Raw genomic sequence first — 113454 nt, forward strand, 5'->3', positions numbered from 1 at the left:
ACGTGTCCGGCACCTGGGTGGAGTACGCCAACCTGCTCACGCAGCTGAAGAACGCGGCCGAATCCCTGAAGACGGGCACCGTCACCGAGGTGTCCGTCAACAGCGAGAAGGTCCTCACCGTGATGCGCCTGCTGACGCCGGAGTACTTCCTGGTGCTGGCCCTGCGCGCGGACGGGAATTTCGGCAAGGGGCGCTATGTCCTGCGCGTCACCGCGCCGCTGGTGAAGGCGGAGTTGTAGACACGCACGTCCGCTCGGGCAGGAGCTTGTCGAGCCTGCCCGGCGACGCAGCGTGCCTCCGCTTTCCTCTTTGCAGGAACCAGGGCATGGGCTAGACACCCCGGACTTTCGCCTTTACGTCTGTATGAAGGAGTCGGTCCCATGGCCGGGTTTGTCGACACGTCCGAATTCCGCAATGGTTTGAAGATCTTGTGGGAGGACAAGCCGTACGTCATCGAGTACTTCCAGCACGTCAAGCCTGGAAAGGGCTCCTCCTTCACGCGCACGAAGATCCGCAGCCTGCTGGACGGCCGCGTCCTGGAGCCCACGCTGAAGTCCGGCGACAAGGTGGGCACCCCGGACATCGAGTCCAAGGACATGCAGTACCTGTACGTCCAGGACGGCGACTACTACTTCATGGACAAGCGGAACTTCGAGCAGACCTTCCTCTCCAAGGAAGGCCTCGGGGAGGCCGTGAACTTCCTGAAGGAGAACCTCGACGTCGAGATCCTCTTCTGGAACGGCAAGGCCATCAACGTGTCGGTGCCGAACTCCGTGGACCTCAAGGTCACCAAGTGCGACCCGGGCGTGCGCGGCGACACCGTGTCCGGCGCCCTGAAGCCCGCCACGCTGGAGACCGGCTTCACCGTCAACGTCCCCCTGTTCATCAACGAGGGCGACGTGCTGAAGATCGATACGCGTGAAGGTGGCAAGTACCTCACCCGCGTGTCCACCGCGGGCTGAGAGCAGCTTCCCTTCACCTGGCGACCCGGGAGGGGTCTGAATGGCAACGAAGCGCAAGGCAACCCGGCCGGCCGAGTCCTCGGGCACGGCCTCCGGGCGGGATTCGGGCACCACGTCGCTGGACGTGGAGGCCCTCCGGCAGATCGTCGAAATCCTGGAGGCCTCCGACGTCACCCGGCTGGTGTGGACGAAGGGCCCGGAGAAGCTCTACATCCGCCGCGGTCACGCGCCGGAGACGACCATCGTCCACCACACCGCGCCGTCGGGCCCGGGGGTGACGGTGTCGCCACCGGTGGAGTATGCCGCTCCGGCCGCGCCCCGTGCGGCGCTGCCCGCCGCCCCCTCGGCTCCGGCCGCCGCGGCGGCTCCGGAGAAGCCCGCGGAGAAGCCGGGCCACCAGGTGACGAGCCCCTTCGTGGGGACGTTCTACCGGACCCCCGCGCCGGATCAGCCCCCGTTCGTGGACGTGGGCACGGTGGTGCGCAAGGGCCAGGTGCTCTGCATCGTGGAAGCGATGAAGTTGATGAACGAAATCGAGTCCGAGGTCTCCGGCCGCATCGCCGAGGTCCTCGTGGAGAACGGTCGCCCGGTGGAGTTCGGCCAGGCGCTGTTCCGCATCGAGCCGGCCTGAGTCTGCTGACCCGTCAGGCGCGTCCGGCCCCTTCCGGGCGGGACGCGCCCCAGGCCCTCGCGTTAGGAGCACGGCCGTGTTCAAGAAGGTACTGGTCGCCAACCGCGGGGAGATTGCCCTGCGGGTCATCCGCGCATGCCGTGAGCTGGGCATCGCCACCGTGGCGGTGCACTCCACCGCCGACGCCAACGCGCTGCACGTGCGCTTCGCGGACGAGGCCGTCTGCATCGGGCCGCCTCCCTCCAAGGAGAGCTACCTCAACGTGCCGCAGCTGCTCTCCGCGGCGGAAATCACGCGCGCGGACGCCATCCACCCGGGCTACGGCTTCCTGTCGGAGAACGCCGAGTTCGCGGAGGTCTGCGAGAACTGCAAGATCCGCTTCATTGGCCCTCGCCCGGAGATGCTGCGGCTGATGGGCAACAAGGTGCGCGCGCGCGCCGCGGCCCGCGAGGCCGGCCTGCCGCTGCTCCCGGGCAGCCCCGGCGTGGTGAAGGATCCGCGCGAGGCGGAGGCCTTCGCCAAGGAGATCGGCTTCCCGGTCATCCTGAAGGCGGCGGCGGGCGGTGGCGGCAAGGGCATGAAGATCGTCCGCGAGCCGGGAGTGCTCGCGCAGGCGTTCTCCACCGCGCAGGCGGAGGCCCTGGCCAGCTTCAACAACGGCGACCTCTACATCGAGCGGTACGTGGAGAAGCCGCGCCACATCGAGATCCAGATCGTCGCGGACGAGCACGGGAACGTCATCCACCTCAACGAGCGTGAGTGCTCCGTGCAGCGGCGGCACCAGAAGCTCATCGAGGAGGCCCCGTCGCCCGCGCTCACGCCGGAATTGCGCAAGCGCATGGGCGAGGTGTCCGTCGCCGCGATGCGCAAGATCCGCTACAACAACGTGGGCACCATCGAGTACCTGCTCGACGAGCGCGGCGAGTTCTACTTCATGGAGATGAACACGCGCATCCAGGTGGAGCACCCCGTGACGGAGCTGGTCATGGGCGTGGACCTGGTCCGTGAGCAGATCCGCATGGCCTACGGGCACCCCCTGCGCTTCAAGCAGGAGGACGTGCGGATCCGCGGGCACGCCATCGAGTGCCGCGTGAACGCGGAGGACCCCGTCACCTTCGCGCCGTGGCCGGGGAAGATCACCGGCTACAGCGTGCCGGGCGGCTACGGCGTGCGCGTGGACTCCGCCGCCTACGAGAACTACACGGTGCTGCCGCACTACGACAGCCTGCTGTCCAAGCTCATCGTGCACGCGGAGGACCGCGAGACGGCCATCCGCCGCATGCAGCGCGCGCTCTCCGAGTACGTCGTGGAGGGCATCCGCACCAACATCCCGTTTCACCGGGCCGCACTGGCGGAGGAGTCCTTCCAGGAGGGCAACTACGACACCCGGTTCGTGGAGCGCCTGCTGGCGAGCGAGACGGGTTCGCGCCGGCTCAAGAAGGCCGTGGAAGAGACGCCGTAGCGCTTTGCCGTGAAGGCATGGAAAACCCGCCGGGCGTGCGAGCGTCCAGGCGGGTGATCCAGCCCTGGGGGAGGGCAGGCTGTTTCTTGACCCGCATCGGAGGATTCCGTTAGCCTCCGAAGCTCCCCCCCAGAGAAGGACTGAAACCCGCGAAGTTCCTCGGGGTTTCTGCCTGCCGGAAGCGCACGCTCGATGGACAAGAACAAGATCATCGAAGCCGCCGCGAAGCTGGTCGCGAAGGGCGCGTACGACAAAGCCATCAAGGAGTACCAGAAGGTCCTGGAGGTCGACCCGAAGGACATCCGGGTCCTCCAGAAGATGGGGGAGCTGTACCAGAAGAAGAATGACAACGCGCAGGCGGCGCACTTCTTCACCAAGGTCGCGGAGAGCTACTCCTCGGACGGCTTCTTCCTCAAGGCCGTCGCCCTCTACAAGCAGGTCCTCAAGCTCAACCCGAACCTGCTGGAGGTGAACCTCAAGCTGGCGGAGCTGCACCAGCAGCTGGGCTTGATGTCGGAGGCGATGGCGTACTTCCAGATCGTCGCCAACCACTACGACAAGGCGGGCGATACCAAGTCGAGCCTCGACACGCTGAAGAAGATGGTGGATCTCGACCCCGAGAACGTGGCGTCGAAGATCAAGCTCGCGGAGCTGTACGCGCGCGAGAACATGGCGAAGGAAGCGGCGCAGGAGTTCAAGCGCGCCGCGGAGTACCTCAAGCGCAACGCCCGGGCGGATGACTGGCTGCGCGTCGCGGAGCGCCTCTCCGCGCTGGAGCCGGACAACCTCCCGCTCGCGAAGGAGCTGGCCGCGTCGTACCTGCAGCGCGGCGACCAGAAGCGCGCGCTCGCCAAGCTCCAGGTGTGCTTCAAGGCGGATGGCCGCGACGTGGAGACGCTGACGCTGCTGGCCCAGGCGTTCCAGGGGCTGGGCCAGGTCTCCAAGACGGTGTCCGTCTACAAGGAGCTCGCGAAGATCCACCAGGAGCGCGGCCGCACCGCCGAGTCCGACGGCGTGTGGACGCAGATTGAACTGCTGGATCCGCAGGATCCGGATCTGCTCGCGCGCCGGGGGCCCGTCGCTGAACCCGAGCCCGAGCCCGAGCCCGCGCCCGCGGCCATGCATCACCCCGAGGAGCCGGCCGCGCCCGCTTGGAGCGCGCCCGCTCCCGCCGCCGCGCCCCCGTCCCGTCCCGTGCCCGCCGCGCCGCCCGCGGCCGTGGTGCCGCCCGCGCCCGCGGGGATGAGCCGCGAGCAGTTGGCCAAGCTGCTGACGGAGACGGACGTCTACGTGAAGTACGGGCTCCACGACAAAGCGCTGGAGCACCTGCGCAAGGTCTTCTCCGTGGATCCGGAGAACCTGGACGCGCACGAAAAGGCGTACCACATCTACGTGGCGGCCAATAACGGCGCGCAGGCGTCCGAGCAACTGCTCAACGTGCTGCGGCTGTGCACGCGCCGCGCGGACGTGCAGCGCGCGCAGCCGTACCTGGCGACCATCCTCCAGGAGAATCCGGCGCATCCCGAGGTGCCCGCCTTCCTGTCCGTGCTCCGCGCGGAAGGGGGCTTCGTGGCGCCCGCGGCGACGCCGGGCGTGGAGTCGCTGGAGGAGGACGCCATCCTGGTGGACTCCAACGAGGACGAGATCCTCGTCGCGGATCCGCCGGAGGACGCGCTCGCGCAGCCCGGGGGTGACGAGCTGGCGCTCGCGGCGCTGAGCCACGGGTCGGACTCGGACGAAATCGTCGACGACGAGGTCGCGGAGACCACGTTGAGCGGCGAGGAAGCAGTGATGGGCGAGCCCATCAGCTCCGCCGAGAACGCCGTCTACGACCTGCCGCCGCAGGACGACCTGGTGATGGGGTCCGACGAGGACTCGCTCGTGCTCGCGGACGAGCCGGGCCTGGACGGTTCGGATGCCTCCGGAGGCCTGGACGACGAGCCCCTGGTCGCCCAGGACGACGACGCGCTGGCGTACGCGGCGGACGCGGGCGACGAGCCCATGGTGCTCGCGGACGAGCCGGGCGGCATGTCGCTGGGGGACGAGGAGGAGGCGCCGCCCACGCGCATCCTGTCCCCGTCGCGCGCGCTGCTGGAAGAGGCCGCGCCGGACACGCGCCAGCTGCCCACGCTGGACGACAGCGGCGACGACGAGGCCCTGGTCGAACCCGGCATGTCGCTGGGCGAGGACGACGACGCGCCCACGCGCGTGGGGCTCGCGCCCCTGGATGCGTCCGCGCTGGACGACGCGGGCCTGGATGAAAGCTTCGCCGCGCCGGCGGAAGAGCCCGCGTACGCGGAGGGCATGTCGCTGGGCGACGAGGAAGAAGACGAGCCCACCGCCGCGCACATGGTGCTGCCGTCGATGGAGGGGCTGTCCTACGACGAGCCCCAGACCGACGCGGTCGAGGAGACGCCGGAGCCCGAGCCGGAGCCCGAGGCCCTGGCGGATGAGCCCGAGCCCGAGCCGGAAGCGGAGCCCGAGGAGGAGCCTGCCTCCGAGGAGTGCGACGAGGCGTCGTTCTTCCTCGACCAGGGCCTCCTGGAAGAGGCGCGCGAAATCCTGGAGACGGTGGCCATCGCGTTCCCCGGCCACGTGCGCGCCGGCGAGCTGATGGCGCGGCTGGAGGAGCTGGAGGCCGGCGGTGGCGCGGCCCCCGAGGAAGACGCTCCTTCCGAGCCCTTGCATGTGCCCTCCGTACAGCCGGTGACGGAGGCGTCGCTCGACGACGGCGCCGGTGGTGGCGACGCGTTCGACCTGGCGGCGCAGCTGGCCGGTGAGCTGGACGACCTGGGCGGTGAGTCGCTGGCGGCGGTGCCCCCGGCGGACGAGGACTTCCAGTACTCGGTGGACGAGGTCTTCGCCGAGTTCAAGAAGGGCCTGGCCAAGGTGGTGAAGCCCGAGGACGTGGACACGCACTACGACCTGGGCATCGCCTACAAGGAGATGGGCCTCCTGGATGACGCCGTCCACGAGTTCGACGTGGCCCGCCAGGGCTGCGTGGGCACCCCGCGCGAGCTGGACTGCCTGACGATGATTGGCATGCTGCACACGCTGCGCGGCAAGCCGGAAGAGTCCGTGGCGGTGTTCAAGGAAGGCCTCTCCAACGTGCTCGCGACGGGTGAGGTGGCCAAGGCGCTGGGCTTCGAACTGGCGAGCGCCTACGACGCGCTCAACGAGCAGGGCAAGGCGCTCTTCCACTTCCAGCGGGTGGCCGCCATGGACGCGAAGTACCGCGACGTGGGGTCCCAGGTGACGCGGCTGTCGGCCATGACCGCACCGGAGGAGGACCCGCTGCCTCGCGCCGGAAAGGGCCCGGCGACGCCGGTTCCCGCCGCGGGCGTGCCGAAGGCTCGTAAAGTAGGGTACGTGTAGCGCGTCCCCCCACGAGGCCCGGCGAGCGATGACGACCTACCTCGATTTCTTCGAACTCACCCAGGAGCCGTTCTCCAACGCTCCGGTGAGCCGCTTCTATTACAACTCCGCGCAGCACTCGCAGGCCCTCACGCGGCTGATGCACGCCGTGGGCTACATGAAGGGCCTGTCCATCCTCATTGGCGACATCGGCGCGGGCAAGACGACGCTCGCCCGGCGCATGCTCGACTCGCTTCCGGAGTCCGAGTACGAGGCCGCGCTGCTCGTCATCATCCACTCGGGCATCACCGCCCAGTGGCTGCTGCGCCGCATCGCGCTCCAACTGGGCGTGGAGAACCCCGCGCAGGAGAAGCTGGCGCTCCTGTCGCAGCTCTACCAGCGCCTGCTGCAAATCTACGAGTCCGGCAAGAAGGCCGTCGTCCTCATCGACGAGGCGCAGATGCTGGAGACGCGCGAGCTCATGGAGGAGTTCCGGGGGCTGCTGAACCTGGAAGTTCCGGAGCGCAAGCTCATCTCCTTCGTCTTCTTCGGCCTGCCGGAGATCGAGAAGAACCTGAAGCTGGACCCGCCGCTCGCCCAGCGCGTGGCGCTCCGCTACAAGCTGGAGCCCTTCACGGCGGAGTCCACGGAGGCCTACGTGAAGCACCGGCTGCGGCTCGCCGGCTGCCCGCGCATGCCCTTCACGCCGGAGGCGCTGCTCGCCGTGCACGAGCACTCCGGCGGCACCCCGCGCGTCATCAACACCCTGTGCGACAACGCCCTCTTCGAGGCGTTCCTCGCGCGCTCGGAGACCATCGGCGCGGAGCTGGTGCACCGCATCGGCGACAACCTGGGGCTCCAGGGTGGCTCGGCTGCTTCCCAGGCAAGCGAGCGGGCGAGCGCGCCCGCCACCTCGCTGCCCCGGACGGCGAACACCAAGATCGACCTGGCGGAGATCGACCGCTACCTCGAGGGACTCGGTAAGCTCTAGCGGCTTGTCCCTCCCCAGCCGCAACAGTGCAGCGCGCAAGGCGCTCTTGTGGGTGCTCCTCGTGGTGTCGGGGAGCATCCTGCTGTTGCGTCAGCCGTTCACCTGGGACGCCGCCTGCACGCTGGCGCGCAGGAACCTGCCGGACCTCCTGGGCGTGGACGTGGGCATCGGCCGGTGCGAGCTGGATCCGCTGGGCTCGCGCGTGGTGCTGCACGGCGTGTCGGTGTTCGCGCCGGGCCGGGACACGCCGCTGTTCGCCGCGGACACGGCGGAGGTGGGCCTGGGCTTCCTGTCGCCCCTGTCCCGCCGCTTCGTGCTGGGCCACGTGCGCGTGCACCATCCGCGCGTGGCGCTGGACCTGTCCCGGCCCTCCACGAGCCCGCCTTCCTCCGACGGCACGTGCCCGCTCACGCCCTTGACCCGCGTGGGCGTGGGGCGCGTGGACATCACCGGCGCGGAGGTGCGGCTCGCGCTGCCAGACGGGCGGGGCGTGGAGGTGGAGAACCTGGACGTGGGCTGGGTGGAGCACTGGGGCGTGATGGAGCTGGAGGTGGGCGCGCGGCGGGGCCTGGTGCGCCTGGGCGCGGGCGGCGGCGAGCTGACGCTGGGGCAGCTGGGCTTCACCGGCTCGCTGGACCCGGATGAAGGCCTGCTGGACGTGGAGCGCGCGGAGGTGACGCTCGACGACATCACCGCCACGGTGTCCGGCCGCGTGGAGACGCTGTGCCATCCGGTGCTCGCGCTGGACGCGCAGGTGTTCCTGCCGTTGCGCACGCTGTCGCAGGCGAAGCTGCTGCCGCGTCCGGCCACCGGGCATTTGTGGACGCGCCTGTCCATCACCGGGAAGCCGTCCGCGCTCGCGGTGGGCGCGGACCTGTCCGCGAGCAACCTGGCCTATGAGCAGTACGGCCCGGTGAGCCTCAACGCGCGCCTGTCGTACGCGGGGGACAGCGTGCGCGTGGAGTCGCTGGAGGCCCCACTGGGAAGCGGCAAGGTGAAGCTGTCCGGCGCGCTGAAGCTCACGCCGGAGTTGCCCGTGGACGTGACGCTCCAGACGGAGGACGCGTCCTTCGGGCGCATCCTGGAGCGCGCGGGCGTGGCGGGCTCCTGGGTGGACTTCCCCGCGACGGCGAACGCGCACCTCACCGGGACGCTCTTGCCCCGGCCGTCCCTGTCCGGGCCGCTGGACTTGCGCAGCGGACGCTTCGTGCTGGCCACGCGCGCGTTCGACGCGCCGGCCAGCGCGGGCAAGACGCTGCTCACCTTCGAGCGGGGACGCGCGCAGACGGCCGTGAAGCTTTCGGGGGACCGCGTGTCCTTCAGCCGCCTGACGGTGGAGTCCGGCCGCTCGCGCGTGCACGGCGACGTGACGCTCTACTTCGACAGCGTGCGCGGCCTGGACATCCAGGGCAACGGCGAGCTGGAGCTGTCGGACTTCGGCCACATCGCGGAGCTGCCGTGGTCGGGGAAGGGCTCGGCGAACTACTCCATCGTGGGGCCGTACTCGGACGTGAAGGTGGACGCGAGCCTGTCCCTGCGCGACTTCACCTTCTGGGGCTTCGGCCTGGGCGTGACGCAGGCGAAGCTGTCGTACTCGAATGGCCTCTTGTCCTTCCCGTCGCTCACCGGCCAGAAGGGGCGCACGCAGTACTTCGGCAAGGCGGCGCTCACCTTCGCGCGCCTCTTGCACCTGCGCCTGGACGTGACGGTGCCGCAGGGCCGCACGGAGGACCTGGTGGACCTGGTGGCGGGCCTGAGCCCGTCCATCGCCGTGGTGCAGGGCCAGTTCGCCGGCGCGGCCTCGGGCCGCGTCGAAATCGACAGTCCCCTGGAGAAGCTGGAGGGGCTGGTGGCCTTCGACCTGCGCGACACCACGTACCTGGGCCGCCGGCTGGGCGCGGGCTCCGCGCGGCTGCGCTTCGTGGACGGCAAGGAGATGGTGCTGGAGCGCACCGTGCTGGACGGCCGGATGGGGCGCACCTGGGTGGAGGGCTCCTTCGGCTTCACCGGGGGCGCGCTGGACTACCGCTTCGGCGGAGAGAACCTGTCGCTCGCGGAGGCCGTGGGGCAGCAGACCGCGGAGGAGATGGGCATCCAGGGCACGCTCGCGCTCGCGGGCACCGTGGCGGGCTCGGCGGACAAGCCCGACATCCAGGCCACGCTCAAGGGCCCGCGCATCACCTTCGCGTCTCGCGACCTGGGCGCCATGGACCTCGCGCTTCACCAGGAGGGCAAGCAGCTGCGCATCACCGGGCGCCCCTTCCGCGACGCGCAGGGCTACCTGAACATGACGGTGAAGGAGCCCTACCTCTTCGACTCCACCGTCGACCTGCTGCTGCCTGAAATCAAGCCGCTGCTGCCGCAGACGCCAGCGCTGGCGGGCGTCACCGGCCTGCTCGCGGGGCGCGTGACGGTGCAGGGCCCGCTGTTGCAGCCGGAGGGCTACTCGGTGGGGGCGACAGTGCGGGAGCTGTCGCTCGCGCGGGGCGACCTGCGCGGCCGCAACCAGGGCCCCATCGTGCTGACGTACCTCAACGGCCGGCTGGACGTGCAGCCCTTCCGCTTCAGCGGCGCGTCGGTGGACGTCACGCTGGGTGGCTGGGTGAGCCAGCGCGCCATGAACATGAGCCTGCGTGAGGGGCGCATGGACGTGCGGCTCCTGGAGCCGCTGTTGCCCGGCATGGAGCGCGTGGGCGGCCAACTGCGCGTGGACGCGGAGGCCGTGGGCTCACTGGAGTCTCCGGCGGTGGTGGGCACCGCGGAGCTGTCCGACGTGCGGCTGTCCATGCGCGACCTGCCGCTCACCGTGCGCGGCATGTCCGGCCGCCTGGAGATGACGGGCCAGCGCGTGCTGCTGGAGCACCTGCAGGCCCAGGTCAACGAAGGCCAGGTGTCCGCGCGCGGCGACATCCGCCTGGAGCGCTTCGTGCCCAAGCGGCTGGCGCTGACGCTGCAACTGGACGCCGTGCCGTACCGGATGACGGAGGACCTGCCGCTCACCGTGTCCGGCCTCCTGCAGGTGGTGGGTCCTCCCACGGGGCCCACCGTCACGGGTGGGCTGGACATCATCAAGCTGCGCTACCAGAAGCCGCTCGACATCGAAGCGCTGCTCAAGACGATGCAGAAGAAGCCGAACCTCGCCGTGGGCGGCGGGGGCGAGCGCGCGAGGGACCCCTTCTTCACCTGGGACGTCAACGTGCACTTCGGCGACGTGCGCGTGGACAACAACCTGGCGAAGGCGCGGCTGTTGGGCGACGTGCGGCTGACCGGCACGGACGTGAAGCCGGGGCTCCTGGGCCGCGTGGAGGCGGCGGAGGGCAGCCAGGCGTTCTTCCGCAACAACCTCTTCACCATCGACCAGGGGCAGCTGGAGTTCCGCGACGCGTCCGGCATCGACCCGGTGTTCGAGGTGCAGGCGCAGACGTCCGTGCGCGAGTTCGTGGTGAAGTTGCACGCGTTCGGCCGGCCGGCCAACCCGCTGGTCGTGCTGTCCTCGGAGCCGGTGCTCACGGAGGGTGACATCCTGTCGTTGCTGACACTGGGTGTGACGAGCGCGGACAAGGACACGGCCGCGTCGGCGAGCTACGGTCTGGCGGCGGAGGCCCTCTTCAACGTGTCGGGACTGGACCGGCAGGTGCGCCGGTTCCTGCCCAGCAACCCTGTTCTCAGGGATTTGTCCCTGCAGATCTCCACCACCTACAACGACGCCACCCGGCAGGCGGAGCCCACCGCACAACTGGAGTCGAAGTTCCTTTCCGAGCAGCTTAAAATCGGGATGACCCAGCCAGTGAGTGGGCGAGGCACCCGGGCACGCGCTGAGTACCGCTTCGACGACCGTCTTTCCGCACAGGCCCAGTGGGACAACGAGAACAGCCAGGCGTCGTTCGGAAACCTCGGGCTCGAGCTGAAGCTGGGCTGGGAGGTCGAGTAGCCGCGCTGGCCGCGGTGCTGCTCCTCGTGAGCGCGCCGGCCGCCTTCGCCGCGCCCGCGGGCCACGACGAGGACGCGCCGGCGGTGGTGGCCGTGGAGCTGCACCTGCCGGAGGGCATGGCCCCGGACGGGCTTTCGGGCCTGGTCACCCTGCGCAAGGGCCAGGCGCTGACGCCGGGCGCGGTGCGCAAGTCGGTGGAGCAGCTGTTCGCCACGGGCCGCTTCGCGGACGTGGTGGCGCTCACGCAGGAGGTTCCCGGCGGCGTGCGGCTGGTGTTCCAGCTCACGCCGCTGCCGCTCCTGTCGCACGTGGCGGTGCGGGGCAACCAGGTGCTCACATCCGGGGAGCTCCTGGAGGCGAGCGGGCTGCTCCAGGGCGGGCCGTTGGATCCGGAGGAGCTGGACACCGCGGCGGACGCGGTGCGCGAGGCCTACCAGCGCAAGGGCTACGACGCCGTCGACATCCAGGTGGAGGAGCGGCCCGTGCCCGCGGGCGGCGTGGCGGTGACGCTGGTGGTGGTGGAGGGCAAGCCCACCCGCGTGCGGCAGGTGACCTTCTCCGGCAGCCCCGCGCTGCCGCTGCCGCGCCTGGTGGAGGCGCTGGGGATGACGCCTGGAGAGGTCTTCGACCGGGCGAAGCTGGACGGGGGCCTGGAGCGGCTGCGCGTGCTCCTGCGCGAGGGCCAGCACTGGCGGGCCTGGGTGGGCACGCCCACCGTCGTCGTGGACGACAGCGAGGCGTCCGTGGCGGTGCCGGTGTCCGCGGGGCCCGCGTTCCACCTGCGCTTCGCGGGCAACCGCCGCCTCCCGGACTCGCTGCTGGCGCGCGTGGTGGCCTACGACGGCGAGGAGGCGATGGACGAGACCGTGGCGGCGCGGCTCGCGCGGCGGCTGGAGGCGTTCTACCGGCGGCGCGGCTTCAACGACGCGCGCGTGCGGGCGCTGGAGGTCATCCGGCCGGACGGCGACGCGGCGGTGCTGGGCTTCCAGGTGGAGGAGGGCGCTCCGCTGCGCGTGGCGGACGTGCGCTTCCACGGCAACGCGGCGCTGTCCTCCGAACTGCTGCGCTCCATGCTCACCAACCAGGTGGCGGCGCTGGAGACGTGGCCGGAGCTGGACCTGCCCATGCGCGAGGACCCCCTGGAGACGGAGGGGCGCGAGCGGCGCTACGACACGAGCGTGGTGTCCCCGCCCGACCCGTCCACCGTCTTCGTGGAGGACGCGTGGCTGGAGGCCGCGGACGCGATGACGACGGCCTACCGCGAGCAGGGCTTCGCGTCCGCGCAGGTGACCTTCCGGGGCCTCACGGTGGATGTGCGCCAGCACAAGGCGGAGGCGGACTTCGACGTGGAGGAGGGGCCCCGGGCGTTGATCCGCGCGCCCATCTTCCTGGGCATCCCGCTGGAGGTGGACCCCGTCTGGGTGAACCTGCTCCTGCCCGTGGGCACGCCGCTGAGCTTCGAGAAGGTGGACCAGGCGCAGGCCGCGCTGGAGCGGGGACTGGGCCGCGAGGGCTACCTCTTCGCGCACGTGAGCAACTCGGTGTCGGTGGAGGAGGGCGGCACCTCCGCGCAGGTGACCTACCGCGTGGACCCGGGGCCTCGCGTGCGCGTGGGTCAGGTGCTGCTCCAGGGGCTGACGCGCTCGGATCCGGACGTGGTGCTGGCGCAGCTGGATTTGAAGACCGGACAACCGCTGTCCGTGGAGGCGCTGGCGGAGGCGCAGCGCCGGCTGTCGCGGCTGGGGCTGTTCCGCCAGGCGGAGGTGTCGCTGGCGGACCCCAACCGCCGCGAGGGCTCCAAGGACGTGCTGGTGACGGTGCAGGAGCGCCCGCGCATCGACGGCGAGGTGTCCGGCGGCTACTTCCTGGTGGACGGTCCCCGCATCACGCTGGACACCGCATGGCGCAACCTGGATGGCCGGGGGCTCAACCTGCTGGCGCGCGGCAAGGTGAACTACGCGGGCGCGAGCGCGGAGGCGCTGTCGTCCTCGCGGCTTCCGGCCGGGTGCTCCACCGGAGAGCTGTCCGGCGAGGCGTGTGACTCCGACCTGGACGGCTTCAGCGGCCTGGGCGGGCGCGGCAACCTGGCGCTGTCCCAGCCCCGGCTGTCCTTCCTGGCGCCGCAGGAGATTGGCGCGCGCCTGGACCTGATTGGCGAGCGCGTGCACCGGCCGTCGTACCTGTCCACGCGCTTCGCGGCGGTGATGGGCGTGGACTGGGCGCTGGCGTCGTGGGTGAACGTGTCGCTCCAGTACGAACTGGAGAACAACCGGCTGCGCTCGCGCGGGGGCGTGCTGGAGCTGATCAATCGCGCGGACCAGGAGCGCCTGCGCTACCCGTACGGCGACTTCGCGCTGCACTCGCTGCGGCCGTCCATGACGTTGGACTTCCGCGACGACCCGGCGAACCCCCGGCGCGGCATGGTGCTCAGCACCAGCGTGGAGTTCATGCGCGGCATCAGCGTCCACCCCACGGACGTCGCGGGCAACCGCGTGCCGGAGTTCCCCATCGACGGCGTGAAGCTGTCCGGCAGCGTGAGCGCGTACGCGCCGCTGGGCCGCCGCGCGAGCGTGGCGGTGAGCGCGCGCGCGGGCACCATCGTGCCGCTGACGCAGGGGGCGCAGAACATCGGGTCCAAGCTGTTCTACCTGGGCGGCTCCTCCAGCCTCCGGGGCTTCCGCGAGGACGGCGTGCTGCCGCAGGACGTGCGCGAGGGGCTGCACCAGCGGCTGGCCGCGTGCCGCGCGGTGATTTCCCCCGCGGGCTGCCCGGATGACTTGAAGGCGGTGCTCGCCGGACAGGTGCCCGCGAGCCAGGGCGGTGAGCTCTTCACGCTGGCCAAGGCGGAGCTGCGCGTGCCGGCCATCGCCGCGGTGGACCTGGGGCTCTTCTTCGAGGCAGGCAACCTGTGGCAGGACCGCACGCTGTTCGACCCGGGCGTGCTGCGCTACGCGGCGGGCGTGGGCCTGCGCTACGTGACGCCCGTGGGCCCGCTGGCCTTCGACGTGGGCTTCAACCTGGACCGCGACGAAGCGCTCAATGAAGCGCCCACGCAGTTCCACTTCAGCATCGGGACGTTCTGACCGGAGGCCTTCGTCCATGCGGACCCACCGTGCGCGCCGTGGAGTGGTTGGGGGCCTGGCCCTGCTGGGCGTGTTCGCGCTCGCGTGTCAGCACGGGCCGGACACGGCCGCGAAGGCGCCGCGCCCCGCGTGGATGCCGCCAGAGGGCACGTGTCCTCGCGGCGCGCAGCTCCAGATGGAGCGGCTGGGGCTGAAGGTGGGGGACCGCATCCCCGTCATCGTGGACAGCATCCAGGACCACCCGGGGCCGGCCCGGTACAACTACAGCTTCGTCATCGCGCTGCCGCAGGCGGAAGGGGAGGCGAAGCTGCCGGGGGCGCGCATCGGCGGGCGGCTCTACGTGACGAAGCACCGCGTGTTCGGCCGGTATGACCGCATCTTCACCCCGGAGAGCGGCGCCACGTCCGTGCCCTTCTGCGGCGTGCTGCTGGACACGCGCTGGGACAAGGACGGCGAGGGGCTCATCGCGTACCCCAGCCCGATGAAGGGCTTCTCCGTGGTGCAGGACAACACCGGCGTCATCCAGGTGGTGGACCGCTACCCGTGAGGCCCGCGCCTCAGTCGACGTGCAGCGTGTAGAAGCGCTCGTCGGAGAACAGCAGGTCGGCGACGCCGAGGCTGAAGGTGAAGTCGCCCGGGCTCGTGGGCTTGCCGGAGAGGATGCCGTCCTTCGTGTCCAGGAGGATGCCCGGCGGCAGCGCTCCGCTCTTCACGCTCCAGTTGCCCGTGCCGCTGGTGCGCACGGTGTAGCTGTAGTCAGAGCCCACGCGGCCCTTGGGCACGGCCTTCGACATCAGCGTGATGGTGCCTGGAGCGCTCGTGAGCGTGATGGAGAGCGAGCCGGTGGTGGACTGGGGCGGCGTGTCGCTGTCCGTCACGGCCACCGTGAACGTCGTCTTCCCGGCCTGGGTCGTGGAGCCGGTGATGAGGCCGTCCGCCGCGAGCGTCAGTCCCGCCGGCAGCGCCTGCCCCTGCGCGAGCGCGAAGGTGTACGGCCGCTTGCCGCCGGTGGCGGAGACGCGCTCGGTGTAGGCGCGATTGTTGACGGCGTCCGCCAGCGGCTCCGGCCCCGCGACCCGCAGCAGCGGACGCACGTGCAGCGTCAGGCTGCCGCTGGCTCGCTTCGTCGGAGTGCTCAGGTCGGTCACCTCCACCGGGAGGACCTGGTCCCCGGCCTGCTTGGGCGCGCCGGTGAGGCGGCCTTCGGTGTCGAGCAGGATGCCCGCGGGCAGCGCGCCGGTGGCGTTGAACGTGTACGGCGGGGTGCCGCCCCGGGCCTGGAGCTGTCCCGAATAGGGAGTGGACTCGATGGCCTCCGGCAGGAGGGGTTCCAGCGCGAGCGCGGCCGGGCCCGCGTCACTGCCGCCCGCGTCCGTGACGCCGGCATCCTCGTCCGTGGCTCCGGCATCCTCGGCTCCGGCATCCACGTCCGTGCCCGTGCCCGCGTCCACGTCCATGCCCGCGTCCGGAGGCTCCACGGGCTCGGGCTCGTCGTCGCAGGGGCCGCCCTCGCCACAGGCCGGCAGACAGCGGTTCTCCGACGGGAGGCACGACGTGCCGGAGGGACAGCCTCCCGCCGCGTCGCACGCGGCGAAGCGCGACAGGTCCGGCGCGAACGTGCATGCCCCCATCGTGAGGACGACCGCACCCGTCAGCGCGGCGAGCAGTTTCCTCATGGCAGCTCCCAGATGAAGGACACCGCGCCGCCGACGCCGAGCAGCGCCCCCGCGCCCAGCAGCACGTTGGACGTCCGCGCCTGATTGCGGCCCGTGCGCAGCCGCGACGCGAAGCAGTCCGCGAAGGCTTCGCCGGCCGCGACGCACTCGCCGCCATTCTTCGACACCTTCGACTCCGTGCTCCGCGCCGCCAGCCCGAAGCCCACGCCCGCGAGGAGCGCCGCGCCGCCCACGCCCCACAACACCCTGGGCAGCATTCGCGAACCCTGGGGCTGCCGCGCGGACGGCGTCGTCACCAGCGGCGACCACACCTGCTGGAGCGCATGCCGCGCGCGCGCGTCGGCCTCGCCCGGCGTCGTGGCGGGGGCCTCGAACTGCGCTCGCGTCTCCGGGCCTCGTGCGTCCGTCACCGTGAGCGCCACGCTGCGCTTGCCTCCCACGCCCAGCGCCACGCCCCGCACCATCCGGCGCACGCCCAGCGCCGAGGCCTGCGCGCTCCGGCACGCCGCGTCGCCACACGCCGCCAGCACGGCGCCCGACCCGCGCAGCCGCGCCATCGTGTCCTCGCGCGACTCCAGGCACGCGTCCGGCAACGCGGCCACCGCGCGCCGCGTGGCGTCCTCCAGCTCGCGCGCGTCCGTGGACGGCAGCGCCAGCCTTTCGAAGGGCATGAGCACCACGCGCGTGTCCGCGTCACAGGGCGCCGACATGCGCAGCACCATCCACAGCAGGGATGCGGGCAGGCTCATGGCGGGCTCAGGGCACCAGCGCGGCGTCGGCCTCGTCCGACGACGGCGTGATGCCGAGGCTCGCCATGTAGCCCCGGTAGAAGCGCGGCCCGAAGGGCACGGAGAAGAGCTTGTCGCGCATCGCGTCCTGCACCGCGCCCCGGGCCGCCACGCTGGCGTCGTGCCAGGGCAGGCCGCCCGCGTCCACCACCTCCGACGCGCGGCTGATGGCGAAGGGCGCCTCCCGTCCGCTGCCCCGCAGGTAGTAGCCGCGGCCCACGGGCAGGGCCACCACCAGCGGACGCTCGCGCTCCTTGTGCAGCTCCACCACGCGGAGGCCGCGCGAGTCCTCCACCCACAGCCGGCCCGCCAGGCCCGTGGGCACCATCAGATAGCCCAGCGACGCGGCGTCCCCCAGGTCCGTCAGCGCGAACGCGCGATTGAGCGCGGGCGGCTGGATGAACACGTTCGGCTGGCCCCGCACGTCGTTCGTGCCCTGGCTGGCGGCGGCCACGAAGGCCCGCAGCTCCGCGTAGTCCACCTTGCCGTCCCCGTTGACGTCCCCCGCGCCCGACAGCGCCGAGCGCACCATGTGGCTGAAGACGCCGGAGCGGATGGCGCTCCACTCCTGGCTCTCCTGCTCCGAGGCCGTGGACAGCACCACGCCCACCTGCGGGAAGCGCTCCAGCTCGCGGTTGCCCAGAAGCCCCTTCACCGCGTCCACGTACGCGGGGCCCACCGGCAGCGCGCCGCGCGAGTGCACGAAGAAGTACGAATCACACGCGTCCACGATGAGCTGGAGGAAGGACGCCTTGCTGGGCGCCACCACGCGCTCGTAGAGCTCCGTGCGCGTCAGGGGGCCGTCGAGCAGGCTCACGGAGCCCTCGCCCGCGGCGCCGCGCTTGCCGTGGCCCACGAACACGAAGGTCAGCACCGGCACGGCGCCCTTCGCCCGGTCCTCCGCCATGCGGGTGTTCAGGCGGGCGAGCGCGGACGCCAGCGCGGGGTGCGTGGGCGGGCGCGTCTTCGCGGCGAGCCCCGGGTGCAGGGCCTGGGTCTCCGCGTCCAGCACGCTCAGCAGCACCACCTCGCGCGAGCGGGGCGCGAACAGCTCGTAGTACCGGGCGCCGTCGTCGTCCGCGTAGCGCAGGGGGGCCTGGGACGCTCCGATGCCCGTGTTGCTGGCCACGATGAGGGCGTAATGCACCTGCTCCGGCGCGGCGCTCGCGGCGGTTCCGGCCAGGAGGAAAAGAACACCCAGGACCAGGGGCCTGTGAGGGGGCATAGGCATCAAGGGTTTGCGCGATGCGCTGTGCGAAAGAATGCCACGGGGCGCAACCGACAATCCACCGGACGGCGCTCGCGACAACACGCAGATGACGGGACCGCGACGGTCGCGGTAAGCCCTTGAGGGATGGAGTGGGATGACGACACGTTGCGCCGTTTTCGCGAAGGCACCCCGGAGGTGCTGGCGGAAGTGTATCGCGCGCACGCGGAGCCGCTCGCTCGCCTGCTCAAGGCGGCCGCATGGCGGGGAGCCTTCACCCGTCTGAGGAACGCGATGGAGTTGGAGAACACGCTGTTGGAGACCTTCGCCCGCGCCTTCGAGCCGCGCACGCGCGCCGCCTACAACGGCACGCGTCCCTATGCCCACTTCCTGATGGGCATCGCGCGCAACGTGCTGCTGGAGCAGTCGCGCGAGCGCGAGATGGTGGGCCGCGACGAGGCCTTCGAGGGGCTCACCGAGTCCTCCTCCGAGGAGGGCGGGCTGGACGAGCTGTTGGAGGACCGCGAGGTGGAGGCGCTGCTCGCGGCGTTCAAGGGCGGCCTGTCGCGCGAGGAACACCGGCTGTTCGAGCTGCGCTTCGGTGAAGGCCTTCCCCAGGAGGAGGCCGCCACGGCGCTGGGGCTCACGCGCATCCAGGTGCGGCGGCGCGAGTTCGGGTTGAAGTCCCGGTTGCTGGGGTTCCTCCAGTCGAAGGGGTACCTCGAGGACCTGGAGACGCAGGGCTGGAGCTTCTTCAAGAGGCGGGGTGCGCGATGAGGGGATGTGACGACCGCCGGGCGAAGCAGGCCATGGCCGCGCTCTTCGAGAAGGGCCGCGACGGGCTGGACGCGGACGGCTTCGAGCGCCTGCGCGCGCACCTGGCCACCTGTCCCGGGTGTCAGGAGACGTACACGCGGCTGACGCGCGTGGAGTCGGTGCTGGAGCGGCGGGCGCTGCCCCAGTCCCGGAGCGCGCTCCTGGAGCAGGCGCTGTTCGCCAGGCTCCAACCCGCCCCCGCGCGCGCGGTGGCCGCGCCCGAGCGCGGGAGGTGGTTCGCGTCCCCGCTCTTCATGCCCCTGGCGCTGAGCGCCGCCGCCGCGACCGTGGCGCTGGTCGTCGTGGCGCCGTCGATGGAGCGGCCCGGGCAACAGGACGTGCCGGAGTGGCAGGCGCGCTCGTCCGCGCCGGGCGAAGGGGCCTGGGGCGTGCGCGCCTTCTGCGTCTCACCCGAGGGCACGGTGCTGGCGGAGGCCCGCCCCGGTGGGACGCTGACGTGCGCGGAGGGCAACGCGGTGCAGTTCAGCTACACCGCGCCGGAGCGTGTGCGCCTGTCGCTGGAGGGGCTGCCCTCCGGAGGCGAGCCGCTGCGCTTCTTCCCGAGCGAGGGGCCGGCCCCGGAGGTCGCCGCGGGCGTGGACGTCACGCTGCCCTTCAGCACGCCCGTGCAGGGCGGATGGCTCACGGGCCCCGTGCCGGTGCGCGCGCGCTTCACGGACGCGCAGGGCCGCACCGTCGCGGACACGCAGGTCACGCTCAAGCCGCGCTGAGCGGCTTCGACGCACTTCCCCACGAGCGAACAACCCCCCTCCCGTGCGAGCACAGGAGGGGGGCGGGGACTGCCGTGCCTTGTGGGGTCCGTGAGTGACCACGGACGCGGGACGCGGCGGTCCACTTTCCATGTCCGCTCTCCTCTGGTGTGTCGCGAGCGCGGTCGCGTGGATCGCCGCCATAACGGATTGTTCTGTAGTGGCTGAATCCGTCGGACTGTCGGGGAAGCGGGGCTTCCCCACCCCCGGCGGTGACAGTGTCCGGAGCGCGGGCGGGCCCGGGGTGGGTCGCCGGTATACAGTCGCGGTGTGTTCTACGCGTGTGTGCGGGCGGTGGTGGCGCTGGCGCTGCGGCTCTTCTACCGGGTGAAGGTGAATGCCCCGGGCGAGGCGCCCTCCGGGCCGGTGCTCTTCGTGGGCAACCATCCGAACGGGCTCATCGACCCGGCGTTGGTGTTCATCCTCACGCGGCGCCAGGTGACGTTCATGGCCAAGGCGCCGCTGTTCAAGCTGCCCGTCATCGGCTGGCTGTTGAAGGGGCTGGACGCGCTGCCGGTGTATCGCAAGCAGGACGACCCGACGCAGATGGGGCGCAACGAGGGCACGCTGGAGGCGGCGAAGGGCGCGCTCGTGCAGGGGCGGGCCATCACCATCTTCCCGGAGGGCAAGAGCCACTCGGAGCCGGAGCTGGCGGAGCTGAAGACGGGGGCGGCGCGCATTGCGCTCAACGCCGCGCGCGAGGGCGCCCCGGTGCGCATCGTCCCGGTGGGGCTCACCTACGCGGAGAAGAACGTCTTTCGCAGCGAGGTGCTCATCGACCAGGGAGCGCCCATCGACGTGACGGCCTTCCTTCCGAAGGACGCGGCGTCGGAGCAGGACTCGGTGCGCGCGCTGACGGAGCGGGTGGCGGAGGGCCTGCGCTCGGTGACGTTGAACCTGGAGCAGTGGGCGGACCTGCCGGTGGTGCAGGTGGCGGAGCAGCTCTACGCCTTCCGCCAGGGCGGCGCGCTGGACGCGGAGCGGCTGCGGCTGTGGGCGCGCGGGGTGCGGCTGTTCCGGACGCAGGAGCCGGAGCGCTACGCGCGCCTGCATCAGCACCTGTCCTCGTTCGGCCACCGGATGTCGCTGGTGCAGGCCACGCGGCCGGAGGAGCTGTCCGTGCAGTACCGCCCGGGCAACGTGGTGCCGTTCGCGGTGAAGACGCTGGCGCGGCTCGTGTTCGGGCTGCCGCTGTTCGCGCTGGGGCTGGCGGTGTTCGCGCTTCCGTATCCGCTGCCCCGGATGGCGGCGCGCAGGGCGGAGCTGGACATCCAGGCCACGGTGAAGTTCCTCACCGCGGTGGTGGTGTCCATCGTGTGGTGGTGGGGCCTGACGGCGGTCGCGGCGGTGTGGGGCGGGTGGGCGTGGGGGCTGGGGACCTTCGTGGGCATCCCGCCGCTGGCGCTGTTCACGCTGTCCTTCGCGGAGCGCTGGGACGCCACCCGGCATGACCTGGAGCTGTTCTTCACGCTGGGCAACCGGAAGCGCCTGAAGGCCCGGCTGCTCGCGGAAGGGGAGCGGCTGGCGGGCGAGGTGGAGCAACTGGCGGAGGAGTACCGGCCGAAGCTCGACGCGTCCGTCGCCCGGTAGCGGAGGGCGCGGGCGGACCGGAAGATCCGCCGATGCCGTCGAAAGGCCCGCCCTCCTGTTGGACCTGGCCCGGTCGTTAGGTTCCCTCTCCAAGGGAATCAACACGAGGAGCAGGGCAATGGCGGCATACGACGTGGTCATCGTGGGAGGCGGCCCGGGCGGGCTCAACGCCGCGCTGTACCTGGGGCGCGGGCGCAAGAAGGTGCTGCTCTGTGACGCGGGCACGCCGCGCAACGCGGCGGCGGAGCACATGCACGGCTTCGGTTCGCGCGACGGCATCCCGCCACCGGAGTTCCGGCGCATCAGCCGCGAGCAGCTGAAGGCCTATCCCAACGTGGAGGTGCGCGACACGCGCGTGGGCTCCGTGGAGAAGCACGAGGGCGGCTTCCGCGTGGCCCTGGGCGACGGCACGTCTGTGGAGGCCCGGCGCCTGCTGCTGGCGATGGGCGTGGTGGACGTCATGATGGACATCCCCGGCTACAAGGAGCTGTGGGGGCCCAGCATCTTCCAGTGTCCCTACTGTCACGGCTGGGAGATCAAGGACCAACCGTTCGCCATGCTGGCGAAGAACCCGCAGTACCTGGACGGCGCCCCCATCATCCAGAACTGGTCCAGGGACCTCATCGTCTTCACCCACGGCGCCTTCGAGGTGCCCGCGGAGCAGCGTGAGCGGCTCCAGGCCCTGGGCATCCCGCTGGAGGAGCGGAGGATCCGCGCGCTGCATGGCAAGGACGGGCGCCTGGCGGAGGTGGAGCTGGAGGACGGGACGCGCATCGCCCGGAGCGTGATGTTCTCCGCGCCGCCGCAGAAGCAGCACGACCTGGTGACGCGGCTGGGGCTGGAGCTGGATGACCTGGGCTACGTGAAGGTGGGCCCCACGGGCGAGACGTCCGTGCCCGGCGTCGTCGCGGTGGGCGACATGACCACGCCGATGCAGGCGGCCATCGCGGCGGCCAGCGCGGGCACCATCGCCGCGGCGATGATGAACCACGCCCTCATCCTGGAGGACGCGGACCGCCGCTACACGGAGGTGACGGGGAAGCCCGCCCCCTCACGGCAGAAGGGGCACTGAAGCCCGTCAGTGCGCGGACGGCGCGCGGTGCTGCTTGCGCCACGCGGCGGGCGTGAGCCCCTCCGCGCGCCGGAACAGGCGGATGAAGTGCGTGGGGTCCGCGTAGCCCACGCGCTCCGCGATGATGTCCACGCGCTCGTCCGTGGACATCAGCCGCCGCCGCGCCTCCGCCATCCGTCCGGAGATGATCCACTCCACCACGCTGCGGCCCGTGGCCTGCTTCAGCGCGGTGGTGACGTGCGCGGGGGAACGGCCCACGGCGGCGGCCACCTCGCGCAGCGAGATGGGCTCCAGGCAGTGCCGTTCAATGAACGTGAGCGCGTCCCCCGCGAGCGACGCCCGCGACTCCACCGGCGTCCACGTGCTGGAGCGGCCCACCTCCGCGAGCACCAGGGAGAAGAGGCTGCGCGTCACCTGCTCCCCCAGCGCGCGGTGCGGTGCGCGCGTCTCCGCGTGCAGCTCCGACAACAGCCGCACCAGGTGCTCCTGGCGCCCGGACGGAATCGGCACGACGGCGGCGGCGCCCTGGCGCACGCGCTCGAAGGGCTCCAGCAGGGGCCCCACCTCCGTGTGCGTGAAGGCGGACGGATGGAACCCGAGCCCCCAGACCTCCGCCCGCTCGGCCGCCACCGTGCGGTGCTTCTCACCGGCGGGGATGAGCATCACGTCGCCCGCGGACACCGTCAGCCGGGTGCGCTGGTCGATGACCGCCCGGCCCCCCGTGTAGAGCGCGAGCACGGCCTGCGGATGCGAGGAGGCGTGGGGGGAGGGCGCCTGCTGGGCGTGGCCGCAGGCGACGACCAGGGTGCTCGATGGCGTCTCCCAGCCGTGTACCGGGTGTGAATGCGCGACCGCCACGAACGCCTCCGCTTCATGCGCTGGCGGGCAGTGAACCTGCCCACGCCGTTGAACAGGGCTCGGATGCATTCCAAGCCCGGGCGTTTCAACCTGGGCGCTAGCCCTGCTGCGCGCGGGGCACCGCGTCCCGGAACAGCCTCGAGCCCACGAGGAGCGCCAGGCCGCCCAGCAGCACCGGCACCGCGTTGATGGCGATGGCGGTGTGGAGGCTGGACATGTCGGCGATCTGCCCGATGAGCGTGGGCGAGATGGCGTCGCCCAGCATGTGGATGCACAGCACGTTGAGGCCCATGGCGAAGGCGCGGAACGCGGGCGGCACGCAGTTGACGATGGCCGCGTTGATGGGGCCGCTGTTGAGGAAGATGAGGAACTGCGCCACGCCAATGGCCGCGAACGTCAGCGTCGTGTCCTGCAGGTTCACCGCCAGGTACATGCACGGCGCCGCGAGCACCAGGCCGATGCCGGACAGCCACAAGCCGCCACCCGCGCGCTTGCGGTCCATCTTGTCGCCCAGCCATCCACCGGCCACGGTGCCGGTGAGGCCCGCCACCGCCGTGATGGCGCCGAACACCAGGCCCACGCGGCCCGGGTGCTCCAGCCACAGGTGCCGCTCACGCACCAGGTACGTGGGCATCCAGAACGCCAGGCCGCCAATGGAGAACGTCATCAGCGTGTAGCCCGCCGTCGTGGCCCAGAAGGCCATGTTGCGGCCCAGCCCCTTGAGGCCCTCCATGAACGGCAGCTTCACCGCCGCGTCCGGCCCGTCCATGGCGCCGCGCTGGGGCTCCGGCATGAAGAACGCCATGGTGCCCAGCACCAGCCCCGGCACGCCGCCCGCGAAGAACGCCGCGTGCCACGAATACGTCTGCGTCAGCCACCCGCCCAGGCCGTAGCCCATGGCGGAGCCCACCGGGATGGCGATGTAGAAGTACGACAGCATCCGCGTGCGCTGCTCGCGCGGATACAGGTCGGAGATGATGGACGGCGCCACCGCGCCATAGCCCGCCTCGCCAATGCCAATCACCGCGCGCGCCAGCAGCAGCGCCGTGAAGCTGGACGCCAGGCCGCTGGCCCCCGTGGCCAGGCTCCACAGGATGACGCCCCCCGCGACCAGGAGCCGGCGGGGGATGCGGTCCCCCAGGAAGCCGCCCAGGGGCGACGCCAGCATGAACACGATGATGAAGACGGTGCCCAGCAGGCCGGACTGCGCGTCGTTGATGCCGAAGTCCTTCTGAATCTCCGGCAGCGCGACGGCGATGATGTACCGGTCGAGGTAGTTGACCAGGTTGATCAGCGTGAGGATGAACAGCGCGTAGCCCGCGCGCACGGACTGCGTGGCGTGCGAGCTGGACGGAGCGACGGGGGAGGAGGCGTTCATGAGCGGGAGGAGCCGGAGCCGAAGCGGTGTGCCAGGAGGCCCCAGCGCAGGCCGCGGTCGCTCACGCGGCACGCATCCAGGCCCAGCGCCTTCACCACTTCACGCAGGATGAGGGCGCCCGCGGGGATGACGTCCGCGCGCTTGGGCTGGAGCCCGGGCAGCGTCCGCCGCGCGTCCAGGGGCATGGCGCACAGCCGGTCCGTGAGCGCGTCCAGTTCGCCCCGGGACAGCGTGCCGCCATGGACCGCTTCCGCGTCGTAGGTCGCCATCTGGTGCTGCACGGCGTACAGCGTCGTCACCGTGCCGGCCACGCCCACCAGCATGGCGCCGGGGGGAGGCGAGGGCAGGGCGGAGAAGGTGTCGCGCAGGTGCGCCTCGATGGCGCCGCGCTCGTCGGGGGACAGCGGGTCGGTGCGCACGTAGCGCTCCGTGAGCCGCACGGCGCCCACGTCGAAGCTGTGGCGGAAGGCCACCGTGTCGGCGTCGCTGCCGTAGATGAGCTCCGTGGACCCACCGCCAATGTCCACCACCAGCAGCGGCCCCGCGGCCTCGCTGGAGAAGTCCTGCGCCACCGCGGCGAAGGACAGCTGCGCCTCCATCTCCCCGGGGATGATCTCCACCGTCACGTCCGCGCGGGCCTTGGCCTGGGCGATGAAGTCCGCGCCGTTCGTCGCGTCGCGCGCGGCGCTGGTGGCGGACACGGCGATGGCTTCCGCGCCCAGCTCCCGGGCCTCGTTGGCGAAGGCCACCAGCACGGAGAGCGTGGCCTCCATGCCTTCGGAGGACAGCACGCGGTGGGTGTCCACGCCCCGGCCCAGGCGGGTGATTTCGGCGCGCTCCACCACGGCCTGGAAGCGGCCGTCCGGCTGGCGGTCCGCCACCAGCAGCAGCACGGAGTTGGTCCCGATATCGATGGATGCGAAGCGAGGCATTCCGCGAACACTACTCAACGCAGCAGCGCTTCCAAAGCACGCACCAGGGCCTCGTAGTCCGCCGGGGTGTTGTACAGCTGCGCGGACAGCCGCAGGTGCCGCCTGGGCGCCCGGGGCCAGGCCGTGACGGGGATTTCGATGTGGTGCTCCTCGAACAGGCGCACATGGAGCGGGTCCACGTAGAGCGGCGGCTCGGGGCGCTCCGGGAAGCCGTCCGGCAGGGCCACGCACGCCATGCTGCCCACCATGGACTCCGGGCACAGCGGCGTCGCGTTGCCCAGCTTCGCGTCCAGCCTCCGCCGGGCGTCCAGCACCTTCTCCCGGTTGGACGCCATCACCTCCGGCCACCCGCCCGGAACGAGTCCCGCCATGAAGCGGATCACGGTGGGGATGCACAGGAAGGGCGTGGGGTCGACCGTGCCCACCCAGTCGAACTCCAGCCGGAAGCGCGAGCGGTCCGTGCGCGGCGAGTTGTGCCCGTGGCTCACCACCATGGGCTTGAAGTCCCGCTGCAGGTCGCGGCGCACGTACAGGAACGCGGCGCCCTTGGGCGCGCACAGCCACTTGTGGCAGTTGCCCGTGTAGTACGCCGCGCCCAGCTCCTGGAGCGCCAGCGGCACCATGCCCGGCCCGTGCGCGCCGTCCACCAGCGTCTCCACGCCCTGCTCACGCAAGCGGCGCACCAGCTCCGCCAGCGGCATGACCAGCGCCGTCTGGCTGGTGATGTGGTCCACGAGCAACAGCCGCGTGCGCGGCGTCACCTGCGCCATCACCGCGTCCACCACCGACTCCGGCGACGTCACGGGCCAGGGCAGCTTCGCCACCACCACCTTCACGCCCTTTTCGGCGGCGACCACGTCCAGCGCGTTCTTTGACGCGTTGTATTCGTTGTCCGTGGTGAGCAACTCGTCGCCGGGCTGGAAGCGCAGGTTGCGCAGCACGGTGTTCACGCCCGTGGTGGCGTTGGGCACGAACGCCAGATCATCCGGGTCCGCGCCCACGAACGCCCCGAGCGCGGCGCGCGCCTCGTTCAGGAGCGGCTCCAGCTCACGCGCGAGGAAGCGCACGGGCTCCGACTCCAGCCGGGCCCGCAGCTCCGACTGGTGCTGGAGCACCGGCCTGGGGCAGGCGCCGAACGAGCCGTGGTTGAGGAAGACGACCTGGGGGTCCAACCCCCAGTGGGTCTTGTGGGCGGGGAGGGGAGCGCTCATGAGGCGCGCAATGCACCCCGGCGCGTCCCCCCTGTCAACGGACGCCCGCCGTGACGGACTACTTCGCCGCCGGAGCGTTGCCCCAGTCCGGGGTCAGCCAGGAGCCCTTCTCCATGGGCAGCGGCACCTGGTTGTTCCCGTCGGCGGTCATCACCCACAGGTGCGCGGCGCCGTTGCGGTTGGTGCTGAACATGATGAGCCGGCCGTTGGGGGAGAAGGTGGGCTCCTCGTTGTTGCCCTGGTCCTGCGTGAGGCGCGTCACCTTGCCCGTGTCCACGTTGACGGTGAAGAGGTCGAACGCGTTGCGCTCGTCGCGAGCGGTGAAGGCGATGAGGTCCCCGCGCGGCGACCAGTCCGGCGTCTGGTTGTAGTTGCCCTGGAAGGTGAGCCGCTTCACGCCGGAGCCGTCCGCGTTCATCACGTACACCTGCGGGCTGCCGCCCCGGTTGGACACGAACGCGATGCGCTTGCCGTCCGGCGACCAGGTGGGGCTGGTGTTGAGGCCGTAGGGCGTGTCCGTGATGGCCTTCGCGCCGGAGCCGTCCGCCGAGGCGACGTAGATTTGCGCGCTCTCACCCTCCGCCAGCGCGTAGGCGATGCGCTTGCCGTCCGGCGAGTACGCGATGCCCGTGGCCATCTGGCCCTCGGTCACCAGCGGCTTCGCCTCGCCGCCGGGAGACTGCACGTAGATGTCCGGCCGGTTCTTCCGGTAGGACGTGTACGCCACCTGGCCGGACGGGCTGAGCGTGGGGAGGATGTGCGTGCCCCCCTTGGTGAGCGCCTGCGCGCTCATGCCGTCCCAGTCCGCCACGAACACGTCGCGGTTGGCGCCCGCCTTGCGCACGTAGGTGATGCGGGACAGGAAGGGGCTCGGCTCGCGCGTGAAGTGCCGGTAGAGCGCGTCCGCCAGCGTGTGCGCCAACTGCCGGGGCTCCCCGGCCGGCGCGTCCTTGGCCACCTTCAGCTCCTCCTTGCCCGTGGCCACGCTGAACAGGCGCAGCTCGCCGCGCAGCGCGCCGCCGTCCTGCGCGAGCGACACCTTCACCAGCGACTCCGCGCCCACGTCCGCCCAGCGGCTGAAGTTGATGCTGCCCGCCGTCATGCCCTCCTTGGCGTCCGCGGTGAAGCTGTTGCGGTCCAGCACCTGGAAGATGCCGGAGGCGGTGAGGTCGTACGTGAAGGCGGTGTCGAAGGACTGGGCGGACTTCTTGTCCGCGCCCTCCTGCACCACGGGCGCGGGGGCCGCGAGCGGCAGCGGACGGAAGTTCGCGCCGGAGATTTCGATGACGGGCGCCTGCGCCAGCGCCAGCGCGGGGACGAGGAGGAGCGACAGCAGGAGGGCTTTCATGGGCTGAACACCAGGACGACGCCGTTCTTCTGGAGCGCGTCGCGAAGCGCATCGGGGGGAGGAGAGAAGGGGGAGGCCTTGCGCACGGCGGCCACCACCGCCGCGTCGAACAGCTCGTTGCCGCTGGCCTTGGCCAGGCTCACGTCCAGCACTTCACCCGCGCGGCCCAGCTTCATGGCCACCTGCGCCTTGAGGTACAGGCGCTCCGCGTCGGGGATGGTGTCCGCCACGTTGTAGTGACGGCGCACCTGGGACTTCAAAAGGCCGTAGTACCGCTCGCCCTCCGCCACCGCGGAGTCACCGTCCGGGTCGCCGTCCTCGGCGCCCTCCAGCTCCTCCGGCTCCGTGGGCTTCGCGGACTTGTCGAACGCGCCGAAGAGCTTCTTGCGCCGGTCCTCCGCGGACGCCTCTCCCTTCTGGGGCGCGGGGGCCGGGGCGGGCTTCACGCCGGGCACCGCCACGGCGGCCGGGGAGGGCGCGGGCGTTTCCGCGGGAGGCGTGGGCGTGGGCTTCGCCACGACCTCCTTGGGCGGCGGCTGCGCCACTTCCTTGCGCGGCAGCAGCTTGGGGTCGCGCGGCTTGCCCAGCCGCACCAGCGACGCGTTGATGGGCTTCTGGTCCAGGTTCAGCTTCGGCGCGGACGTGAAGTTCGCGTAGAGCAGCGCCGCCGCGACCACCGCCACGTGTCCCACGACGGAGACGACGAGGAAGCGCGACAGCCGCGTGGGCCGTGACACCAGCAGGCTGTGGGAAACCGCGGAGCTCATGGGCTAGCGCTTCGCCTCCTTGGGCTTGCCCTTGGCCGCGGGGGCGCCCTTGCCGGAGTTGGACGCCTTGGAGCCCGTGGCGGGTTCCGTGATCATCCCCACGTTGGCGATGCCCGCGCGCTGGGCCGCGGCCATCACCTCCACCACCACGCCGTACGGCACGTCCCGGTCCGCGTGGAGGTACACTTCTTTATCCGCCTGCGCCTTGGCGTTGGCGGCGAGCTTCGTCTCCAGCTCCTCCAGCGCGACCTCCGCGTCCCCGATGTAGACCTTGCGCCCCACGTCGATGGAGAGGACGACCTTCTTCTCCGTCGCCTCCACCGGGGCCGCCTTGGTCTCCGGGAGGTTCACCTTCACGCCCTGCTGGATGAGGGGCGCCGTCACCATGAAGATGATGAGCAGCACCAGCATCACGTCCACCATGGGCGTGACGTTGATCTCGCTCATGGTGGTGCGGCCACCGCCGCCCTTGCCTCCGCCCATGCCCATGTGCCGGGTCTCCTAGCGGAAGAAGTGCCGCTTGATGATGTTGAGGAAGTCCGCGGAGAAGTTGGACATCTCCGTGTCGAACACCTTGATGCGGCTGACGAACGAGTTGTACGCGACCACCGCCGGGATGGCCGCGAACAGCCCCGCCGCCGTGGCGAAGAGCGCGTTGCCCACCGGCGCGGCCACCGTGGCCAGCGTGGCGTTGCCCTGCTCCGCGATGTTGTTGAACGCGCCCAGGATGCCAATCACCGTGCCGAACAGCCCCACGAACGGCGACGCGGCGCCCACCGTGCCCAGGAAGGACACGCGGTTCTCCAGCTCCGTGATCTGCGCCGTGGCCGCGCGGTTGAGCGCGCGCTCCACGTTCTCGATGCCGCCCAGCTTGGCGCTCATCGCGGCCTCGGCGCCGCCGTCCTGGGTGCCCGTCTGCGCCAGCTTGCTCAGCTCCTCGTAGCCCGCGCAGAACACCTTCGACAGCGGCGAGCCCTCCAGCTTCTGGGCGGACTGGTAGATGGCCTCCAACCGGGACGCCTTCCAGAACGTGTCTAGAAAGGTAAGTGACTGGGCGCGCGCACGCGACAGCTGGGTGGCCTTCATGGCGATGAGGGCCCAGGAGGCGACCGAGACGGCCATGAGGAGCAGGAGCACCGCGAGCTCGATGAACGACGCGTCGCGGATGATCTCCACGTAGTTCATGGCGCCAAAGGCCAGGGGCAGGTGGGGTATCATGGGGTCCAGCGCGTAACATTCCGTCCTCGGGTGGGTCAAACCCGCCGACAACGCCCGGTTGCTTTGGACGGCACTGAATAATTCCCGGGGTTGGTCGTCTGGAGGGGTGTTCCGGGCCGACGACCTCACCCATCCCGAACCACGGATGCCCATCATGAACGCGAGAACGCTCGCCGCATTCCTCTGCTTCTCCTCTGGACTCACTGGCTGCGTCGTTGAAAGCAACCACCCGCGCTACCCCGGCGACGTCCGGATGTCGTGGAGCTTCGACGGCGCCACCTGCGGCCAGATGCGAAACATCGACGGTGTGGACATCTACATCGACGGCGAGATCCTCGAGGGTGACGGCAAGTATCCCTGCTCGGCGAACGGCTTCGACGGCATCGTCCTGCACGACTTCGCGCCCGGCACGTACTCGTTCACGGCGCAGGCGGTGGACTACAACGGCGCGGCGGTCTACTCGTACCGCGGCACGTTCTCCGTGGACGGCAACGTGGCCGTGTCCATCAACTTCAACACGGGCAACACGGGCGCCACCTCCTACGCCTATGTGAACTGGCTGTTCCCGACGGAGGCGGGCTCGTACTACCCCTCCTGCGCCCAGGCGGGAGTCGCGTACGTGGATGCCCGGGTGGATGACGGCGCGTGGGCGCGCTTCAACTGCAACCAGGGCAGCCAGGGCAACTCGGTGGAGACGCCGGAGATCGCCCCCGGCCAGCACTACCTGGAGATCGTCGGCGTCGACGCGTACGAGCGGCCCCTCTACTACTACGGGGGCGGCTTCACGTCGCAGGCGGGCATCCCGGCCTCCATCACGGCGAACACCTGGGTCATTGGCGGCGCCGCGGTGGGCTGGCAGCTCTATGAAGGCGCCACGCGGCTCAGCTGCAACCAGGCGGGCGTGAGCGAGGTGGGCATCAACTTCCAGGACGTGCACACCAACGAGTGGGTCTACGGCGAGGCGGGGCAGTGGTTCTCCTGCAACGAGTCCCCGGCCATCTTCGAGTTCCTGCGCCCCGGTGAGTACTTCGTGTCGCTGCAGGCGAACGGCACGGGTGGCCGGCGCTACATCTCGCCCCGGGGCGCGGACATGCTGAGCCTGCGGGTCTACGCCCACGACTTCCCGAGCGCGGCGGAGGCCGCCATCGCCCCGCTCGACCGCGTGCAGTAGTCGCCGCGCCCACCCGGAAGCGGGCGTCATGAAAGGGTCGGAGGCCTTCCAGGCTTCCGGCCCTTCATGCGTTAAAGGGGCACGCGGCCGGTGCGGGGGGCGTTGGCATCAAACGTGATAGGGACTCACCCCATGCGGCAAGACAGCCACGGTCCCATCGGCGTGTTCGACTCCGGCATCGGAGGGCTCACCGTCCTCAAGGCGCTCATGGCGCGGCTCCCCCACGAGCGCACGCTCTACCTGGGGGACACCGCGCGGGTGCCCTACGGCACCAAGTCCGGCGAGGTGGTGACGCGCTACTCGCTGAAGAACGCGGAGTTCCTCCTGGAGCGCGGCATCAAGCTCCTGGTGGTGGCGTGCAACACCGCCTCCGCCGCGGCGCTGCCCGCCCTCCAGGCCGCGCTGCCGGTGCCGGTGCTGGGCGTGATTGAACCTGGGGCCCGCACGGCGCTCCAGCGCACCCGGGGCGGCGGGGTGGGAGTCATCGGGACGCCGGGCACCGTGCGCTCCGGCGCGTACCAGCGGGCGCTGGAGGCGGGCAACCCGAAGGTCTCCGTGAAGGCGACGGCGTGCCCGCTCTTCGTGCCCCTGGCGGAAGAGGGGTGGACGACCGGCGACGTGCCGCTGCTCGTGGCCCGCGAGTACCTGGCCGGCTTCGCCCGCGACGGGGTGGACACGCTGGTGCTGGGCTGCACCCACTACCCGCTGCTCAAGGGCGTCATCGCCGAGGTCGTGGGGCCGCACGTGTCGCTGGTGGACTCGGCGGAGGCCACGGCGGAGGCGGTGGCGCAACTGCTGGAGGAGAAGGGGCTGCTGGCGCCGGCTTCCGGGCCCCGGCACGGAGGCGCGCCGGAGCACGCCTTCTTCGTCACCGACGTGCCGGAGCGCTTCGTGGAGGTGGGGGCCCGCTTCCTGGGGCGCCCCATCCCTTCCGCGGAGCAGGTGGACCTGCGCTTCTAGGCGGCCTGGCCGCCCGGGGTGCGGCGGCTTCAGCGCACGGGGGGCGTGGAGACGCTCGCCGTGGGCTCCTCGGAGGAGGACTTGAGCAGCTCCTTGGCGGCCTGGATGACGGGCACCTCCTGGGCGCCGTCCACGGCGACGAGCGCCTGGGCGGCCTCCGTGCCGATGTCGTCCTGGCGCGGCAGCTGGCCGGTGGCCCAGGTGATGAGCCGCTCCATGAGCGGGAAGAAGTGGATCATCTTCAGCGGCCGGTTCATCCAGCCCACGGTGATGCAGTAGTACTGGTTGAAGGGCTTGGTGTGGTGGATGCGGTGGTGGTCCGGCGGCAGGATGAGGTGCACGCGCTGCAGGAAGTTGATGATCGCGGGCGGCTCATCCAGGTGCGACCACTTGTGGAACTGGTTGGTCGCCATCACCCAGAAGATCATCGCGCCCAGGAACGCGGCCAGGAACACCCAGCCCGGGCCCGCGAGCGGGATGGCCACCGCGAGCGCCGCCACCGGCAGCGACACGAGGCAGTTGTTGCCGTTGGTCTCCACGAAGTCGTGGCGGGTGATGGCCTTCTCGTCCACGTGGTGCTCGCGGAAGGGGCGGATGAACGCCTTGCCCAGGATGGGCATCTCCGTGGAGCCCCACGTGTCGCCCATCCAGTGGACGAAGCCGGACACGAAGTCCGCGGCCAGGTAGCCCAGCACCACCGCCAGGGTCAGCATCCACGGCCCGGTGTGGTGGGTGTTCCAGAGCTTGTAGACGAGCGCGCTCTCCAGGCCCACGAACGCGATGATGGAGGCGATCTCCATGGCGCGGATGGCGGGCGAGTAGCCCTGCGCGAGCGCCTGGGCATCCTGCAGGCGGACCTTGTCCGCGATGGTGTCCGGCTTCTTCATCGTTGGTCGTTCCGGCCGCGGCAGGGAGGGAGGGGCTGACGGCGCGATCGTCAGAACGGTTTACGTACCCCAGGCCATTTCAGCTTTTCAACAGAGGCCCCCATGCCCGGCAGGCTGGTGGACCCGTGCGGATCCGCACACCGAGCGTCGCGGAAGGTGGCGGACGCACACCCCGGGGAGCGGGCAGGCACGCGGAAAAGAGGTGCGGGACGCGTGACGCTTACCTTGTGAAGCCTGGACCCCGCTGCTACGGTGCCCGACCTCGGCAATGGCGAAAACCTTCGAAAAAGCCGTCACCGGCTTCAATCACAACATCAAGCACAAGGGGAAGGTCTACCACGTCCAGACCGAGGACTCGGGCGTCAACAACCCCCACATCATCACCCACCTGTTCGTGGGTGGGAACATCCTCGCGTCCAAGAAGACGTCCTACGCGGACATCCTCAACGCGGAGAACCTGGCGGAGGTCGTGCGCGAGTTGATGGAGGAGCAGCACAAGGAGATGCTGCGCAACCTCATCAACGGCGTGTACGACAACTACGAGTCCACGGTCCGTTCGTACCAGCCGGGCCAGCTCGCGACGGACGCGGAGATGGCCGCGCAGCCGAAGCTGCCTCCGCAAGCCCCCGCGCAGCCGCGTCCCCCCACGCCGCCTCCGCCGCCCGTGGCGGCCCCCGTCTCACAGCTGCCTCCGGAAGTGGCCGCCGCGCGCGCCCTCAAGGAGAAGCCGCGCATCAACGAGGTGGGCGTGGAGACGCTCTTCGGAGAGGACCTCATCTCCGAGAAGAGCCTGGACGAGGTCATCCTCAGCTACCTGGCGAGCGAGGGCGAGCCCTCGTAGTCGTCGCGCCCGTCCCGTTCCTGGGCGGGCTCCAGGGGCGTGGTAGTCTGACCGGAGGGCCTCGCGCTTCTCCGGACATGATCCAGTTCTTCCACGTCTACAAGGCGTATCCCGGCGATCCGCCGGTGTTGCAGGACATCAACCTGAACGTGGAGAAGGGCGAGTTCGTCTTCCTCACCGGCCCGTCCGGCGCCGGGAAGACGACGCTGCTCAAGCTCATCTTCTGCGGGGAGAAGGCCACCAAGGGGCAAATCCTGGTGGGCGGCAAGAACATCGCGCGCATCCGCGAGTCGGCGGTGCCGTACCTGCGGCGCAACATCGGCGTGGTGTTCCAGGACTTCAAGCTGCTGCCCCACCGCAGCGTCGCGGACAACGTGGGCTTCACGCTGGACGTGCTGGGCGTGCCCCGCCCGGAAGGACGCGAGAAGGTGCTCCGGATGCTCAAGCTGGTGGGGCTGGAGCACAAGGCGAACTCGCTGCCCCTCAGGCTCTCCGGTGGAGAGCAGCAGCGCGTGGTCATCGCGCGCGCGCTGGTGAACGACCCCACCATCCTCCTGGCGGACGAGCCCACGGGCAACCTGGACCCGGCGCTCACCGTCGAAATCATGGACCTGCTCACGGACATCAACATCCGGGGCACCACGGTGATGGTGGCCACGCACGACGCCACGCTCCTGTCGCGCTACCAGAAGCGCACGGTGCGCCTGGAGCGCGGGCTCATCGTCTCCGACGAGGACGGCGTCAAGGCGGCGCGGCGGATGCTGGTATGAGCGTGCTGTCGAAGGCGGCCTACTTCTGGCGCTCGGCGGCCGGGGGGCTGAAGCACGCGCCCTTCGTGCACTTCATCGCCGTGTCCACCATCGCCATCGCGCTGTTCGCGGCGGGGCTGGCGCGGGGCGCGTCGCACGTGGTGGACAACCTGCTCGCGTCGCTGGGCGGCGAGGTGGAGGTGACGCTCTACCTGGCGCCGCAGCTGGGCGAGGACGAGGTGCACGGCGTCCACACGCGCGTGGTGGAGCTGAGCCACGGCGAGGTGACGGTGGTGCCGCCGGAAGCGGCGCTGAAGCGGCTCAAGCAGGAGCTGGGCGACCTGGGCGAGGCGCTGTCGGAGCTGCCGGAGAACCCGCTGCCCGCGACGCTGGAGCTGCGCGTGCCGGAGGCGCGGCGTTCCCCCGCAGCGCTGGCGGCCCTGGCGAAGGAGCTGCGCGCGCTGCCGGGCGTCACCGGCGTGGACTACGGCGAGGCCGCGGTGGAGCGGCTGTCCGCCATCGCCCGCGCGCTGAGCTTCGGGGCGCTGGTGGCGCTGGTGGTGGTGCTGGGGACGACCATCGTCATCGTGGCGGCCACGCTCCAGCTGGCCATCTATTCGCGGCGCGAGGAGATTGAGATCCAGAAGCTGGTGGGCGCCACGGACCGCTTCGTGAAGGCGCCGTTCCTCCTGGAGGGCCTTCTCCAGGGGCTCCTGGGCGCGCTGGTGGCGGTGGGCGGGCTGTGGCTCTTCGGGCGGCTTCTGGGGCCCACGCTGGGCTCGCTCTTCGCGTTCCTCCTGGGGCCGGGCGTGGCCGCGCCGTGGGTGGAGACGCGCACCGCGCTGGAGCTGCTCGCGGCCGGCTGCGCGCTGGGGCTGGGCGGCAGCTTCGTCGCGGTGGGGCGCTTCCTGCGCGTATGAGACCGGGCGCGGAGGGCACCGCGGCAGGGCTGTGGTCGCGTCTCGGGGCGGCGCATCCCTTGCGTCGCGGCGGAGCGCTGTCATCGCGCATGAGGCGCTTCACGTGGCTGGGGGTGCTTCTGGGCGCGAGCGTCGCGTTCGCCCAGCAGGACGAGGAGGCGGAGCGCGCGGCCATCCGGGAGAAGCTGGCCGTGCAGCGCGCGACGCTGGCCCTGGTGGAGGCGAAGAAGCTCTCCGTGCTGGAGGGCATGGAGCTGATGGAGGACATGGCCGCCTTCTCCCGCCGCCGCGTGCGCGCGCTGGAGGGCGACCTGAACCTCTTCCGCCGCCGCGTCGCGCTCGCCGAGCGTGAAGAGGCCGTGCTGCGCGAGGCCCTGCGCGCCCAGCTGCGCCGGCTGTCCCCGCGCCTGCGCACCCTGTACCGGCTCCAGCGCCGCCGCCCGCTGGAGGTCCTCCTGTCCGCGGACGACTTCGCCGCGCTCATGTGGCGCGCCCGCGCGCTGGAGGCCAGCATGGCGGGCGACCTGGAGCTCTTGCGCACCGTGCAGCACGTGGCCACCCTCCAGCGGCAGGCGACGCTGGAGCTGAAGCGGCTGCACACCTCGCTGTCCCAGCGCGTGGCCTTCCTCCAGCAGCAGTCGAAGCAGGCCCAGGCGCAGCAGGAGGCGCTGGAGGAGGTGGTGGGGAAGCTGGCCGGCGAAGCGGAGCTGGCGAAGCGCGCCGTGCGCGAGCTGGAGGGCGCGGACGCGGAGCTCACCCGCATGCTGGTGGACCTGCACGAGGCCCCCGCGACGAGCGGCTTCGGCGCCCTGAAGGGCAAGCTGCCCCGGCCCGTGGCCGGCATCGTGGAGGTGGGCTTCGGCCGCGTGGTGAACCCGCGCTTCAACACCGTCACCGTGCAGAAGGGCGTGGACATCCGCGCCCCGGCGGGCACCCCCGTGCACGCGGTGGCCGAGGGCACCGTCGTCTACGCGGGCTGGCTGCGCGGCTACGGCAACCTGCTCATCGTCGACCACGGCGACGACTTCCACACCCTGGTCGCCCACCTCTCCACCATCGCCGTCGCCGTGGGCACGCGCGTGACCCCGGGGGACGTGGTGGGGGAGGTGGGAGACACCGGCTCCCTCAAGGGCGCCTACCTGTACTTCGAGGTCCGCCGCGCCGGGCAGGCAGTCGACCCCGCCCCCTGGCTGGCCCCCGCCACCGCGGCCGCCGGGACGCCGTGACACTGTCTGTTTTGCTGCGCTGCGTCCAAGCTGAGGGAGCGTTAGAACCCGGTGGTCGTCGGTGGACGAAGGAGGCCCTCGCGTGGACCTGATGGGTGGGATGCAGGAAGCGATGCGCCGCGTGCTGGTGGCGCGGGGTGTGGAGTCGGAGACGGTGACCGTGGGTGGGCAGGCGGTGCACCACTACGCGCTGGAGGGGCAGGGCAAGGGGCCTCCGGTGGTGCTGGTGCACGGGCTGGGCGGCTCCGCCAACGGCTTCGGCCGCACGTTCTTCGGGCTGGCGAAGCGCTTCTCCCGCGTGCTCGCGCCGGACCTGCCGGGCCACGGCTTCTCCGGCGAGTACTGCGGCGGTCCCACCTGCGTGCGCAGCCAGTTCGACGTGCTGCGCGCCTACTTCGAGGAGGTGGTGAAGGCGCCCGCCCTCGTGGTGGGCAACTCGCTGGGCGGGGCCATGGCCGTCAACCTGGCCTCCGAGCATGCGGCCTGGGTGAAGGCGCTGGCGCTGGTGGCCCCCGCGGGCGCGGAGCTGACGCCGCAGGCGCTGGCGGCGCTGCTGGGGCACTTCGCGGTGAAGTCGAGCGCGGATGTCCGCGCCCTCACGCGCAAGCTCTTCCACCGGCCACCCCTGGGCGCGCTGCTGCTCGCGCCGGCGCTGAGCAGGCTCTACACGACGCCCACGGTGCAGGCGCTGGCGGCGGATGCGCTCGCGACGCAGGCGAGCATCGCGCCCCAGGCGGTGCGGGATTTGAAGATGCCGGTGCTCTTCCTCTGGGGCGGCAGTGAGCGGCTCCTGCCTCCGGAAATCCTCGCCTGGTACCGGCAGCACCTGCCCGCCCAGGCGGAGGTGCACGTGGTGGAGGGCTTTGGCCACGTGCCGCAGATGGAGCGGCCGGACGCGTTCGTGTCCCACCTGGTGGGCTTCGCGGACCGGACCCGCCTCTAAGGGCGGGAATCGTCCGGCGGGCCGGGTGTAGACTCGGGGGGCCTTGCGACGGTTCCCTCCACCCGACCCCCGAGGACGCGCTCCCGTGACCCGTTTCCCGAAGCCGTGGCGCATGGGATTCGCCGCGCTCCTCTTGTGGGGCGCGCCCGCGCTCGCGCAGAAGCCAGGGGACGCGGCCGGTCGGGAGGAGTCCGCGTACCGCCAACTGGAGCTGTTCGCGCGCGTCCTCTCCTACGTGGAGAACAACTACGTGGAGAGCGTGGACCGCAAGACGCTCATCCAGGGCGCCATCCAGGGGATGCTCGACACGTTGGATCCGCACACCGTCTTCATGCCCCCGGAGGTGTTCCGGGAGATGAAGATCGACACGTCCGGTGAGTTCGGCGGCCTGGGCATCGAAATCGCGCGCAAGGGCGACCGGCTGGTGGTGGTGGCGCCCATCGACGACACGCCCGCCGCTCGCGCGGGCATCAAGGCCGGGGACGAGCTGCTCGCCATCGACGGGGAGAGCACCCAGGGCATGGACCTGGGCCGCGCGCTCCAGAAGATGCGCGGGCCGGCGGGGGGCCGCGTGCTGCTCACGCTCATGCGCGCGGGCTTCAACGCGCCCCGGGAGCTGGCCATCCTGCGCGACCACATCCGCATCGTGTCCGTGGAGAGCGCGCTCTACGGAGGCATCGGTCACGTGAAGGTGAAGAACTTCCAGGACCGCACGGACCAGTCGCTGAGGAAGGAGCTGGACCGGCTGCGCGCGCTCAACGGCGGCAAGGAGCTGGACGGCCTGGTGCTGGACCTGCGCAACAACCCCGGCGGCCTGCTGGACCAGGCCGTGGCCATGAGCGACCGCTTCCTGCCGGGCAACCTGCCCATCGTGTCCACGCGCGGGAGGGACGGCCGCAACGCCTCCGAGGAGAAGAGCCGCGACCGCGACACGGAGAAGGACTACCCGCTGGTGGTGCTGGTCAACGCGGGCAGCGCCTCCGCGTCGGAGATCGTCGCGGGCGCGCTCCAGGACCACGGCCGCGCGGTCATCATGGGCACGCAGACCTTCGGCAAGGGCAGCGTGCAGACCATCATCGAGCTGGAGGACGGCTCCGGCCTGAAGCTCACCATCGCGCGCTACTACACGCCCAAGGGCCGCAGCATCCAGGAGAAGGGCATCACCCCGGACTTCCTGGTGCCGGAGGACGCCTCCGGGAAGGCGGGGGGTAACGCGCCGCGGGAGAAGGACCTGCGGGGCCACTTCAAGGCGGAGCCGTCCCAGACGACCTCGGAGGTCGCCGCCCAGCCCCGGACCCTGCCCGCGAACCTGAAGGACTGGGCGGTGACCGCGAAGCTCGCGGATCCACAGCTCAAGGTCGCGCTCAACTATCTCCATGGGTTGGCGCCAGGGCCCGCGTCCCGGGCCTCCGGGAGCACGGCGGGTCGCTGAAACCCCTTTCGATGCTGGCGTTCCGCCGCGCAGTGCGTGTAATGCGCACAGCAACGAGGGAGACCGGATGCGACGTCCTTTCAATCGCGCGCTGCACGCGACGCTCAGTGGCTGGCTGGTGGGAATGCTGGCCGTGGGCCCCGCCGCCGCGCAGCAGCAACACGTACCGCTGCGGCTGGTGCCGCGAACGCTGCCGGCGGCGGCGGGCCCCCGCGTGGCGGTGGTGGCCATTCCCGTGGATGCCTCGCTGGAGGGTGAGGCGCTGGCGCTGACGCACTGGGCGGAGCAGGCCGTGGCCCGCTCCGGCCGGCTGGAGCTGGTGCGGCTGACGGACGCGCTGGACGCCCAGGGCGCGGCCGCGCGCCAGGCGAAGGCGGTGGAGGGCAACGCCGCGTTCAAGGACGGCGCCAAGGCCTACGACGAACTGGACACCGTGAAGGCGCTCCAGAGCTTCGACAAGGCGGTGAAGTCCTACGAGCAGGCGGACCTGTCGCGCGCGTTCCCGCTGCTCAGCCGCGCGCGGGTGATGAAGGCCGCGACGCAGGTGGCCAACGGGGAGAACAAGGCCGCGGAGCTGGAGATGCGCGGCGTGCTCGCGGTGGATCCACGCGCCACCTTCAACCCCAACTTCTTCCCGCCCGAGCAGGTCGCCTTCGTGGAGAAGGAGCGCAAGGCGCAGCTGGACGGCGCGCAGGCCGCGCTGCACGTGACCACGCAGCCCGCCGCGCAGGTGTTCGTGGACGGCACCTACCGGGGCGTGTCCCCGCTGGCGCTCACGGGCCTGACGCGCGCGGACCACTACGTGACGCTGCTGGCGCCGGGCTACGCCGTGACGGAAGGGCGCGCTCGCGAGGGCGAGTCCTCCTTCACGCTCACGAAGCTGCCGGTGCAGCAGCGCTACGCGGCGCTCGTGGAGCGCATCGCGAAGAACCCCGACGACGAGGAGCGGGACCAGGCGCTGCAGGAGCTGGGCGTGCTCGCGGGCGTGCCGCAGGTGCTGGCGCTGCTGGTGCGCGGCGGTCCGGGCAACGCGCCCCTGACCGTCACCGGCCTGCGCATGGACGTGGCGGACGGCCACAACGTGGCGTACGCGCTGGGCCAGGTGCCGCGCGGCGACGCGATGGCCACGGGCTCCGAGGCGCTCTTGACGGGGCTCGTCGCCCAGGACGCGTCGCGCGTCGACGGCAAGCCGGTGAAGCACTTCGCTGGCGGCGGAGGCGTGAGCCGCAAGACCGCGGGCTACGTGCTGCTGGCCACGGGCGTGGCGCTCCTGGCGGGCGGCATCTACTTCGGCCTGGAGGCCTCCTCCAAGGCGGACGCGTTCAAGACCGCGCCGCAGGGCAGCTCGCGCGCGGAGGACCTGAAGAGCACCGGCAAGACGTACGCGCTGGTGGCGGACATCGGCGTGCTGGCGGGCCTCGTCTCCGCGGGCGCCGGCAGCTACCTGGCGTTCTACAAGAAGGGTGGGGGCTCGTCGTCCAGCGCCCCCGCGAGCCCTCCGGCGGAGAAGGCCGCGCCGGCCCGTGAGGAAAAGCCCATGAAGGAGGCGCTGCCCATGCCGCCGCCTCCGCCCGCCGCGAAGACGGAGCCGGCCCCCAAGGCGAACGCCACGTCCACGCCCGCCACCGAGCCGGCGCCGGAGAAGGCGCCCCCGCCCCCTGTCTTCGAGCCGCCCCCGACGCCTCCGCCCGCGAAGAAGATGACGCGCAAGGAGCGCGAGGCCGAGGCCCGGCGCCAGCGCGAGGAGGAGGCCCGCCTCAAGCGCGAGGAGGAGCAGCGCAAGAAGGAGGAGGAGGCCCAGCGCAAGAAGGACGAAGAGGCGAAGCGCAAGGCGGACGAAGAGGCGAAGCGCAAGGCGGAGGAAGAGGCCCGGCGCAAGCGCGAGGAAGAGAAGAAGCGCCCCAAGCTCGACGAAGACGATCTCCGGAACTACTAGCCATGCGCCGCCTTTCATCGCTCATCGTTCCCTCGGCCCTCGTCATGGGCCTGTCCGCCTGCAGCCTGCTCGTCAGCTTCGACCCCGAAGGCCAGCCGTGCGATCGCGGCCAGTGCCTGGAGGGCTACGTCTGCCGCAACGAGGTCTGCACCGAAGAGGACGGCACCCCCACCGACGCCGGCACGTCCGACGCCGGCACCTCTGACGCCGGCACCACCGACGCCGGTGGCGACACGGACGCCGGCCTCACGGACGGCGGGCTCCTGCCGGACGGCGGCGTCGGCGACGGGGGCTGAAGTCCCCCAACGCCAGGTCCTCACGTCACCGGTCGCCCGTCACGGCGCCGGTGACGGGGCCCTGATGCCGTGGGCCGCCGCGCCTTCGCGTCCCTGTCTTGAAGGGGCCTGGGCGCGGCGCCCTGTAAACACTCCCGCACGTGGCCCGCGGGCCGCGCCGTGTCCCCCCGGACACGGCTGCCTGCCGCCCGGCGCCACCGCGAAACCCCCGTCATTCCAGCCACTTGAACGCGACGTCCGCGCCGGGGAGCACTTCCGGTGCGTGGCATCATCCGTGCTCTGACGCGGGCCCAAGGAGGCATCATCGACATGGGCAAGCGCGTGGGAGTGCTGATGGGCGGGTGGGGCGAGGAGCGGGAGATTTCGCTCAAGACGGGGGAGGCCGTGGTGGCGGCCCTGGAGACCCTGGGGCACACCGTCACCCGCGTCTTCGCGGGCCCGGGCCTGGACCGGGCGCTGCGCGCGGCGGACATCGACGTGGCCTTCCTCGCGCTGCACGGCCGCATGGGCGAGGACGGCCGCGTGCAGGGCCTCTTGGAGCTGCTGGAGATTCCGTACACCGGCTCCGGCGTGCTGGCCTCCGCGCTGGCCATGGACAAGCCCATGGCGAAGAAGCTCTTCCAACTGCACAACCTGGCCTCGCCCCGGGGCTACCGGGTGGCCCGCGAGGACGCGGAGCGCGCGCTGGAACTGCACGGCGACAGCGGCTTCCCCTGCGTGGTGAAGCCCGCGAAGGGCGGCTCGTCCGTGGGGCTGTCCGTGGTGCACGACGCCGGGGCGCTGGTGCCCGCGGTGGTCCAGGCGTGCCGCTTCGGCGGCGAGGCCCTGGTGGAGCGCTTCGTCCAGGGCCAGGAGGTGACGGTGGGCATCCTCGGCGACAGCGTGCTGGGCAGCTGCGAGGTGTCCTACCCGCGCGAGGGCTTCGACTACGAGGCCAAGTACAAGGGCGGCGGCGCCCAGTACTTCCTGCCGCCCCGCCTGTCCGACACCCGCCGCGTCAACGTGGAGTCGCTCGCGCTGGCCGCCTACCGCGCCCTGGGCTGCCGGGGCTATGGCCGCGTGGACCTGATGTGCTCCGAGACGGAGAACGACGTGGTGCTGGAGGTGAACACGCTGCCGGGCTTCACGCCCACCAGCCTCCTGCCGAAGATCGCCGCCCGCGCGGGCCTGGACTTCCCCGCGCTGGTGCAGGGCGTGCTGGACCGCGCCACCCGTGACGAGTCGCACGTCGCGGAAGCACCCACCCTCGTGCCCGCCGCGCCCGTGCCCCTGCGCGTCGCGCGCTAGGTCCTCTGTCGCCCGGAGCACCTGGGACGTCGTCCCGGCATCGCCCCGACGCAGGGAAGAAGGGGGTGACAACCTGCGTCAAAACCGCCGTTCAAAGCCTCTCGAATCCGGGGAATAGTTTGACACGACCCGGGTCGCTCCCTATTGTCCGCCGGCGATCAGTAGCCGGAAGGTCAAAGCCCTGTCTTTTCGGGCACATACGGGGCGGGGCTCAGCAGACCCACAGGCGGCGGTCAGCGTGAGCGGTCGGTCGGCATGCCGCCACGTCTGGTAGGACCGCTGGCGCCAGTGCCAGCGGGAGGGGCTGAGCGTCACCGATGACCACCGTCGAGATCATCTTCCTGGCAGTCTACTTCAGCTTGCTGAGCGTGCTGGGAGTCTACGGCTCCCACCGCTACCGCATGGCGTTTCTGTATTACCGCCACAAGTTCAAGCTGCCGACGCCCAATGGCACGCTGAAGGCGCTGCCTCGTGTAACCATCCAGCTGCCCATCTTCAACGAGATGTACGTGGTGGAGCGTCTGGTGGAGTCGGTGTGCCGCATCGACTACCCGCGCGAACTGCTGGAGATCCAGGTGCTGGACGACTCCACGGACGAGACGTGCGCCATCGCGCGCGCGTGCGTGGAGCGCCACCGGCAGAAGGGCCACGACATCGTCTACATCCACCGCGTCAACCGCTCGGGCTTCAAGGCGGGCGCGCTGGAGAACGGCCTCAAGCTGGCCTCGGGCGAGTACGTGGCGGTATTCGATGCGGACTTCGTCCCCAGCCCCGACTTCCTGATGCGCACGGTGCCCTTCTTCGCGGACGCGAAGGTGGGCATGGTGCAGGTGCGCTGGGGCCACCTGAACCGTGAGTTCAGCATCCTCACGCAGGCGCAGAGCATCTTCCTGGACGGGCACTTCATCATCGAGCACACCGCGCGCAACCGCGCCGGCTGCTTCTTCAACTTCAACGGCACCGCGGGCATCTGGCGCCGCGGCACCATCTCCGACGCGGGCGGCTGGCAGCACGACACGCTCACGGAAGACCTGGACCTGTCCTACCGCGCGCAGCTCAAGGGCTGGCAGTTCATCTTCCTCCCGGAGGTCATCTCCCCCGCGGAGGTGCCGGTGGACATGAACGCCTTCAAGAGCCAGCAGCACCGCTGGGCCAAGGGCTCCATCCAGACGGCGAAGAAGCTGCTCCCCACCATCCTCAAGAGCGACCTGCCGCTGCTGGTGAAGCGCGAGGCCTTCTTCCACCTCACCAACAACATGGCCTACCTGCTGATGGTGCTCCTGTCCGTGCTGATGCCCATCAGCATGGTGGTGCGCTTCCAGCACGGCCTGTACGGCACGCTGTTCCTGGACCTGCCGTTCTTCATCACCGCGACGGCCAGCGTCTGCGTCTTCTACGTGGCCGCCCAGCGCGAGCGCGGCGTGAAGGGCTGGGAGCGCTTCAAGTACCTGCCCTTCCTGATGAGCCTGGGCATCGGCCTGGCCATCAACAACGCGAAGGCCGTGGGCGAGGCGCTGCTCAACCAGCAGTCGGGCTTCGCGCGCACGCCGAAGACGGGCGCCGAGGGCAAGAACGTCAAGGCCGTGAAGAAGAGCTACCGGGGCAGCAAGACGCTGATGCCGGTGGTGGAGCTGCTCTTCGCCGCGTACTTCACCGGGGCGCTGTGGTTCGCCATCGACTCGCGCATCTACACGTCGGTGCCCTTCATCATCCTGTTCCTGGCGGGCTTCCTCTACGTGGGCGTGTCCAGCCTGCTGCAGGGCCTGGCGGGCCGGGCGAAGGCGCCGGACGCCGCCCCCGCCGTGGCGTCCTCCGAGGAGCAGCCGCGCCAGGCGGCCTGAGCCCTTCGCGCTCCTTCGCTGTCCACCTCGCGCCGCCGCTTCCCTCCTGGGTTCCCAGGCGGGGGAGGGCGGCGCGGTGCTTTTGCGGGCCCTACATGCCCGCGTCGGGCGCGCCGCGCAGCAGCACCTGCTCCTGGCGCACCGGGGCGGGGCCGGAGGTCGCGGGGCGGCAGCCTTCATCAATGGCGGTGCTGGACGCGGCCCTCAGCGTGAGGCCGGCGTCGGTGCAGGCCACGGCCTCCGTGGGGAAGGCGACGGGGCAGGGCGTCCCGGAGGCGCTGAAGCCGGTGGCGCGCGTCTCGCCCACGAAGCCCTCCGGCGTGCGGTGGAGGACGATGCCCACGGAGCCCGCGTCCGGGGACTCCACGCCGCCGTCCGCCCACGCGCGCACCACCGCGAGTGAGAGGGTGCGGCCGTCGTCCTGACCCAGGTAGCGGAAGGCCGGGTTTTGCGCGTGGTGGTAGTCGCCAGACAGGTCCTTCTCACAGCCGGGCGGCACGTGGATGGGAGGCGGCACGGAGGCCGTGGCGGTCTCCACCCGGGGTGGGGCCTTGCCCGGACAGGCCGCGAGCGAGAGGACACAGAGGCCGAAGGGGAGGGTGACGAGGGCGCGGTGCATGGGGCGCGGATATTCTCCCAACGGACGGCCGGGTGGGACGGTGTTTGCTTCCCCTGGGATGACTCTCTAACCTTCGGCCCAAGATGAGTCTTCGCCGCTTCGCCATCCTGTCGCTTGTCGCCACCCTGGCGCTGCCGTCCGCTGCGTTCGCCCAGGACATTGATGATCTCCTGGGCCCCTCGGAGACGAAGCCCACGAAGTCCAAGGGCACGAAGCCCAAGACCGCGAAGCCGCCGAAGCCGACGGCCAAGCGCAAGACGCCGCCGAAGCCGACGGCCAAGCGCAAGGGCAAGACGGGCAAGAACGCCGCCACGGCCACCGTCGAGACCCCGGCCCCCACGACGGCCACGCTCGCGCTCAAGCTGGGCAGCAACGCGCGCGGCGCGAAGGTGACGGTGGACGGCCAGGAGGTGAACCCGCAGACGCCGCTGGAGCTGACGCCGGGTGAGCACACCGTCGTTGCCCGCCGTCAGAACTATTCGGACTTCAACCAGCAGGTGACGCTGGCGCCGGGCCTGACGACGGAGCTGATCATCTCGCTGGAGGCGGCCACGGGCTTCGCCACCCTGCGCGCGGACGCGCCCCGCACCGTGGTGTTCGTGGACGGCAACCGCGTGGGCCCCACCCCCGTCGATAACTACCCCCTGGCGCAGGGGCCGCACGAAATCGAGTTCCGCGCGCCGGGGCTCAAGGACGTGAAGAACATCACCGTGCGCGCCGGTCAGCTCTACGTCGTGGAGGGGCGGCTGCGTCCCTCGTCTGACACGCCGACGGCGGTGGCGCGGGCGGAGGATGTGCCGCGCTCGACGATGCTGCAGCCGTCGAAGCCCTCGGAGTCGCCGGTGGAGCAGCCGGGCCTGGCGCTGGGCGCAGAGCAGCCGCCGGAGGTGAAGGAGAGCTCCAGCAAGTCCTGGTACCAGAAGTGGTACGTCTGGGTGGGCGTGGGCGTGGTGGCCGCCGCGGCGGGTGCCGGTGCCTACGCGATGACCCGCGGCCCCGCGGAGCTCACCCCGAACGAGGTGTGTGGCGGAACGTGTGACGGCGACATCGGGTTCTCGGGCCTGCGCCCGGCGCTGCCCGCGAACGGCGTGCGCTTCTGAACGACGCGCGGGGCGGACGTCCTCGTCCGCCCCGGTGGCGATAGCACCGGGGCTGCTTCATTGGCCCCGCAGGTCGTCCTCGGAGCGGCCCGCGCCGGGCTCCAGCCGCAGGAAGACGTTCGTCACGCGGCCCACGCCCCAGTAGTCCAGCGCGGTGACGCGGAGGCGGAAGGGCTCGGACTCCGGCAGCAGGCCGCTGAGGTCTACCTCGTTGGGCTCGAAGCTGAAGGCGCGCCGGCCCACGTTGTCCACCTGCTCGTTGCCGACGAAGACGCTGTCCGCGAAGCCCACGGCGGCGCGGCGCGACACCTTCCCCTTCGTGTCCAGCACCTCCAGCAGGAGGAAGTTGTCCACGGCGAAGCCCTGCTTGCAGGCCGCGTCTCCGCAGAGGCGGGCCTTGGCGCCGTCCAGCAAGAGCTGCGGCGTCTCGCCGGTGGCGACGACGCGCGGCGTGCGCTCGCCCTCGCGGGTGTCCACCTCCACGTCCTCGCGCCGCTGCTCCAGGCTCGCCGTCTCCCGCTCCGGCGTGGCGCTCAGCAACTGGACCGAGCGCGCTTCGGGCGGCGCGGCGACGGTGGACGGGGGGACCTGCTTCGCGCAGGCCAGGAGGCTCAGCGCGGCGGCGGAGAGGGTCAACGTTCGCGAGTGGCGCACCCGGAGGCTTGTAGCGAGCGGCCCTGGACGGGGTCAATTAGCATGCCCCCCATGCGGACCCTCCCCGGATGGCGGCTGCTGTGTGCGTTGGTCGCGGGCCCCGTGGCCGCGGCGACACCTCCCGCTCCCGCGATCCCGGGCGCGGGCAGCGTGGCGCCAGAGGTGCAGTTGTGCCTCCAGCACCTGAAGCCGGAGGAGCGGGACCGGGCCGCGCGGGCGCTGGGGCCGCTGGAGTCCGTGCCGCTCTACCGCGTGCAACTGGAGGTGGAGCCGAAGGAGCGGCGCGTCTGGGGCAAGGTGCAGGTGGAGCTGGTGGCGAAGGGCCCCAAGCCGGTGACGGAGCTGTACCTGCGGCTGACGCCCAACACCCGCTCCCGCCAGGTGACGCTCTCCGGCGCGAAGCTCAACGGGAAGGCCGTGGCGCTGGAGCTGGGGCCCGAGCCCACGTTGCAACGCATCCCGGTGGAGCCGCCGGTGCCTCCGGGCGGCACGGTGTCGCTGGAGGTCTCGCTGAAGGGCACGGTGCCGAAGGCCGCGCCGGGCGCGGAGTCGCTGATGGGCGCGGGCGGGCTCCTGGGCGGCGGCGCGAAGGGCGGCCCGGATGACCATGGCGCCTTCTCCGCCACGGCGGACGTGGTGAGCCTGGTGGGCGTGGTGCCGCAGGTGCCGCCGGTGGATGACCGGGGCCAGCCGTGGGCCGGCCCGCAGGGCACGGGAGACCTGGCGCTGTACGAGCCCGCGCACGTGCTGGCCACGCTCACGGTGCCGTCGGGCTGGGCGGCGCACTCCACCGGGACGCCCATGGGCGCGGTGCCCGAGCGCGACGGCCGGGTGCGCTACAGCTTCGCGGCGGCGGCGGTGCGCGACTTCCCGGTGCTGGTGACGCGCGGCTACCAGTCCGCCACCGCCACGGTGAACGGCGTCACGGTGGAGAGCCACTTCGCGGCGCGGGACGCGGCGGTCGGCAAGCGCGTGCTCAAGTACGCGTCGCAGGCCCTGACGGAATTCGAGAAGCGGCTGGGCCCGCTGCCCTACACCCACTTCCGCGTGGTGCAGGCGCCCCTGAGCGGCGGCGCGGGCGGCATGGAGTTCCCGGGGCTGGTGACGGTGGGCACGTCCCTCTACCGCGCGAAGCAGGACCCCCTGTCCATGCTGGTGGGCATGCCCGGCATGGAGGCCTTCCAGGAGCTGCTGGACGCGCAGGGCGGCGCGGGGATGCTGGCGCAGGTGAGCTCGCAGGTGGGCGCGTCCCTGGAGCGCACGTTGGAGTTCACCGTGGCGCACGAGGTGGCGCACCAGTACTTCGCGGGGCTCGTGGGTTCGGACCCCATCCACGACCCGGTGGTGGACGAGTCCCTGGCCCAGTACGCGGCGCTCCTCTACATGGAATGGGCCCACGGCCCGGAGGCCGCCGAGTCCCTGCGCAACGAGGCCCTGGTGATGCCCTACCAGTTCTTCCGCCTGACGGGCGGCCGCGACGGCCGCGCGGACCGGCCCACGGGCGACTTCGACGGCGGCGAGCTGGAGTACGGCGCGCTCGTGTACGGCAAGGCGCCGCTGCTGCATCACGCGTCGCGCAAGCTGGTGGGGGACAGCGCCTTCCTCAAGGCCCTGCGCGCGTACGTGGACACGTACCGCTTCAAGTGGGCGTGCAAGGCGTGCTTCACCCAGGAGCTGGCGAAGGCGAGCCCCGCGAACGCGAAGGCGCTGACGCAGCTGCGCACGCGCTGGTGGGAGGAGGCCCACGGCGATGAGGACCTGGGCGCGGCGGACCTCCAGGGGCTGATGGAGGCCATGGGTGGCGACATGGGCATGGGCGGCGTGAAGCTGGACGCCCAGACGCAGGAGCTGCTGGAGCAACTGCTGCCCCAGTTGATGGGGCAGTAGGGCTTTTTCAGTCGAACAGCGCCTGCACGAACTCGCGCGGCTCGAAGCGGCGCAGGTCGGCGATCTTCTCGCCCACGCCCACCCAGACCACGGGCAGCTTCAGCTCGTCGCAGATGCCGATGATGACGCCGCCCTTGGCGGTGCCGTCCAGCTTGGTGAGCGCGATGGCGCTGACGCCCACGGCCTCGTGGAACTGCTTGGCCTGCTGGATGGCGTTCTGCCCGTTGGTGGAGTCCAGCACGAGCAGCACCTCATGGGGCGCGCCGGGCAGCGCCTTGTCCATCACGCGCTTGACCTTCTTGAGCTCCTCCATGAGCGGGGCCTTGGTGTGCAGCCGGCCCGCGGTGTCCGCGATGATGACGTCCGCGCCCTCCGCCTGGGCCTTCTTCACCGCCTCGAAGATGACGGCGCTCGGGTCGCCGTTCTCCGGGCCCTTCACCAACTGGGCGCCCGCGCGCTCGGCCCACACGTCCAGCTGCTCCGTGGCTGCGGCGCGGAAGGTGTCACCCGCGGCGAGCACCACCTTCTTGCCTTGGCCCGTGAGCTGCGCGGCCAGCTTGCCGATGGTCGTCGTCTTCCCGGCGCCATTCACGCCCACCACCATCACCACGTGCGGCGGGCCCCCGCCCTCCAGCGAGCGCGGCACGGGCAGGTCCACCATGCGCGCCACCTCGTCGCGGATGGCGCCCTTGATGCGCTCCGGGTCCTTCAGCTCCGCGCGCTTGAGCTTGTCGCGCGCCACCTCCACCAGGTGGTCCGCGGTGCGCACGCCGATGTCAGCGGTGAACAGAATCTCCTCCAGCTCCGACAGGACGGACTCGTCCATGGTGCGCTGTCCGCCGAACAGGCCGTTGAGCCGCGCCATGAAGCCCTGGGTCTTCGTGCGGTCCAGCCCCTGCGCCAGCGTGCGGCCACCCTCCGCCTCCACCTTGGCGCGCGCCGCGGCCTCTTCGGCCTGACGCGCGGCCTCCGCCTGGGCGGCCTCCTGGGCGATGGCCTCGTCGCGCAGGCGCACCGCCTCGACCTGCTCCCGCTTGCGGCGCTCGCGCGTCTCGTCGTCGAGCGCCTTCTTGGCGCGGTACTCGACGCGCTTGGCCTCCTCTTCACGCTCCTTGAGGGCGCGGACCTGCGCCTCCAGCCGGGCCTTCTCCGCCGGGTCCTTCGCGGCGTGGGCGGCGAACGAGGCCGTCTCGCGCTCACGGCGCAGCTCGTCCATGCGCGCGTGCGCGTCATCCAGGTCGCGGCGCCGGGCGAGCTCCGCCTCGTTGGGCGGCAGCTCCACGCGCAGCTCGGGGCGCTCCGCGGGCAGCTGGGGCGCCTCCGCCTCGGGCTTCTTGCCGGCCTCCGGCACGCGCTTCTTGCCGAAGAGCTTGCGCGCCGCCACGAGCGCCACGACGACGAAGACGGCCGCGCCGCCAATGCCGACAATCTCGCCGCCGGTGAGCCCGGTGTCCGACGGGGTGCCCGTGCCCGGCTGCGTCGTCCCGCCGCCGGGAGTGGGGGCGGGGGAGGGGGCGGGGGGGACCTGCGCCAGGAGTGCGTCGAGGGGGCCAAGGGTCTTCATCGCCGCTCCGCATACACCAACGCGCAGTTGGATGCAGCGCCCGTGGCCGGGTAGAACGGCCCTCTGTCATGCGCCTTCCGCCCCTGAACGTCCTGTTGACCGCCTCCGTCCTCCTGGGGACTTCCAGCGCCTGCATCGTGGAGGCCCCCGGCGGGGCCAGCGAGCAGGAGCGCCGCGCGGCCACCGTCACCCAGGTCCCCCCGCTGTCCATCCGCAGCGGCGCCAACCTGGGCGGCAAGGTGGAGGTGGTGGGCGCCTCCGTGCAGCCGGGCCGCATCCCTGCGGGGGACCAGGCCCGCGTCACCGTCTTCTTCAAGGTGCTCCAGCCGATTGAAGAGGACTACCTCGTCTTCGTGCACCTGGAGGACGCGGACGGGCGCATGGAGCGCCTCAACGTGGACCACAAGCCCGCGGGTGGCCTGTACCCCACCACGCAGTGGAAGGTGGGCGAGACGGTGAAGGACGAGTTCGTCATCGCGCTGCCGCAGGGCGCGTCGCCGCGCGCCGTCAACGTGTGGATGGGCTTGTGGGAGCCGCGCAACGACAGCCGGCTGCCCATCACCAACCCGCAGGCGGTGCGCAACGACGGCAAGGGGCGCCTGCTCTTGGCGCAGGTCCCCGTGGGCAAGTAACAGGGAAAAAACCGGAGCGGCCCTGTAAGCCGGGTTCTGTCCCCACCCCTTTCGGGATGGGCGGCGAACATTCATCTAGGGCCCTGGTTGCCCAGGGGCCTCATCAGCGAGCAACCCGAACGCATGGGACGGGCCATCCCTGTCCCCTTTCGGGGACGCGCTCCTATTGGCTCTTGCTCCAGGTGGGGTTTACCGTGCCGTCCGAGTCACCCCGGACGCGGTGCGCTCTTACCGCACCGTTTCACCCTTACCCGCCCCCTTGCGGGAACGGGCGGTCTGTTTTCTGTGGCACTGTCCTGCGAGTCGCCTCGACTGGCCGTTAGCCAGCACCCTGCCCTCTGGAGCCCGGACTTTCCTCCCGCCATCCATGCCTGCGATGGCCGGCGTTCACCCGGACCGCTCCGGCACTCCGGGGGATACAACAGCCAGCCCGGGCGGGTCCACCTTCAGGTTGGGGCGGTGTCGTGCGTCCGCCTTCGCGAGAGGGGCGGGGCGGCATGGAAGCGGTCATCTTCACGGGCATCCAGGGGGCGGGGAAGAGCAGCTTCTACCGGGAGCGCTTCTTCGCCACGCACGTCCGCCTGAGCCTGGACATGCTCAAGACGCGGCACCGGGAGAAGGTGCTGCTGCGCGCGTGCCTGGAAGCGAAGCAGCCCTTCGTGGTGGACAACACCAACCCCACGGTGGCGGAGCGCTCCCGCTACATCGCGGCCGCGAAGCAGTTCGGCTTCCGCGTGGTGGGGCTCTACTTCCAGTCGAAGGTCGCGGACGCGCTCCTGCGGAATGATCAACGCCCGGTGGAGCAGCGGGTGCCGCTGGTGGGCGTGCTCGGGACGTACAAGCGATTGCAGGTCCCCAACCTCGAGGAGGGCTTCGACGCGCTTTTCTTCGTCCGGCTGGGGCCGGACGGTTTCACCGTGGAGGAGTGGCAACGTGAAGTTCGATGAGCTGGACGAGAAGATGCGCGTGTTCGAGACCGCGCACGACCTCTGCGTGCTGCCCGGCGTGTACATGGTGGCGCGCATCGATGGGCGCGGCTTCACGCGGCTCACGAAGGAGGTGCACGCCTTCGAGAGCCCCTTCGACGTGCGCTTCCGGGACCTGATGGTGGCGACGACCGGGCACCTGATGGACTGCGGCTTCCGGGTCGTCTACGGCTACACGCAGAGCGACGAGATCTCACTGCTCTTCCACCCGGACGAGGACACCTTCGGGCGCAAGACGCGCAAGCTCAACTCCCTGCTCGCGGGCGAGGCGAGCGCGAAGTTCTCGCTGCTCCTGGGGGACCTGGCCGTGTTCGACTGCCGCATCTGCGAGCTGCCGAACGCGGAGCTCGTGCGCGACTACTTCCGCTGGCGCAGCGAGGACGCGGTGAGGAACGCGCTGAACGCGCACTGCTACTGGAGCCTGCGCCGCGAAGGGAAGAACGTGGCGGAGGCCACGGGTCTGCTCAAGCGCCTGTCGGTGGCGGAGAAGAACGAGCTGCTCTTCCAGCGGGGCACGAACTTCAACGACGTGCCGAGCTGGCAGAAGCGCGGGACGGGGCTCTACCGGGAGACGTACACGAAGGAGGCCCGCGACCCGAGGACGGGGGAGACGGTCCTCGCCGAGCGCCGCCGCCTCAAGGTGGACTACGAGCTGCCAATGAAGAATGCGTACGACGCCTTCATCCTGTCGTTGTTGGAGGGCGTGAAGTGATAATCCCTGAATGATTTTGATCTCCTTCCGGGGCTGTTCGGGTGTCGCCCTCTTCGTGCTCATGGTGGGCTGTGGGAGCGCGAAAGAGGGCGGCATCCGTGTGGAGCCCGCGGCTCCGCCTGAGTCGGTGTGGCTGCCGGCCGGGCGCTTCGAGATGGGCTCACCGGCGGGCGAGCCGGGACGGGACGTGGATGAAGGGCCCCGGACGGAGGTCGCGTTCGAGCGCTTCCAGATGGACGTGACGCCCGTGACGGCGCGGGCCTTCGCGGCGCGGCGTGAGCAGGTGCGCGCGAAGGATCCACAGACGCGCTGGTGGACCGACGCGGAGACGCCGGACGGGTGGCTCGGCCGCTGCAACCTGGACTCCGAGCGCACCGAGCATCCCGTGAACTGCGTGGACTGGCGCGCCGCGCGGGCCTACTGCGAGCTCGTCGGTGGTGCGCTGCCCACGGAGGCGGAGTGGGAATACGCCGTGCGCGCCTCGACGGCCTCCACCTTCTGGTGGGGCGAGTCGTTCGACGCGGAGCACGTGGTCGGCTCGGTGTCGTGCGGGGCGCGGGGTTGCCTTGGCGGCACGGCCCCGGTGGTCCAGGCCGGACCGCGATGCAATGCCTGGGGGCTCTGCGACATGACCGGGAACGTGTGGCAGTGGACCGCCACCGGCTATCAGGAGCGGCTGGGCGAGGACGCGCCTTCCGAAGCCTCCGGCATTCCGGAGAATCCCGTCCACCGGGGAGGCTCCTGGCTCAATCACATCCCATCCCTGTTCCGGTCCGCCCACCGGGGCCTCGCCTATCCAAAGAATGGACTGACAGGAGTGGGGTTCCGCTGCGTGCACCGGCCCTGAGCGCACTCGGGGTGTCATGGAGCCAGTCCTTCTCTCAAGGTCCGTATGTTCTGGAGGGCGCGGGCCCACGGGGCCGTGAGGCGCTGTCCTACCCGGGGCGGGGGATTGCGCGCGTTCGCCCGGGTGCCGCAGGATTCGCGCCCACGCGCCAGGGTGCCTTCGCGGCGCCGCGCGACGGTTCGAGGGGGAAAGCACATGGTCATTTTCGGTTCGAGGCTCTACGGCAAGGTCGATGAGATTCCGGGCGTCGGCTACGTGGCGACGAAGTTCGGTCACATCAACTTCGTGCCACTCATCCCACTGGAGGGCTGGCTCGTCGTCGCCGAGGAGGGCAATGGCTGGCGGGGCTCGGCCATCTCCATGAGCGGCAAGTCCGTGCTCGTGGCGTGGGCGCGCCTGCTGTTCATCGTCGTGGGGATCATCTCGCTGCTCACCGGCTTCTTCACCTTCGCCGGGAGCCATTCGGCGGACGCTGTCTTCAGCGGCTTGGTCGGACTGTCCTGCATCGGCGGGCTCATCGCTTCGTACAAGTGGAAGTGGGTGACCCACGCGTCGCCGGAGCGCGCGCTGGAGATCGCCCAGGAGGCGGGGATCAGCGTGGAGGGCCTGGCGCAGCTGCGCAATCTGTACACTGCTCCGGAGGCCGCCCCCGTCGCCGCGCCCGCGCAGCCGTGGACGCCGCCAGAGTCCTAGTCCGCCGTTCGCCGAAAGGCCTTGGGTTCACCTCGCATGAGTCACGTCGTTGGCATTGATCTAGGCACCACGCACTCCCTGGTGGCCGCGCTCGACAGCGCGGGCCGTCCCAACCTCCTGACCAACCGGTTGGGGCAGCGCCTCACGCCGTCGGTGGTGGGACTGGACGCGGAGGGCCGTCTCCACGTGGGCGAGTCCGCGCGGGCGCAGTTGCTCGTGCATCCGGAGCGCACCATCGCGGAGGTGAAGCGGCGCATGGGCCGCGACCTGCCGGTGACGCTCGGGGACCGGCGCTACAGTCCCACGGAGATCTCCGCGCTCATCCTGCGTGCGCTGCGCGAGGACGCGGAGCGGGCGCTGGGCGGCGCGGTGACGGAGGCCGTGGTCACGGTGCCCGCGTACTTCAGCGATGCGCAGCGACAGGCGACGAAGGACGCGGGAGAGCTGGCGGGGCTCAAGGTGGAGCGGCTGCTCAACGAGCCCACCGCCGCGGCGCTCGCGTACGGCGTGAACCACCTGGACGCCGAGCAGTACGTGCTGGTGTACGACCTGGGCGGCGGCACGTTCGACGTGTCGGTGCTGGAGATGTTCCAGGGCGTGCTGGACGTGAAGGCCTCCGCGGGCAACAACCAACTGGGAGGCAGTGACTTCGACCAGGCGCTGGCCGCGTGGCTGGGCGCGGAGTTCGAGCGCGCCCACGGCGTGTCGCTGGCCGGGAACCTGGCGGCGCAGGTGCGTCTCAAGGCCGCGGCGGAGGCCGCGAAGATCGCGCTCACGTCTGTGGAGGCCACGCCGGTCATCGTGCCGTTCCTCGCGCCGGGCCGGGGTGGCGCGCCCGCGTCGCTGGAGGTGGAGGTCACGCGCGCGAGGTTCGAGGCGCTCATCACCGACCTGGTGCGCTCCACGCTCGAACCGATGGAGAGCGCGCTGAAGGACGCGAAGCTCGCGAAGAAGTCCATCGCGGAGGTGGTGCTGGTGGGCGGCAGCTCGCGCGTGCCGCTGGTGCGCCGGTTGGTCGCCGAATACTTCGGGCGCGAGCCGCGCGACGGCGTGCACCCCGACGAGGCGGTGGCGCTGGGAGCCGCGTTGCAGGCGGGGCTGAAGACGGGCGCGGTGAGCGCCGCGCACGGCATCATGATCACCGACGTGTGTCCCTTCACGCTGGGCGTGGAGGTGCAGGCATCGGTGGGGCGCGAGCGGGTGGGAGGGGTCTTCTCGCCGCTCATCCCGCGCAACATGACGGTGCCGGTGTCGCGCACGGAGACCTTCGCGACGACGGCGGACGGGCAGCGCGCGGTGGAGATCCGCGTGTTCCAGGGCGAGGCGCGGCTGGTGAAGGACAACCTGCTGCTGGACGCGTACACGGTGGAGGGCGTGCCGCCCGGGCGCGCGGGGACGGAGAAGGTCGCGGTCACGTTCACGTATGACATCAACGGCATCCTCGACGTGACGACGCGGGTGGTCTCCACGGGCAAGGAGGCCACGCTGGTGGTGGACAAACGCTCGCAGCGTCTGGGACCGGAGCAGCGGTTGGAGGCGAAGGAGCGGCTGGCGCGCGAATGGGGCGCGGCCCCTGTGCCGGCGACGCCCGTGCCCATGGTTGCCCCCGCATCCTCGGAGGCCGACGCGGATGCGCTGTTGAACGCGGCGACCGAACGGATCGCGACCGCGCCAGCGCATGTGCGTCCCCGGCTGGAATCCCTGTGCAATGCCTTGCGCGAGGCCCGCGCGAAGGGCGACCGCGTCGCCGCGTCCCGCCTGGACGCCGAGCTGACCGACCTGCTGTTCGACCTGGGCTGAGCAAGCACGTGCCGTCAACCGAACTCCAGCGCCCGGTGGCGCAGCGGTCCCCGGGCCCGTTGAGCCTGACCGTGATGCCTCTCCAGGAACTCGCATGCTCCTGACCGAGCTCAAGCGTGCGGTGGTGCTGCGTCCGGCCGAGCCCTCCGCGCGGTTGGCATTGGCCGAAGCGCTCTTCCAGGAGCGTGACTTTCGCGGAGCCGCGGAGCACGCACGCAAGGCATTGGACCTGGGCGGAGGTGGGCCCGCGCGCCGCCTCCTGTGTGGAGCCTGGGCACGCGACGGCAAGCGGACGGATGCGCTGAAGCTGTTGGAGACGGCTGTTCGCGAAGCGCCTCGCGATGCGTCCCTGCGCGCGGAGTTGATCACCTTCCTGGAGGAGGACCGGCCGGACGACGCGCTCGTGCATGCGTTCGAGGCCACCGAAGCCGCGCCCGGTGAACTGGAGGCCTGGCGCGCCATCATCCGTCTGTGCGAGCGCACGAACCGGCCTATTGAAGCGATGCCCGCGCTCAGGCGGGCCCGTCTCCTCGCACCGGAGGATCCGCGCCTCGCGGAGTCGGTGCTCGGGGCTCGCACGGCGCTCGGACTTCCGGCCAGCACCGCCATGCTGGACGCGCCTCCCCTGGAGCAGGCCATCCAGGCCCTCAAGCTGCCCACGGCGCGTGCCGCGCTCTCCGAGGCGAAGCTCGACGCCGCCGTCGAAGCGCTCGCCCGGGGCGCGCTCGCGGAGGTGAAGCGGCAGCTCGTCACCGCACCCGCGACGAGCCGGACAAGCGCCGCAGCGGCCATGCTTCGCGCGGAGTTGCTGTGGGTGGAGGGACGTCCCGAAGCCCAGGTCGAAGAGGCCCGTCGCGCCGTACTCGACATTACGGGGGCACCGGGGGCCGCGGCGCTGCGAATGGGAGACCTGCGGCTCGAAGCCGGAGCGCTGGACGAGGCGCGGGAGTTCTATGTCCGCGCGGCGGCCAACGGAGAGTCCCTGGCCGCGACGGGCCGTGAGGCGGAAGTCGCCCATCGTCGCCGTCAGCTCGCGCGTGACCTGCCTTTGATCGGACGTGTGGGCGTGCTCGGTTGGCACCCGGGAGGCGGGCATGTCTCGCCCCTGGAGGCGATCGCGGTCCCCGGGCGCGGCGTGCTGCGGTGCAGTGGCCGCGTGGGGCCCGAAGGCCAGGAGGCCGCGGACGTGGCCTTCAGCGTGGTGCGCGCTCGTGCTCCCGCGCTGAGCCTGGGAACGCTCACGACCCGTTACGACCTGCACCTGCACTACACCGACACGGAGGTCGGCAAGGACGGCCTGTCGTCCGGGCTCGCGCTCGCGCTGGCGGGCCTCTCCGCGTACACGCAGCGCCTGTTGCCCGCGCGGCTGGCCGTGACGGGCGAACTGACGCTGAACGGTGAAGTGCGGCGCGTGGGCGGCGTGCACGAGAAGTTGGTGGCCGCGTACCTCGAAGGCATGCGCGTGGTGCTGCACCCGCGCCGCAACCTGGACGACGTGGCGGCGCTGCCGCCGGAAGTCTCCGGACGCCTGCGATTGATCGCGGTGGACAGCTTGGATGAGGCGTGGCGGCTCGTGAACGCGGCCGTGAACACGCCAGGATTGGAGCGACGGTGAACAACGAGCCCCGCCAGAACCCCTACGAGGTGCTGGGCGTCGCGCAGGACGCGGACGCCCGCGCCATCAAGAAGGCTTACTTCGAACGTGTCCGGCAGAACCCGCCGGAGACGCACCCGGAGGAGTTCCGGCGCCTGCGCGAAGCGTACGAACTGCTCTCCGACCCCGAGGCACGCCAGGCCTTCGACGCCAGCACCGCGCAACAGGCGGACGGCCCGGAGGCGGTGAAGAACGCCGCCATCCAGGAGGCCATCAACCTGTTCGAGGCAGGTGACAAGGTCGGTGGCCGCAGGCTCCTCACCGAGGTGCTCAACGAGCAGCCGGACTTCCACGACGCGCGAATCCTGCTGGGCCGTCACTTCCTCTACGAAGGGGACGCCAAGGAGGCCTTGGCGGAGTTCGACGCCCTGCTCGCGCGGGCACCGGACCACTGGCAGGGGCACCTGCAGCGGGGCTGGGCGTTGCTCCGCCTGGAGCAGATGAAGGAGGCCGCGGATGCCTTCTGGCGCGCGGGCAAGCATGGCCCGTCGGAAGTCAGCCCGCGCGTGGCGCTGGCGGACTGCCTGGAGGCGATGGGGCAGGTGGCGGATGCGCTCAAGGTGCTCGAGGAGGCGCAGTCGCTGCCCGGCATCTCGCGGATGGACGTGCTCGCCCTCAAGGTGCGGCGCATCGCGACGATGCTGGAGTTCGGCCAGGAGGCCAACGCCGAGAAGGAGCTGGAGCGGCTCGACGCCGAGCTGCCGGAGAGCGCTGACCCCGAGCTGCGCCGCTGGACCGGAGGCCAGCTCTCCTCGGCCGCCGCGCACCTCTTCGCCCAGCAGAAGTCCAAGGGCGCGAACCAACTGCTCGCGTTCGGCCGGCGCTTCAACCCGGAGAGCGCCACCGAGGTCGCGTATCCGACGCGCGTCGTCCTGGACGTGGACGCGCTGCCGCCTGTCACCCGCGAATGGCTGCACGAAGAGGCCGAGCGGGCCGACGGCTGGCGCGCCGTGATGACCTGGGTGATGCCAGCCATCCTCACCTTGGCGGCAGCCGCCGCCACGGCCTTCCTCCTGGCCTTCATCTCCTTCGGCATCTCCGAGCGCGATGTCTCGGATTGGGGCTGGTGCGCACTCTTCGCGGCCCTCTTCTCCGGCGTCACCTGGACCCTGGCGCGCAGGCTCCTGCGGGTGATGGCGAGCCCCTATGGGCGCTTCAACACCATCCACCCGCTGCACCTCATCCAGGTGGCCATCGACCGAATCACAGTGTGGCCGCTCGTGCACCTGCAGGACCTGCAGTTGGTGAACCGTCACGTCAACGGCGCCTACCAGTTCACGGCCATCGAGATGCGCTTCAACGACCAGCGCATGACGCTGCCGGTGAACGGCAGGGAGAAGGCGGAGGCGCTGGCGCAGGAGCTGATTGCCCGGCGCCGCCGCGTGTTGGAGTTGCTGGGCCGGGGCATGCTGGACGCGGAGAGTGGGGTGGAGCACCTGCCTCCGGCGTTGCTGGCGCGAGCGGACAAGAAGGGCCACGTGCGCGCGGAGAACGTACGCTCGTCCTGGCCCGGCGTGTTCGCCGCGGCGGGCGTGGGCGTGCTGCTGGTGGCCGGAGCCGTGTGGCCGCAGAGGCAGACCGCGGCGGCACATGCCTGGACGCGCGTCGCCTCCCAGGGAGACCTGGCCTCCATGCTCGAATACCTCCGCGAGCGGCCCGACCCCCGCTTCGCCCCGAAGCTCCAGGCCCGCGTGGACGCGGAGCTGGCCAGGGCGCGCGCGCGGATGGAAGCGCGGTTGGATCCAGGCAGCGCCGCGGCGCCGTCCCGAGCGTTCTTCACGAGCCTGCTCGATGCCGTCTCGCGCAATCACAGCCGTCGCGTCACCGTGCGGTGGGCGGCGACCGCTGGGAAGGGGACTCCGGACCCGTCGGACCTGCTCGTGGGCGCCTGGCAACGGATGGTGGATGAAGCGCTGGGGCGGGGTGTCCTCGTGGTGGACGGAGGCCGGGGGCTGCCCGTGGACGGCCCGCCGTTGCTCACCCTGCACGTGAAGGAAGCGGTCCAGGGGGGCTCGCCGTCCCAGCGGGTCTGGTCGGTGAAGCACGAAGGCCTGGACGTGAAGGTGCCGCCGCTGGAGCTCGTGGCGGACGCGGCGGATCCGCGCGCCTCCGAGGTCCTCTTTCATGGGTGGGTGGATCGCTGGCACCTGCCCGGTGCGGGCGATCGCCGCCCGCTGTTGCTGACTGCTTCAACGCTTGTCCAGGAGGCCCGGCCGTGAGCGCACCTTCGACTTCTCCCCGCCGGGGCTGGTTGTTGCTGGGCGGCATCGGTGTCTGCGCGCTCGGCATCGTGGGGGCGACCCGGTCCCTCAACGCCGATGCGGAGGTGCTCTTCGTCAACGCATTGGAAACGAAGGTCACCGTCATCGCGGGCCAGGAGCGCTTCACGCTCGCGGCGGATGCGCACACGAAGCGGCGGCTGCCCATTGGCGAACTGGACGTGGACATCCAGGGCGAGAAGGGCTCGCTGACGCACGAGACGGTGTTCGTGACCGACGAGGGCGGCCTCTTCGTCTACAACGTGCTGGGCGTCGCGCCGCTCTACAGTTCGTCCGTCACCTATACGTTGAACAAGACGAACACCCAGGAGGTGGCGCCCCGGGCCCTGGCGGGCACCACCTTCCAGCACCTGGGGCGCATCGACTACGTGCTCACCTCACCGCCCGAGCGGCTTTCGATGCGCAAGGAGGAGGGCCGGTCCACCACGCGCATCCATCTGGGGCAGGCGAAGGGCGGTTGGAAGACGAGCTTCGGCTGGCTGATGTCCCTCCACCGCACGGCGGATGCGACCCGTCTGGTGGATGGGCTCTGGAAGGCCCTGCCGGAGACCCCGGACGCGGAGAACGCGGTCGTCACCGCGAGGATGGTGCTCGCGCGCGAGGAAGGACTCCTCGCATCGCTCGCCATGGCGCGGGCGCAGCGTGACGCACATCCTGATGACGTGGATTCCAATCGGTTGTGGGTCTACGACATGCGTCGCGCCGGGCGTCAGGACGAGGTCCGCGCCTGGTACCAGGCCGCGCTGGATCGCGAGCCCGGCTCCGTGAGCAACGCCGTGTTCCTCTCGCGCGTGGAGCCCGAGCCCGGGGCCACGGAGCGGCTGGAGAAGCTGGTGAGCGACCATCCCGGGGATCCGCTCCCCCTCCGGACGTTGGCGACGCTTCACCAGCGTCGGCAGCGCTGGGCGGAGGCACTGCCGCTGCTGGAGGCGATGGAGCAGAGTGACCCCGAATACCGGGACTACCAGGGCGGGCACGCCGACACGCTGGTGGCGCTGGGACGCCGCAAGGAGGCGGTACGCAAGCTGTCGGAGCACCTGCTCCAGGATGCGGAGCAGGAGGAGCTGGAGCTGACGAACGTGCGGCTCTACGCGAAGCTGGTCGGGCACGCCGCGCAGGACGGCACCGCGAACGCGGTGATGCGGCAGCTCGTCGAAGCGGCCCAGAAGAACGAGCCGGAGGGGCTGGTGGGGGAGTGGCTCGCGGCTTCGCTCGGGCAGCGCGTGGACGCCACGAAGCTGCAAGCCGCACCGCAGGGGCATCCGCTCGCCATCGCGACGCGGGTGTTGATGGCGCTCGCCGAGGAGCCCGAGTTCGCCGCGCGGGCCGTGGCCCCCGTCGACCTCCTGAGCTTCCGCCACATCGGAGTCGAGGCGGGCCTGTTGCTGGCGGCGGAGTTCGAAAGGCAGGGGGACCCAGCGCTCGCGGTGAAGATGCTCGACGCGAGCCGCGCCAACGTGGCCTACGGCGAGTTGCAGGACGTGCTGAGCGGCAAGCTGCCAGTGGAATCCCTGACGCTGGACTGGGAAGAGCGCGCCGCGCTCCGCCTGGTCCTCGCGCGCCAATTGGATGCCCGGGGCCAGGACTCCCGGGCCGCCTACGCACGCGCGAAGAAGGAGGCCCTGCTGCCCGGACCCGTCACCATCGCGCTCGAACACTGGACCCGCCCCAAGCCGTCCGGCGCGGTGGCGGGGGACTCGGTGCCCTGAGGCGAACTACATCCGCTCGTCGATGGCGCGGTTGCTCATCTCGTCCGCCTCCGCGTTCTGCGCGCGGGGGACGTGGGCGAGCTTCACCTTGCCGAAAGTCGCCAGCAGCTTCTGCGCTTCCTGGAACAGGGGCTTCAGCGTGGGGCTCTTCACCTGGTAGCGGCCACCCAGCTGACGGATGAGCAGCTCGCTGTCCGCGAACACCTCCACCTCGCGGGCGCCCAGGCTCTTCGCGTGCTGCAGGCCGATGAGCAGGCCCATGTACTCGGCGTAGTTGTTCGTCTGGTGCCCCAGGAACTTGCCCAGGCGCGCCACCACCGCGCCCTCGGTGTTCGTCACCACCGCTCCCGCGCCGGCAGGGCCCGGGTTGCCTCGCGCCGCTCCGTCTGAATAGACGCGCACGCGGTTGAGCGTGCCACCCGCCGCGGGTGTCACGACCTCGATGCCCGCGGTCGTGGACTCGGGCGCCGTCAGCGGGGCGGAAGCCTCGGCCTCGCGTGGACCGCCGCCCAGCTGCTCGGCGGCTTCGTCCAGCAACTGGCCCAGGTGCTCGCGCGTGAGCCCGCGAAAGGCGCGCACCGTCGCCGTCAGCGGCTCCTCACGGGCGATGTGACGGAGGACGTCGACGAGCGAAGGGGTCGGCATGGGGAGGGGACCGAAAGGTGACGCGCCGCCACTACTTCTCGGCGGCTTCCTTCGGCTCCTGCAGTGCTTCGACGGCGAAGATGATGCGGTTGCACGAGGGGCACACGTCGGTGCCCAGCGAGGTGCGCAGCATGTTGTACATCTGCGGGGGCAGGTTCATGTTGCAGCCCTGGCAGGTGCCGGCCACCACGCCCACCATCGCGGGCAGCTTCTTCTTGCGGATGACCTCGTAGCGGCGGAGCAGGGTGGCATCCACGTTCGCGGCGACTTCCGCGCGGCGCCCCTCCAGCTCCTTCACCTGGGACTCGGACTCGCCCAGCTTCCCGCGCAGCTCCGTCATCCGGCCCGACAGGCCCTGCTGCTTGGTGGCGTAGTCCGCCTCCTTGCCCTTGATGGCCTCGCGAGCCTGGCCCAGCTCCTTCACCTTCTCCGTGAGCGCCTCGGACTGGGTGAGGATGCCCTTCTTCGCGATGTCGATTTCGCGAGCGAGCGCCGAGTACTCACGGGTGGAGCGCTGGTCGGACAGGCGCGCTTCCCACTTCTTCACCTTGTCCTTCTCGTCCGTGATGTTCTGCTCGAGCAGGGCCTTCTGCTTCTCGAGGTCGGCGACGCGTGTCCGCTCGGTCTCGATGCCATTGCGCGCGACCCCCAGCTCCCGCTCCAGCTCGGAAATCTGACGGGGGTGCACGTCCGCCGCCTTGCGGAGCGAGGCGACCTCGAGGTCCACCTTCTGCAGCTCCGCCAAGGCCTTCAGTTTCTCCCGCAAGTTGCTGCCTCCCACACGGCCGCACCGACGCGCGGCTCGGCTCTTGTACCAACAAGGGTGCTGGGGTTCCAACGCGTAATTGGGGAGGCCTCCATCCCGTGTTCTCCGCTTGCCCCTTGAGCGTTTGAATCCGCTTCACGCACCCGTTAGACGGGGCAGGTGTCCAGCCTCCGCCTCCGCCCCCTCCTGGCCCCCGCGCTCCTCCTCGCCGCCGCGGCCTGCCGCGAATCCCCGCCGCCGCCGGCCCCCTCTGCCACGCCCCCTCCCGCCGCCGCCGCGCCGCGCCCCGCCGGGCCGGTGAAGTGGGGCGAAATCGAGGGGCGGGTGGTGCTGACCGGGACGCCTCCCCAGGCCCCCAGCGCGCCGACCACCGCCACCGTCGCCAGCGTGTGCGGCGACCAGGCGGAGGATCGCTCGCTGGTGGTGGGCGGGGAGGGCGCCCTGGCCCACGCCGTCGTCTCGCTTCAAGACGGCGCCAGGCTCGCCGAGCCGGAGACGCCGGCGCCGCAGCCCGTGCTGGACCAGAAGCAGTGCCACTACGAACCGCCCGCGCTCGCGGCGAAGGCCGGCGGCGAGCTGCTGCTGCGCAACTCCGACCCGCTGGTGCACAACGTGCGCGCCCAGTCCGGGACGAACCGTTCCGTCTTCAACGTCGCCATGCCCCTGGAGGGCATGACCCTGCGCCGCCCCCTGCCCGCCGAACCGGGCACCGTCCAGGTCCGCTGCGACGTGCACCCCTGGATGCGCGCGGTGGTCCGCACCTTCGACCACCCGTACTTCACCACCACTGCCCCGGACGGCCGCTTCCGGATGCGCGTCCCGGAGGGGACCCACACGGTGGTCTTCTGGCACGACCGGCTGCCCGAAACGTCCCGGACCGTCACCGTCCGCGCGGGGGAGACCGTCCAGGTTGATCAGACCTGGGGCGTGGAAGCGCTGCGTCAGGCCGGCTCGGGGAAATAGGGCGCCCCTGACACGGTTGTCGCGTCCGGCCGCGGTGCAACGAAAGGGTGGGCCGGGGGGGCCGTATAAGTGCCGAGAAGCACGCCCCTTGTTCAGACTTCTGTCTTGGTGGCAAAATTGCTTTCTCGGAAGCCAACACTTCCGCCTGAGGGGGAGTCGCGATGCATCAGACCAGGAAGCAACCCACGGTTTCCGTGGAGGCAGAGCGCCTGCCCATGGGGGCGCGCCGCAAGGGCACCCGGCCGGCGGGCATGCAGGAGATGGGGCCCAACCTCTACGAGAAGCTCCAAAGCGCGCTCACCGAGCTGTCGCTGGTGTCCTCGCACGAGCGCCTGAGCGGCACCTGAGCCGTGACGCCCGGAGCGGCGTGGGTCCCTTGGGGAAGGGGCCCCAGCTCCGGGTGCGTCGTTGGAGGCAGGGCGGACCTGGGGCCCGGTGAGGGCCTTGGAGCACGCAAACGGCAAAGGGGCCCGCCCGAACAGCTCGGGGGACCCCGGATGCGGCGACCGCGAGGGCGACCCTACAGGTCTTCGTCTTCGGCGGGCTCGGCGCCGGCCTCGGCGTCCTCGTCCTCACCGAAGGAGTCGAGGTTCTCCTCGTCCTCCTCGGCCGCGGGCGTCTCCTCGGGCTCGGGCTCGATGACCTTCGGAGTGGCAGCCAGGCGGCCACGCCGGCCCTCGGTGGGCTTGGCGACCACGTTCTCCCGCTGATCCGCCCCGCACTTGGGGCAGATGGGGTCCGGCTTCTTCATGTCGTAGAACTTCGTCCCGCACTTGAAGCACGTGTGCTTGGTCCCGAGATCCTTCGCCGGCATGCGCCACCCTCGTAGAGCCTGGAGTGAAACAGAGGGCGGCTGAATAGTTGGGCCGAAGAACAGAGTCAACCGTGTGTTTGCGCGGGAGATTTCTGGCGGTAGCATCCCCGCCGGTTTCCCCCGAGAGCCGGACGCCCCCTTTGAACTTCACCTGCGACAATTGCCAGAAGCGGTACTCCATTGCGGACGAGAAGGTCCGCGGCAAGACGGTCAAGGTCCGCTGCAAGAACTGCCAGAACGTCATCACCGTGGAAGGGCCCGCCGAGGAGGAGAGCACCCGCGTGGTGTCGCTCGCCGACGTGGAGCGCATCCGGGCCCAGGAGCGTTCGCTGGCGGGAGGTGGCGCCGCCGCGCCCGCGCCTGCGCCCGCTCCCGCACCGGTGGCCGCCGCGGCAGCTCCCGCGCCCCTGGCAAAACCTCCTGCGTCGGCCCCACAGACCCCTTGGGATGATGAGCCCACGCGCACCGCGCCTCCCCGCCAGACGGCCGGGGCACCGTGGTTCGTGATGGTGCGCAACAAGCAGGAGGGCCCACTGGACGAGTCGGCCGTGGCCGAGTGGATGGCCGCGGGCACCATCAGCGCGCGCAGCTTCTTCTGGCGCCAGGGCATGCCGGACTGGAAGCGCGGTTCGGACATCCCGGAGCTGGCCGCGCTGCTCGCGCCCGCCGCGGCGCCGGAGCCGCCTCCGCCGCCCCCGGAGCCGCCGCCCGCGGTCGCCGCGCCGCCCGCGCGTGCCGCCCCCGCCCGCCGCGAGCCGGAGCCCCAGCAGCCCTTCTACGCGGAGAACGAGCCCGTCCCGTCCGAGGACGACAACAACGGCGACTTCGACCGCGACGGCGACGAGGAGGAGGGCACGCTCTTCGGCAACAACCGCGCGGCCCCCGCCCCGGTGCCTACGCCCGCCCCGCGCCGCGCGGTGGCCGCGCCCGTGGAGGAGGCCCCCGCCGCGAGCGGCGCGCCCCTCAACGAGCTGTTCTCCGACCTGGACCTGCCCGGCAACCGGGGCGACGGCTCGGACGAGGAGGACCCCGGCCAGGACGAGACGCGTGAAGACCCTCGCAACGACGAGGAGGACGAGGACGAGCGCCAGGCTCAGGACTCGAAGGCCGCGCGCAAGCGTCCGGTGGTGCCGGCCCGCCGTGGCAGCCCGCTGAAGGTGGTGGCGCTGGTGCTGCTGCTGCTCATCGTCCTGCCGGCGGTGGCGCTGTTCGGCCTGTCCGCGGCGGGGATGCTGCCTCCCGCGCTCGCGGACATGGTCAACAAGGTGACCGGCAAGGCGCCTCCGCCCGCTCCGGCGCCGCGTCAGGCCACTCCCGCGCCGGGCGCCGCTGAACCCGTGGCGCCTCCGGCCGCCGAGCCCGCGACGCCTCCGCAGGGCGCCGCGAATGGTGAAGCCACGGCTCCGGCGGAAGGCTCCACGCCGTAGTCCAGGTGTGAGGTGGGCCTGCTTTCCGCGCGACGCGGTGGGCAGGCCCTCCGCCACGTCCTGCTCCGGCCAGGGGATTCGGCACGTCGAGCAGGACGCCCCGGCTCAGAGGTCGAAGTCGCCCGCGGGCGGCTTCTTGCCTCGCATCGCCTGTTCCCTCGCGGCGCGGACTTCGGCGCGCAGGGACTCGGTGGCTTCGGCGTCCACCGTCCCCGCCTCCAGGTCCACGACGTCGCCTTCGCGCACGCCCGCGGGCAGGGTGTCCAGCGCGCGGGTCACCTGCTGGCCATCCACCACCAGCACGGCGACGTCGTCCTCGATGCGGTCCACCGTGGCCCTGGACCGGGGCTTCGTCTTCTTCGTCACGGGTCGCAGTCTCCCGCGGGCTCGCGGCCCGACTTCAGCGCTGCGTCACGCGTGCTCCACGTGAGCAGGTTCGCATCCTTGATGAGCCGCACGCTCCGGCAGGTGGACTTGTGGAAGATGCGCTTGTGCTTGCTCGCCATGTAGCCGCCCGTCATGGACGCGCTGGAGGATGAGCGCACCGCCTTCGGTGGGGCCTCCTCCATCCGTGTGCCCTTGCGCGCGACGGGCAGGTCATCCACGTCCGTCACGTTGCTGACGCGGGCCTTGCTGTCTCGCGGCGCCTCGACGACGCGCGCGGGCGGCGGCTCGGGGGCGGCCGGCTTCACCACGGGCGCGGGCTTCGCCGTCCTCACCAGCGCCGGGCGCGGATCCAACCCCGGGAAGACGCGCCGCGTGCCGCCGGGCTCGCCCGGGGTCGGACGCTGGAGCGACAGCTCGAACTGCTTGCCGTCGCTCACCGCGTGCACCTCTCCGTTCACGTCCGTGCGGAAGGCCCGCGCGTCCACGCCGCGCAGCCGCGTGAGGAGCTCCTTCACCTTCGGGCTCCTGCCCAGGCTGTCATCCCCGCTGAGCACCGCCGCCTGGGGCCGCACCTCCTCCAGGTACGCCTGCGAGTTCGCCCCCTCCACCCCGGGCGAGGCGACCTTCAGCAGCGTGGCGGAGGACAACAGCCCGCGCTCCAGCAGCCGCGCCTCCGTCTCCGCGCGCGCCCCGCCCGCGAAGACGACCGACGTGTCGGCGTACGTCAGGCGCAGCACGATGGAGTTCGCCGCGTTGCGCCCCTCCGCGTCCGGGGCCTCCTTCAGGAGCGGCTCCGCGGGGGCCCGGGGCCAGAGCACCGTGAGGTTCACCCCGTCCTCCAGCGTCAGCCGGACCAGCTCCTTGGGCGCGGACGATGGGGGCGCGGGCGAGAAGATTCCCACCCCGCGCGAGCCCACCGCCGTGAGCAGCGCGTCGTAGGTCTTGGACGTGTCCGGCAGCTGCGGCTCCATCAACCGCCGCGCGCCCACGCGCTTGAGCACCGCCTCCAGCGCGCCGTGGTGCTTCGGATCCGGCTGGGTGAGGACCACCAGGTCCAGCTCGCGGCGCAGCAGCTCCGGCAGGCGGTTCACCAGGTGCGACTCGGCGGACGCGGGCCCGGAGTCCACCAGCACCGTGTTGCCCTTCGGCGTGACGATGAGCGCAGCGTCCCCCGCGCCCACGTCGAAGAAGTACACGTGGAGCTTCCCGTCCGGCGCGCCGCCGAAGTAGCGCGACTTCTCCGGGGGCTTCTGCGCGGGCGGCGCGGATGGCTGCTGCTGACAGGCCAGGGAGGCGAGCAGCAGCCCCACCCCCAGCGCGATGCGGGCCTTCATGGATGACAATCCTCGGCGGGGCGGCGCTCACGCAGGGCGTCGGCGCGGCTTGAGTAGACGGTGCGCTCGTTCTTCGAGCGCTTCAGGGTCTTGCAGCTCTCGCGGTGGAACACCTTGCTGCCCTTGAGCGACACGTAGCGCTCGCCCGTGGCTTCGGACGTGCTCGCGGGCGTCGTGGGCTCCACCGGCTTGCGCGTCCGGGACGCGCCGGGCTCCGGTTCCTTCTCCGAGGAGCGGCCCGTGCGGCCGTGCGGCGTGGGCTCGATGGGGCCGAGCGCCACCGGGCTTCCCGCCTGCTGCGTGCCGGACAGGCTGGTGGCGCCAGCGCCGCCCTTCGTCGAGCGCAGCGTCACGGTCGCGCCGTCGCTCACCGCCAGCACCTCGCCATCCTGGTCGGTGCGGAAGGTACGGGCGCGCACGTCGCCCAGCCGGCCCAGGACCTCCGGGCTCGGGTGGCCGTAGTCGTTGCCCGCGCCGCAGGAGATGACCGCTGCCTGTGGCTTCACGCGCTCCAGGAAGGCAGCGGTGGAGGAGTGCTTGCCGCCGTGGTGCGCCACCTTCAGCACCGTGGCGGTGAGGTCCACGGGCTTTTGCAGCAGCACCTCCTCCGTGGGCGGCTCCGAGTCCCCCGTGAAGAGGAACGCCGTCTTCCCGTAGGTGAGCTTGGTGACGATGGAGTTCGCGTTCGCGTCCGAGCGCGTGTTCGCGAGGAACGACTCCTGGGGCACGCGCGGCCAGAGCACGGTGAGCGCCACGCCTTCGCCCAGGCCCACGGTGAGCAGCGTCTGGGGCGCGTTGGGGTTGGGCTCCGGGCTCATCACCTGGCCCACCTCGCGGCCCACGAAGTCCAGCAGGTCGCGGTACGCCTCGCTCGGGTGGTCGAAGCCGGGGTCCATGAAGCGCCGGGCGCCCACCGCCTTCAGCGCCGGGCGCAGCCCGCCCAGGTGGTCCAGGTGCGGGTGGGTGAGGATGACCAGGTCCAGCGGGCCCTTCACCAGCTCGCGCAGCCGCGCCGCCAGCCGGGTGCCGGCCTCCGGAGGCCCGCCGTCGATGAGCACCGTCTTGCCCGTGGGCGACACGATGAGCGCCGCGTCCCCCTGGCCCACGTCGAGGAAGTAGACCGAGAGCCGGCCCGGGGCGGGGGAGGGGAGGGCCGTGGGAGCGGGGGCCGCGGCATGACCCGGCACCACCGCGAGGAGGAGGACAAGGAGTGCGAGCAGCCGCGCGAAGACCTTCACGGGTTGGAACTCTACAGCCCCGCTCCCATTCGCGGCACCCCGTGCGTTGACCGGGCGCCGCCTCCCCCCGCGAGCGCTTCCCCGAGGCCCGTTAGTGGGCTAAGGGGCGCGGCATGCCGTCCGACGCCGAAGCCTTCTTCACCGTCCTGGAAGAGCTGGTCGACCAGGCCCGTCATCGTCTGCATGCCTGGAAGGTCCAGCAGGAGGCGGTGCCGCCCGCGCCCGCCGCCGTCCTGAATCCGGAAGCCCCGCGCCCGCCCGGCGTCAAGACTGCCACCGCGCGCGTGGACCCGGCCACCCTGGTGAAGGCCTCGGACCTGGCCCCGTACATCGACCACACGCTGCTCAAGCCGGAGGCGCGCACGGAGGACATCGTGCGCGTGGCCGAGGAGGCCCGTCAGTACGGCTTCGCCACCGTGTGCGTGAACAGCTGCCACGTGGCCACCGCCGCGCGCGTGCTGGCCGGTTCGAACTGCGTGCCCATCGCCGTGGTGGGCTTCCCGCTGGGCGCCGCGCTGTCGTCCGCGAAGGCCTTCGAGGCGCGCGAGGCCATCCGCGCGGGCGCGCGGGAAATCGACATGGTGCTCAACCTGGGCGCGCTCAAGGCGCACGACTACCAGCGCGTGCACCAGGACATCGCCGAGGTGGTGCAGGCCAGCCACCCCGTGCCCGTGAAGGTCATCCTGGAGACGGGCCACCTCACGGACGAGGAGAAGGTCGTCGCGTGCGCGCTGTCCAAGGCCGCGGGCGCCGCGTTCGTGAAGACGTCCACCGGCTTCGGGCCCGGCGGCGCCACGGTGAAGGACATCGAGCTGATGCGCGCGGTGGTGGGCGACGACGTGGGCGTGAAGGCCTCCGGAGGCGTGAGGTCCGCCGAGGACGCCGTGAAGCTCATCCGCGCGGGCGCCAACCGCCTGGGCGCCTCCGCGTCCGTGGCCATCGTCACCGGGCAGATCTCCACCGCGCAGTACTGAACCTCTTCCGGAGCCGCGCACCGTGACCCCGAAGCAGCGAGAGGACTTCCTCCAGCAGTTGCTCGCGCTCCACGCGGAGCTGACCGGCAAGGCACCCCTGCGCATCGAGCCCAACCGCACCGACGAGGCGCGCGTGGGCGGCGACGAGGACGAGCAGCCCCTCAACGAGATGATGCAGGCCATTGCCTCCAGCCGGAACCGCAACACCGACGGCACGCTGGCGCGCGTGGTGAAGGCCCTGGGCAAGCTGCGCGAGGACCCGGACTCCTTCGGCGAGTGCGAGGAGTGCGGCGACGAGCTTCCCCTGGGGCGCCTGAAGGCCATGCCCTACGCGGAGTTCTGCGTCGCGTGTCAGAACAACAAGGACGGCCCCAAGGGGCCGGTGCGCCGCAAGCACCTCACCGACTACAAGGGCTGAAGAAGCCCCTTCTCCAACCACGAGGCAACGCGCGATGGACACCACCGGACTGAGGGAGCGGGCCGAGGCTTGGCGCAAGGCGGATCCGGATCCGGAGACCCAGGCGGAGCTGGCCAATGTGCTCGCGAAGCAGGACTGGGCGGACCTGGCGGACCGCTTCGCGCAGGACCTGGAGTTCGGCACCGCCGGCCTGCGCGGCGTGCTGGGCGCCGGCCCCAACCGGATGAACCGCGCCGTGGTGCGCCGCACCACCGCGGGCTTGGCGCGCTACCTCAAGGCCACCGTGCCGGACGTCACCACGCGCGGCGTGGTGGTGGGCCGTGACGCGCGTCGCCTCAGCAAGGAGCTGGCGGAGGACACCGCCGCCGTGTTCGTCGCGGAGGGCATCCCCGCGCACGTCTTCCCGGAGCCGGTGCCCACGCCCGTCACCGCGTTCGCCGTGCTGCACCTGAACGCCGCCGCCGCGGTGATGGTGACCGCCAGCCACAACCCGCCCGAGTACAACGGCTACAAGGTCTACTGGGGCAACGGCGCGCAGATCGTCCCGCCGCAGGACGTGGGCATCGCGGACGCCATCGCGAAGGTGGAGCCCGCCAACGCCGTGCCGCTGCTCACGCCCGCGGAAGGCCGCGCGAAGGGGCTGTGGCGCGACCTGCCGGAGGACGTGGGGAGCGCGTACCTGCGCGCCATCCTGGACCTGCGCCTGTACCGCAAGGGCAGCGACACGCTGTCCATCGTCTACACCGCCATGCACGGCGTGGGCGGCGCGTGGGCGGCGCTCGCGCTCAAGGAGGCGGGCTTCCCGCGCGTGACGCCGGTGGCCGAGCAGCAGCAGCCCGACGGCCGCTTCCCCACCGTGCGCTTCCCCAATCCCGAGGAGCCGGGCGCCATGGACCTGTCCCTGGCCACGGCGGAGCGCGTGAAGGCGGACCTGGTGCTGGCCAACGACCCGGACGCGGACCGGCTGGCGGTGATGGCGCGGGATGCCTCCGGGAAGCTGCGCCTGCTCACCGGCAACGAGGTCGGCGTGCTGCTGGGCCACTACGTCCTCACGCAGGGGACGAAGCGCGCGCGCCCGCACGTCGTCACCACCATCGTGTCCTCCACGCAGTTGGGCGAAATCGCGCGCGGGCTGGACGCCGCGTACGACGAGGTCCTCACCGGCTTCAAGTGGATCGCCAACCGCGCGCTGGAGCGCACGGCGAAGGAAGGCACCCAGTTCGTCTTCGGCTACGAGGAGGCGCTCGGCTACACCGTGGGCACCGCCACGCGCGACAAGGACGGCGTGGGCGCGGCCCTGGTGGTCGCGGACATGGCCGCGTGGTGCGAGGCGCGCGGCACCACCGTGCTGGGCTACCTGGAGGAGATCCAGCGCCGCTTCGGCCTGCACGTGGGCGCCCAGCGCAACGTGACGCTGCCGGGCGCGGCCGGCGCGCAGACCATCCGCGCCATCATGCAGGCCTTCCGCGCTTCGCCGCCCGCGAACATCGGCGGGTTTCCGGTGACGGCCGTGCGCGACTACCAGAAGGGCGAGGGCGGCCTGCCTCCGTCCAACGTCGTCGCCTTCGCGCTGGAGGGCGGCGGCCGCGTCACCCTGCGCCCCTCCGGCACCGAGCCGAAGATCAAATACTACTTCGAGCACAAGGAGACGCCCGCCCCCGGCGAGCCGCTCCCCCAGGCCCGCCAGCGCGCCGAAGCGAAGCTGGCCGCCCTCATCGACGCCTTCCTGGCGCTGGCCCGTGATCGAGGCCAGCCGGCCTGAGCCCTGAGTCCTGAATCACCCTTCAACAACCCCTGGGTCGTGGCTCCCGTGCCGCGGCCCTTCGCTGAAAGGAACCTCGTGAAGCGCCTCATTCCTGGTTTCCTCCTGGCCGTGCTCCTGGCCGTCCCCGGCACCGCGATGGCTCGCGGTCAGGGCTGGTCCCTGCTGGCGGCGGACACCGTCGGCTCGGGCCGCAACATGTTCAGCGCGCAGATCGGCTTCCCGGGCCTGACGCTGGGCCTGCTCCACGGTGGCTCGGACAGCGTGGATATCGGCGGCAAGTTCAGCTTCAACTGGGGCCGTGAGGGCCTGGTGGACGCGTCCGACGCGGGCCTCAAGCTCCAGGGCTGGCTGCGCGTGATGATCGCCAAGACGGACAAGGTGGCCTTCGCCATCACGTTCCAGCCGGGGCCGTTCGTCTACTTCCCCCGGGGGAACACGATGTTCGGCATGGCGCTGCCGGTGGCGTTCGTGGTGGGCATCCCCGTGGGCAGCGCGCTGATGATCAACGCCGGCCTCGACGTGCCGTTCAACGTCTACATCGGCGAGGGCATCGGGCCGGTCATCCCCATCCTCTTCGGAGGCGGCCTGGAGTACTTCGTGAACAACAACTTCAACGTGAACTTCAACCTGCGGATGGGGCCCTCCATCGTCCCGCGCTTCGACGACAGCTACTTCACGATGGAAGCGCTGGCGGGCGTGGCCTACCGCTTCTAGTCGCACGTCACGCGGGTGGGGACGTGGTTCCCCGCCCGTGGGGTGGCTTTCACGCGGCTACCAGGACGACGTCTGCTCGGGCAGCTCCACCGTGAAGGTGCTGCCCAGGTTGACGCGGCTCTTCACGGTCAGCTTGCCGCCCATGCTCTCCACCAGGGTGCGCGCCACCGTGAGGCCCAGGCCCACGCTCTTCTCCGGGGCCTTGGTCGTGTAGTACGGCGAGAAGATGGCCTGCAGCTCGTCCTCGAAGATGCCGATGCCGGTGTCCTTCACGAAGAGCTGCGGACCGAACTCCCCGAACATGTCCGGCAGCTCCACGCCCACCTGCACCACGCGCGGCCGGTCCTTCACGTCCTCCACGGCGTCCACCGCGTTGCAGACCAGCTCCGCCACCACCTGCTCCACCTGACGGCGGTTGAACACGACGGCGATGGGGTCCTCCGGCAGCACCGCGCGCACGTCCGCGCGGCCCAGGCGCCCGGCGGCGCGCAGGCGCGACACCACCTCCGGCACCACCTCCCGCAGGTCGAAGCGCTGGATGTCCTTGGGGCTGGTGGGGCCCAGGGACAGCAGGTGCTGGCCGTGCAGGCGCATCTGCTCGCCCGCCACGCCCAGCTTGAGCAGCTCCTCCGTGTCCGGCGGCAGCCCCTGGGCGGCGCGGGCGCGCACGTGCTCCAGCGCCCGTTGCAGGCCCACGCCCAACTGGTCCATCTGCGTGGCCAGGTCCGCGGCCAGCGTGCCCACGCGCGCCAGGCGCTCCATGCGCACCCAGCGCGTGCGCGGGTCCTGGAGCACTTCCGGGACGCCGCCGTGCTCGCGGTGCGCCTTGAGCTCCAGCAGGGTGTGGACGCGCACCTTCAGCTCCAGCGGGTCCAGCGGTTCGGTCGTCAGCAAGTCGTCCACACCTGCCTCCATCACCTCGCGGCGCGTCTGGCGGTCCGCGGAAGGCGTGAGCATGAGGATGGGGAACTGCGGCGGGGAGAGCGCCTCGCGGAGGCGCCGGTACGCGGCCAGGCCCACCGTGCGGGCCCGCTCCACGTCCAGCAGCAACAGGTCCGCGGAGTGGCGCGACACCGCCTCCAGCGCGGCGGTCGTCCCGCTCGCGGGCAGCACGTCGTAGCCCGCCGGCGTCAGGATGGAGCGCACCCGCTCCACGCCGCCGGATTCCACGTCGACCGCGATGACCCGCGGGCGCTGGGGTGACGTCGAGCCTGTTGCCGTCGTCTGCATGTTCATGCCACCCCAGCCTGGAAACCGGGTCCGACACCGCCCGCAGGCGCTGTCCCAAACCCGGGGGACCGCGTCCCGGAATCGCTCAGGCCTACATGCTGCGCCTGCTCGGTGTCCGTTCCGCAATCCGACATGGTCGCACTCCCATGCCAGCGGCATGCCGGACGTCCACCCAACGGCAGATCAGCCCACACTGGAAAGGCCGAAAAGCGTGATCCAATAAGGTCAGGGGGTTGGCGGCCCGCGCGAGAATGACCAGACGCATCAGGGCAGGTGGCCGCTTCAGATTTGGCAGGTCCAACCTGACCAAAAGTGATTTTCGACCCGGGTCCTGAATTACCCGTTCCCTCTCAAAATGGTCAGCGGGATTCCTGCTCGAACGGAATCCCCAGCGCGCTGGGGGCGTGGCCCCGCTGGCCCTGGAGGGCGAGGACGAGGAGGGTCAACAGGTAGGGCAGGGCGAGCAGGAAGCCCTGGGGAACCAGGTCGAGGAGCCAGGGAGCGCTGGAGGCCAGGCCGATTCTCAGCGCGTTGCCGGCGGCGAAGAAGAGCGCGGCGGCGAAGGCGCCCAGGGGCGTCCAGCGGCCGAACACCATCGCGGCCAGGGCCATGAAGCCCAGGCCTGAGGGCGTGTGCTGTTCGAAGCGGTCCAGGACGGTGGTGGACAGCACCGCGCCGCCCAGGCCCGCCATCATCCCGCCGCCCAGCACCGCGCCCCAGCGCAGGGCGGGCACGGACAGGCCCAGCGTGGCCACCGCGTGCGGCTTGTCGCCCACGGCGCGCAGGCGCAGGCCCAGCGGCGTGCGCGACAGGAGCAGGTGGAAGACGAAGGGCAGGGTGAGCGCCAGGTACGTGGGCGCCGCGTGGCCGGAAAGCGCGCCCAGGAGCGGGACCTGGGACAGGCCCGGGAGGTTCCAGCGCGACAGCTGGGTGATGGAGGGCGTGCCGTTGGGGCCGAAGAACGACTCCAGCAGGTAGGTGCCGCCGGCCATGGCCACCAGGTTGAGGGCCATGCCGGAGACGACCTGATCCGACCGCCAGCGGATGCTCAAGAAGCCATGCACGGCGGCGATGCCCGCGCCCGCGGCCATGCCCACCCCCACCGCGAGCGGCGTGGGCATCACGAGCGCCGCCACGGCCGCGCAGAAGGCGCCGGTGCGCATCATGCCCTCCACGCCCACGCTCACCACGCCCGCGCGCTCGGAGAGCATGGCGCCCAGCGCGGCGAACACCAGGGCGGGGGCCGCGTCCAGGGTGGAGAAGAGCAGCGAGTGGAGCACCTCAAACACGGGGCACCTCCACTCCGGCCTGGGCCGGTCCCTGGGCCTGCGCGCGCTTCTGGCGCCTCGCCAGCAGGGCGAGCCACACCATGCGGCCCGCGACGAAGAGCAGCGCGAAGCCCTGGATGAGCTCCGGGAAGCTCTTGTGCACGCCCAGCAGCTGCATGCGCGTGCCGCCCGCGCGCAGCACGCCGAAGACGGCCGCCGCCAGCGCCGCGCCCAGCGGGTGGTTGTTGCCGATGAGCGCGATGGCGATGCCGTCGAAGCCGTAGGGGGCGCCCAGCGAGCCTGGGTAGCGGCCCTCCGTGCCCAGCACCAGCACCGCGCCCGCCAGGCCCGCCATCGCGCCCGCGAGCGCCATGGCCCCGCCCGCGCGCCACAGCGTGGGGATGCCGGCGGCGCGGGCCGCCTCCGGGGTGAGGCCCACCGCGCGCGTCTCATAGCCGGAGCGCGTGCGGGTCAGCCACACCCAGACGCCCAGCGCCGCGGCGAGCGCCAGCGGGAAGCCCAGGTTGAGGCGCGAGGTGTCACCCAGGAGCCGGGGCAGCTGCGCGGAGGGGAGGATTTCGGCGGTGCCGGTGATGGACGACGCGCCCTCCGCCACCGCGCGCAGCGGGCCGATGACGAGCCAGTTGTCCACCAGGCTCACCGCCACCCAGTTGAGCATGATGGTGGAGATCACCTCGTGCACGCCGCGCTTGAGCTTCAGCACGCCCGCGATGCTCGCCCACGCCGCGCCCGCCACCGCCGCGGCGATGAGGGCCAGCGGGACGTGGAGCAGTCCGGGCAGCGACACGTGCGCGCCCACGAGCGCCGCGGCCAGCGCGCCCCAGATCATCTGTCCCTGCGCGCCGATGTTGAACAGGCCCACCTTGAAGGCCACCGCCACGGACAGGCCGGTGAGGGTGAGCAGCGCGGCCTTCATCGCGGCCTCGCCCAGGGGGCGCACCACGGCCGTGGTGCTGCCTCCGTCCAAGAAGGCGGGCCAGTTGCCCACGCCGCCCCAGAGCATCTGGAGATAGGCGCGCGTGGCGGTGTCCGCGTCGCGCGTGATGGCGATGAGCAGCCAGCACACCGCGAGCGCCAGCAGCACGGAGAGCACCGACGGCAGCACCTGCCGCGTCCGCTCACCCATGGCTTGCCTCCGCGCCCAGCATGCGGCGGCCCAGCTCGCGCTCGTCCAGGTCCTTGCGCGGGAAGTGCCCCGTCACGCGGCCCTCGTAGAGGACGTAGACGCGGTCGGACAGGGCCAGCACCTCCTCCAGGTCCAGCGACACCATCACCACTCCCGCACCCCGCGCCTTCGCGTCCCGAAGGCGCTCATGCACCTGCGCCACCGCGCCGATGTCCAGCCCGCGCGTGGGCTGCACGACGACGAGCAGCTTCGGATCCGCGTCCAGCTCGCGCGCCACCACGACCTTCTGCTGGTTGCCGCCGGACAGAGCCTGGAGCGCCACCACCGGGTCGTTCGGGCGCACGTCGTAGCCGGTCAGCAGTTGGTTCGTGCGCTCGCGGCGGCCCTTGAAGTCCACCCACGGACCGCGCGCGAACGGCGGCTGGCGGTGGCGGCCCAGGGCTACGTTCTCCTCCACCGTCATCGCCTTCACCACCGCGCGGGCCAGCCGGTCCTCGGGGACATGGCCCACGCCGCGCGCCTTCGCCAGCGCCGGGGTCAGCCCCGCGAGCGGTCCGCCGAGCAGCGTGCCCTCGCCGCCGTCCAGCTTGCGCAGGCCCGTGAGCACCTCCGCCAGCTCGCGCTGTCCGTTGCCGTCGACACCCGCGATGCCGACGATCTCTCCCGCGCGCACGGTGAGGCTCACGCCCTGGAGCGCGGGGCGGCCGTTGTCGCCCGTCGCCCGCAGGTCCTTCGCTTCGAGCACGACCGGGCCCGTCGAAGTCGCGTCCGGTTCAACGGGCGCGACAGGCCGTGCCTCCGTCGCGCCGGTGGTGCCTGTGCCCGACAGGGCGGTGGTCGCGACGGCCGTCGCGGGCACGCCGGTCAGCGCGGCGCCCCTGGAGCCTTCACCCACCATCAGCGCGGCCAGCGCGGAGACGGTGGTCTCGCGGGCGCGCACCTCCGCCACGGTGCGGCCCCGGCGCATCACCGCCACGCGGTCCGCCACGCCCAGCACCTCCTTCAGCTTGTGGCTGATCAGCACCACCGTGCGGCCCTGCGCCACCAGCCCGCGCATCACCTGGGCCAGCTCGTCGGACTCCTGCGGCGTGAGCACGGCAGTGGGCTCGTCCAGGATGAGCACCTGCGCGCCCCGGTGCAGCGCCTTGACGATCTCGACCTTCTGCTGCGAGCCCACCGTGAGCGTGTCCACGCGCGCCCGAGGGTCCAACTGGAAGCCGAAGCGCTTCGCCGTGGCCGCCACCTCTTCACAGGCGCGGTCCAGGTCCAGCAGGCCGCGCTTCGTGGGCTCGCGGCCCAGCACCACGTTCTCCGCCACCGTCAGCGTGGGCACCAACATGAAGTGCTGGTGCACCATGCCAATGCCCCTCGCGATGGCGTCGCGCGGGCTCTTGAAGCGCACCGGCTTGCCGTCCATCAGGAACGTGCCCGCGTCCGGGTGGTAGAGCCCGTAGAGCACGTTCATCAGGCTGGACTTGCCCGCGCCGTTCTCGCCCACCACGGCGAGCAGTTCCCCCGGGACGATGTCCAGCGACGCGTCCTCCAGGGACACGCACGACCCGAAGCGCTTCGCGATGTGCTGGAGGGAGATCAGGGCTGCGCGACCTGGAAGGAGGACAGCTCCGCCTGCGTGCCCGGCACGACGATCTTCCCGGCCAGCACCTGCTGCCGCAGCGACTCCACCTTCTGGAGCGCCTCCGCCTTGCCCGGGAACTCCACGCGCACGTCCGCCATGCCCACGCCGTTCTCCTTGAGGCCCAGCACCTGCTCACCCGCAGTGAGCTTGCCGTCCACCAGGTCCTTCGCCGCCTGATACACGGCCAGGTCGCTGTGCTTCACCATGGACGTGAGGATGGCGTCCGGCGCCAGGTGCGACTGATCCGAGTCCACGCCGATGGCGAACACCGTCTTGCCCGCCGCCCGCGCCTCCTTCACCGCCTGGATGACGCCCAGGCCGTCCGTGCCCGCCGCGTGGAAGATGACGTCCGCGCCCTTGGCGATGAGGTCCTGCGCCACCTCCTTGCCCGCGGACACGCTGTTGAAGCTGCCCGTGTACACGGCCATCAGCGCGTCCGCCGCCTTCGCGTTCGTGGTGCGCACGCCCGCGCGGTAGCCCACGTCGAAGCGCTTGATGAGGGGGACTTCAATGCCGCCCACGAAGCCCACCTTGTTCGTCTTCGTGACGAGCCCCGCCAGCGCGCCCACCAGGAAGCTGCCCTCCTGCTCCTTGAAGAGCACCGTGCGCACGTTGGGCAGCGACTTGGGCTTGCCCTGCGCGTCCAGGAGCTGGCTGTCGATGAGCAGGAACTTCGCTTCGGGGTTCTCCGTGGCCACGTCGCGCACCGCGTTGGCCAGCAGATACCCGTTGCCGATGGTCAGCTTCGCGCCCTGCTCCACGAGCAACTGGAGGTTGGGGGCGTAGTCCTCCTGCGCCTTGCTCTGGAGCACCAGCGGCTGCACGGGCAGCGGCTTCACTTCCGGTGCGAGCGCCGCGAGGTCGGAGGAGATGGACTGACGCACTTCGCCAGCGGGGGCGTCCACGTACTTGCCGCCCTCGTACTTCTTGCCGGCGGCCCACAGCTCCAGGCCGCGCAGGGACGCGTCGTTGAACGAGTGGTCACCCCGGCCGCCCACGTCGATGACGAGCCCCACGACGACGGGCTTTCCCTCGGGGGGCTTCGTGGCGGTGGAAGTCTGGGAGGGGGCCTTGGGGGCGTCCTCGGACTTCTTGGAGCAGGCGCACAGGAGCGCGGCCAGGGCGAGCACGTGGAGTCGACGGAGCATCATGGGGCTGGCTATCTACCAGATGCGGCCAGGGCTTTCCTTCTGCTATGGCCTTGCCCCGTGCAACCCTACGAGCTCATCAAGGCCAAGCGCGACGGCGGCAAGCTGGACCCGTCCGACATCCAGGCGTTCATCCAGGCGTACACCGCCGGCACCGTGGCCGACTACCAGATGGCCGCCATGTGCATGGCCATCTTCTTCAAGGGGCTGGACTCCCGGGAGCTGGGGGCGTGGGCCCGCGCCATGCTCCACTCGGGTGAGGTCCTGGACCTCTCCGACACGCCGGCCATCAAGGTGGACAAGCACTCCACCGGCGGCGTGGGCGACAAGGTGTCCCTGAGCCTCGCCCCCCTGGCGGCGGCCTGCGGCGTGCCCGTGCCCATGATTTCGGGCCGGGGGCTGGGCCACACCGGCGGCACCCTGGACAAGCTGGAGTCCATCCCCGGCTTCAACGTGAACCTGTCCACCGCGGACTACCGCCGGCTGGTGCGCGAGGTGGGGTGCTGCCTCATCGGCCAGACGGCCCAGGTGGCCCCGGCCGACAAGAAGCTCTACGCGCTGCGCGACGTGACGGCGACCGTGGACTGCATCCCGCTCATCGCGTCGTCCATCATGAGCAAGAAGCTGGCGGAGGGCATCGACGCGCTGGTGCTCGACGTGAAGGTGGGCAGCGGCGCCTTCATGAAGACGGTGGACGACGCGCGCGTGCTGGCCCGCACCATGATTGGCCTGGGCGCGGAGATGAACCGCAAGGTCGTGGCCCTGCTCACGGACATGGATCAGCCTCTGGGCCGCCAGGTGGGCAACGCCCTGGAGGTCCGCGAGGCCGTGGACATGCTCCGCGGCGAGGCGCCCGACGACTACACCGAAATCACCTACGCCCTGACGGCGGAGATGCTGGTGCTGGGCAAGAAGGCCGCCACCGTGGAGGAGGCGCGCGCCATGCTGCGCCGCTCCGTGGAGGACGGCAGCGCCATCCAGAAGCTCAAGGAGATCGTCCAGTCGCAGGGCGGCGACCCGCGCTCCATCGACGACTACTCGCTCTTGCCCACGGCGAAGGCCACGACGGACGTGGTGGCGCCGAAGGACGGCTTCGTCACCGGCATCCACACGGAGGGCGTGGGCCTGGCGGCGGTGGCGCTGGGCGCGGGCCGGCAGCGGGTGGACAGCAAGATCGACCCGGCCGTGGGCTTCACGCTGCTCAAGAAGGTGGGCGACGCGGTGAAGCAGGGCGAGCCCGTGGTGCAGGTGCACTACAACGACGCAGGCCCCGTGGAGGACGTGAAGGCGCGGCTGCTCGCGGCCTACCGGTTCGGCGACCGGGCGCCCGCGGCCCGCCCGCTGGTGCTGGAGCGCCTGGAGTAGTTACCCAAAGCCCCATGGCTCCCACGTTTCGCGACCTGCTGTCGGAAGTGAAGAAGGAGATCCGCGAGGTCTCCCACGAGCACGTCCACCGGCTGCTCGGCTCGGGCTCGAAGGTGAAGCTCGTGGACGTGCGCGAGGCCGACGAATACGCGGGCGGCCGGCTCCCCGGCGCGGTGCACATCCCGCGCGGGTACCTGGAGCTGCGCATCGAGGAGAAGGCGGACCGCGACGAGGAACTGGTCCTCTACTGCGCGGGTGGCACCCGGAGCGCGCTCGCGGCCCGCACGCTGCGGGAGATGGGCTACACGCGCGTGTCCTCGCTCGCGGGCGGCTACAACCGCTGGAGCGACGCGGCCCTCCCGGTGGAGAAGCCCGTCGTCCTCTCCGCCGAGCAGAAGGAGCGCTACCGCCGCCACCTCATCCTCCCGGAGGTGGGGGAGGAGGGGCAGGCGAAGCTGCTCAAGTCCAAGGTGCTGCTGCTGGGCGCGGGCGGGCTGGGCTCACCGGCGGCGCTGTACCTGGCGGCGGCGGGCGTGGGCACGCTGGGCGTGGTGGACGCGGACGTGGTGGACCTGAGCAACCTCCAGCGCCAGGTGCTGCACACGCTGGAGCGCCGGGGCCAGCCCAAGGTCCAGAGCGCGAAGGCCGCCCTGGAGGCGCTCAACCCGGACGTGAAGGTGGTGCCGTTCCAGGAGCGGCTCACCACCGCCAACGTGGAGCGCATCCTCGCGGACTTCGACCTGGTGCTGGACGGCGGGGACAACTTCCCCACGCGCTACCTGCTCAACGACGCGTGCGTGCTGATGGGCAAGCCCAACATCCACGGCTCCGTGTTCCGCTTCGAGGGGCAGGTGACGACCTTCCTGCCCGGCCAGGGGCCCTGCTACCGCTGCCTCTACCCCTCGCCGCCCCCGCCGGAGCTGGCGCCGTCGTGCGCGGAGGCGGGCGTGCTGGGCGTGCTGCCCGGGCTCATCGGGATGCTCCAGGCCACGGAGGCCCTGAAGCTGCTGCTCGGGGTGGGGGAGTCGCTGGTGGGGCGGCTCGTCACCTTCGACGCGCTGGGCACGCGCTTCCAGGAGCTCAAGCTGCGCCGGGACCCGGAGTGCCCGGTGTGCGCGCCGGGAGCGAAGGTGGAGCTCATCGATTACGAGCAGTTCTGCGCCACCGGAGGCTGATCGGGGGCCAGAACGGAGCCCGGGCCTCCTGGGGAATGCATTTTCAGGAGCAACGGAGCGGACGGGGCCGCGTATGATGCGCCGGCCTGGACCCGGGGCGGTGGTGGAACGCGACCCGGGTCGGATACGAGAGCGGCAGCGGCAGGGAGACGACGGCGATGTCCGAGCAGAACGAGAACCAGGACACCAGGACGGCGGAGGACCGGCGTGACTCGCCCCGCGTCCCCATGCGCCTGAAGGTCGGCTGGGATGGGGCGGATGGCTTCCTGGAGCGCGCGGGGGACCTGTCCCTGGGCGGCGTGGGCTGGGTGGGCGAGGCCCTGGACGAGGGCAAGGACGTGATGGTGCGCTTCACGCTGCCCTCGGCCCCCGAGGAGGCCGTGGTGAAGGGCAAGGTGCTGCCCCCCAAGGGCGGCGCGGCGGGACTGGTGGTGCGGGTGAAGTTCGTGGACCTGCCGGTGGAGCTGGAGCTGGCCATCGCCCGGCACCTGGACGATCAGCTCAAGGGCGGGGCCTGAGGGCAGGCTCCGGGTTTCAGGCGGGACGGCGGCCCATCCAGGGCCCTTCGTCCCGCGAAGGAGGGCGGCATGGCGGAGGAGATTCCCTGGGAGCGGCTGTTCGAGGAGGCCCTTCGGGTGCGCCAGCGCGCGCACGTGCCGTACTCGAAGTTCCCCGTGGGGGCCGCCGTGCTGTACGCGGACGGCTCCATCGTGGCCGGCTGCAATGTGGAGAACGCCACCTATGGCCTCACCGTCTGCGCGGAGCGCAACGCGTTCGTCGCGGGCGTGGCGCAGGGCCGCGAGAAGCCGGTGGCGGTGGCCGTCGTCGTGGACACCCCGGAGCCCTGTCCCCCGTGCGGCATGTGCCGCCAGGTGATGGCGGAGTTCGCCGGGCCTGACCTTCCGGTGCGAAGCCGCACCCTCAACGGGCAGGAGGCGCGCTACCCGCTCAGCGAGCTGCTTCCGCACGCCTTCACCCGTTCCTTCCTCTAGGACTCCCCTCACGTGGACTTGCTTCTCACTGGCGCCACCGTCGTCACCATGAACCGCGACCGCGAGGTGCTGCCTCGCGCGGACGTGCTCGTGCAGGACGGGCGCATCGCCAAGGTGGGCCGGGGCCTGAAGGTGAAGGGCGCCCGCCGCGTCCTGGACCTCACCGGGCAGGTGGTGATGCCCGGCCTCATCCACGGCCACCTGCACGCCTGCCAGACGCTGTTCCGCGGCCACGCGGACAAGCGGGAGCTGCTGGACTGGCTGAAGGAGCGCATCTGGCCCATGGAGGCGGCGCACGACGCGGCGTCCCTGCGCGCCAGCGCGGACCTCACCTTCGCGGAGCTCATCCGCTCCGGCTCCACGGCGGCGCTCGACATGGGCACCGTGCACCACTACGACTCTGTCTTCGAGTCCGCGCGCGACAGCGGCTTCCGGCTCGTCGGCGGCAAGGCGATGATGGACTCCGGCGCGGAGGTGCCCGCCGGCCTGCGCGAGACGACGGCGGACTCCCTGTCGGAGAGCCTGGCGCTGATGGAGCGCTGGCACGGCACCCACGACAACCGCCTGCGCTACGCGTTCGCGCCGCGCTTCGCCCTGTCCTGCTCGCCGGAGCTGTTGCGCGAGGTGGGCCGGCTGTCGCGGGAGAAGGGCGTGCGCATCCACTCGCACGCCAGCGAGAACCGCACGGAGACGGACGTGGTCCGCCAGGTGACGGGCCAGGACAACATCGCCTTCTTCCACGGGCTGGGGCTCACGGGCCCCCAGGTCACCCTGGCCCACTGCGTGTGGGTGGAGGGCGAGGAGCAGCGGCTCTTGCGCGAGTCCGGCACGGTGGTGTGCCACTGCCCGGGCTCCAACCTGAAGCTCGCGTCGGGCTACGCGCGCATCCCGGAGCTCTTGAAGGACGGCATCCCCGTGTCGCTGGGGGCGGACGGCGCCCCGTGCAACAACACGTTGGATTTGTTCCACGAGATGCGGCTCGCCTCCGTGCTGCACAACCCGCGCGTGGGCCCGGTGGCGATGACGCCCATGCACGTCCTGGAGATGGCCACGCTGCACGGCGCACGCGCCCTGGGCCTGGAGGACGAGGTGGGCTCCGTGGAGGCCGGCAAGCGCGCGGACCTCACCGTGGTGGACACGCGCGGCTTCCACTTCTGCCCGCTGCCGGACGACGTCACGGGGCCGCTGGTGTACTCGGCGCGCTCCACGGACGTGTCGCACGTGCTCATCGACGGCAAGCTGGTGCTGCGCGAGGGCGAATTGACGACGCTGGACGCGAACGCGGTGCTGGCCAACGCCCGCACGCAGGCGACGAAGCTCTTCGCCCGCGCGAAGCTGAAGGCGTCCTAGCGGCGCTGCTGGGCGGCCGTAGGGTCCACGGACGGCTGCGAGGCCGGCTTCACGCGCGGCAGGCGCAGCACGAAGGACGTGGCCCAGCCCTCCGCGTCCTCCACCGCCAGCCGCCCGCCGTGGGCCTCCGCCGCCAGCCGGGAGAAGTACAGCCCCAGGCCGTAGCCCCGGCGGCCCTCCTTCTCGCGGTGGCCCTGCACGTACTTGTCGAAGAGGGACTCGCGCGCCTCCGGCGGAATGGCGATGCCGTCGTTGCGCACCGCCAGCCACTGGAAGCCCTCCGCCTCACCCGCCTCCAGGCGCACGCGCCCGCCGGACGGGGCGTAGCGGAGCGCGTTGGTGGCCAGGTTCTCCACCACGCGGATGAGCAGGCCCGCGTCGCCCACCAGCTGGAAGCCCGGCGGGCACGACAGCTCCAGCTTGATCTTCCGCAGCCGCGCCGCGCCATCCAGCGAGCGGCGCACCTCGTCGAAGAGAGGCGCCACCGGGAAGGGCTGCTTGCGCGGGGACAGCCGGCCCTGCTCCAGCCGGGGCACGTCCAACAGGTCGGAGATCATCCGGTCCAGGCGCGCGGTGACGGCCAGGCCCGTGCGCACGGACTCCACCATCGGCGTGCCGATGGGCAGCTCCTGCTCCATCCACGACAGCGACAGCGTCACGGCGGACAAGGGCGAGCGCAGGTCGTGCACCAGGAACTGCATCAACTGCTCCTGGTGGGCCTGGAGCGCCTCCAGTTGGGCGTTGCGCGCGTGGGCTTCGGAGAGCATCCGCTCGATGGTGCGGTGGGCGTCCTCCACGTCGTGGGTGCGGCGGGCCTCCAGTTGCCGGGACACCTCCGCGTGCGACAGGTCCATGGCCAGGTGCCGCAGCCGCCCGGTGCCGTAGTGGCTCACCGCCGCCACCAGCACCAGCGTCACCGCCGCCACGACCATGGCGCCCGGGCCCACCCCCGCCTGGTGCATGAGGACGGCCTGGGCCAGCGACGCCAGGCCCGCGGTGCCGTAGACGAGCCAGGGCATCAGCTCCAATCCGGACAGCGCCACCACCAGCGCGAACAGCCCCAGGCTGAAGCCCGCCACGCCCGCCGGGAACGGTGACACCGGCAGGGCCAGCTGCTGGAGGCCGAAGGCGAGCCCCACGTCCACCAGCGACTGCACGACGCCCAGCTGCTTCGTCAGGGGCCTGGAGCGCAGCGCGAACAGCAGCGCCACCACGCCGCCGTAGCAGAGCAGCAGGGGCGGGTAGTGGGCCCAGTCCCGGGCGCCCGTCAGCCACAGCCCCAGGCTGACGGCGAAGAACACGACCGTGCCCACCAGCCGGACCGCCGCCCCCGCGCCCAGCACGCGCCGGCGCTGTGCGGCCACCACCCGCGCGAGCTCGTCTTCAAAGGCAACGGGAGGGTTGGGTTCCATGCGACACACTTGTTTTCCCCGCTTCCTCCCCACCCGGCAAGTTCATGGCCGCAACGTCTTTCGCGACCCCGGGCGGACCCTTTAAGGGACGGGGAGTGGCTGGCGGGGGCCGGCCGGTGGCCCTGGACCCGGCCGGGCTGGCGGGCGGTGGCCGGGCGGCGGTGGCCCCGGGGGCAATCATCCGCTCCGGGCGGGCGTAGTCACGGTGACACGCGCCTTGCGGCGGGATGCTTGTGGGCGGCGGAGTTCGTGTAAGGTGACTGGGATTACGCACAGGCGGAGGTGAGAGCCGACATGTGGCAGCGATTCAAGAGAGCGATGCGGAGCTTCGCGGGCTTCTTCGTCTCCTCCATCGAGGATCCGGAGCTGATTCTCGAGCAGAACATCCGTGACCTGAATGATCAGGTCCCCAAGATGAATGAGTCCATCGCCATGGTCCGGGCGAATGTGACCCTGCTCGAGAAGGAGAACCAGAAGTACCAGCAGGACGTGCGGGAGCTGACCGCCAAGGTGAAGGCCGCCATCCAGGCGGGCCGTGACGACCTGGCCGGCACCTATGCGACCAAGCTGCAGGCGGAGAAGGAGGCGCTCGGCCGCAACGAGCAGCAGCTGGAGATCGCCAAGCAGGCCTACGAGAAGGCGCTGAACGTCAAGAAGGCGTTCATGCGGGAGAAGGACAAGAAGACCCACGAGGCGATGAACGCCATCCGGGACGCGCGCCGCGCCAAGTGGCAGGCGAAGGTCGCGGACACGATGGAGTCCTTCACCGTCGCGGGCGTGGACTCCACCCACGACGAGATGCTGCGCAAGGTGCAGGAGAAGACGGCCATCAACGAGGCGCGCATGCAGATGGCGCTCGACACGGTGGACCACCAGGGCGCGCTCATCGAGGAGGAGGCCGAGAAGCTCCAGGCCAACGAGCTCGTGAAGCAGATGAAGATGGAGATGGGCCTCCTGGACAGCCCCGCGCCGGTGTCGGACGTGGGCGCGGGTCCGGAAAAGACCATCGGCAAGAAGGTGGAGATCAAGTAGGTCTTTCGCCCATGAAAGGGGCCGGCGCACACGGATGAAGCTGCACCGCGGACCCGGCCTCTTTCTCTTCCTCGCGCTCTGTGTCCTGGGCGCGGGGTACGTGTTCGCCTCGCGGGCGGGTTACCTCGACCGCCTGCAGGCGCGCTTCTTCCCCTCCACCCGTGAAGCGGTGCGGCTGTCCCCGGGCGACTTCCCGGCGGGCGTCGCGGCCCCGGTGGCGGACGTGGCGTCGGTGCCCTTGCGGCCCGTGCTCATCGGCTTCACCCCGCGCGGCTCCGCCTCCGCGCTGCTCGTGGCCACCGGTGGCGCCACCACCCTGGACAACCCCGCCACGCCCCCGGGCGCCGCGCAGGGGCTGCTCAAGACGGCCTATGCCCTGGACGCCCGCGCGGTGCTCTTCGCGCGCGAGGAGGAGCTGAAGCAGGCCCTGTCGGTGGGCGCGGAGAATGGCGGCGTGGACATGGCGGCCCTGTCGGTGGACCGGCTCGCGTCGTGGGCCCCGACCTTGAGGGACGCGGCGCCGCGCACGGTGCTGCTCGTGGGGCGCAGCCGGGGCCAGGAGGCCATGGCGGCGGTGGGCGTGCCGGACCTGGCCAGCCTGCGCGGCAAGCGGGTGGGCGTGTATCCGGGCGGCTCGTCGCACTACTTCGCCCTGTGGGTGCTGGCGCGGGCGGGGCTCCGCACCTCCGACGTGCGCTGGGTGGACCTGCCCTCCACGCTGGACGCCGGACGGGCGCTCCGGGAGGGGCGGGCGGACGTGGTGGTGGGGCTCTGGGGCGACGTGGAACTGGCGGCGCGGGACCGGGGCGGCAAGGTGCTGGCCACCACGGCGGACGCCCCGCACCTGCTGGCCACGGTGCTGGTGGCCCGGGGGGACTTCGCGGCGCGCTACCCGGACGCGGTGCGGCGGGTGCTGCGGGGGCTGTTGGACGCGGGGCAGGGCGTGCTCAAGGACCCGGCCGCCGGGGCGAGGCTGCTGGGCGAGGTGGCGCCCTACCTGGGCGACCCCACGGAGGCCATCCGCAGCGCTCCGCCGGCGACACTGGCGGACAATCGGGCCTTCTTCGGACTTTCCGGCGAGGCGCCGGTTACCTATGACGAGCTCTTCCAGAGCGCCGCGGCGCTCTTCCAGAAGCTCAAGCGCGGGAACGCGCCCCCACCGGCGGAGGACACGCGGGACCTGGGCGCGCTGAAGTACGTCTCCGAGGCGCGGGGGCCCTGAAGCGGGCCGGAAGAGGGAAGGGGAGTCGGACGTGGCGAAGACACCGAACTACATCAAGGCCGCGTTCCTCCTGCCGGCCAACCTGGTGGGGCTGACAACGGCGGCCATGTCCAGCGCCGTGACGCAGGAGCCGCTGCCCATGATGGTGGCGCTGGGCGTGGAGGGCGTCTACCTGGCCGTCCTGTCATCCATGAAGCGCTTCCAGCGCGTCGTGCGCTCACAGCAGCCGGACAACCCGGAGGCCGCGCGCGCGGCGGTGGACGCGCTGCTGGCGGACCTGGCGCCGTCGCAGCGCGACCACTACCAGCAGCTGGTGGGGCTGAAGGAGAAGATCCTCGCCAACTACCGCAAGCTGCCCGGCGGGCGGGTGCTGGCGGCGGACAGCGAGCCCAAGCTGGACGCGCTGCTCACGTCCTTCCTGCGGCTCATCTCCGCGCTCAACCAGTACCGCACGTACCTGAGCGGGTCCGACCGGGAGCACCTCACCTCCGAGGTGGCGGCGCTGGAGGCGGAGGTCGCGGGCGAGGCCAACCCGCGCCTCAAGGACGTGAAGGGCAAGCGGGTGGAGATCCTGCGCAAGCGCCTGATGCGCTTCGAGCAGGCGGGCGAGAGCCGCGAGGTGGTGAGCCACCAGCTGGCCGGCATCGAGGACCTGATGCGCCTGACGCACGAGCAGTCCATCGCCATCCGCGACCCGGAGAGCGTCAACCGTCAGCTGGACGTGCTCTCCGCGGAGACGGAGGCCACGGACGAGACCGTGCGCCAGATGGAGCGCTTCCTCGACTTCACCGAGGAGATCGCCTCGCCCCTGCCGCACGGCGGCACGCGCGTGCGGTAGGGCGGGCACGGGCCCGGCCGGGCACCTGTTCACCGTGGCACCTTGCGGCCCTGGCAGGGGCCGGTGACGGCGCACGAATAGATTGACTCTCCGCCGCAGGCATCCTGTCCTGCCGCCCATGCTCCGCCGCGTTGGGTTCCTTCCGTTGCTCCTGCTGTTGGTCGTGTTCGCCGGCTGCTCGCGCTGCGGGAAGGAGGCGGCCGGGCCCGCGGATTCGCCCCGGGGCGTGTCGCGCTACCTGCCGCGCACCGCGCAGGCGGCCGTCGTCATCGACGACCTGGGCACGCTGGGCGAGAAGCTCGCGCGCTTCCAGAACCTCAAGGTGGCCTCGTTCGTCGCGCAGCTGCAGAACTTCCCCTCCGCGGAGCGCTACGTGTCCGCGGTGATGCGGCAGGTGGGCGTGGACCTGCGCAGCAGGAAGGCGCTGGAGGACGCGGGCATCGACCCGAAGCGCGGCGCGGGCGCGGCGTTCCTCGGCGGCACGCAGGCGGTGTCCGTCCTGGGCGTGAAGGACGCGGACAAGCTGAAGACGACCTTCGCCACCTTCGCCCGCACGCGCCTGGGCGCGACGGAGGAGAAGGACGAGAAGGTGGACGCCGGGCGGCTCGTCACCTTCAACCGTCCGGGCTCCACCACGCCCATGCTGGGCATGCTCTTCCTCAAGCACGACCTGGTGCTCCTGTCCGCGGGCGCGTCCGTGTCGCGGCTGCCGGAGCTGGCGGCGCTGCCGGAGGAGCAGTCGCTTTCGAAGGAGCCGGTGCTGGAGGCGTCCCTCAAGCGGCTCTCCGGCGACCGCGACTTCCACGTGTGGCTGCCGGGCGGCATGGGCCTTTTGCCCGCGGGCAGCGTGCAGGGCATCACCTTCACGGGCCACATCGAGGAGCGCGCGGTGACGCTGCGCGCGGATGCCCCATGGCCGGACACGCAGGCGTCGCTCGCGGCGCTGGAGCCCAAGGGCGGTGAGGCGCTCACGGGCTGGCTGCCGCAGGACAGCTTCTTCGTGGCGCGCTTCCGCGGCGACCCGGCGCAACTGGATGGCGTGTGGCCGTACCTGGCCGGCTCGCAGGTGACGCGCGCGGTGCAGCAGGCGGGCTTCGACGTGAAGACGGAGGTGCTGGACAACCTCAAGCCGGGCATGGTGCTCGCGCTGTCGCTGGCGCCCAACGTCAACCTGTCCTCGGGCATGCCGGACCTGGACCTGCGGCGCACCAACCCCTTCCGCTTCGTCAACCTGGTGGCGCTCGCGGAGGTGAAGGACGTGGCGAAGGGGCAGGCCACGCTGGACAAGGTGCCCGGCTTCGCGGGCGGCTTCGGCGCGAAGGTGGAGCCCACGGACGTGGGCGGCCAGAAGGCGTACCTCACGTCGTACCGCGCGGGCGAAGGCGCGCACTTCGCGCTGTCCAAGGACGGCAAGCTGCTGCTCGCGGCGCCCCGTGCGCGCCTGGAGTCCACCCTGGCCTCGCTCGCGCAGCCGGCCGGCACGGGCCCCGTGTCCGAGGACCTGAAGTCCGTGGGCAAGGACGCCGCGCTGGTGGTGCTCCTGGACCTGCGCCGGCTGGCGGATGCCGTCAAGGCGCTGCCCTCCGCCGCGTGGGGCATTGGCGGCTTCGCCATCAAGGCCACCACGGTGCGCTGGCTGGACGCCACGGACGACCTGCGCGCGGTGACGATGGCCCTGTCGCGCAAGGACAAGGCGCTCCAGGCCGAAATCTCCCTGCGGCTGACGCCCGCGCCCGCGACCACCACGACGACCCCGGCCACGCCTTGATCCACGCGCGCGATGTCGTGAAGGAGTACGAGGACGGCGAGGGCTCACGCGTGCGCGTCCTCGACGGCGTGTCGCTGGACGTGGAGGCCGGGGACTTCGTCGCGGTGGTGGGCGCGTCCGGCAGCGGCAAGTCCACGCTCTTGCACCTGCTGGGCGGCCTGGACGTGCACTACCAGGGGCAGGTGGAGGTGGGCGGCGTGAAGCTCACCGGCCTGCGCGACAAGGAGCTGGCGCGCTTCCGCAACACGCACGTGGGCTTCGTCTTCCAGTCCTTCCACCTCATCCCCAACCTGTCCGCGCTGGAGAACGTGCTGCTGCCCTCGCACTTCGGTCCGGCCACGCCGGATGGGCGCAAGCGCGCGAGCCAGTTGCTGGAGCGCGTGGGCCTGGGCGCCAAGCAGGACCGCGCGCCGGTGCGGCTGTCCGGCGGCGAGCGCCAGCGCGTGGCCATCGCCCGGGCCCTCTTCGGCGGCCCGAAGCTGCTGTTGTGCGACGAGCCCACGGGCAACCTGGACGCGGCCACCGGCGCGGGCGTCATCCAGCTCTTCCAGGAGCTGCACAAGGAAGGGCTCACGGTGCTGACCGTCACCCACGAGGAGCGCATGAGCGCGGTGGCGCGGCGGGTGCTGCGGCTCAAGGACGCGCGGCTGGTGGAGGAAACCCCCACGTCGCAGTCCCTGGCGTCGCGAGGTGCCCCGTGAGGTTCGACGCACTGTCGCGACTGGTGAGGTTATCCCTCGCGCGCGAGCGCAAGGGCGCGTTCTTCTCCGCCTTCGGCGTGGCCATGGGCGTGGGCGCGCTGGTGTTCTTCGTGGGCCTGGGGCTGGGCGTGGGGCGCGTCATCCGCGAGCGCATCTTCCCCACGGACTCGCGGCTGGTGGACGTGGTGCCCCCGTCGGTGTCGCTGGGCCTCCTGGGCGGCGGCAAGCTGGACTCGGCCGCGGTGGAGCGCCTGGCCGCGCTGCCCGGCGTGGAGACGACGTACCGGAAGATGAACGTCCGCGTGCCGGCGGTGACGCGCTACGACGGCGTGTTCTTCGGCTCGCGCCTGCGCATGGGCATGGAGGTGCTCGCGGTGGGCGTGGACCCCGGCCTGGTGCAGAAGGACGTGGGGCTGCCGGAGGCGAAGGACTTCAAGGACCCGGGCGAGGGCAAGGCCATCCCCGCGCTCATCTCCACGCGCCTCCTGGAGCTGTACAACAAGACGTTCGCGCCCGCTCGCAAGCTGCCGCAGCTGTCCGCGGAGATGCTCATCGGCTTCGGCTTCCCGGTGGAGTTCAACCGCTCCTACGTGGCGGCCACGTCCGGCGGGCCCAGCACCACGCAGCAGGCGCAGGTGGTGGGCGCGTCCGACCGGGCCATGCTCGCGGGCATCACCATCCCCCTGGACACGGCGGTGCGCATCAACCGCGCTTCCGGCGCGGACGCGGACAGCTACTCCGGCGTCACGCTGGTGGCGGCGGACCCTTCCCGCGTCCCGGAGCTGGTGGAGGCGGTGAAGGGAATGGGCTTCGAAATCGATGATCAGGAGCGCCGGCTGGCGGAGAACGCGGGCGCGGCGGTGGCGCTCACCACGTCCGCGCTGGCGCTGCTCTCCATCCTCATCTGCGTGCTGGCGGCGGTGAACATCGCCCATGCCATGTCCTCGTCCGTGCGCGCGCGGGCCAAGGAGATTGGCGTGATGCAGGCGGTGGGCGCCTCGCGCGCGGACGTGCGCGCCATCGTGCTGGCGGAGGCCGGCGTGGTGGGCGTGCTGGGCGGCGCGGCGGGCACGGCGGCTGCGCTGGTGCTGGCCTTCATCGTGGACCGGCTCGCGAAGGGCTACCTGCCCAACTTCCCCTTCAAGCCGGAGAGCTTCTTCTCCTTCCCCGTGACCGTGGTGCTGGGCGGCGTGCTCCTGGGGCTCGTGGCCGCGCTCGCCGGGGCCTACTTCCCCAGCCGCCGCGCCGCCGCCACGGATCCGGCGAGGACGCTGGCGGGATGAGCGGCCCTTCGCGCAAGTCGCTCCTGACCAACATCCTGTGCCTGGGGGCGCTCGGGTGGATCTACGGGGGCGACCTCTCGGATGGGCTGCGCGCCCGGACCGAGGCGGTCTCCGCGCTCCTGACGCCGCCGTCCACCGTGCGCGCCAGCGTCGTGCTGGGGCTCGCGGCCGTGGGGCTGGCTGTCTTCGTCGCGGGAGCGCTGCGAAAGAAGCCCGAGGGCTTCAAGGGCTACCGGCTCCTGCCCATCCTGCTCGTGATGGCGCTCTTCCTGGACCTGGTGCTGGCGGAGGGCCGCACGCCGCTGGACTCGCCGGAGATGGCCGCCGTGGCGCTGCAGCGCTTCCAGGGCGAGGCCCAGAAGCGGGCCACCGTGGAGGCCGTGCCCTCGCGATCCCAGGTGCTACAGCCCCTGGTGGACGCGCTGGGCTCGCCGCCGTACCTGGAGCGCGGCACGCCGGTGCCGGCCTATACACTCCAGGTGCGCACGGACTGCGAGGGCCCGGTCCGTGACGCGCCCGGCGCCCGGGCCGGCACGCTGCTCTACTGCGTGGCCCGGGATGGCAAGCAGGCCTGGGTGACGCTGGTGGGGCTGCCCGCCGAGGTGCGCTTTGGTGCGCCCGCCGTGCTCTCCCACCGGGGAGAGCCGCGCTTCGCCGTCGTGCGCGCCCCGCTCCCCGCGGAGCCCGAGGAGGAGAACGAGGGCATTCCGGGGATTGATCTGGAGATCCCCACGCTGGATGGGGGCGCGGCGACGTCCCCTTCGCCCTGAGTCGGGGTCGCCTGGGGAGCAAGCGGGCGGAAATAGGTCCGCGCGCGCGGTTGACCCTTTGGAGCCGCGATCGATAGGCTCCCTGCAAGGACTCGACCCCCACACACAGTGACGACCTCTCAACCGAAGCGGCAACCCATCCCGTTCGGGAAGTATCTCCTCCTGGACCGCGTCAACATCGGCGGCATGGCGGAGGTCTGGCGCGGCAAACAGTTCGGCGCCAGCGGCTTCGAGCGGCTCGTCGCCATCAAGCGCATCCTGCCGAACATCGCCGAGGATGAAGAATTCATCTCGATGTTCATCGATGAGGCGAAGATCAGCGTCCAGCTGACCCACGCCAACATCGCGCAGATCTACGAGCTGGGGCAGATCGCCAGCAGCTACTTCATTTCGATGGAGTACATCCCCGGCAAGGACATGCGGGCCATCTTCGACCGCTGCCGGAAGAAGGGTGAGCCCGCGCCCGTGCCGCTCGTCGCCTTCTGCGTGGCGAAGATGTGCGAGGGCCTGGACTACGCCCACCGCAAGAAGGACGGGATGGGGCGCGACCTCAACATCGTCCACCGCGACATCTCGCCGCAGAACGTGCTCGTGTCCTTCGAGGGCGAGGTCAAGGTCATCGACTTCGGCATCGCGAAGGCGGCGGGCAAGGCGACGAAGACGCAGGCCGGCATCCTCAAGGGCAAGTTCGGCTACATGAGCCCGGAGCAGATCCGCGGCCTGCCGTTGGACCGCCGCTCGGACGTGTTCGCCATTGGCGTCTGCCTCTACGAGATGCTCACCGGCGAGCGCCTCTTCGTGGGCGACAGCGACTTCAGCGTGCTGGAGAAGGTGCGCAAGGCGGAGGTGCCGTCGCCGTCCACGTACAACCGGCGCATCCCGGAGGCGCTGGAGCGAATCGTCCTCAAGTCGCTCGCGAAGGACGTGGAGGAGCGCTACCAGTACGCCAGCGAGCTGGGCGACGACCTCCAGCGCTTCCTGCTGACGAACGACTCCATCTTCGGCCGCAAGGACCTCATGCAGTACATGAAGTCCACGTTCGCCGAAGAGGTGGAGCGCGAGAAGCAGCGCCTGGCCGAGTACGCGGACATCCGCGCGCCGGACGGCATGCTCGCGGCCATCGAGGCGGGCTTCAGCGGCCCGTCCCCGGTGCCCACGCAGAGCATGACCAACATCCCGGCGGTGGCGCCCTCCGCGCCCGCCGTGGAGCCCGTGTCCGCGCCGCCGCCGCGCGCCTCCAACTCCGGTGGCACCGGGCAGGGGGCTCGCCGCTCGCCCACGCTCGCGGCGCTGCCCAAGCTGACCGCCGCGCCCGCCGCGCCCTCGCCCAAGGAGGACGAGGAGCTGGCGACGCAGATGGTGGACCGCGACGCCGTCTTCAACGACGCGCCGGAGCCCACCACCCAGCCGGGCGCCGCCATTGGCCGCGCCGTCACGCCGCTGGAGTCCCCGGCCGCGCCCGCGGACGACGGGGAGGAGGACGTGGCGGGCCGCACCGCCGTCATCCCGCCGCCCTCGTCCCTGCCTCCGGGGCCGCCGCGCCTGTCGCAGAACAGCGCGCCGGTGCTGACCGCCGCGCCGCCGCGTCCGTCGCTGACCAACGTCCCCACGCTGATGTCCAACGACGCGCCCGCGCCCCGGCCGACGCCGAACCGGGGCAACGACGGCCCGCCGCAGCGCCTGCACCGGGCGGACTCCCCTCCGGAGCCGATGCCCGCGCCCCCGCGTCCGCCCGCGCCCCCCGTCCTCAACAACGGGAACGCGCCGCGTCCGCCCGCGAAGGAAGCCCGCCAGAAGAACGCGCCCGAGCAGGAGGCTCCCGCCCGGGGCATGGGCCTGAAGGGCCTGGACAAGCGGCTGCTCTACGGCGCCGTGGGTCTGGCGTCGCTGTTCATGCTGGTGGGCGTGGCCCTGGTCTTCTCCCCGAGCAAGCCCGCGCAGGGCTACGTGATGGTGGAGCTCAAGACGCAGGAGGCGAAGGACCGCGCGATGGTGTCCATCAACGCGGGGCCTCCGGAGAAGTTCCCCTCCAACGGCTTCGTCCTCAAGCCCATGGCCGTGGGCAACGTGCTGGTGGTGGTGACCGCGGACGGCTACGAGGCCTTCAACCAGTCCGTCATGGTGGCAGAGGGCACCAACGCCACGCAGGTGCCGGTGGCCCTCAAGCGGCAGGCGCGCTCGGTGGTCGTCATCTTCAAGACCCAGCCGGATGACGCCGAGGTGAAGATCGACAGACAAGTCGCCCGGAAGCCCGGCTCCCGGGAGTCGGTGCTCAACGACTTCTCGCTCAGCTCCGACACCCCGCTGGTGGAGGTCACCGCCGCCGGCTACCTGCCCTTCGTGAAGAAGATGGCCGTGAACAACAACAGCCTGGACGTGGTGGCGAACCTGGAGCGCGCGCCCGTGGAGATCCGGGTCGACTCCACGCCCGAGGGCGCGGCCATCTTCCAGGGCAACAAGGACCTGGGCGCCGTCACCCCGGCGACCATCCGGGTGCCGTGGGGCACGCGCGAGCTCACGCTGAAGGCGAAATGCCACGCGGACGAGGACGTATCCGTGGGCACGCCGTCCCCGGCGGGTTCCACGCTCAAGGTGGAAGCGACCTTGAAGAAGCAGGCGCGCTGCCGCGATTAGCGGCGCCGCGGTCCTGACGCTTAAGAGGTAGTCTGGGGGTCCTCCCCCCGGATGTCCCTGGGGGGAGCGGCGCCGGAGGGATGTCCGTGACGAAGGTGCGTAAGGTGAACAAGGCGGATCCGCTGGCGGATCTGCCCCGGTGGGCGCAGCAACTGGCGCGCAAGTACTACACGAAGACGGTCAGCACCTTCCTGCTGTACGGGGCCGTGAGGGATTTGCAGCCCCTGCAGCTGGAGGACGGCGGGCGCGGCTTCGGGACGCTCAAGACGTTCCTGTCGGAGGAGCTGTTCGGCGGGCGCGACCACGTCCTCTTCTACGACCGCTCGTCGGGCATCCGCTCCGCGACGCCGGAGACGCAGAAGGACCTGGCGCGGGCCATGACGGGCTACGACGCCATGTACGGCACGGACTTCTCCAAGGTCCTGCCGCGCGACCCGGGCCGGGCGCTGCAGATCCTGGAGAACTTCCTGCGCATGCGCCTGAGCGAGGGCCGCTCGATGGCGCTCATCATCGACTACGCGGAGACCCTGGTCCCCGGCGGGGAGATGAGCCACCTGTCCGCGGAGGACCGCTTCGTGGTGGCCACGCTGGACAAGTGGGCGCACGACCCGCAGTTCCTGGCCGGCGACGTGTCCGTGGTGCTCCTGGCGGAGAACCTGTCGGACGTGTCGCCGCGCATCAGCCGCAACCCGTACGTGGCGCCCATTGAATTGCCGCTGCCCACGGAGGAGGAGCGCCTGGAGTACGTGCGCTCCAAGCTGGAGGGCAAGAAGCTCCAGTCCGTGTCGGAGGTGCCGCTCGCGGGCCTGGCGAAGATGACGGCCGGCCTGTCGCGCATCAACCTGGACCGCGTGCTCACGGAGGCGCTGGAGCGGGAGGTGCGCATCACTCCGGAGCTGCTCAAGGAGAAGAAGAAGGAGCTCATCCAGGCGGAGTGCCACGGCCTCTTGGAGTTCATCGAGCCCGCGCACACGCTGGACGCGGTGGCGGGGCACGCGCCCGCGAAGCAGATGCTGCGTCAGGCAGCGTCCGCGCTGAAGAAGGGCCGCATCGAGGTCATGCCCATGGGCTACCTGGTCAGCGGACCGGTGGGCACGGGCAAGACGTTCATGGTGAGCTGCTTCGCCGGGGAGATTGGCATCCCGGTGGTGAAGTTCCTGAACTTCCGCAGCCAGTGGCAGGGCGTGACGGAATCGAACCTGGAGAAGATCTTCAACCTGCTGAAGGCCCTGTGGCCGGTGGCGGTGATGGTGGACGAGGCGGACACCTTCCTCGGCAACCGCGACTCCGGCGGGGACTCCGGGACGAGCAGCCGCATCTTCGGCTCCATCGCGTCCTTCATGGGCAACACGCAGTACCGCGGCAAGATTGTCTGGTTCCTGCTGACGGCGCGGCCGGACCTGCTGCCCATCGACCTGAAGCGCCAGGGCCGCGCGGAGGAGCACCTCGCGCTCTTCTATCCGCAGACGGACGAGGAGCGGAACGAGCTCTTCCAGGCGATGAGCAAGAAGACCGGCGTGTCGGTGGAGGGCGTGGAGTCCTTCGCCGCGCTCATCCCCGGCGGCGTGCGCGCCTTCAGCGGCGCGGACATCGAGGCGGTGATGGTGCGCTCGAAGTTCCGCGCGCTGGCGGAGGGCCGCGACCAGGTGACGAAGGACGACCTGGCCGCGGTGCTGGCGGACTTCGTGCCGCCCAGCTACCCGCTGGAGATCGAGATGCAGAACCTGGTGGCAGTGCAGGAGTGCACCAGCCGGGCGCTCCTGCCGGAGAACTTCCGCAAGCTGGACCGCGACTACATCAGCAAGCGCGTGCGGGAGCTGAAGATGCTCCTGGAAGAGCAGTGAGTCTCTAGCCCACGGTGACGGGGACGCCCAGGTGCGGGTCCTGGAGCGTCTCCACCACCGCGATGCGGTCGCCCACGGCGAGCGCGTCATGCAGGACGAGGATGTCCTCGTTCGCGTGACGGATGCAGCCGTGGGACACGTCGCCCCCGAGCAGGGCGGGGGCGCTGGTGCCGTGCAACTCCTCGCCGCTGCGCCGTCCATCCGCCCAGGACAGGTCCAGGAGCCGCGCGCCGAACACGTGCCGGTCGTTCCACAGCCGCGCGCCCGCGTCCTCGGTGGCCACCTGATCCAACTTCGCGCGGACGACCTTGAGGCCCGGATGCGTGGGCGTGGCGGCGGTGCCCACCGCGTTGGGGAAGATGTCCACGAGCTTCCCCTCCGGGTCGAAGAGGAACGTGCGGTGCTCGCGCAGCGCGATGACCACGCGCACGGGCTGGCCCGCGTAGAGCGGAGAGGGCAGGGCGCGCGACTGTCCCCGTGCGCCCGGAGCCGGAGCGAGCGCCCCGAGGGCCCGCAGGGTGACGGCGTCCAGTATGCCGCTGGAGCGCAGGCCCGCATGCACCTGCAAGTTGCGGAGCGCGCGCGCCGTGTCCGGGCCGTAGCGTCCGTCCGCGCCGCCGTACAGCGCGAACCCCATGTCCATGAGCGCGCCCTGCACCGCGCGAAGCCCGTCGCCCTTCGAGCCCGCGCCCAGCACCACCGTGCCGGACGCCACGTCCGCGAGCTGGGGCGACCCGGCGAAGCGCGGATGCTCCAGGACACCTGCCGTTGGAAAGGCCGTGCCCGCGAAGCCGACCGGAGGCTCCATGACGCCCAGGCCCACGGTCGGAGCCGGTCCGCTGAAGCGCGTCAGCGAGTTGCCCCCGGACCCCGTCCTGTCCCCCGGACGTTCGACTCCACGGGGCAGGACGGACAGGGCTGGCGCGGTCTCGCCCGCGCCAGGTGTTTCAGAGGGAAGAAGCGGTGACTCTCGAAGCAGTGCGGATGCGAGCATGGCGGCGGGGACTGCAAGGTCCCGGCCGCCGCATCACACCGTCACGGCGCGCTCAGCGACAGCAGCTTGCCGGTGGGGACCGTGCGGTGGTCCTTGATGTGGTTCCACTTCATGATGTCCTCGACGGACACGTTGTAGCGCTGCGACACCGACCAGAGCGTCTCGCCCTCGGCCAGCGTGTGCACCTTGCCCTTGGGGCCCACGGGCGCCTGTCCCGCCACCGCGTTCGCCACCACGATGGTGCCGCCGCGCTCCTCCACCTTCGCCGGCGCCGCGCCCTTGGACTCCGGCGGCCACACCGCGAGCAGCGTGCCCAGCGACAGCGTGCGGTTGCGCTTGGGCAGGTTGTTCCACTTCTTCAGGTCGTCCACCGACACCTGGAAGCGGTTGGCGATGAGCCAGAGGCTGTCGCCCTCCTGCACGCCGTAGGTGATGCGCGTCTTGCCGTTCACCTTCTCCGTCTTCACGGGGCCCGCCGCCACGGGGCCACGGGGCGTGCCCGCCGGGACCTCGTCCTCCGGCCGCGTCGCCACCACGCCGCTGCGCCGCGCCTGCGCCACCTTCGCCGCCAGCGCGCCGGACGCCACCGCGCCACCGCCCGCGTCACCGCTGCCACCCCGCGCGTTCGCCGGCACCGGAATCACCAGCTCCGCGCGCACCTTCAGCACCCGCGCGCTCTTCAGCCGGTTCATCTGGAGGATGGCCTCCGCCGCCGTGCCGTACTTCTGGGCAATCTGCGACAGCGTGTCGCCCTTCTTCACCGTGTGCACCCGGAACGTCAGCCGGTCCGCGGGCGACAGCTTCGCCAGGTTCTGCGCGAAGAGCGTCGTGGTGCCGCGCGGCAGCTTCAGCGTGTAGGGCTTCGCGGCCGTCGCCGGAGGCGTGCACCAGCGCTTGAGCTCCGGGTTCAGCTCCTGCACGTCCGCCACGCTCACCCCGGCCGCGCGCGCCACCACGTCCAGGTCGGTCGCGTCCGTGAGCTTCACCTCGTCGTATTCCAGCGTGGACTCGTACTGGAACTCCTCCTCGGAGAAGCCGAACGCGGTGGGGTTCTTCGCCACCAGCGCCGCGGCGATGAGCTTGGGCACGTAGTGCTTCGTCTCCTTCGCCAGCCCGGGCTCCTCCGCCAGCACCCAGAAGTCGTTCGTCCCGTAGCGCGTCACCATCTTGCGCACCCGGTACGAGCCCGTGTTGTAGCCGGCCCACGCCAGGTACCAGTGGCCCAGCTCGCCGTAGAGGTCCTTCAGGTACGCCGCCGCCGCGTGCGTGGCCTTGATGGGGTCGCGCCGCTCGTCCACCCAGAAGTCCTGCTTGAGGCCGTACTGCTTGCCCGTGCTGGAGATGAACTGCCACGGCCCGGCCGCGTGCGCCCACGAGTACGCGTTCGCGGAGAAGCCGCTCTCAATCATCGCCAGGTACACCGTGTCCCGGGGCAGGCCCTTCGCCTCAAGAATCGGCTGCATCACCGGCAGGTAGCGCGTGGAGCGCGCCATCCACTTGCGGAACCACTTGCGGCCGGGGCCCTGGAAGAACTGGATGTACTCGGCCACCCGCGGCTGCATGTCCACCGGGATGTCGTAGCGGTCCTTCACCTGCGAAATATCGAAGTTCGCCAGGTCGGTGATGCGCGCCAGCGGCGGAGCGGTGTCGTCCTCGCGGAAGGTGGGCTCCTCCAGCGCGTCCAACATTCGCAGCCGCAACGGGTTCGTCAGCCCCAGCCGCCGCAGCGACTGCATCATCTCCGCGCTCGGCTTCGCCTCCGGATCCAACGTCGCGCCCTCCAGCGCGCGCAGTTCCTCCAGCTCGGCGGACTCGTTCTCCACCTCCTCCGTCTCCTCGCCTTCCTCCATGGGAGTGGGGGGCGTGGCCAGGCTGCCGTCCGCCGTCAGCGTGGGAGCCTGCGAGGAGGTCACCACATGCACGCCGGGCGGCGGCACCGGTGACGGCGCCACGCCCTGCGAGGAGGGAACCGAGGCCAGGGCAAGCAGGAGCAGAGGAAGCGGCATGGGAACGCCAGGCGAGGTCGCCCAGAAGCAGGCGAAGCCCGCAGTATTCGCCAGCTTTCTTGACAGTCAAACAACAAGTCGCCCGGTATGCCTTCGGGAAGGACCCACCGTAGGAGCGAGCGACGCTATTTCGCCGGTGGCTCGCCTGCCTGCCCGCTCTTTCCCGTTCCGCCGTGACCGGGACCGAGGATGCGAGGCAGGTAGGTGGCGAAGTCGAAGTGCGGCGAGTTCTCCGTGTTGTGGCAGGTGACGCACACTGCCTGTCCCGGCTTGCCCACGATGGTGGCCGGGCTGGGCGCGTCGACGTGCTTGGAGCCCGGGCCGTGGCAGCTCTCGCAGCCCACGTCCTCGCGGCCCGCCACCTTGTCCAGCCGGCACACGCCGCCGGGCTTCTGCCAGCCGGTGATGTGACAGCCCACGCAGTTGAGGTGGTGCTGCTTGCCCACCTCCTCCAGCGTCTCCCAGGCGTGGTGGTGCTTCGTGCCTTCCCACACGCCGGTCGCGTCCGGGTGGCAGTCCGCGCACACCGCGCTGCCGACGAAGCCGGCCTGGCCCTTCGTGGGCGGCGGGCAGTCCTGGCCGTGTGCCTTCGCCCACGCGAGGTTCAGCTGGCCCACGTCCGCGTCGTACGCCTTCACCAGCGCCTGCGTGTCCGGCGCGCTGGGCAGGTTCGACTCCAGCGGCAGGAAGCGCAGCGCGAAGCCGTTGACGCCGTCGGTGGGCGCGGGCGGCGCGGTGAGCAGGCCCTGCTTGCGCGCCGCGAGCTCGTCGCGCTTGCCCTGCTTCAGCGCCTTGAGCGTCGGGTCGATGCCGGGCCGGGAAATCTCCTTGTCCAGGAGCGCGATGCGCTGCTCCAGCGCCGTCACCTCCCGCTCCACGTCCCCCTGCGAGCGCTGCGGCGTGAAGGCCCCCTTCGCGGGCGCGTACGTCAGGTCCACGCGCAAGAGCGAGCGCCCCTTGCTCTGCACCGCCACCACCGGCACGTCGGAGCGCACCAGCCGGTTCTCCTCCGCGGAGAACTCACCGGCGCTGTGCGTGGCGACCACCAGGTTCGCGGCGAGGCCCGGCAACGCGGCGGCGGCCTGCGCGGCCTCCAGCGGCTGGTCCAACAGGCCCACCACGAAGTCCGCGCCCTGCTCGCGCGCCTGCTGGCTCGCCTTCACCAGCGCTTCGCCGGAAGCCGCGGCCACCACGCCCACCTTGCGCGTCCCCGCGTCCAGCACCTTCACGCCACCGGCCGGGATCTCCGGCAGGCCCAGCCCCTGGCGGAAGGCCGCGCCTCGCGTGTCGTCCAGCTCGCCCGTGGCGCGCGCGGCGATGCCCATGGTGCGGAACGCGTCCGCGAGCGCCTTCGCCTTGCGCTCCTCCTGCGGCACCTGGTCCGCCGTGAGGTGCGTCTCCCCGAAGAGGCTGTTGCCTCCGTCGATGTAGAGCACGGGCTGGCCGCCCTGGCGCGCCTGCTGGACCTGGAACGCCGCCCGGCCGATGCCGCCCCGCATGTTCTCGCTGCAGCCGCACGGGCCCAGGTAGCCACGCGTGTCCGCGGAGATGAACAGCACGGCGCCCGGAGGCGCGGCGGGAGCAGGGGAGGCCTGCTGCTGCCCGGGGGGGCTCTCCGGGACGCGCGGCTCCTGGCGTCTGCAACCGGTGAGGAGCGCGCTTGCGAGCACCGCGAGGACGGCCGCGCGCATCGTCATCACCAGAGGATGCTCTGCACCAGTTCGTCGATCTTCTCGCCCATCGCCTCCAGGCCGTTCACCTTGGAGAGACAGCCGTCCGCGCCCACCTGCTCGGCCAGCTTCGACAGCTCGTCGTCCGGCAGGCTGGAGAACAACACGATGGGGATGTCCTGCGTGTTGTACTCGTTCTTCAGCGTGCGGCAGATGTCCGTGCCCTTCGCCTCGGGCATGTGGATGTCCGTGAGGATGAGGTCCGGCCGCCAGCTCTGAAGCGTTTTCTCAAACTCCATGAGCGTGGAGGTGGCCACGACCTCATAGCCCCGCGCCTCCAGGACGGCCTTCTCCATGGCGAGGGTGATCTCGCTGTCGTCAATGAGGAGGATTCTTCGCTTCTCTTCGGACACGGCGACCTTCCTTGGGGGTCGGTTCTAGCCCACCACCCAGCGGCGTACCAATGCTTTCCCGTGTCGCGTTCCAGCACGGGTTTCCAGTTCTCGCCCCCGGGCTTCCCAGCGGCCGGGCGGGCCTGGAAACACCCACCGTCTTTCCCGGACAACCGACCGCACACGGAGTATGGAGGCGCCCATGAAGCGCCATGCCTCCCGGGTCCTGGTGGCCCTCCTTCTCCTGGGGTGCGTCCTCGGTGGCCTCCCCGTCCTGGCCCTCGACAATGGCCTGGGGCAGGTCCCCCAGGACCTGGACCGCTCGTCGCCGCGCGCCACGGCGCAGGGCTTCCTGGACGCGGTGCATCGCGGGGACTACGCCCGCGCCGCCTTCTACCTCTACCTGGACCACCTGCCGGCCGCCGAGCAGCCCGCCAAGGGCGCCCAGCTGGCCCGGAAGCTGAAGTTCGTCCTGGACCGCGAGCTGTCGGTGGACACGTCCGTCCTGCCGAAGACGCCGGAGGGCGAGTCCGCCACTTCACGCTTCGTGTCACTGGGGGCCATCCCGCTCAAGGGCGAGAGCGTGCCCATCCGGCTGCAGCGCATGAGCGTGGACAACACGTTCATCTGGGTGGTGTCGGAGCCCACCGTGAAGATGGTGGACCCGCTCTTCGAGGAGTACGGCCCGCTGCTCACCGAGACGCTCCCGGCCTTCTTCTTCGAGCGCACGGTGCTGGGGCTGGAGCCGTGGCAGTGGCTGGGGCTCGCGGTGACGCTGCTGTGCGCGTGGATCTTCTCCTACCTCCTGGAGAAGCTCCTGCTGGCCGCGGGGCTGCGGGTGGCGCGCTGGACGCGCATCGCCTGGGACGACCAGATTATCGGCGCGGGCCGGGGTCCCCTGCGGCTGCCCTTCTTCGCCCTCCTGCTGGCGCTGGGCACCTCGTTCCTGCTCCTGCCTCCCAAGCTGAAGCTCTTGAGCGACCGCGTGAGCTACTCGCTCACCATCATCGCGGTGGCGTGGTTCATCCTGCGCTTCCTCCGCGTGTCGGAGGCCTACGTCCAGAGCCGTGTCACCTCGGAGACCAGCCCCCACCGCCGCACGCGCTCGCTGCGCACGCAGCTGGCCGTGCTGCGCGCCGTCTTCGAGGTCGCCACCTACGTCATCGCCGCCGCGCTGCTGCTCATGCAGTTCGAGGTGGTGCGCAACGTGGGCGTGTCGCTGCTGGCCTCCGCCGGTATCGCCGGCCTCGCGGTCGGTCTCGCCGCGCAGAAGTCGCTCGCGTCGCTGCTCGCCGGCATCCAGCTGTCCATCACCCAGCCCGTCAGCATTGGCGACAACGTGCTGGTGGAGGGCGAGTTCGGCACGGTGGAGGAGATCACCCTCACGTACGTCGTGCTGCGCATCTGGGACCAGCGGCGCATGGTCATCCCCATCAACCAGTTCCTGGACAAGCCGTTCCAGAACTGGAGCAAGGGGTCCCCCGAAATCATGGGCACCGTCATCCTCCAGGTGGACTACATGGCGGACATCGACGCGCTGCGCGCGGAGCTGGACCGCATCCTCGCCAACGAGGCGAAGGACCTGTGGGATGGGCGGGTGAAGACGCTGGTCGTCTTCGACGTGATGGACAAGACCCTCACCGTGCGCGCCCTGGTGAGCGCGGCGAACTCCAGCAAGCTGGGCGACCTGCGCTTCCTCGTGCGCGAGCGGCTGGTCGTCTTCCTGCGCTCCAGGCCCCAGTGGCTGCCCATGGTGCGCAGCGAGTCCCGCCCCGCGCAGCAGCCCACGGCCTCCCGGGACGACCAGGAGGACGCCATCCAGGGCGCCCCCGAGCCCCGGTCCTGAAGAAGCGCGTCCGTCAGGGCCCCAGGGAAAACGGGCGCTTGCACGGACGCTCGCCGCGCGATGAATATCGCGCCCCACGCGGCGTAAGACGCGCGTAAGAGCACTCGCACCCAAGCTGGGGAGTCCAACAGATGAAGCGTCCTGTCACCTTGTGCGGAGCCCTGGCGCTCCTGGCCGTCGCCGCGCCGCTCACCGCGAGCGCCCAGGAGCGGGGCCGCACCGACGGGCCCGAGGAGTCGGAGTACGGCACGGGAGGCTACGGCGACAACCGCCGGGGCGTGTCGCTCCAGTTCGACTGGGGCGCGGCCATCAACTCCGGTGAGAACCCCCCGGGCGCGCCGGAGGGCCCGCCGCTGTTCGTGGGCGCCACCGTGTCCCTCTGGGGAGATGACTGGTACCGCCTGGATGTCAGCGGCGGCTACGTCTTCGACGGCGGGCGCTTCATCGGCAACGTGGGCCCCACCTTCCGCAGCTGGGGCTGGCCGGTGGCCTTCACCCTGGGCCTCAAGGCGGGCGCCATCGTCATCCCGGAGGGCGAGGGCCTGCGCTTCGCCCTGTCGCCGCAGGTGGGCGCGGAGATCTTCCTGGACCGCCGCGACCGCGTGCTCATGGGGCTGCACTACTCGCCGGACATCCCCATCGGGGGAGGAGGAGTCACGAACCGGTTGTTCATGAACGTCGGATACCGGTTCTGACGGAGACGCCATGATCGCTCAACTGCTCGCCGCCGCTGTCGCGTTGACCACGGCCCAGGCGCCTCGCGCCGCCTCGCCGTCCGTGGCGCTGCCGTTCCCGTCCGGGGACGTGCAGACCTACAACATCATCCAGTGGGACCCGAACCAGCTGCCGCGCATCTACGAGCGGTCGGATCAGCTCCCGCTCACCGACGAGGAACTGACCAAGCTGTCGCAGGCCGGCTTCGAGCCCGCGCAGCTGGTGAAGATGATCGAAGAGCGCCGCTGCGCCTGCGACGCGAGCGCGGACGGCCTCATCCGCCTGAAGAAGGCGGGCGTGGACAAGACGGTGCTGGCGGCGGTGTCGCGCCATGGCCTGGCGCCCAACCGGCAGCTGGACATCCTGGTGACGCTGGACTTCACCGGGGAGAGCCGCACCGCGCGCGAGGCGTTCCTCTACTTCTTCGTGGATGATGGGGACATCACCCGCGTGTTCTCCGCGAACCTCCCGGAGCTCCTGCAGCGCCGCAACAGCCACGAGACCATGGTGGACCGCAGCGACATCATGGTGGCCCGCACGGTGCGCCGCATCCAGCTCGCGGGCCACGTGCCGCTCAAGACGTACGGCGCGCACCGCGTGATGGTGGCGGCGAGCGCCAGCCCCACGCTCACGCACCCCTCGCAGCTCACCCCGCAGGAGCGCGCGAAGGCGCAGACGTACACCTTCGACTATCCGCGCGCGTCCTTGCAGAGCCTCTGCCGGCTGACGGCCGGCTACCGCCGCGACGCGGTGCTTGCCTACAAGTGGAACTTCGAAGGCAGCCGCTTCGAATGCGAATGGAACTAGGAGTCGACCCGACCATGAACACCCGCCGCCTGTTGCTGTCCGCCCTCGTCGCCGTGACGCTCGCCGGCTGTGGAGGCCCCCGCGCCTTCACGCGCGGCACCTACGAGGACCCCAACACCATCGAGATGCTGGGCGACCGCTTCAACGAGAACGACCTGCAGCTCATCGCGAAGAAGATGGCCGAGTCGCTCGCCAGCTCCCCGCGCTTCGCTCAGCCCCCGCCGCAGGGCGCGCCGCTGCCCATCGTCCTCGTGGGCAAGCTGCGCAACAGCACCAGTGAGCACATCGACATGCGCTCGCTGGGGGACAAGATTCAGACGGCGCTCGCGCAGACGGGCCGCTTCGCGCTGGTGGACCAGCAGGCGCGCCAGGACATCGCGGAGGAGTACGAGTACCAGCAGTCCGGCTACGTGAACCCGAACGCCGCCAAGGCCCCGGGCCAGCAGGCGTCGGTGGACTTCCTGATGACGGGCGACCTCGCGTCCATCATCCAGGAGGTCGGCCGCGACAAGCTCGTCTATTACAAGATGACGGCGAAGCTGAACGACGTGCGCACCGGCACCATTGCGTGGACGGACGAGAAGCAGATCCGCAAGAAGTTCGAGAAGCAGGGCGTGAGCTGGTAGCCGTCCGCCGTGTCCAACCTCCCCGACATCGCCTCCCAGGCCCCGCGCGTCCCCGCCGCTTCCCCGGCGGCGGCGCGTTGGGGCCTGCTGTTCGTCCTGGCCGTCTGCGTCCTGGGGACGGGCTGCGCCAGCGACTACGTGGCGCGCACGGCCTCCGCGCGCTCCGCGTACCAGGCCTCCGACTATCCGCGCGCCCTGCGTGAGCTGGACGGCGAGCAGAAGGAGGCCCCCGAGCGCGACCAGCTCCTGCTGCTGCTGGACAAGGGCATGGTGCTGCACGCGGCGGGGCAGTGGGAGGAGAGCACGAAGGTGCTGGCCCAGGCGGATGACCTGAGCTCGCAATTGGACATCACCTCCGTGAGTGAAGAGGCCGGCATCCTGCTCAGCAACGAGCGGCGCCGTGCCTACCGCGGGGAGGACTTCGAGAAGCTGATGATCTCCGTCCTCCAGGCGCTCAACTACGCGGAGCTGGGCCGGGACGAGGACGCGCTCGTGGAGGTCCGCCGCGTCAACGAGCGCATCGAGAAGATGATCACCGAGGAGAAGAAGCCGTACGAACAGCTCGCCATCGCGCGCTACCTGGGCGGCGTGCTGTACGAGGACCAGCATGAGTGGGACTCGGCCTTCATCGACTACATGAAGGCGTACGAGCTGGAGCCCCGGCTGGGCGGGCTGGTGGAGCCGCTGTTGCGGCTGGCGAAGAAGACCGGCCGCGACGACGCCTACGCGATGCTCTCCCAGAAGTTCCCGGACGTGGCGCATGACCCGGTGGGCCCCGGTGACGGGCAGCTCGTCGTGGTGGTGGAGGCGGGCCTGTCACCTCAGAAGGAGCGCGCGTCGCGCGACTACGGCGACTCCGGGGACCTGATTGAAGTGCCCGTGTACCGGGACCGCGGCGGTACACCGCCGGTGCGCGTGTCGGTGGAGGGCCGGGCGGAGCGGGCGGTGACGGTGACGTCGCTGTCGCGCGTGGCCCAGGTGCACCTGAACGACCGCATTGGCCGCATGCTGGCGAAGCAACTGGCGGGCGCGGTGGCGAAGGCGGGCGTGGCCGCGGGCGTGGGCGCGCTCACGAAGAGCAAGGAGTTGGGCGTGCTCGCGTTCCTGTTGCTCAACGCGGGCAACCAGGCCGACCTGCGCTCCTGGCTTTCACTGCCGGCGGAGTTCCAGGTGGCGCGCTTCCGGCTTCCTCCGGGAAAACACACCGTCCAGGTGGATGCACCGGGCCGGCCCACCACCCACCTGGTGGAGGTGAAGCCGGGGCGGGTGGAGGTGCTGGTGGTGCGAAGCTACTGACGGCGTCGTTTTGGGAGTAGGGTGCGCGCCCCATGTCGCCGGTCGTGGCCGAAGTCGTCCTGTATTCCTTCATCGTCGTGGTGAGCGCGCTGGCCGGCGCGGGCGTGGTCATCTTCAATGACCGCTCCACGCGGCTCGTGACGTTCCTGGCCTTCGCGGCGGGCGTGATGTTCGGCGCGGCCTTCTTCCACATGCTCCCGGAGGCCTACGAGGGCGGCGGCTGGTGGGCCTTCGCGCTCGTGCCCATGGGCTTCCTCTTCGTGCTGGTGCTGGAGCGCTACCTGCTGGCCCACGCCTGCGAGGAGCCGCCGGACTGCGCGGAGCACGTGCATGGCCACGCGCTGGGCTTCAGCGCGTTCCTGGGCCTGTCCACGCACACGCTCTTCGACGGCATCGCGCTGGGCTCCTCGGTGAAGGAGGGCGTGGGCGCCATGGCGCTCCTGGCCATCACCGCGCACAAGATTCCCTCGTCGCTGTCGCTCGCATCCATCCTCCAGGCGGAGGGCAAGAAGCGCGGCACCATCCTGGCGTACACCGCGCTGTACGGCCTGATGGTGCCGGTGGGCGCGGTGCTCTACTTCGGCTTCGACGCGGTGCTGAGCTTCCAGTCGCTGGCGCCCAAGGCCCTGGCCTTCTCCGCCGGCACCTTCCTCTACATCGCCGTGTCGGACCTGCTGCCGCACGTGAACAAGCACGGCCGGGACAAGCCCGGACGCAACCTGGTGGCATTGGCAGCCGGGTTGCTGGTGATGTTCGTGCTCGCGCGCGTCCTGGGGCACACGGAGCACTGACGGCACCATGGAACGACGCAAGGACTGGTACGAGCATCCGGAGTACTACGAGGCCATCTTCGGCACGGACACCGTGCGCGAGGCGGACTTCCTCCAGGAGCTGAGCCGGCGCTTCGGCACGGGCGGCAACCAGTGGCTGGAGCCCGCGTGCGGCGCGGGCCGGCTGGTGGCGGAGGCCGCGAGCCGGGGCCTGAAGGTCGCGGGCTATGACTTGTCGGAGGCCATGCTCGCGCACGCGCGCAAGCGCCTGTCCCCCGCGGAGCGCCGCCGCGTGAAGCTGTCCCAGGCGCGCATGGAGGACTTCTTCGACCCGGCGCTGGAGGGGCGCGTGGACCTGGCCCACACGCTGGTCTCCACCTTCCGCTACCTGGACAGCGAGAAGGCCGCGGTGGAGCACCTCACCGGCACCCGCCGCCTGCTCAATCCGGACGGCATCTACGTGCTGGGCTTCCACCTCACGGACTACGCGCGCTCCGGGCCGGAGCACGAGCGCTGGGTGGGGCAGGTGGGGAAGGACAAGGTCGTGTGCAACACGCACGAGGGCCTGCCGGAGCAGCGCCTGCGCCGCTCGCCCATGCGCAACCGCCTGCGCGTCACCGGGCCGGACAAGGACTGGCTCATCGAGACGACGTGGTACTTCCGCACGTACGACGAGGCCCAGGTGAAGCGCCTGTTCCGCAAGTCCGGCCTGCGCGTCGCGGCCACGTTCGACTTCGACTACGACCTGGACTCGCCCGTGGGGCGCGGCAGCCCGCGCCTGGACCGCGTCTTCGTGCTGAAGCCGGACGCCGCCTCCCAGGCCTGACGGGTGCTAGCGTCGCCGCCATGGAACCCACCGTGGCGGCGGGGACAGGGGCGCGCGTCAACGGCCGCGAGGCGCGGCTGCTGCTGGGGCTGGACTTCGCCGGCACCTACGTCTTCGCGGTGGAGGGCGCCATCGCGGCCATCGCGGGCGGGTTGGATCCGCTGGGCGTCATGGTCCTGTCGTTCGCCACCGCGCTGGGCGGCGGCATCCTCCGCGACCTGCTCATCGGCGCGACGCCCCCCAACTCCATCCGGGACGAGCGCTACGCGCTGGTCGCCTTCGCGGGCGGCGCGACGGTGCTCCTGCTCCACCGCTTCGTGACGTACGTGCCGCCCCTGCTGCTCGTCACGCTGGACGCCGCGGGGCTGTCCCTGTTCGCCATCGCCGGGGCCCGCAAGGCGCTGGACTACGGCCTGCGTCCGCTGATGGCCGTGCTCATGGCCGCCATCACCGGCTCCGGCGGCGGCACCCTGCGCGACCTCTTCCTCAACCACGTGCCCACCGTGTTGCGCGCGGACATCTACGCCGTGGCGGCGCTCGCCGGGGCGCTCGTCATGGTGGTGGGCCAGCGGCTGGGACGGCCCTCGCGCACCATGGCCCTGCTGGGCGGCATCACCTGCTTCGCGCTGCGCATGGTCAGCGTCTGGCGTGGCTGGAACCTGCCCCACTTCTCCCTGACTGGTATGGAATGACCCGGCTGCCTGCCTGTTCGGGAGGCGCGGTCCGACAGGCATGGGGACCCCACCGTCAGGGGGCCTTTGCGTCCTGTGCGGACGCGTCTGCGTACCATTTGGACGCAGTCTGATGGGGGTGTGCACCGTGAGCCCGCGAAATCATTGGGTTCCCATGCTTGGCACGACATCCGCAATGCGTCCCGCCCATACGCCGGCAACGGCGTGTACCGCATCCAGATGCACCCGGAGCGCGGAAGGAGGGGCCGCTCCTTCCGCGCTCTCCATCTGAATCCGCACCTCCCCGTCATCTCCGATAGAGTCCGCGTCTGCTTTTTGGACGGCTTCGCCGGTCGGAGGTGGCGCGGCTTCCGCACGGGAGGCGAGGGGATGCAAGACGAGTTGGCGCAGCTCATGGCTGCGCTTCGGGATTCCAGGGACTTCGAGACCGCGGCGGCGGCGACGTTGCGTCGGATGCTGGCCGTGGCGGAAGGCGCGGTGGCGGCCAGCCGCTATGCGGGCCGGGCCCGGGTCCTGCGCGGCATCGTCCACCTCCGCCCCGGTGAGGCGTACCGCCGGCTGGCGGCGCTGGACGTGGGCGCGCGCGAGGTGACGGACGCGGGCGTCGGGACGCCCTTCTTCACCTCCGCCACGGCGTGGCGCGCGGTGGTGGAGCACCGGTGCGCGGTGTCCATCGACGTGAACATCGGCACGGTGCAGCCGCACGCGCCGGACGCGCCGGTGACGGGCGACCCGGGCCTCGCGGGCTTCCACAGCAACGAGAGCAAGCAGCGCTTCCTGGGCCGCCACGCCACGCACGTGTGCGTGCTGCCCCTGCGCACGCCCGCGGGCATGGAGGGCATGATTTCGCTGGAGGCGGACTGCCTGGCCGCCATGGGGCAGGAGTTCGTCTGGCGCGACGCGGGCGACCTGCTCCAACTGCTCACGGACATCGCCGCGCCGTACCTCACCGCGCTGCCGCAGCGGCCGGTGGCCACGCCGGAGGTGGACGAGTTCCTCCCCGTGGTGGGCCGCTCCATGGCGGAGCTGCTGCCGATTCTCAGGACCTTCGCGCTCCAGGACGAGACCATCCTCGTGAGCGGGGCCACGGGCGCGGGCAAGTCGCGCCTGGCGCGCTGGTGCCATGAGCGCTCCGGCCGCCGGGGCAAGCCCTTCGAGACGCTGGACCTGGTGACGGTGCCGGAGGACCTCCAGATGGCGGAGCTCTTCGGCTGGAAGAAGGGCGCCTTCACCGGCGCGGTGCGCGACGCGCCGGGCGTGGTGGCCCGCTCGGACGGCGGCACGCTGTTCATCGACGAAATCGACAAGCTGTCGCTGAAGGCGCAGGCGGGCCTGCTGCACCTCCTGGAATCGCGCAGCTACCGGCCGCTGGGCGAGGGCACCGGCGAGAAGCTCGCGGACGTGCGCTTCATCATCGGCACCAACGCGGACCTGCACGCGCAGGTGCGCGCCGGCCGCTTCCGCGAGGACCTGTACTACCGCGTGAACGTGCTGCCGGTGCGCATGCCGCCCCTGCAGGACCGGCAGGACGAGATTCCCCTCTGGGCGCGGTACATGGTGAACCGCCGCCACCGCGAGCGGCTGCCGGAAGGCTCCGCGCGGCTGGCACCGGAGGCGGAGGTGCTGCTGACCACCAGCTCGTGGCCGGGCAACCTGCGGCAGCTCGACAACATCGTGCGGCGTGCGTACTCGCTGGCGATGGTGGGGCAGGCGGGCAATGGCACGGTCGACCTCGTGCTGCAGGAGAAGCACGTGGCCGAGGCGCTGGGCTACGAGCAGTCCCCTGGGGCCCGTCCGCTGCCGGAGGCGCTGCGGGCCGCGGCGCAGGCCTTCGTCGGGGAGGCCCGCAGGCGCGGCAGCCCGCTGGACCTGGACTACGCGGACGGCTTCCGCGGGCTGGTGCTGGGCACGGCCATCCGTCAGGTGGGCCGCGACGAGGCCTTCCGCCTGCTGGGCCGCGAGAGCCTGGTGAAGAACCGCAACCACCACAAGGCGCTCAAGCGCGAGCTGGAGAAGGTGGACGGCCTCTACAAGGCGCTGGGCGAGGGGGGCTCCCCGTTCTCCGACCTGCTGGAGAACGAGGACTCGGACTGACGCGCGAGGGCAGCGCCTTCTTCAGCGGATGGCGCTGCCCAGCGGCTGGTAGTTCTCGTCGCGCAGGCCCACGAGCACGCTGGTGCCGTTGTCCATCACCCGCAGCTCGCCGTAGCGCGCGTTCGCGTAGCGCTCCGCGTGGCCCTCCTGGAAGAAGAAGGCCTCCGCGCCCAGGCGCATCTGCGAGTTGCGGATGCGGAAGCGCAGGCGCACCTCGCCGGGCGCGAGCTCGGTGCCCGGCGTCTCGTAGCGCACGAACTCGCCTACGTCGTGCTCATCCAGGCGCAGCACCACGTTGCCGTCCTCCTGGGGCTGCTCGTGGCCCTCGCGCCAGCCCTGGTTGATGGCGTAGTCGAGCACCATGTAGTCGCCCTGGATGAGCGAGCGTGGATCCACCGGGGCCAGCCGCAGCAGCACGGGCTGCCCCCGCGCGAGCACGGTCTCCTTCTGCACGACGAGGAAGGCGAGCGCGGCGAACACCAGCGCGAGCCCACCGAAGATGACGGCGCCGCGTTTCATCGGGCCTCCGTGGGGACGGCGGAGTGCCGCCGCAGGAAGAACTGCCGCACGCCCAGCAGCACCAGGCCGCTGCCCGTGAGCGCGAGCGCCTTGGCCCAGAGCGTGATGTGCAGGTCGTAGTAGTAGTACGCGCCGAACGTCAGCAGGAACGCCACCGCCAGCCCCAGCATCACGCGGCTGCGGCGGTGGAAGCCGAGCGTCAGCATCAGCACCGCCACCAGCACGCCCGGCGTGTTCAGCGTCATCCCCGTGAGCAGCACGAGCGCGCAGAC

99 protein-coding genes and 1 other RNA gene (2 of these 100 running past the window's edge) are annotated in these 113454 nt (G+C 71.1%); 66 read left to right on the plus strand and 34 right to left on the minus strand.

What is annotated here, in order from left to right; all coding sequences use genetic code 11:
• From JYJ93_RS12045 to JYJ93_RS12085, 9 genes are all read left to right on the plus strand, one after another.
• On the plus strand, positions 1-239 hold the 3' portion of the coding sequence (locus JYJ93_RS12045) for a hypothetical protein (protein WP_206789863.1). Its footprint begins 124 nt before the window's first position; only the last 239 of its 363 coding nucleotides appear in the window; the start codon falls outside the window, past its left edge; its stop codon occupies positions 237-239.
• Positions 240-380: 141 nt separating this feature from the next.
• On the plus strand, positions 381-962 hold the full coding sequence (efp, locus tag JYJ93_RS12050) for an elongation factor P (protein WP_206789865.1): 582 nt from the start codon (positions 381-383) through the stop codon (positions 960-962).
• 40 nt (positions 963-1002) lie between these two features.
• Complete coding sequence (gene accB / locus JYJ93_RS12055; protein ID WP_206789873.1) at positions 1003-1593, plus strand: acetyl-CoA carboxylase biotin carboxyl carrier protein; 591 nt, start codon at positions 1003-1005, stop codon at positions 1591-1593.
• 76 nt (positions 1594-1669) lie between these two features.
• On the plus strand, positions 1670-3055 hold the full coding sequence (gene accC, locus JYJ93_RS12060) for an acetyl-CoA carboxylase biotin carboxylase subunit (protein WP_206789882.1): 1386 nt from the start codon (positions 1670-1672) through the stop codon (positions 3053-3055).
• Between the two features lie 192 nt (positions 3056-3247).
• Complete coding sequence (locus JYJ93_RS12065) at positions 3248-6430, plus strand: tetratricopeptide repeat protein (protein ID WP_206789885.1); 3183 nt, start codon at positions 3248-3250, stop codon at positions 6428-6430.
• A gap of 28 nt (positions 6431-6458) precedes the next feature.
• Entirely contained in the window at positions 6459-7400 is a 942-nt protein-coding gene (locus tag JYJ93_RS12070) for an AAA family ATPase (RefSeq protein WP_206789887.1), read from the plus strand.
• Positions 7401-7404: 4 nt separating this feature from the next.
• On the plus strand, positions 7405-11331 hold the full coding sequence (locus tag JYJ93_RS12075) for a translocation/assembly module TamB domain-containing protein (protein ID WP_206789896.1): 3927 nt from the start codon (positions 7405-7407) through the stop codon (positions 11329-11331).
• A gap of 116 nt (positions 11332-11447) precedes the next feature.
• Entirely contained in the window at positions 11448-14414 is a 2967-nt protein-coding gene (locus JYJ93_RS12080; protein ID WP_242544341.1) for a POTRA domain-containing protein, read from the plus strand.
• 16 nt (positions 14415-14430) lie between these two features.
• A complete protein-coding gene (locus JYJ93_RS12085; RefSeq protein WP_206789907.1) occupies positions 14431-14961 on the plus strand; it encodes a hypothetical protein in 531 nt (176 codons plus the stop codon).
• Positions 14962-14971: 10 nt separating this feature from the next.
• Here the strand turns inward: JYJ93_RS12085 and JYJ93_RS12090 are convergent, their stop codons facing one another.
• The 3 genes from JYJ93_RS12090 to JYJ93_RS12100 are packed head-to-tail and all read right to left on the minus strand — an operon-like array spanning position 14972 to position 18103.
• Complete coding sequence (locus JYJ93_RS12090; RefSeq protein WP_206789909.1) at positions 14972-16090, minus strand: Ig domain-containing protein; 1119 nt, start codon at positions 16088-16090, stop codon at positions 14972-14974.
• Positions 16087-16839: a hypothetical protein gene (locus JYJ93_RS12095; RefSeq protein WP_206789912.1), complete on the minus strand. Its 753-nt coding sequence runs from the start codon at positions 16837-16839 to the stop codon at positions 16087-16089. The genes JYJ93_RS12090 and JYJ93_RS12095 overlap by 4 nt, the downstream gene beginning before the upstream one ends.
• A 7-nt stretch (positions 16840-16846) precedes the next feature.
• Positions 16847-18103: a hypothetical protein gene (locus JYJ93_RS12100; RefSeq protein ID WP_206789914.1), complete on the minus strand. Its 1257-nt coding sequence runs from the start codon at positions 18101-18103 to the stop codon at positions 16847-16849.
• Positions 18104-18253: 150 nt separating this feature from the next.
• On the opposite strand from JYJ93_RS12100, the gene JYJ93_RS12105 reads away from it, so the two are divergent.
• The 4 genes from JYJ93_RS12105 (at position 18254) to JYJ93_RS12120 (ending at position 22333) form a co-directional block, all read left to right on the plus strand.
• Positions 18254-18862 carry a sigma-70 family RNA polymerase sigma factor gene (locus JYJ93_RS12105; RefSeq protein ID WP_242543777.1) on the plus strand — a complete coding sequence of 203 codons (609 nt, stop codon included), beginning with the start codon at positions 18254-18256 and terminating at the stop codon, positions 18860-18862.
• The gene (locus JYJ93_RS12110; protein ID WP_206789925.1) at positions 18859-19632 is read left to right on the plus strand and encodes a hypothetical protein; all 774 of its coding nucleotides are present in this window, start codon (positions 18859-18861) and stop codon (positions 19630-19632) included. Before JYJ93_RS12105 ends, JYJ93_RS12110 begins: the two co-directional genes overlap by 4 nt.
• A 309-nt stretch (positions 19633-19941) precedes the next feature.
• Positions 19942-21261, plus strand: coding sequence for a lysophospholipid acyltransferase family protein (locus JYJ93_RS12115; RefSeq protein ID WP_206789934.1), 1320 nt, complete (start codon positions 19942-19944; stop codon positions 21259-21261).
• Positions 21262-21379: 118 nt separating this feature from the next.
• Positions 21380-22333, plus strand: coding sequence for an NAD(P)/FAD-dependent oxidoreductase (locus tag JYJ93_RS12120; RefSeq protein WP_206789936.1), 954 nt, complete (start codon positions 21380-21382; stop codon positions 22331-22333).
• Positions 22334-22339: 6 nt separating this feature from the next.
• On the opposite strand, the gene JYJ93_RS12125 is transcribed toward JYJ93_RS12120, so the two are convergent.
• From JYJ93_RS12125 to JYJ93_RS12160, 8 genes are all read right to left on the minus strand, one after another.
• Positions 22340-23191 carry an AraC family transcriptional regulator gene (locus JYJ93_RS12125; RefSeq protein ID WP_206789938.1) on the minus strand — a complete coding sequence of 284 codons (852 nt, stop codon included), beginning with the start codon at positions 23189-23191 and terminating at the stop codon, positions 22340-22342.
• A 97-nt stretch (positions 23192-23288) separates the two neighbouring features.
• The gene (locus JYJ93_RS12130) at positions 23289-24569 is read right to left on the minus strand and encodes an MFS transporter (RefSeq protein WP_206789946.1); all 1281 of its coding nucleotides are present in this window, start codon (positions 24567-24569) and stop codon (positions 23289-23291) included.
• Positions 24566-25501, minus strand: coding sequence for a Ppx/GppA phosphatase family protein (locus tag JYJ93_RS12135; RefSeq protein ID WP_206789948.1), 936 nt, complete (start codon positions 25499-25501; stop codon positions 24566-24568). The genes JYJ93_RS12130 and JYJ93_RS12135 overlap by 4 nt, the downstream gene beginning before the upstream one ends.
• A gap of 14 nt (positions 25502-25515) precedes the next feature.
• Positions 25516-26712 carry an aminotransferase class V-fold PLP-dependent enzyme gene (locus JYJ93_RS12140; protein WP_206789950.1) on the minus strand — a complete coding sequence of 399 codons (1197 nt, stop codon included), beginning with the start codon at positions 26710-26712 and terminating at the stop codon, positions 25516-25518.
• 58 nt (positions 26713-26770) lie between these two features.
• Positions 26771-28060: an LpqB family beta-propeller domain-containing protein gene (locus tag JYJ93_RS12145; protein ID WP_206789961.1), complete on the minus strand. Its 1290-nt coding sequence runs from the start codon at positions 28058-28060 to the stop codon at positions 26771-26773.
• A complete protein-coding gene (locus JYJ93_RS12150; RefSeq protein ID WP_206789963.1) occupies positions 28057-28827 on the minus strand; it encodes a cell envelope integrity protein TolA in 771 nt (256 codons plus the stop codon). Before JYJ93_RS12150 ends, JYJ93_RS12145 begins: the two co-directional genes overlap by 4 nt.
• Before the next feature lie 3 nt (positions 28828-28830).
• The gene (gene tolR, locus JYJ93_RS12155; RefSeq protein WP_206789965.1) at positions 28831-29316 is read right to left on the minus strand and encodes a protein TolR; all 486 of its coding nucleotides are present in this window, start codon (positions 29314-29316) and stop codon (positions 28831-28833) included.
• A 12-nt stretch (positions 29317-29328) separates the two neighbouring features.
• A complete protein-coding gene (locus tag JYJ93_RS12160) occupies positions 29329-30045 on the minus strand; it encodes a MotA/TolQ/ExbB proton channel family protein (protein WP_120527931.1) in 717 nt (238 codons plus the stop codon).
• A gap of 154 nt (positions 30046-30199) precedes the next feature.
• Here JYJ93_RS12160 and JYJ93_RS12165 point away from each other — a divergent pair, with 154 nt between their 5' ends.
• Together JYJ93_RS12165 and murI are read left to right on the plus strand one after the other, a co-directional pair.
• A complete protein-coding gene (locus JYJ93_RS12165) occupies positions 30200-31216 on the plus strand; it encodes a hypothetical protein (RefSeq protein ID WP_206789966.1) in 1017 nt (338 codons plus the stop codon).
• 132 nt (positions 31217-31348) lie between these two features.
• Positions 31349-32176 carry a glutamate racemase gene (gene murI, locus JYJ93_RS12170; protein ID WP_206789968.1) on the plus strand — a complete coding sequence of 276 codons (828 nt, stop codon included), beginning with the start codon at positions 31349-31351 and terminating at the stop codon, positions 32174-32176.
• 29 nt (positions 32177-32205) lie between these two features.
• Here the strand turns inward: murI and carF are convergent, their stop codons facing one another.
• A complete protein-coding gene (carF, locus tag JYJ93_RS12175) occupies positions 32206-33063 on the minus strand; it encodes a plasmanylethanolamine desaturase (protein WP_206789970.1) in 858 nt (285 codons plus the stop codon).
• A gap of 268 nt (positions 33064-33331) precedes the next feature.
• Here carF and JYJ93_RS12180 point away from each other — a divergent pair, with 268 nt between their 5' ends.
• From JYJ93_RS12180 to JYJ93_RS12225, 10 genes are all read left to right on the plus strand, one after another.
• Positions 33332-33904: a hypothetical protein gene (locus JYJ93_RS12180; protein ID WP_206789972.1), complete on the plus strand. Its 573-nt coding sequence runs from the start codon at positions 33332-33334 to the stop codon at positions 33902-33904.
• A gap of 77 nt (positions 33905-33981) precedes the next feature.
• The gene (gene ftsE, locus JYJ93_RS12185; protein ID WP_121781894.1) at positions 33982-34674 is read left to right on the plus strand and encodes a cell division ATP-binding protein FtsE; all 693 of its coding nucleotides are present in this window, start codon (positions 33982-33984) and stop codon (positions 34672-34674) included.
• Entirely contained in the window at positions 34671-35573 is a 903-nt protein-coding gene (locus JYJ93_RS12190) for a permease-like cell division protein FtsX (protein WP_014399028.1), read from the plus strand. The genes ftsE and JYJ93_RS12190 overlap by 4 nt, the downstream gene beginning before the upstream one ends.
• A gap of 89 nt (positions 35574-35662) precedes the next feature.
• Positions 35663-36799, plus strand: coding sequence for a peptidoglycan DD-metalloendopeptidase family protein (locus JYJ93_RS12195; protein WP_206789975.1), 1137 nt, complete (start codon positions 35663-35665; stop codon positions 36797-36799).
• 82 nt (positions 36800-36881) lie between these two features.
• Positions 36882-37742 (plus strand): alpha/beta fold hydrolase, encoded by an 861-nt coding sequence (locus JYJ93_RS12200; RefSeq protein WP_206789977.1) that lies wholly within the window; start codon positions 36882-36884, stop codon positions 37740-37742.
• An 85-nt stretch (positions 37743-37827) separates the two neighbouring features.
• Positions 37828-39174 carry a S41 family peptidase gene (locus JYJ93_RS12205; RefSeq protein ID WP_206789979.1) on the plus strand — a complete coding sequence of 449 codons (1347 nt, stop codon included), beginning with the start codon at positions 37828-37830 and terminating at the stop codon, positions 39172-39174.
• Between the two features lie 67 nt (positions 39175-39241).
• Positions 39242-41110 carry a PEGA domain-containing protein gene (locus JYJ93_RS12210; protein WP_206789981.1) on the plus strand — a complete coding sequence of 623 codons (1869 nt, stop codon included), beginning with the start codon at positions 39242-39244 and terminating at the stop codon, positions 41108-41110.
• A 2-nt stretch (positions 41111-41112) separates the two neighbouring features.
• Positions 41113-41406 (plus strand): hypothetical protein, encoded by a 294-nt coding sequence (locus JYJ93_RS12215; protein ID WP_206789983.1) that lies wholly within the window; start codon positions 41113-41115, stop codon positions 41404-41406.
• Between the two features lie 309 nt (positions 41407-41715).
• Positions 41716-42693 (plus strand): D-alanine--D-alanine ligase, encoded by a 978-nt coding sequence (locus JYJ93_RS12220; RefSeq protein WP_206789985.1) that lies wholly within the window; start codon positions 41716-41718, stop codon positions 42691-42693.
• 317 nt (positions 42694-43010) lie between these two features.
• Entirely contained in the window at positions 43011-44534 is a 1524-nt protein-coding gene (locus JYJ93_RS12225; protein ID WP_206789986.1) for a cellulose synthase family protein, read from the plus strand.
• Between the two features lie 91 nt (positions 44535-44625).
• Here JYJ93_RS12225 and JYJ93_RS12230 read toward each other — a convergent pair whose 3' ends face one another.
• Positions 44626-45153 (minus strand): hypothetical protein, encoded by a 528-nt coding sequence (locus JYJ93_RS12230; RefSeq protein WP_206789996.1) that lies wholly within the window; start codon positions 45151-45153, stop codon positions 44626-44628.
• 83 nt (positions 45154-45236) lie between these two features.
• Here JYJ93_RS12230 and JYJ93_RS12235 point away from each other — a divergent pair, with 83 nt between their 5' ends.
• A complete protein-coding gene (locus tag JYJ93_RS12235; protein ID WP_206790004.1) occupies positions 45237-46253 on the plus strand; it encodes a PEGA domain-containing protein in 1017 nt (338 codons plus the stop codon).
• A 57-nt stretch (positions 46254-46310) separates the two neighbouring features.
• Here JYJ93_RS12235 and JYJ93_RS12240 read toward each other — a convergent pair whose 3' ends face one another.
• Entirely contained in the window at positions 46311-46907 is a 597-nt protein-coding gene (locus tag JYJ93_RS12240) for a hypothetical protein (protein ID WP_269012796.1), read from the minus strand.
• Positions 46908-46949: 42 nt separating this feature from the next.
• Here JYJ93_RS12240 and JYJ93_RS12245 point away from each other — a divergent pair, with 42 nt between their 5' ends.
• Positions 46950-48794, plus strand: coding sequence for a M1 family aminopeptidase (locus JYJ93_RS12245; RefSeq protein WP_206790006.1), 1845 nt, complete (start codon positions 46950-46952; stop codon positions 48792-48794).
• Positions 48795-48801: 7 nt separating this feature from the next.
• Here JYJ93_RS12245 and ftsY read toward each other — a convergent pair whose 3' ends face one another.
• The gene (ftsY, locus tag JYJ93_RS12250) at positions 48802-50358 is read right to left on the minus strand and encodes a signal recognition particle-docking protein FtsY (protein ID WP_206790008.1); all 1557 of its coding nucleotides are present in this window, start codon (positions 50356-50358) and stop codon (positions 48802-48804) included.
• Between the two features lie 68 nt (positions 50359-50426).
• Here ftsY and JYJ93_RS12255 point away from each other — a divergent pair, with 68 nt between their 5' ends.
• A complete protein-coding gene (locus tag JYJ93_RS12255; RefSeq protein WP_206790017.1) occupies positions 50427-50990 on the plus strand; it encodes a hypothetical protein in 564 nt (187 codons plus the stop codon).
• Positions 50991-50999: 9 nt separating this feature from the next.
• On the opposite strand, the gene rnpB is transcribed toward JYJ93_RS12255, so the two are convergent.
• An RNA gene (gene rnpB / locus JYJ93_RS12260) (RNase P RNA component class A) lies at positions 51000-51393 on the minus strand.
• 94 nt (positions 51394-51487) lie between these two features.
• On the opposite strand from rnpB, the gene JYJ93_RS12265 reads away from it, so the two are divergent.
• The 8 genes from JYJ93_RS12265 to JYJ93_RS12300 all read left to right on the plus strand — a co-directional run bounded on the left by JYJ93_RS12265 (position 51488) and on the right by JYJ93_RS12300 (position 61670).
• Positions 51488-51937: an AAA family ATPase gene (locus JYJ93_RS12265; RefSeq protein ID WP_206790025.1), complete on the plus strand. Its 450-nt coding sequence runs from the start codon at positions 51488-51490 to the stop codon at positions 51935-51937.
• Positions 51924-52688: a tRNA(His) guanylyltransferase Thg1 family protein gene (locus JYJ93_RS12270; RefSeq protein ID WP_206790027.1), complete on the plus strand. Its 765-nt coding sequence runs from the start codon at positions 51924-51926 to the stop codon at positions 52686-52688. Before JYJ93_RS12265 ends, JYJ93_RS12270 begins: the two co-directional genes overlap by 14 nt.
• Positions 52689-52698: 10 nt before the next feature.
• On the plus strand, positions 52699-53535 hold the full coding sequence (locus tag JYJ93_RS12275; RefSeq protein WP_206790038.1) for an SUMF1/EgtB/PvdO family nonheme iron enzyme: 837 nt from the start codon (positions 52699-52701) through the stop codon (positions 53533-53535).
• 195 nt (positions 53536-53730) lie between these two features.
• Complete coding sequence (locus JYJ93_RS12280; protein WP_206790040.1) at positions 53731-54228, plus strand: hypothetical protein; 498 nt, start codon at positions 53731-53733, stop codon at positions 54226-54228.
• Positions 54229-54264: 36 nt separating this feature from the next.
• Positions 54265-56028, plus strand: a complete 1764-nt coding sequence (locus JYJ93_RS12285; RefSeq protein ID WP_206790049.1) for an Hsp70 family protein — start codon at positions 54265-54267, stop codon at positions 56026-56028.
• Between the two features lie 94 nt (positions 56029-56122).
• Positions 56123-57643: a S16 family serine protease gene (locus tag JYJ93_RS12290; RefSeq protein ID WP_206790051.1), complete on the plus strand. Its 1521-nt coding sequence runs from the start codon at positions 56123-56125 to the stop codon at positions 57641-57643.
• Positions 57640-59901, plus strand: a complete 2262-nt coding sequence (locus JYJ93_RS12295; protein WP_206790068.1) for a DnaJ domain-containing protein — start codon at positions 57640-57642, stop codon at positions 59899-59901. Before JYJ93_RS12290 ends, JYJ93_RS12295 begins: the two co-directional genes overlap by 4 nt.
• The gene (locus tag JYJ93_RS12300) at positions 59898-61670 is read left to right on the plus strand and encodes a hypothetical protein (protein WP_206790070.1); all 1773 of its coding nucleotides are present in this window, start codon (positions 59898-59900) and stop codon (positions 61668-61670) included. The genes JYJ93_RS12295 and JYJ93_RS12300 overlap by 4 nt, the downstream gene beginning before the upstream one ends.
• A gap of 6 nt (positions 61671-61676) precedes the next feature.
• On the opposite strand, the gene JYJ93_RS12305 is transcribed toward JYJ93_RS12300, so the two are convergent.
• Positions 61677-62315: a ribonuclease HI family protein gene (locus JYJ93_RS12305; RefSeq protein ID WP_206790072.1), complete on the minus strand. Its 639-nt coding sequence runs from the start codon at positions 62313-62315 to the stop codon at positions 61677-61679.
• Between the two features lie 31 nt (positions 62316-62346).
• A complete protein-coding gene (locus tag JYJ93_RS12310) occupies positions 62347-63081 on the minus strand; it encodes a C4-type zinc ribbon domain-containing protein (protein WP_206790074.1) in 735 nt (244 codons plus the stop codon).
• Positions 63082-63240: 159 nt separating this feature from the next.
• Here JYJ93_RS12310 and JYJ93_RS12315 point away from each other — a divergent pair, with 159 nt between their 5' ends.
• Positions 63241-64044 (plus strand): carboxypeptidase regulatory-like domain-containing protein, encoded by an 804-nt coding sequence (locus tag JYJ93_RS12315; protein ID WP_206790083.1) that lies wholly within the window; start codon positions 63241-63243, stop codon positions 64042-64044.
• Between the two features lie 161 nt (positions 64045-64205).
• Entirely contained in the window at positions 64206-64391 is a 186-nt protein-coding gene (locus tag JYJ93_RS12320; protein ID WP_206790085.1) for a hypothetical protein, read from the plus strand.
• Between the two features lie 173 nt (positions 64392-64564).
• Here JYJ93_RS12320 and JYJ93_RS12325 read toward each other — a convergent pair whose 3' ends face one another.
• Positions 64565-64858, minus strand: a complete 294-nt coding sequence (locus JYJ93_RS12325; RefSeq protein WP_206790087.1) for a TIGR02300 family protein — start codon at positions 64856-64858, stop codon at positions 64565-64567.
• A gap of 140 nt (positions 64859-64998) precedes the next feature.
• Between JYJ93_RS12325 and JYJ93_RS12330 the strand changes: the two genes are divergently transcribed.
• Positions 64999-66285 (plus strand): GYF domain-containing protein, encoded by a 1287-nt coding sequence (locus JYJ93_RS12330; protein WP_206790089.1) that lies wholly within the window; start codon positions 64999-65001, stop codon positions 66283-66285.
• 105 nt (positions 66286-66390) lie between these two features.
• Here JYJ93_RS12330 and JYJ93_RS12335 read toward each other — a convergent pair whose 3' ends face one another.
• The 3 genes from JYJ93_RS12335 to JYJ93_RS12345 are packed head-to-tail and all read right to left on the minus strand — an operon-like array spanning position 66391 to position 69244.
• Positions 66391-66651, minus strand: a complete 261-nt coding sequence (locus JYJ93_RS12335; protein WP_206790091.1) for a DUF3006 domain-containing protein — start codon at positions 66649-66651, stop codon at positions 66391-66393.
• Complete coding sequence (locus JYJ93_RS12340; protein ID WP_206790093.1) at positions 66648-68006, minus strand: hypothetical protein; 1359 nt, start codon at positions 68004-68006, stop codon at positions 66648-66650. The genes JYJ93_RS12335 and JYJ93_RS12340 overlap by 4 nt, the downstream gene beginning before the upstream one ends.
• Positions 68003-69244: a ComEC/Rec2 family competence protein gene (locus tag JYJ93_RS12345; RefSeq protein WP_206790095.1), complete on the minus strand. Its 1242-nt coding sequence runs from the start codon at positions 69242-69244 to the stop codon at positions 68003-68005. Before JYJ93_RS12345 ends, JYJ93_RS12340 begins: the two co-directional genes overlap by 4 nt.
• A gap of 113 nt (positions 69245-69357) precedes the next feature.
• On the opposite strand from JYJ93_RS12345, the gene deoC reads away from it, so the two are divergent.
• From deoC to JYJ93_RS12365, 4 genes are all read left to right on the plus strand, one after another.
• The gene (deoC, locus tag JYJ93_RS12350) at positions 69358-70218 is read left to right on the plus strand and encodes a deoxyribose-phosphate aldolase (RefSeq protein ID WP_206790097.1); all 861 of its coding nucleotides are present in this window, start codon (positions 69358-69360) and stop codon (positions 70216-70218) included.
• Between the two features lie 22 nt (positions 70219-70240).
• Positions 70241-70636 carry a TraR/DksA family transcriptional regulator gene (locus JYJ93_RS12355; RefSeq protein ID WP_206790100.1) on the plus strand — a complete coding sequence of 132 codons (396 nt, stop codon included), beginning with the start codon at positions 70241-70243 and terminating at the stop codon, positions 70634-70636.
• Positions 70637-70670: 34 nt separating this feature from the next.
• The gene (locus tag JYJ93_RS12360; RefSeq protein ID WP_206790102.1) at positions 70671-72398 is read left to right on the plus strand and encodes a phospho-sugar mutase; all 1728 of its coding nucleotides are present in this window, start codon (positions 70671-70673) and stop codon (positions 72396-72398) included.
• A 78-nt stretch (positions 72399-72476) separates the two neighbouring features.
• Positions 72477-73115, plus strand: a complete 639-nt coding sequence (locus tag JYJ93_RS12365; RefSeq protein WP_206790104.1) for a hypothetical protein — start codon at positions 72477-72479, stop codon at positions 73113-73115.
• A 57-nt stretch (positions 73116-73172) separates the two neighbouring features.
• On the opposite strand, the gene JYJ93_RS12370 is transcribed toward JYJ93_RS12365, so the two are convergent.
• The 5 genes from JYJ93_RS12370 to JYJ93_RS12390 form a co-directional block, all read right to left on the minus strand.
• Positions 73173-74351, minus strand: a complete 1179-nt coding sequence (locus JYJ93_RS12370; protein WP_206790106.1) for a hybrid sensor histidine kinase/response regulator — start codon at positions 74349-74351, stop codon at positions 73173-73175.
• Between the two features lie 353 nt (positions 74352-74704).
• A complete protein-coding gene (locus JYJ93_RS12375; protein ID WP_206790107.1) occupies positions 74705-75634 on the minus strand; it encodes an ABC transporter permease in 930 nt (309 codons plus the stop codon).
• Positions 75627-76760, minus strand: a complete 1134-nt coding sequence (locus JYJ93_RS12380) for an ABC transporter permease (protein WP_206790109.1) — start codon at positions 76758-76760, stop codon at positions 75627-75629. Before JYJ93_RS12380 ends, JYJ93_RS12375 begins: the two co-directional genes overlap by 8 nt.
• Positions 76753-78312, minus strand: coding sequence for an ABC transporter ATP-binding protein (locus JYJ93_RS12385; RefSeq protein ID WP_206790111.1), 1560 nt, complete (start codon positions 78310-78312; stop codon positions 76753-76755). Before JYJ93_RS12385 ends, JYJ93_RS12380 begins: the two co-directional genes overlap by 8 nt.
• 38 nt (positions 78313-78350) lie before the next feature.
• On the minus strand, positions 78351-79544 hold the full coding sequence (locus tag JYJ93_RS12390) for a BMP family ABC transporter substrate-binding protein (RefSeq protein ID WP_206800263.1): 1194 nt from the start codon (positions 79542-79544) through the stop codon (positions 78351-78353).
• Between the two features lie 60 nt (positions 79545-79604).
• Between JYJ93_RS12390 and JYJ93_RS12395 the strand changes: the two genes are divergently transcribed.
• The 5 genes from JYJ93_RS12395 to JYJ93_RS12415 all read left to right on the plus strand — a co-directional run bounded on the left by JYJ93_RS12395 (position 79605) and on the right by JYJ93_RS12415 (position 84426).
• Entirely contained in the window at positions 79605-80909 is a 1305-nt protein-coding gene (locus JYJ93_RS12395; RefSeq protein ID WP_206790120.1) for a thymidine phosphorylase, read from the plus strand.
• 14 nt (positions 80910-80923) lie between these two features.
• Complete coding sequence (moeB, locus tag JYJ93_RS12400) at positions 80924-82084, plus strand: molybdopterin-synthase adenylyltransferase MoeB (protein ID WP_206790121.1); 1161 nt, start codon at positions 80924-80926, stop codon at positions 82082-82084.
• Positions 82085-82242: 158 nt separating this feature from the next.
• Positions 82243-82602 carry a PilZ domain-containing protein gene (locus JYJ93_RS12405; protein ID WP_206790123.1) on the plus strand — a complete coding sequence of 120 codons (360 nt, stop codon included), beginning with the start codon at positions 82243-82245 and terminating at the stop codon, positions 82600-82602.
• A gap of 69 nt (positions 82603-82671) precedes the next feature.
• A complete protein-coding gene (locus JYJ93_RS12410) occupies positions 82672-83076 on the plus strand; it encodes a cytidine deaminase (RefSeq protein WP_120528060.1) in 405 nt (134 codons plus the stop codon).
• Positions 83077-83088: 12 nt separating this feature from the next.
• On the plus strand, positions 83089-84426 hold the full coding sequence (locus JYJ93_RS12415) for a 5'-deoxyadenosine deaminase (protein ID WP_206790125.1): 1338 nt from the start codon (positions 83089-83091) through the stop codon (positions 84424-84426).
• Here the strand turns inward: JYJ93_RS12415 and JYJ93_RS12420 are convergent.
• A complete protein-coding gene (locus JYJ93_RS12420) occupies positions 84423-85838 on the minus strand; it encodes a HAMP domain-containing sensor histidine kinase (RefSeq protein WP_206790127.1) in 1416 nt (471 codons plus the stop codon). The two genes, JYJ93_RS12415 and JYJ93_RS12420, sit on opposite strands and share 4 nt — an antisense overlap.
• A gap of 294 nt (positions 85839-86132) precedes the next feature.
• On the opposite strand from JYJ93_RS12420, the gene JYJ93_RS12425 reads away from it, so the two are divergent.
• From JYJ93_RS12425 to JYJ93_RS12465, 9 genes are all read left to right on the plus strand, one after another.
• A complete protein-coding gene (locus tag JYJ93_RS12425) occupies positions 86133-86870 on the plus strand; it encodes a PspA/IM30 family protein (RefSeq protein WP_206790137.1) in 738 nt (245 codons plus the stop codon).
• A gap of 34 nt (positions 86871-86904) precedes the next feature.
• Positions 86905-88092, plus strand: coding sequence for an ABC transporter substrate-binding protein (locus JYJ93_RS12430; protein WP_206790147.1), 1188 nt, complete (start codon positions 86905-86907; stop codon positions 88090-88092).
• Positions 88093-88123: 31 nt separating this feature from the next.
• A complete protein-coding gene (locus tag JYJ93_RS12435; protein ID WP_206790149.1) occupies positions 88124-88930 on the plus strand; it encodes a hypothetical protein in 807 nt (268 codons plus the stop codon).
• A 118-nt stretch (positions 88931-89048) separates the two neighbouring features.
• Positions 89049-90698: a hypothetical protein gene (locus tag JYJ93_RS12440; protein ID WP_206790151.1), complete on the plus strand. Its 1650-nt coding sequence runs from the start codon at positions 89049-89051 to the stop codon at positions 90696-90698.
• Positions 90695-91399, plus strand: a complete 705-nt coding sequence (locus JYJ93_RS12445; protein ID WP_206790152.1) for an ABC transporter ATP-binding protein — start codon at positions 90695-90697, stop codon at positions 91397-91399. Before JYJ93_RS12440 ends, JYJ93_RS12445 begins: the two co-directional genes overlap by 4 nt.
• Positions 91396-92682 carry an ABC transporter permease gene (locus tag JYJ93_RS12450; RefSeq protein ID WP_206790154.1) on the plus strand — a complete coding sequence of 429 codons (1287 nt, stop codon included), beginning with the start codon at positions 91396-91398 and terminating at the stop codon, positions 92680-92682. The genes JYJ93_RS12445 and JYJ93_RS12450 overlap by 4 nt, the downstream gene beginning before the upstream one ends.
• Positions 92679-93452, plus strand: coding sequence for a hypothetical protein (locus JYJ93_RS12455; protein ID WP_206790157.1), 774 nt, complete (start codon positions 92679-92681; stop codon positions 93450-93452). Before JYJ93_RS12450 ends, JYJ93_RS12455 begins: the two co-directional genes overlap by 4 nt.
• A gap of 108 nt (positions 93453-93560) precedes the next feature.
• Positions 93561-96086, plus strand: coding sequence for a serine/threonine protein kinase (locus JYJ93_RS12460; RefSeq protein WP_206790163.1), 2526 nt, complete (start codon positions 93561-93563; stop codon positions 96084-96086).
• An 86-nt stretch (positions 96087-96172) separates the two neighbouring features.
• Positions 96173-97930, plus strand: coding sequence for an AAA family ATPase (locus JYJ93_RS12465; RefSeq protein WP_206790164.1), 1758 nt, complete (start codon positions 96173-96175; stop codon positions 97928-97930).
• A 4-nt stretch (positions 97931-97934) separates the two neighbouring features.
• Here JYJ93_RS12465 and JYJ93_RS12470 read toward each other — a convergent pair whose 3' ends face one another.
• From JYJ93_RS12470 to JYJ93_RS12485, 4 genes are all read right to left on the minus strand, one after another.
• Positions 97935-98738: a L,D-transpeptidase family protein gene (locus JYJ93_RS12470; protein ID WP_206790165.1), complete on the minus strand. Its 804-nt coding sequence runs from the start codon at positions 98736-98738 to the stop codon at positions 97935-97937.
• Positions 98739-98965: 227 nt separating this feature from the next.
• Positions 98966-100930: a LysM peptidoglycan-binding domain-containing protein gene (locus tag JYJ93_RS12475; protein ID WP_206790172.1), complete on the minus strand. Its 1965-nt coding sequence runs from the start codon at positions 100928-100930 to the stop codon at positions 98966-98968.
• A 125-nt stretch (positions 100931-101055) separates the two neighbouring features.
• Positions 101056-102621, minus strand: coding sequence for a cytochrome c family protein (locus tag JYJ93_RS12480; RefSeq protein ID WP_206800265.1), 1566 nt, complete (start codon positions 102619-102621; stop codon positions 101056-101058).
• A gap of 5 nt (positions 102622-102626) precedes the next feature.
• On the minus strand, positions 102627-103013 hold the full coding sequence (locus JYJ93_RS12485) for a response regulator (protein ID WP_206790174.1): 387 nt from the start codon (positions 103011-103013) through the stop codon (positions 102627-102629).
• A gap of 181 nt (positions 103014-103194) precedes the next feature.
• Between JYJ93_RS12485 and JYJ93_RS12490 the strand changes: the two genes are divergently transcribed.
• From JYJ93_RS12490 to JYJ93_RS12530, 9 genes are all read left to right on the plus strand, one after another.
• On the plus strand, positions 103195-104838 hold the full coding sequence (locus JYJ93_RS12490) for a mechanosensitive ion channel domain-containing protein (protein WP_206790184.1): 1644 nt from the start codon (positions 103195-103197) through the stop codon (positions 104836-104838).
• Positions 104839-104969: 131 nt separating this feature from the next.
• The gene (locus tag JYJ93_RS12495) at positions 104970-105533 is read left to right on the plus strand and encodes a hypothetical protein (protein ID WP_206790187.1); all 564 of its coding nucleotides are present in this window, start codon (positions 104970-104972) and stop codon (positions 105531-105533) included.
• A gap of 10 nt (positions 105534-105543) precedes the next feature.
• Positions 105544-106359 carry a hypothetical protein gene (locus JYJ93_RS12500; protein ID WP_120578181.1) on the plus strand — a complete coding sequence of 272 codons (816 nt, stop codon included), beginning with the start codon at positions 105544-105546 and terminating at the stop codon, positions 106357-106359.
• Positions 106360-106373: 14 nt separating this feature from the next.
• On the plus strand, positions 106374-106985 hold the full coding sequence (gene lpoB, locus JYJ93_RS12505) for a penicillin-binding protein activator LpoB (RefSeq protein WP_206790189.1): 612 nt from the start codon (positions 106374-106376) through the stop codon (positions 106983-106985).
• A 9-nt stretch (positions 106986-106994) separates the two neighbouring features.
• Positions 106995-108281, plus strand: coding sequence for a hypothetical protein (locus tag JYJ93_RS12510; RefSeq protein ID WP_269012795.1), 1287 nt, complete (start codon positions 106995-106997; stop codon positions 108279-108281).
• Positions 108282-108313: 32 nt separating this feature from the next.
• Positions 108314-109072, plus strand: a complete 759-nt coding sequence (locus tag JYJ93_RS12515; protein ID WP_206790191.1) for a ZIP family metal transporter — start codon at positions 108314-108316, stop codon at positions 109070-109072.
• Between the two features lie 7 nt (positions 109073-109079).
• Positions 109080-109877: a class I SAM-dependent methyltransferase gene (locus JYJ93_RS12520; RefSeq protein ID WP_206790193.1), complete on the plus strand. Its 798-nt coding sequence runs from the start codon at positions 109080-109082 to the stop codon at positions 109875-109877.
• Positions 109878-109897: 20 nt separating this feature from the next.
• Entirely contained in the window at positions 109898-110569 is a 672-nt protein-coding gene (locus JYJ93_RS12525; protein ID WP_206790195.1) for a trimeric intracellular cation channel family protein, read from the plus strand.
• A gap of 369 nt (positions 110570-110938) precedes the next feature.
• On the plus strand, positions 110939-112663 hold the full coding sequence (locus JYJ93_RS12530) for a sigma 54-interacting transcriptional regulator (protein WP_206790196.1): 1725 nt from the start codon (positions 110939-110941) through the stop codon (positions 112661-112663).
• 21 nt (positions 112664-112684) lie between these two features.
• On the opposite strand, the gene JYJ93_RS12535 is transcribed toward JYJ93_RS12530, so the two are convergent.
• Positions 112685-113182, minus strand: coding sequence for a GDYXXLXY domain-containing protein (locus JYJ93_RS12535; protein ID WP_206790198.1), 498 nt, complete (start codon positions 113180-113182; stop codon positions 112685-112687).
• Positions 113179-113454, minus strand: partial view of a DUF4401 domain-containing protein gene (locus tag JYJ93_RS12540; RefSeq protein ID WP_206790200.1) — the 3' end only. It continues 834 nt past the right edge of the window; 276 of the gene's 1110 nt are visible here — the last part of the coding sequence; its start codon lies beyond the right edge, outside the window; the stop codon is at positions 113179-113181. The genes JYJ93_RS12535 and JYJ93_RS12540 overlap by 4 nt, the downstream gene beginning before the upstream one ends.

Source organism: Corallococcus sp. NCSPR001 (assembly GCF_017309135.1).
GTDB lineage: Bacteria > Myxococcota > Myxococcia > Myxococcales > Myxococcaceae > Corallococcus.

Excerpts from the sequence above, each read along its gene's own strand:
- efp (WP_206789865.1), top strand. The coding sequence starts at position 381 with ATGGCCGGGTTTGTCGACACGTCCGAATTCCGCAATGGTTTGAAGATC.
- accB (WP_206789873.1), top strand. The coding sequence starts at position 1,003 with ATGGCAACGAAGCGCAAGGCAACCCGGCCGGCCGAGTCCTCGGGCACG.
- JYJ93_RS12065 (WP_206789885.1), top strand. The coding sequence starts at position 3,248 with ATGGACAAGAACAAGATCATCGAAGCCGCCGCGAAGCTGGTCGCGAAG.
- JYJ93_RS12070 (WP_206789887.1), top strand. The coding sequence starts at position 6,459 with ATGACGACCTACCTCGATTTCTTCGAACTCACCCAGGAGCCGTTCTCC.
- JYJ93_RS12080 (WP_242544341.1), top strand. The coding sequence starts at position 11,448 with ATGGCCCCGGACGGGCTTTCGGGCCTGGTCACCCTGCGCAAGGGCCAG.
- JYJ93_RS12085 (WP_206789907.1), top strand. The coding sequence starts at position 14,431 with ATGCGGACCCACCGTGCGCGCCGTGGAGTGGTTGGGGGCCTGGCCCTG.
- JYJ93_RS12090 (WP_206789909.1), bottom strand. The coding sequence starts at position 16,090 with ATGAGGAAACTGCTCGCCGCGCTGACGGGTGCGGTCGTCCTCACGATG.
- JYJ93_RS12095 (WP_206789912.1), bottom strand. The coding sequence starts at position 16,839 with ATGAGCCTGCCCGCATCCCTGCTGTGGATGGTGCTGCGCATGTCGGCG.
- JYJ93_RS12100 (WP_206789914.1), bottom strand. The coding sequence starts at position 18,103 with ATGCCCCCTCACAGGCCCCTGGTCCTGGGTGTTCTTTTCCTCCTGGCC.
- JYJ93_RS12110 (WP_206789925.1), top strand. The coding sequence starts at position 18,859 with ATGAGGGGATGTGACGACCGCCGGGCGAAGCAGGCCATGGCCGCGCTC.
- JYJ93_RS12120 (WP_206789936.1), top strand. The coding sequence starts at position 21,380 with ATGGCGGCATACGACGTGGTCATCGTGGGAGGCGGCCCGGGCGGGCTC.
- JYJ93_RS12130 (WP_206789946.1), bottom strand. The coding sequence starts at position 24,569 with ATGAACGCCTCCTCCCCCGTCGCTCCGTCCAGCTCGCACGCCACGCAG.
- JYJ93_RS12135 (WP_206789948.1), bottom strand. The coding sequence starts at position 25,501 with ATGCCTCGCTTCGCATCCATCGATATCGGGACCAACTCCGTGCTGCTG.
- JYJ93_RS12140 (WP_206789950.1), bottom strand. The coding sequence starts at position 26,712 with ATGAGCGCTCCCCTCCCCGCCCACAAGACCCACTGGGGGTTGGACCCC.
- JYJ93_RS12145 (WP_206789961.1), bottom strand. The coding sequence starts at position 28,060 with ATGAAAGCCCTCCTGCTGTCGCTCCTCCTCGTCCCCGCGCTGGCGCTG.
- JYJ93_RS12150 (WP_206789963.1), bottom strand. The coding sequence starts at position 28,827 with ATGAGCTCCGCGGTTTCCCACAGCCTGCTGGTGTCACGGCCCACGCGG.
- tolR (WP_206789965.1), bottom strand. The coding sequence starts at position 29,316 with ATGGGCATGGGCGGAGGCAAGGGCGGCGGTGGCCGCACCACCATGAGC.
- JYJ93_RS12160 (WP_120527931.1), bottom strand. The coding sequence starts at position 30,045 with ATGATACCCCACCTGCCCCTGGCCTTTGGCGCCATGAACTACGTGGAG.
- JYJ93_RS12165 (WP_206789966.1), top strand. The coding sequence starts at position 30,200 with ATGAACGCGAGAACGCTCGCCGCATTCCTCTGCTTCTCCTCTGGACTC.
- murI (WP_206789968.1), top strand. The coding sequence starts at position 31,349 with ATGCGGCAAGACAGCCACGGTCCCATCGGCGTGTTCGACTCCGGCATC.
- carF (WP_206789970.1), bottom strand. The coding sequence starts at position 33,063 with ATGAAGAAGCCGGACACCATCGCGGACAAGGTCCGCCTGCAGGATGCC.
- JYJ93_RS12180 (WP_206789972.1), top strand. The coding sequence starts at position 33,332 with ATGGCGAAAACCTTCGAAAAAGCCGTCACCGGCTTCAATCACAACATC.
- ftsE (WP_121781894.1), top strand. The coding sequence starts at position 33,982 with ATGATCCAGTTCTTCCACGTCTACAAGGCGTATCCCGGCGATCCGCCG.
- JYJ93_RS12190 (WP_014399028.1), top strand. The coding sequence starts at position 34,671 with ATGAGCGTGCTGTCGAAGGCGGCCTACTTCTGGCGCTCGGCGGCCGGG.
- JYJ93_RS12195 (WP_206789975.1), top strand. The coding sequence starts at position 35,663 with ATGAGGCGCTTCACGTGGCTGGGGGTGCTTCTGGGCGCGAGCGTCGCG.
- JYJ93_RS12210 (WP_206789981.1), top strand. The coding sequence starts at position 39,242 with ATGCGACGTCCTTTCAATCGCGCGCTGCACGCGACGCTCAGTGGCTGG.
- JYJ93_RS12215 (WP_206789983.1), top strand. The coding sequence starts at position 41,113 with ATGCGCCGCCTTTCATCGCTCATCGTTCCCTCGGCCCTCGTCATGGGC.
- JYJ93_RS12220 (WP_206789985.1), top strand. The coding sequence starts at position 41,716 with ATGGGCAAGCGCGTGGGAGTGCTGATGGGCGGGTGGGGCGAGGAGCGG.
- JYJ93_RS12225 (WP_206789986.1), top strand. The coding sequence starts at position 43,011 with ATGACCACCGTCGAGATCATCTTCCTGGCAGTCTACTTCAGCTTGCTG.
- JYJ93_RS12230 (WP_206789996.1), bottom strand. The coding sequence starts at position 45,153 with ATGCACCGCGCCCTCGTCACCCTCCCCTTCGGCCTCTGTGTCCTCTCG.
- JYJ93_RS12235 (WP_206790004.1), top strand. The coding sequence starts at position 45,237 with ATGAGTCTTCGCCGCTTCGCCATCCTGTCGCTTGTCGCCACCCTGGCG.
- JYJ93_RS12245 (WP_206790006.1), top strand. The coding sequence starts at position 46,950 with ATGCCCCCCATGCGGACCCTCCCCGGATGGCGGCTGCTGTGTGCGTTG.
- ftsY (WP_206790008.1), bottom strand. The coding sequence starts at position 50,358 with ATGAAGACCCTTGGCCCCCTCGACGCACTCCTGGCGCAGGTCCCCCCC.
- JYJ93_RS12255 (WP_206790017.1), top strand. The coding sequence starts at position 50,427 with ATGCGCCTTCCGCCCCTGAACGTCCTGTTGACCGCCTCCGTCCTCCTG.
- JYJ93_RS12265 (WP_206790025.1), top strand. The coding sequence starts at position 51,488 with ATGGAAGCGGTCATCTTCACGGGCATCCAGGGGGCGGGGAAGAGCAGC.
- JYJ93_RS12275 (WP_206790038.1), top strand. The coding sequence starts at position 52,699 with ATGATTTTGATCTCCTTCCGGGGCTGTTCGGGTGTCGCCCTCTTCGTG.
- JYJ93_RS12280 (WP_206790040.1), top strand. The coding sequence starts at position 53,731 with ATGGTCATTTTCGGTTCGAGGCTCTACGGCAAGGTCGATGAGATTCCG.
- JYJ93_RS12285 (WP_206790049.1), top strand. The coding sequence starts at position 54,265 with ATGAGTCACGTCGTTGGCATTGATCTAGGCACCACGCACTCCCTGGTG.
- JYJ93_RS12290 (WP_206790051.1), top strand. The coding sequence starts at position 56,123 with ATGCTCCTGACCGAGCTCAAGCGTGCGGTGGTGCTGCGTCCGGCCGAG.
- JYJ93_RS12305 (WP_206790072.1), bottom strand. The coding sequence starts at position 62,315 with ATGCCGACCCCTTCGCTCGTCGACGTCCTCCGTCACATCGCCCGTGAG.
- JYJ93_RS12320 (WP_206790085.1), top strand. The coding sequence starts at position 64,206 with ATGCATCAGACCAGGAAGCAACCCACGGTTTCCGTGGAGGCAGAGCGC.
- JYJ93_RS12325 (WP_206790087.1), bottom strand. The coding sequence starts at position 64,858 with ATGCCGGCGAAGGATCTCGGGACCAAGCACACGTGCTTCAAGTGCGGG.
- JYJ93_RS12340 (WP_206790093.1), bottom strand. The coding sequence starts at position 68,006 with ATGAAGGCCCGCATCGCGCTGGGGGTGGGGCTGCTGCTCGCCTCCCTG.
- deoC (WP_206790097.1), top strand. The coding sequence starts at position 69,358 with ATGCCGTCCGACGCCGAAGCCTTCTTCACCGTCCTGGAAGAGCTGGTC.
- JYJ93_RS12360 (WP_206790102.1), top strand. The coding sequence starts at position 70,671 with ATGGACACCACCGGACTGAGGGAGCGGGCCGAGGCTTGGCGCAAGGCG.
- JYJ93_RS12370 (WP_206790106.1), bottom strand. The coding sequence starts at position 74,351 with ATGAACATGCAGACGACGGCAACAGGCTCGACGTCACCCCAGCGCCCG.
- JYJ93_RS12380 (WP_206790109.1), bottom strand. The coding sequence starts at position 76,760 with ATGGGTGAGCGGACGCGGCAGGTGCTGCCGTCGGTGCTCTCCGTGCTG.
- JYJ93_RS12390 (WP_206800263.1), bottom strand. The coding sequence starts at position 79,544 with ATGCTCCGTCGACTCCACGTGCTCGCCCTGGCCGCGCTCCTGTGCGCC.
- moeB (WP_206790121.1), top strand. The coding sequence starts at position 80,924 with ATGGCTCCCACGTTTCGCGACCTGCTGTCGGAAGTGAAGAAGGAGATC.
- JYJ93_RS12405 (WP_206790123.1), top strand. The coding sequence starts at position 82,243 with ATGTCCGAGCAGAACGAGAACCAGGACACCAGGACGGCGGAGGACCGG.
- JYJ93_RS12410 (WP_120528060.1), top strand. The coding sequence starts at position 82,672 with ATGGCGGAGGAGATTCCCTGGGAGCGGCTGTTCGAGGAGGCCCTTCGG.
- JYJ93_RS12420 (WP_206790127.1), bottom strand. The coding sequence starts at position 85,838 with ATGGAACCCAACCCTCCCGTTGCCTTTGAAGACGAGCTCGCGCGGGTG.
- JYJ93_RS12425 (WP_206790137.1), top strand. The coding sequence starts at position 86,133 with ATGTGGCAGCGATTCAAGAGAGCGATGCGGAGCTTCGCGGGCTTCTTC.
- JYJ93_RS12430 (WP_206790147.1), top strand. The coding sequence starts at position 86,905 with ATGAAGCTGCACCGCGGACCCGGCCTCTTTCTCTTCCTCGCGCTCTGT.
- JYJ93_RS12440 (WP_206790151.1), top strand. The coding sequence starts at position 89,049 with ATGCTCCGCCGCGTTGGGTTCCTTCCGTTGCTCCTGCTGTTGGTCGTG.
- JYJ93_RS12455 (WP_206790157.1), top strand. The coding sequence starts at position 92,679 with ATGAGCGGCCCTTCGCGCAAGTCGCTCCTGACCAACATCCTGTGCCTG.
- JYJ93_RS12470 (WP_206790165.1), bottom strand. The coding sequence starts at position 98,738 with ATGGAGCCTCCGGTCGGCTTCGCGGGCACGGCCTTTCCAACGGCAGGT.
- JYJ93_RS12475 (WP_206790172.1), bottom strand. The coding sequence starts at position 100,930 with ATGCCGCTTCCTCTGCTCCTGCTTGCCCTGGCCTCGGTTCCCTCCTCG.
- JYJ93_RS12480 (WP_206800265.1), bottom strand. The coding sequence starts at position 102,621 with ATGCGCGCGGCCGTCCTCGCGGTGCTCGCAAGCGCGCTCCTCACCGGT.
- JYJ93_RS12490 (WP_206790184.1), top strand. The coding sequence starts at position 103,195 with ATGAAGCGCCATGCCTCCCGGGTCCTGGTGGCCCTCCTTCTCCTGGGG.
- JYJ93_RS12495 (WP_206790187.1), top strand. The coding sequence starts at position 104,970 with ATGAAGCGTCCTGTCACCTTGTGCGGAGCCCTGGCGCTCCTGGCCGTC.
- JYJ93_RS12500 (WP_120578181.1), top strand. The coding sequence starts at position 105,544 with ATGATCGCTCAACTGCTCGCCGCCGCTGTCGCGTTGACCACGGCCCAG.
- lpoB (WP_206790189.1), top strand. The coding sequence starts at position 106,374 with ATGAACACCCGCCGCCTGTTGCTGTCCGCCCTCGTCGCCGTGACGCTC.
- JYJ93_RS12515 (WP_206790191.1), top strand. The coding sequence starts at position 108,314 with ATGTCGCCGGTCGTGGCCGAAGTCGTCCTGTATTCCTTCATCGTCGTG.
- JYJ93_RS12520 (WP_206790193.1), top strand. The coding sequence starts at position 109,080 with ATGGAACGACGCAAGGACTGGTACGAGCATCCGGAGTACTACGAGGCC.
- JYJ93_RS12525 (WP_206790195.1), top strand. The coding sequence starts at position 109,898 with ATGGAACCCACCGTGGCGGCGGGGACAGGGGCGCGCGTCAACGGCCGC.
- JYJ93_RS12530 (WP_206790196.1), top strand. The coding sequence starts at position 110,939 with ATGCAAGACGAGTTGGCGCAGCTCATGGCTGCGCTTCGGGATTCCAGG.
- JYJ93_RS12535 (WP_206790198.1), bottom strand. The coding sequence starts at position 113,182 with ATGAAACGCGGCGCCGTCATCTTCGGTGGGCTCGCGCTGGTGTTCGCC.